The organism is Micromonospora sp. TSRI0369, assembly GCF_001905625.1.
GTDB lineage: Bacteria > Actinomycetota > Actinomycetes > Mycobacteriales > Micromonosporaceae > Micromonospora > Micromonospora echinospora_A.
The window spans coordinates 521965-633268 of the sequence record NZ_LIVU01000004.1 but is presented as its reverse complement, the minus strand read 5'-3'; the positions used below and the strand labels follow the sequence as shown (position 1 = coordinate 633268).

Sequence of the window (111304 nt, the reverse complement as noted above, 5' to 3'; positions counted from 1 at the left end):
CCACCGGCGTTCGTGGCCACGTTGCCGCCGACGGTGGACGACTCCCACGAGCCGGGGTCCGGCGGGTACCACAGGCCGGGCTCCCGCACCGCGCGGGCGAGCGCCGCGTTGACCACGCCGGGCTGCACCACGGCGATCCGGCCGACCGGGTCGATCTCCCGGACCTGGTCCATCGCCACGGTGCTCACCACCACCGCGCCGTCCACCGCGTTCGCCGCGCCGGCCAGCCCGGTCCGCGCCCCCTGCGGCACCACGGGTACGCCGTGCCGCCCGGCCGCCCGGACCACCGCCACCACGTCCCCGGTGTCACGGGGCCGGACCACCACCAGCGGGAGACCCGAGTCGCACAGGTCGGCCTCGTCGCGCGCGTGCCCGGCGAGCAGGTCGGGATCGGTCAGCACGGCGGCGTCGCCGAGCGCGGCCCGCAGGTCGTCGAGGAGGGGATGGGCGGCCATGCCGGGAAGGCTACCGGCGTACCGTCTGTTGCCGTGCTCTACCTGGACCCGCCCGCCGTGCCCTGGCGCGGCCGGCTCTGGTCGCACCTGATCAGCGACGTCTCGTACGCCGAGCTGCACGCGTTCGCCGAGATGCTCGGAGCGCCCCGCCGCGGCTTCGACCGGGATCACTACGACCTGCCCGCCGAGCGGTTCCGGGCGGCGGTCTGGCTCGGCGCCACAGTCGTGCCCTCGCGGGAGATCGTCCGGCTGCTGCGTGACGCCGGTCTGCGCCGCCCGAAGCACCGCTTCTCAGGCGAGCGCGGCCAGCTCCCGGGACAGGTTGGCCCGGGCCCGGGACTCCCAGCGGGCGTGCGGCTCGGGTAGCCGGTACAGCGCCGGCAGGGCGAGCAGGTGCCGCAGCACCGCGGCCCGGCCGGAGCGGAAGTCCGGGTCGGGCACGTGCGCGTACTCGGCGCGGATCGCGGCGGCGTACCTGTCGTAGCGCTCCGGCGGGGCCGCCAGCACCGCCAGGTCGGCGTCGCAGAGCAGCGCGCCGTCCGGGTCGTCCGGCCCGACCGCGTGACCGGCGGTGAGCAGCACCAGGCGGCGTACCCCGGTCACCGTCGCGGCCGGGAGCCCGGCGGCGGCCAGCAGCTCGCCGCCGAGGTCGGCGCTGGCCCGCTCGTTGGCGTCGCCCGCCGCGCGCGGGTCGTAGACCGCGTCGTGGCACCACGCCGCCAGCCGGACCAGGTCGGGGTGGCGGGCCAGCCCGGCGTACGCGTCGACCACGTCGAGCACCGCCCGCAGGTGCGCCTCGTCGTGGTAGCGCCGGTGCGGCTCCCGCCAGCCCGCCAGCAGCCGGGCGCCGGCCCGGTCGACTGCCGCCGGATCGGTCGCGCCCGCCGCCCGCGCCGTCTCCCGCCACCGCGCCGTCAGGTCGTCCACCGGGTGCAGTCTGCCCCACTCCGGCCCGGGCGGAGGGATTCAGCCGGGGCGGTACGGGTAGTACCGGCCATGGGCCGGGACGGACGTCTGCAGTTCTTGCGTCGTGGAAAGCTGCGTGACGGGCAGGCCGACCGCGACGGGCAGCGGATCGCCTCCGCGATGGAGGAGTTGCGGCACCGGAGCAAGGCGACCCTGCACGACCGGATGCACCGGGTCCGTACCGCGTTCGGCCTGGCGGTGCAGGCCGGTCTCGCCGCCGGCCTGGCGTACCTGATCTCGCACCGGCTGCTGAAGAACCCGCAGCCGGTCTTCGCCCCGATCTCCGCGGTGGGCACGCTCGCCGCCTCGGTCGGGCAACGGTTCCGCCGCACCGTCGAGCTGATCGCCGGCGTGGCCGTCGGCGTGCTCGTCGGCGACGCGCTCATCTACTTCGTCGGCACCGGCGCGTGGCAGCTCGCGCTCGTGGTGACCTCGGCGATCCTGCTGAGCATCTTCGCCGGGGCGAGCGTCGCCATCGTCATCCAGGCGGCGGCCACCGCGGTGCTGATCGTGACGCTCAGCCCGTCCACGGAGAACCTGGAGTTCCCCCGTTTCATCGACGCGCTCCTCGGCGGCGGCATCGCGCTGCTCGTCACCGCCATCCTGCTGCCGCTCAACCCGCTACGGGTGATCAACCGGGCTGCCCGGCCGGCGCTGGACCTGCTCTCCGACCAGCTCGACGCCGCCGCCGACGCGCTGCGCGGCCGGGACCGGGAGGCGGCCCAGCGGGCGCTGCTGCGGCTGCGCGAGAACAAGGAGGAACTGGCCGCGCTCTCCGAGGCGATCGAGGGCGCCAAGGAGACGAGCACGCTCTCCCCGGCCCGCTGGCACCGGCGCAGCGAGCTGACCCACTACGCCGAGGCGGCCGACCCGATCGACCGGGCCATGCGCAACAGCGGCACGCTGATCCGCCGCTCCGTCACCATGATCGAGGACGAGGAGCCCATCCCCGAGCCGATGCCGGACGCGGTCGGACACCTGGCCGAGTCGGTACGCCTGCTCCGGCAGGAGTTCGCCGCCGGACAGGAGCCGGAGGAGGCCCGGGAACGGTCGCTGCGCGCGGTGAGCGAGGCCGGCCGGGCGTACGCCGAGGGGGTGGGCTTCTCCGGCAGCGTGGTGATCGCCCAGGTGCGGACCACGGCGAGTGACCTGCTGGTGGCCTCCGGGATCGAGCAGGAGGAGGCGAACCGGCTGGTCCGGCAGGCGTTCGGCGAGAAGGAGCACCGCACCGGCGGACCCACCGACCGCAACCCCGCCGCCCACCCACCCACAGCCCCCCCAATCGGCTGACCCCGTCGGGGGAGGGGTGGGGCTGGGTCGGCTGGATGTGGGTGGAGATCTTGGTACGGGAGCGCCCTCATCGGGGCGCCCTCGTACCAAGATCTCTGGCTGTCCTGGGATGCGGAACAGGTGGGGCTGGGTCAGGGGAGGTGGGACAGGGCGGTCAGGAGGGCGTCCACCTGCGCCTCTGTCGTGCCCAGGCCCAGGCTGGCGCGCAGGGCGGTCGGCGGCAGGTCGGTCCGGCCGGTACGGGCGGCGGCTTCGGCCAGCAGGCGACGGGTCAACGGGTGGGCGCAGAACAAGCCGTCCCGTACCCCGATCCGGCGCCGGCTCGCCAGGTACGCGGCCACCTCGGCCGAGTCCCGGCCGGCGACCACGAAGCTGACGATGCCCACCCGGGGCGCGTCCGGGCCGAACGCGCGCAACTCGACCACGTCCGGCAGGGTGGCCAGGCCGCGGCGCAGCCGGGTCAGCAGCGCCTGCTCCCGTACGTGCAGCGCCTGCCGGTCGGCCTCGCCGAGCGCGGCGCAGACCGCCGCCAGCGCCACCGCGCCGAGCAGGTTCGGGGTGCCGGCCTCGTGCCGGGCCGGGCCGGTCGTCCATTGCACCTCGTGGGTGGCGGCGCCGACGTGGCTGGTGGCGCCGCCTCCGGCCAGGTACGGCGGGGCCGCGTCCAGCCAGTCCGCCCGCCCGGCGAGCACGCCCGCGCCGAACGGGGCGTACAGCTTGTGGCCGGACAGCGCCACGTAGTCCACGTCCAGCGCGGCCAGGTCGACCGGGGCGTGCGGGGCGAGTTGCGCGGCGTCGACCAGGACGCGGGCGCCGTGCCGGTGGGCGATGCGGGCCAGCTCGGCGACCGGCCAGCACTCGCCCGTCACGTTGCCGGCGCCGGTGACCGCGACCAGCACCGGCAGGCCGGGCCGGGCGTCGCGGGCCAGCTCGCCCAGCGCCGCCGCGAGGGACCGGACCGCGCCGGCCGGGCTGTCCGGCACCGGCAGCCGTACCGAGCCGCGCGGCCAGGGCAGCAGGTTGGCGTGGTGCTCGCCGCCGAACGTGATCACTGTGGTGCCCGGCGGCAGCGCCCGGGCCAGCAGGTTCAGCGCGTCGGTGGTGTTCCGCGTGAAGATCACGTGGTCGTCGGGGCGGGCGCCGAGGAAGTCGCCGACGGTCTGCCGGGCCCGCTCGTAGGCGAGCGTGCAGCGCCGCGACAGCGCGCCCGCGCCGCGATGCACGCTCGCGTACCAGGGAAGAAGCCCGGCCACCGCGTCGGCCGCGGCCCGCGCGCACGGCGCGCTGGCGGCGTGGTCCAGGTTGATCTCCCCCGGTACGCCGAGCACGCCGAGCGGGTCGGGCCGGACCGGCGCGGGCAGCACTGGCGACGGGGGTACGAGAGTGAGGGTCATGCCGGAGCCTCCGGGTCACAGGTGGACCCCGGGTGGTGCCGGGACGGGGTCCGCGCTTGCCCAGCACGCGGAGCGGCGCTGGGCCCGGTCATCACCCGGGGCACCCCACCGCGAACCTCGACGAGGGTTGCCGGCCAGCAAGCCGGGGCTTGACGCTGGCGCTCGTGACCTGTCCGGGAGCATAGCCGCAGCGATGAACCCGGACCAGTGGGTCGCGGGTGACTACGCTGACCGCATGGCCGACACCCCGCCCGGCGGAGCCCTGCCGCCGCCGCCCGCGCCCGCCGCCCCGCCGCCGGGGGCGCCGACGCCCCGGATGCCGCTGCGCCGGCTCGGCTGGCGGCGCTTCCTCGCACTGGCCGGTGTGGTGCTGCTGATCGCGGCCGGCGCGTTGTTCATGGTCTTCACGCTGGGCGAGAGCCTCGGCGCCGAGGCGCTGCTGGTGGGGTTGATCGCGGCGATCCTGCCGGTGCCGGTCCTGGTCTCCTGTTTCCTGTGGCTCGACCGCTACGAGCCGGAGCCGCTGAAGTATCTGATTTTCTGCTTCGCGTGGGGCGCCTTCGTCTCCACCGCGATCTCGCTGCTGGTGAACGAGACCGGCGCGCGGCTGTTCGACGACTGGGGGCTGCCGGCCGCGCTCACAGCGGTGCTCGTCGCCCCGTTCATCGAGGAGCTGACAAAGGCGGCCGGCCCGCTCCTGGTGCTGATCTTCCGGCGCCGGGAGTTCTCCGGGATCACCGACGGCCTGGTCTACTGCGGGCTCTCCGCGGTCGGCTTCGCCATGGTCGAGAACATCCTCTACCTGGGCGGGTACGGCTACCGCACCGGCGTGGAGCAGTACGGCCCGGCCACCGGCGCGCAGCAGGTGATCGCGATCTTCATCGTCCGGATCCTGCTGTTCGGCTTCGCCCACCCGCTGTTCACCTCGATGACCGGCGTAGGGCTGGGCGTGGCGGCGCGTACCGCCGACCGGCGGGTGCGGATCCTCGCCCCGCTCGCCGGCCTGCTGCTGGCGATGATCCTGCACGGCACCTGGAACCTGCTGCCCTCGTTGGCCCAGGCCACCGGGCAGACCGTGATCGTGCTCTACGGGTACATCGGGGTGATGGTGCCGATCTTCTTCGCCATGGTGGGGCTGGCGATCTGGCTGCGCGCCTGGGAGGGCCGGCTCACCGAGCGCACGCTGCCCGACTACGTCCGGGCGGGCTGGCTCACCCCGCCGGAGGTGGCCGCGCTGGGCAGCCTGGGCCGGCGGCACGCGGCGCGTACCTGGGCGCGGCGGGTCGCCGGTGACGGCGGCGTGAAGGCGATGCGTGGTTACCAGTTCGCCGCGACCCGGCTCGCGCTGCTGCGCGACGGGATGCGCCGGGGACTGGACCGCAAGCCCGCCGAGCAGGAACGGACAGCGAGGGAGGAACGGGAGCTACTGGAGGCGATCTCCGCGTACCGGTCGTTCTTCGTCGGTCGTGACCCGCAGGCGCCGATCGGCCTCTGGGACGGTCAGCGCTACCACCTGCGGTTCCCGGACGGCTCGCAGCGCCCGGTGGAGGCGCCGGACGACCCGGTGGTGCCGATCCCGGTGGTGCTCACCGCGCCGCCCGCGTTCCCGCCGGGTGGCTACGGCCCGGGCGGTTACGGCCCGGGTGGCTACGGCCCGGGTGGCTGGCACGACCCGGGCGCGCCCTGGCACCCGGGGCGCTGAACGTCAGCTCATCAGGCCGGTCAGGAAGTCGCCGAGCCCCTGGGCGATGGCCATGAGCGCTGCCCCGATCCCCTTGAACACCTGCGCGGCCCCGTCCGGACGGAACGCCATGAAGTAGATCAGGAACGCGAGGAATCCCCAGGCGAGGATCTTCTTGATCACTACCGGCATGGTGTCCCTCCCCAGGGCGCTCAGGTGCCTGGGCTTCCCGCCGGGCAGCGCCGCAAACGGCGCCGGTGCCGGGTCGGAGGTAGAGAGCCGGGCTACAGGTAGAGACCTGTGGAACCGGCGGCGGTGGTCTCCACCCGCTCGGCCGCCACGGCGTGCACGTCCCGCTCGCGCAGGAGCACGTACGCCCGCCCGTGCAGCTCGACCTCGGAGCGGTCGTCCGGGTCGAAGAGCACCCGGTCGCCGGCCACGATCGAGCGGACGTGCGGCCCGACGCCGACCGCTGTGGCCCAGGCCAGCCGCTTGCCCACGGCGGCGGTCGCAGGGATCACGATGCCGGCGGTGGAACGGCGTTCGCCCTCGGCGCCCTCGGTGCGTACCAGCACGCGGTCGTGCAGCAGGCGGATCGGCAGCCCGGCGTCGAGACTCTGGTCGGCGGTCACGCGAAGACGCTACCGCGTGCCCGACTGTCGATCCCGCCGTGGTTGGCGGGAGCGCCGGGCGGGCAATGTGTGGTCGAGTCGCCCTAGGGTGGGGCGAGCAGACGTATCCTGTGCCCCCCTGCGACGTGGTGGGGCCAACTTGCCGGAGGTGCGCTTGAGCCGCTTCGAGCGGATGCGCGGACGGCTCCGCCGCGCGTACGAGTCGGGCCGGGAGACCGCCCGGACCCGCCGGACCGACCCGGAAGCGGCGCCGGGGGAGGCGGGCGTGGCCTCGCCCGCCGCACCGGGACCGTCGGCGGCGCCGGAGGCGACGGTGGTGGGCGTCGAGCCGCCCGCCGCGATGCACTCCTCGACAGTCAGCCGGGACGACACCGAGGTGCCGCACGCGCTGCGCATCGCCGCCGCGTGGTGCTGGCGGCTGATCGTGATCGGCATCGTCACCTGGGCCCTGCTCAAGATCGTCGGGACGATCAGCATCGTGATCATCCCGCTGACCGTCGCGCTGCTGCTCTCCGCGCTGCTCGCCCCGGCGGTCGGCTGGCTGCTCCGGGCCCGGCTGCCCCGCTCGCTCGCGACCGCCGTGGTGCTCGTCGGCGGGCTGGCCGCGGTGGTCGGCACGCTCACGCTCGTGGTGAACGAGTTCATCAAGGGCGTGCCGAAGCTGAGCGAGAAGTCCTCCGAGGGCGTCCGGCAGATCCAGGACTGGTTCAAGACCGGGCCGCTGCACCTGTCCGACAGCCAGCTCGACCGCTACATCGACGAGGCGCAGAACTGGATCAACGGCAACACCGAGCGGTTCACCAGCGGCGCGCTCAGCACCGCCGCCACGCTGGCCGAGGTGCTCACCGGCGCCGTGCTCGTGCTCTTCGCCACGTTCTTCTTCCTGCGCGACGGCAACAACATCTGGCGGTTCCTGGTCCGGCTGCTGCCGGTCGCGGCGCGATGGAAGGTCGACGACGCCGGGCGCGCGTCGTGGGCGACGCTCGGCGCCTACGTGCGGGCCACCGTCCTGGTCGCCTTCATCGACGCTGTCGGCATCGGCATCTTCCTGGTGCTCTTCGACATCCCGTTCGCGTTCCCGCTGGCCGCGCTGGTCTTCCTGGGCGCGTTCATCCCGATCGTCGGCGCGTTCCTGTCCGGCGTGGTGGCCGTGCTGGTGGCGCTCGTCGACAGCGGCCCGGTGACCGCGCTGATCATCCTCGGCGCGGTGGTCGGTGTGCAGCAGGTCGAGGGCCACGTGCTCCAGCCGCTGATCATGGGCCGGGCGGTGGCCATCCACCCGCTCGCCGTGATCATCGGCATCGCCGCCGGCGTGGTGCTCGCCGGCATCGCCGGCGCGCTCGTCGCGGTGCCGCTGATCGCCGTGCTCAACACCGCGGTCCGGCGGCTCGCCGCGCGTACCGTGCCGGACACCCCACCGGACGCGGTGGTGGTCGCCTCCCAGGCGCCCTGACCGGCAAGACCCTTTGACGCCCGCGTCGCCCCGCCCGGGGCGGCGCGGGCGTCAGCTCTTGGCGAGCCGTTCCAGCGCGCCCCGGGCCACCTCGGGCCGGGTGGTGTACCAGAACGGCGGCAGCGAGCGGCGCAGGAACGGGCCGTACCCGCGCGCCGTCTCCAGCCGCGAGTCGAGCACCGCCACCACCCCCCGGTCGCCGGTGGCCCGGATCAGCCGGCCGACGCCCTGGGCCAGCCGGACCGCCGCGATCGGCACGCTCACCGCCGCGAAACCGGAGCCGCCACCGGCATCCACCGCCGCCGCGCGCGCCGCGGCCAGCGGCTCGTCCGGCCGGGGGAACGGCAACCTGTCGATCACCACGAGCTGGCAGGCGTCACCCGGCACGTCCACGCCCTGCCAGAGCGACATCACCCCGAACAGGCAGCTCTCCCGCTCCTGGCGGAACCGGCGGACCAGCAGCGGCAGCGCCTCCTCGCCCTGGAGCAGCACGGGCAGGTCGGTCCGCGCGCGGAGCAGCTCCGCCGCCTGCTGCGCGGCCCGCCGCGACGAGAAGAGCCCGAGGGTACGACCACCGAGCGCCCCGACCAGCGCCAGCAGCTCCTCACCGGCCGGTCCGGGCAACCCGGAGACGCTGGGGCGCGGCAGGTGCGCTGCCACGTACAGGATGCCCTGCCGGGCGTAGTCGAACGGCGAGCCGACGTCGAGCGAGCTCCAGCCCGGCCCCTCGGTGGCCGGCACGGTGCCGATCGCCGCTCGGCTGCCCTCGGTGGCGGCCACCGGCGGCGTGACCGAGGGCCGGCCCGCGGCGGCGGCGGCGGTGGCGAGCGCGGCGGCGGCCGGGGACGGCGGGGCGGGCGGCGGCGCGTCCAGCCCCAGCGCCCGGGCCACCGTGTCGAAGCGACCGCCCAGCGCCAGCGTCGCCGAGGTGGCGACCACTGTGCGCTCGTCGTACAGGTGGGTGGCGAGCGTGCCCGCGACCGACAGCGGCGCCACCACCAGCGCCCGGCGGCTGCCGTTGTCCGGCTTCTCGACCCAGGCGACGTCGTGGTCGGCCTCTTCCAGCAGCCGCTGGGCGGTGGTGGACAGCTCGTCCAGCACGGCCTTGGCCTGCTGCTTGCGTACCGGGTCGGGGTCGTCGGACTTCACGTCGCCGATCGCCTCCAGCGCGGCTCGGGTGGCCGAGTCCAGCAGCGTGCACGCCTCCCGTAGCGCGGGCGGCAGCCCGGCGGTGAGCCGCCCGGCGGGCGCCTCGGCAAGCCCCACGGCGAGGGCGTCCCCGGCCTCGGTGAGCCGCTCGGCCAGGTCCGGGCGCAGCAGCGGCCGGGCCCGGCGGGTGGACCTGTCGATCAGCTCCGGCACCAGCTCGGCCTGGGCCGCCGAGGAGACCCGGTCGGCCAGCTCGTGCGCCTCGTCCACCACGAGCAGCTTGTGCGGCGGCACGATGTGCCGACCGGCGAGCATGTCGACGGCGAGCAGGCTGTGGTTGGTCACCACGATGTCGGCCTCGCGGGCGCGGGCCCGGGACGCCTCGGCGAAGCACTCCTGGCCGAACGGGCAGCGGCTGGCTCCCACGCACTCCCGGGCCGGCATGGAGACGCTGCGCCACACCTGGTCGTCCACGCCCGGGTCCAGCTCGTCGCGGTCGCCGGTGGCCGTCTCCTCGGCCCAGTCGCGCAGCCGCTGCACCTGCTTGCCCAGGCGGCCCGCCTCGCCGAGCCACTTGGTGCCGCCGCTGCCGGGCCGCGGCGCGTCGAACAGCGCGTCGTCCGGCTCGTCCTCGACCGAGCTGTCCAGCCGGGCCAGGCACAGGTAGTGGTGGCGCCCCTTCAGCACGGCGAAGGTGGGGCGGCGGCCCAGCACCGGCTCGACCGCGTCGGCCAGCCGGGGCAGGTCGTGCTCGACGAGCTGGGACTGCAACGCCAGCGTGGCGGTGGAGACCACCACCGGGCCGTCCACCGTCAACGCCGGGGCCAGGTACGCCAGGGACTTGCCGGTGCCGGTGCCGGCCTGCACCAGCAGGTGCTCGCCGGAGGCGATGCTGCGCTCGATCGCCTCGGCCATCTGCTGCTGACCCGGCCGGGCCGCGCCGCCCGGAACCGCGCCCACAGCGGCGGTCAGCAGCTCTCCCGCACCGGCGCGGCCACCGCGGCGCTTCTTCGGGACGGCCGGGCCGGTGGCGGTGCGGGACGGGGTCACCGTGCGACCGTACCCGCCGGCACCGACGGGGGTCCGGTCGCTCCGGCGGCGTGGCGGACCGGCGGGTCGCGTCCGGTTACCTCCCGATCGCGTGGCGTGGCCGGAATCGGTTAGGGTGCCAGGCATGCCGAGCGACGTGGTCCGCGTGATCTACCGCAAGTACGACGGCAGCGCCCACCGCGACTACCCGGCCCGTCGGCTCGCCGAGGACGATCTCGGCGTCTGGCTCGGCGTGCCCGCCGGCACCGAATCCGTCTACCACGGCCGTCCCTCGGTCGAGCAGATCCCGTTCGTCCTGCTGGTGCCCCACCACGCCTGGTGGACCGGCATGTTCAACCCGCCGCCGCGCACCAGCGAGGTCTACTGCGACATCGCCACCCCGGCCCGCTGGGAGGGTGCGGAGACCGTCCACCTGATCGACCTCGACCTGGACGTGGTGCGCCGCCGTGAGACCGCCCTGGTCGAACTGCGCGACGAGGACGAGTTCGCCGAGCACCGCTCCCGCTTTGGCTACCCGGACGACGTGGTCACCGAGGCCGAGGCGGCCGCCCGCTGGCTGCTCGGCGCGCTCGGCGACGGTACCGAGCCGTTCGCCACGTCGTACCGGAAGTGGCTGGCGCTGGTGGTCTGAGCCGGCTCACCAGCGCGGCGGCCAGGCGGCCTCCGGGCCCAGCGGCGGCAGCTCGCCGACCTTGGCCGGGTTGAGCTGGTTGAACACGCCGGTGATCCGCCCCTCGTGGACGGCGAACGAGGTGACCATCCGGATGGGCCGCCCGTCGCGGTGGAAGAACTCCGACTGCCATCCCAGCGTCCCGTCCACCAGCACCGGCCGTCCGCGCAGGCCGCCGCGCCGCTGGGCCTGGCCGTAGAGGCCGAGCAGCAGGCGGCCGACCGACTCGACGCCGACGACCGGCCGCCGCCCGGCCGGGAAGTGACCGCCCGCGTCGCCGATCGACACCACGTCCGGGGCGAGTACGCGGACCAGCTGCTCCAGCTCACCGGACTCCACCGCCGCGGCGAACGCGTCGAGCACCCGCCGCTGCTCGGCGAGGTCCGCGCTGTGCCGGGGGGCATCCGGCGCGTGCACCGCCCGCCGGGCCCGCGACGCGAGCTGACGCGCCGCCTCCGGCGTGACCGCGAGGACGTCCGCCACGTCGGCGAACGGCACCGCGAACACGTCGTGCAGCACGAACGCCACCCGCTGCTCCGGCGTCAGCCGTTCCAGCACCACCAGCAGCGCGGTGCCGAGCTGGTCGGCCCGTACCGCCCGTTCGGCCGGGTCGGGCGCGAACCCGTCCGCCGCCGGCACGGTGGTCACCACCGGCTCGGGGAGCCACTGACCCGGGTACGCCTCCCGGCGCACCCGGGCGGAGCGGAGCACGTCCAGGCAGATCCGTGAGCAGGTGGTGACGAGCCAGCCGCGCAGATCGCGTACGCGGGCGCGCTGCTCGGGGTCGCTCAGCGCGCCGGTGAAGCGCAGCCAGGTCTCCTGCACCGCGTCCTCGGCCTCGCTGCGGCTGCCGAGCATCCGCCGCGCCACAGCCAGCAGATGCCCCCGTTCCGCTTCGAACTCCCCCGTAAGTTCATCCACCCCCCCATTCTCCCGCCCCGCACACCCCCCTCCCACCCCCGCCCCGGCGCCCCCTCGCCGATCTTGCACTTGCTGCCCCGGCAAACGCCGCTTTCCGGACGCGCAAGGGGCCGCAACTGCAAGATCGGCGGGATGGGGCGGGCGGGAAAGGGCTCCGGGGGTGAGGATCGGGGGATGAGTGAGGTGCTGTGGCCCGAGGGCGGGCCGATGCGGGAACTGCTGCGGGTGGGGCCGGGGCCGGTGGACCTGGCAGCCATCGACCCCCGGTCGACGCCCGGGCTGCCGGCGGAGGCCGGGCGCGGACCCGCGCGCAAGGAGTGGGCGCGGGCCCAGGTCGAGATGGTCGGCGCGGAACTGGGACGGCAGCAGGAGATGCTGTACGCCTCGGCGCAGGGCGCCGCCGGTCCGGGCAGCGCCACGAGCGCGCCGGCCCAGGCGGGCGGGGGACTGGGTGCGGGCCGGCCGCGCCGCGTGCTGCTGGTGCTCCAGGCGATGGACTGCGGCGGCAAGGACGGCGCCGTGAAGCGGGTGGCCGGCGCGATGAACCCGCTGGGGCTGCACATCCGCTCGTTCGGGCCGCCGACCGAGGAGGAGTTGCGGCACGACTTCCTGTGGCGGGTACGACGGGCGCTCCCGCCGCCCGGGTACGTGGGCGTGTTCAACCGCTCGCACTACGAGGACGTGCTGATCGCCCGGGTCGAGGGGCTGGTCGACGAGGCCACCTGGCGGTCCCGGTACGCGATCATCAACGACTTCGAGCGGGAACTGGCCGAGCAGGCGGTGACGGTGATCAAAGTCATGCTGCACATCTCGTACGCCGAGCAGGGCGAGCGGTTGATGGAGCGGCTGACCGACCCGACGAAGTTCTGGAAGTACAACCCCAGTGACCTGGACACCCGGGCACGATGGGACGACTATCAGGCGGCGTACGCCGAGGCGATCGAGCGTTGCGGCAGCGACGACGCGCCCTGGTTCGTGGTCCCGGCGGACCGCAAGTGGTACCGGGACTGGGCGGTGGCCCACCTGCTGCGCGAGACGTTCGAGGGGTTGTATCTGGGGTATCCGGCTGCCGATTTCGACGTTGATCGGGAGCGTGACCGGTTACGGAGTCAGCTCAGCGGGTGATCAGGTGAACGGAAGGTGAACGACCGGTGAATCGGGCTTGACCAGGGGTGGGCCGATCGAAAGCCGCCTGGACGCGATCCCTAGCATGCGCAATGCAGACGCCCGGGCGGCGACGGCCACCCTTCCACCGACACGACGAGGTCCGTGCTGTGAAGTTTTCCTTCCGTCCCACCGAGGGCGCCTTCTACGAGCTCTTCACCAGGGCCGCGCAGAACCTGGTGAAGGGGACCGACCTGCTCAACGAGCTGGGTCTGCCCGGCGCCGACGTGCAGTCGATCAGCGAGCGGCTGACCGACATCGAGCACGACAGCGACCAGATCACGCACGAGCTGTACAAGAAGATCAACTCCACCTTCATCACGCCGTTCGACCGGGAGGACATCTACCGGCTCGGCTCGCTGCTCGACGACGTGATGGACCACCTGGAGGCGGTCGGCAACCTGCTCTACCTGTACGGCCTGACCAAGCTCCCGTCGCTTCCGCGCGAGCTGCACGAGCTGGTGAACGTGCTCGACCTGCAGGCCAAGCTCACCGCCGAGGCGATGCCCCGGCTGAAGTCGATGAAGGACCTCGAGGACTACTGGATCGAGTGCAACCGGCTCGAGAACGACGGCGACCAGGCGTACCGGATGCTGCTGGTACGCCTCTTCTCCGGTGAGTACGACGCGCTCACGGTGCTGAAGATGAAGGAGGTGGCCGACGAGCTGGAGGCCGCCTGCGACGCCTTCGAGCACGTCGCCAACACCGTCGAGACCATCGCGGTCAAGGAGTCCTGATCCAGTGAGTCCCGAACTCATCGCCGTGCTGGCGGTGATCGCGGTCGCCATGGCGTTCGACTACACGAACGGCTTCCACGACGCGGCAAACGCGATCGCCACCAGCATCTCGACCCGGGCGCTGACCCCCCGGATCGCCTTGGCGCTGGCAGCAGTCGGCAACTTCATCGGCGCCCACTTCGGCGCCGGCGTGGCCAAGACGGTCGGCGACGGCCTGGTGACATTGCCGACCGGGGTGGAGAGCCTGGGCGTGGTCTTCGCCGGCGTGCTGGGCGCGATCATCTGGAACCTGATCACCTGGTACTTCGGCCTGCCGTCCTCCTCGTCGCACGCCCTCTTCGGCGGCCTGGTCGGCGCGACCCTGTTCGCCGCCGACGGCATCGTCCAGTGGGGCACCATCATCGAGAAGGTCCTCATCCCGATGGTGCTCTCGCCGGTGGTCGGCCTGGTGCTCGGCTTCCTGGTGATGCTGGCGATCATGTGGCTGTTCCGGAAGGGGCAGCCGGGCAAGCTCAGCCGCGGCTTCCGCTGGGCGCAGACCGCGTCCGCCGCCGCCATGTCGGTCGGCCACGGCATGCAGGACGCCGCCAAGACCATGGGCATCATCGTGCTGGCGCTCTACACCGGCGGCTTCCAGGAGAGCAAGACCCACATCCCGGGCTGGGTCTTCTGGACCTCCGCCGCGATGCTGGCCGCCGGCACGTACGCGGGTGGCTGGCGGATCATCCGGACGCTCGGCCGGAAGATCATCGACCTCGGCCCGGCGGAGGGCTTCGCGGCCGAGACCGTGGCCAGTGCGGTGCTCTACTTCAACGCGCTGGTGCTCAAGGCGCCGATCTCCACCACCCACACGATCACCTCGGCGATCATGGGTGTGGGCTCGACGAAACGGCTCTCCGCGGTGCGCTGGAACGTGGCCGGCAACATCGTGATCGCCTGGATCATCACGTTCCCGGCCGCCGCCGCGATCGCCTGCCTCGCGTACCTGCTGGTCCGGCCCCTGTTCTGAGTGCTGACGTCGAGGGGTTCCCCGCCGTGGCGGGGGACCCCTCACGCGTAGGAGACCCCGATCCGGGCCTTGACGTCGTCGATCAGGCCCATCACCTCGAGCGTGGCGGCGTGCGGCACCAGCGGGCTCTCGGTCAGCCCGGCCGCCAGGCAGCGCTGCACCTCCATCGCCTCGTACTGGTAGCCGCCGCCGGTCAGGTCCGCCGGGATCGTCTCCGGTTCGGCGCCGGCCCGGTGCAGCACCGCGTGCGCGGGCCGGAAGAACAGCTCGGGCAGGTCGATCCGGCCCGTCGTGCCGGTGATCGACGCGGTGATCGCTGTCGCGCCGACCATGCCGCAGCTCAGCGTCGCCACCGCGCCGGAGTCCCAGCCGAGCACCATGCCGGTGTTCTCGTCCACCGCCTCCGGGGTCAGCTTCGCCCAGGCCTGCACGTGCTGCGGCACGCCGAGCACCAGGTGGGCCAGGCTCAGCGGATAGACGCCGAGGTCGAGCAGCGCACCGCCGCCGAGCGTGCGGGCCCGCATCCGGTGCTCCGGCGGGAACGGTCCGGCCACGCCGAAGTCGGCCCGTACGTGCGTGACCTCGCCGATCGCGCCGTCCCGGATCAGCTCCAGCACCCGCAGGATCAGCGGGTTGGTCCGCATCCACATGGCCTCCATGAGGAACAGACCCCGGGCGCGGGCCGTCTCCACCAACTCGGCGGTGGTCGGCAGGTCCAGCGTGCAGGGCTTCTCCACCAGCACGGCCTTACCGCCGGCCAGGCACGCCAGCGCCGCCTCGTGGTGCGCCGCGTGCGGGGTGGCCACGTAGATCGCGTCCACGTCCGGGTCCGCGGCCAGTTCCGCCCATGAGGCGTACGCCCGCGGCACGTCGTGCCGGCGCGCGAACAGTTCGGCGCTCTCGCGGGTACGCGATCCGACCGCCACCAGTTCGGCGTCCGGCACCAGCCGCAGATCGGCGGCGAAACAGGCGGCGATGTGTCCGGTGGCCAGGATTCCCCAACGCGTCATGCCCGGCACGCTATCCCTTCCCGATCCGGGGCCGGGAGGGTGATCCACCGGTCGGGACGGCTCAGCGGGGGGTGTCGGCGGCGGCCCGCGCGGCCAGTTCGATCATCGCCCGCCGCGTCGTCAGCGTCGGCCGGTCGGGTTCCAGGTGCGCATACGCGGCCCAGGCCCCGGTCGAGCCGTCGAGCTGCTCCCGCAGGATGTCGGCGTGCCCGGCGTGCCGGTTGGTCTCGGTCAGCACGTGGACCATGACGTTGAACAGCTTGACGTCGGGGCGGGGCCACCACGGCACATGGCCGGGCGCGTCGATCGCGAGGGCGTCGATTGTCGCGTCCGCGTGCTCCCACGCCCGCCGGTAGCGGCCGATCACCTCCTCGCGGCTCTCGTGCTCGGTCGCCCACATGTCGGCGCCGTCCGGATCCGGGTCGTCCCACCGGGGCAGCGGCTCCGGGAACGGCCTGCCGAACACCTCACCGAGGTACCGGGCCTCCCAGAACGACAGGTGCTTGACCAGCCCGAGCAGGTTGGTGCCGGACGCGGTCAGGGGGCGGCGTACGTCGTACTCGGACAGTCCGTCGAGCTTCCACAGCATGGCCTCGCGGATCTGCCGCAGATCGTCGTGCAGGTATTCCTTCGCGAAATCGTCGATCACGGGTCACGACCCTGCCAGGCGCGGCCGACGGGCGCAGCCCCGTGGCGACGTGACCGGATCGCGCGCTCGCTGCCGGCTCCCGGCGGGGCAGCACCGTCCCCGCTGGTCCGCCCGGGCGGGAACTAGGCTCGGGCGCATGACGATCGACGGCTTCGCCGCACCCCCCGCCCTGGTGGAGCACGCCCGCCGATTCCAGGCCGAGGGCGCCGTACCGGCCGTGCCCCGGGTCGCCGCCACAGTGCTGCTGCTCCGCCCGGCCGGCGACGGATTCGAGGTCTACATGATCCGCCGGGTCGCGGCGATGACGTTCGGCGGCATGTACGCCTTTCCCGGCGGCGGGGTGGACCGCTCCGACTCGGAGGCGCACCTGGGCTGGGCCGGCCCGGACCCGGCGGCGTGGGGGGAACGGCTCGGACTCGATCCGGCCGCCGCGCAGGCGGTGGTGTGCGCCGCCGCCCGCGAGGTCTTCGAGGAGGCGGGCGTGCTGCTCGCCGGGCCGGACCCGGACACGGTGGTCGGCGACGTGAGCGGCGACGACTGGGAGGCGGCCCGGCAGGACCTGGTGGGCCGGCGGGCCGGCTTCGCGGACCTGCTGGCCGGGAAGGGCCTGACGCTCCGGTCCGACCTGCTGCTGCCGTGGAGCCGGTGGATCACGCCGGAGTTCGAGCCGCGCCGCTTCGACACGTACTTCTTCGTCGCCCTGCTGCCCGAGGGGCAGCGGACCCGCGACGTGTCCGGCGAGGCCGACCACACGCTGTGGTTGCGCCCGGCGGACGCGCTGGCCCGCGAGCTGACCATGCTGCCGCCGACCATGGTCACGCTCGCCGAGGTCGCCGCCGCGGGCGACCTCGCCGGAGTGGCGCGGGATGCGGCGGAGCGCGATCCGGGTACGCCGATCCTGCCGTACATCGAGGGGCTGGACGGCGCCGAGCCCCGCTTCCTGCTGCGCTGACCTGCGCCTGCGGTGTTAAGAGGGGCCCCTTCCTCTACCGGAGGCGTTAACAGGGGGCCCCTCCTTACAGCTCAGCCGAAGCGGCCGGTGATGTAGTCCTCGGTCTTCTTCTGGCTGGGGTTGCTGAAGATCTTCTGCGTGTTGTCGTACTCGATCAGGCGGCCCGGGTCGCCGGTCTTCTCGATGGAGAAGAAGGCGGTCCGGTCCGACACCCGCGCGGCCTGCTGCATGTTGTGCGTGACGATGATGATCGTGAACTTGTCCTTGAGCTGGAACATCAGGTCCTCGATGGCCAGCGTGGAGATCGGGTCCAGCGCCGAGCAGGGCTCGTCCATCAGCACCACCTGTGGCTCGACCGCGATGGTGCGGGCGATGCAGAGCCGCTGCTGCTGACCGCCGGACAGGCCCGCGCCGGGCTTGGCGAGGCGGTCCTTCACCTCGTCCCACAGGTTCGCCGAGCGGAGCGCCCGCTCGGCCGCCTCCTCCAGGATCGACTTGCGCCGTACGCCGTTGAGCCGCAGGCCCGCCACCACGTTCTCGAAGATGCTCATGGTGGGGAACGGGTTCGGCCGCTGGAAGACCATGCCGATCATCCGGCGGACCGCCGTGACGTCCACGTCGCGGTCGTAGATGTCCTGGTCGTCGATGGTGAGGCTGCCCTCGACCCGGGCGCCGGGCAGCACCTCGTGCATCCGGTTGATCGACCGCAGGAAGGTGGACTTGCCGCAGCCGGACGGCCCGATCAGGGCGGTGACAGTCTTCGGCTCGACGGTCAGGTTGATGTTCTCGATCGCCTTGAACCCGCCGTAGTAGGCGGTCACGTTCGTGGCTTCGATGCGCTTGGCCATGGTGGCGGTACCTCCGGGGTTCATCGGCCGAGCCGGTTGCGGCGGGACAGCAGCTTCGCCGCCACGGTGAGGACGAGGACGAGGGCGACCAGGGTCAGCGCCGCGGTCCACGCCCGTGCCGGCGAGTACCTCGACGCCTCACCGGCCTGCTGGTAGACGAAGAGGGCCAGCGACGACTGGTTGTTCTCGAACGGGTTGAAGTTGATCGCCGCGCCGCCGCCGGCGACCAGCAGCACCGGCGCGGTCTCACCGGCGGCCCGCGCGATGGCGAGCATGATGCCGGTGACGATGCCGGGCAGCGCCGTCGGCAGCACGACCCGCAGGATCGTCTTCCACTTCGGTACGCCCAGGGCGTACGCGCCCTCGCGCAGCGGCGCGGGCACCAGGCGGAGCATCTCCTCGGTGGAGCGGACCACTGTGGGCAGCATCAGCACGCTCAGCGCCAGCGCGGCGGCGAAGCCGGAGAAGCCCGGCCGCCCGTCGTTGAACCACGGCGAGACGATCAGCACCCAGAAGGCCAGCACGAACAGGCCGGTGACGATCGACGGGATGCCGGTCATCACGTCCACGAAGAAGCGGATGGTGAACGCGAACCGGCCCCGGCCGTACTCGACGATGTAGATCGCGCAGAGCACGCCGAGCGGCACCGTGATCACTGTGGCGATGCCGACCTGCTGCAACGTGCCGACGATCGCGTGGTACGCGCCGCCGTTGGCGTCGCGCGACCCGATGTTGTTCATCGAGGTGCCGAAGAAGTTCGCGTCCAGCCGCTCGGAGCCCTTGCTCACGAGCGTCCAGACCACCGAGGCCAGCGGCAGCACGGCGAGCACGAACGCGGAGTGGATCAGCGCGCTCCAGGTCCGGTTGCGGGCCGACCGGCGGCCCTCCACCGCGTTCGCCGCGGCGAAGAGGCCGGCCAGGTAGAGCAGCGCGCCGACCACCACGACCAGGACCGGGCCGCCGATGCCGGCGCCGTACACGATGCCCGCCGCGAGCAGCAGCGCCGCGACGGCGATGGCCGGAGCGGCGTACGCGGGAAGCCGCCTCGCCCGCAGCGTGGCCGGCTGGGCCGGCGGGCGCGGGCGGCGGGGGGTGAGGGTGGTGGTCATGCGGCCGACTCCGTGAACTCGCGCCGCCGGTAGATGATCGCCCGGGCGGTGATGTTGACGATCAACGTGATCGCGAACAGCACCAGGCCGGAGGCGATGAGCGCGCCGCGGCCGGTGTCGTTCGCCTCGGCGAACCGGTTGGCGATGTTCGCGGCGATCGAGTTGCCGCCGCTGGCCAGGATGTTGAACGAGATGGCGTACGTCGAGCCGAGCGTGAGCGCCAGCGCGATGGTCTCGCCGAGCGCCCGGCCCAGGCCGAGCATCACCGCGGCGATGACGCCCGGACGCCCGTACGGCAGGACGGCGGTGCGGATCATCTCCCAGCGGGTGGCGCCGAGCGCGAGCGCTGCTTCCTCGTTCGCGCTCGGGGTCTGCCGGAACACCTCGCGGGACAGCGAGGTGACGATCGGCAGCACCATGATCGCCAGCACCACGGAGCCGAGCAGGATCGAGTTCCCGTACGGGCCGTCGCCGAAGATCGGGATCCAGCCGAAGTACCTGTTCAGCCACGCGGACAGGTCGGCGACCGGCTGGGCGAAGTAGTCCCGGCCCCACAGGCCGAACACGACGCTCGGCACGGCTGCGAGCAGGTCGATCAGGAAGCCCAGGCCGTTGCCGAGCCGCCGGGGCGCGTAGTGCGACAGGTAGAGGGCGATGCCCAGCGCGACCGGCACCGCCATGAGCAGCGCCAGCAGCGAGCTCAGGACGGTGCCGAAGGCGAGCGCGCCGATGCCGAACTGCGGCGGGTTGTCGTTCGGGAACCAGCCCTCGAACGTCCAGAACGACTCGGTGTTCGCCCGCAGAGCCGGGACGGCCCGGGCGACCAGGAAGATCGCGATCGCCGCGATGACCACCAGGACCGTGGTGCCGGCGGCCAGGGTCAGGCCGCGGAACGCCCGTTCCGCGCCGAAGGCGCGGGCCCGGGGGAGGGCGCCGCCGCCGCCGAGGCCGCCGTCGGGGCGGCCCGGGTTACCGGGGCGCTCGGCCAGACGCGCCGAGGCACCGGCGGGTCGCCCGTGGCTCGTGGCCACGGGGTTCCCGCCGGTGCCGGCGTCGGCCGAGCGGTGAGGGGTGTCACCCATCTGCTCGCTCGCTTCGCGTTGAGGAGGTGTCGGTCGGAGCGTCAGGAGAGGCTCTTGACCGCGGCCTCGACCTTGGTGCGGACGGTCTCGGGCAGCGGGGCGTAGCCGAGCTCGACCAGCTCCTTCTGCCCCTCGGCGCTGGCGGCGTGGCCGAGCAGGCCCTTGACCAGCGGCAGCTTGTCGGCGGCGAGGCCCTTGCTGCAGACGATCTCGTAGGTCGCCAGGACGATCGGGTACGCCCCGGCCTCCTTGGTGTTGTAGTCGATCGACATCTTCAGGTCGTTGCCCTGACCCTCGAACTTGGCGCCGGCGATGGTCTTGCCGGCCGAGTCACCGGTCAGCTCGACGAACTCGCCGTTACCGTTCTTGACCTTCGCCATCTTCAGGTCGGAGTTCTCGGCGTACGACCACTCGACGTAGCTGATGGTGCCGTCGGTGCTCTTGACCTTGCTGGCCACACCGTCGGACTTGGCCGCGCCGACGCCGCCCGGGGCCTTCCACGCCTTGGAGTTGCCGAGCGTCCAGTCCGCCTCGGCGGTCTTGGAGAGGTACTTGGTGAAGTTGTCGGTGGTGCCCGACTCGTCGGAGCGGTGCACCGCCTGGATCGCGGTCGACGGCAGCTTGGCGTCCGGGTTGTCGGCCTTGATCGCCGCGTCGTCCCACTTGGTCACCTTGCCGGCGAAGATCTTCGCCAGGGTGGCCGGGCTGAACTGGAGGTTGTCCGCGCCGCTGACGTTGTAGACCACGGCGACCGGGCCGATCACCATCGGCAGGTTGAGCGCCTGGCCGCCGGTGCACTTGGCGTCGGCCTGCGGCTGCTCCTCCGGCTTGAGGGGGGAGTCCGAACCGGCGAAGTCGGCGGTGCCGGCGATGAAGGCCTGGATGCCGGCGCCCGAGCCGCTGGGCTCGTAGTTGATCGTGGTGCCGGCGCACTTCTGCTGGTACGCCTTGATCCACTCGGCCATGGCGTTCTTCTGGGCCGAGGAGCCCTGCGCGTTCAGCGTGCCCGTCGCGCAGTCCACCGCGGCGGTGGAACCGGAGGCGCCGGCGGGCTCGTTGTTGTCCGAGCCGCAGGCGCTGAGACCGAGAACCGCGGTAAGAGCGAGACAGGCGATGGCGCCGTGCCGCTGGAGCTTCACTTCAGGGGTTTCCCTTCACGTCTTTGGTCAGGTCGCCCGGAGTGCCGGGGGCCGGCGCTGACCGGCTGACACGAAAGGTAGGAGGGCCAGGTGGACGGTTCGCCGGGCGTAAGTGAACGCGCGGTGAACACGTTCAGCCGACGAGATGGCCGCACGCTGAGGAAGGGTTGTCCTGTTCGTGAACTAGCAGCCTGGTATCGCCTTTATGGCGACTTCCAGGGTCGGCGAACGCTCAGCCGAGCTGGTAGTTGACGTGCGCGGACCACATGGCGAAGCCGAGCCGCTCGTAGAGCGCGACAGCGGCGGTGTTGCTCTCGTCCACGTAGAGCATCACCCGGTCCAGCCCGCGCTCGTCGCGCAGGTGGGTCAGGCCGGCCGCGGTGAGCACCCGGCCCAGGCCGCCCCGGTGCGCGGACGGGTCCACGCCGAGCACGTAGACCTCGCCGATGCGGGCCGATCCCTGCTGCTCGTGCACCTTGGTCCAGTGGAAGCCGAGCAGCCGCCCGGTCGTGGAGTCGACGGCGAGCAGGAAGCCGGCACTGTCGAACCACGGCTCGGCGATGCGTACGCGCAGGTCGTCGAGCGTCCATTTGCCCTGCTCGGGATGCTGGGCGAAGGCCGCGTTGTTCACCGCGAGCCACGCCTCGTCGTCCTCGCCCGGACGGAACGCGCGCAGCGTCACGCCGTCGGGCACGACCGGCGCCGGCAACTCGGCGGTCAGCGGGCGGCGCATCTGCCAGAGCACCCGCGCCCGGCTGAAGCCCAGGTCGACAGCGAGCGCGGCGGCCGACGGGTGGTCGCCGTGCGCCCAGGCGCGCAGCGGCCCGGGAGCGGCGTCCACCACTCCCCGGGCCAGCGCCCGGCCGGCTCCCCGCCGCCGGTACGCGGGATGTACGACCAGTTCCGCGCCGACGCCCTCGGCGGGGGCGGTGACGTCGAGATGCGCGTACCCGGTGAGGGTGCCGTCGGTGGTGCGGGCGGTGAGGTGCACCGCGGGCGCCTCGGGGTCGCGCAGCCGCAGCAGCACGTGCTCGTCGAGCGGGTCGGCGCCGTCGGCGTCCCCGGCGGCGCGGGCCATCGCCAGCACCTCCGCGACCTCGGCCGGCGTCAGCCGGTCCGCCCGGTCGATCCCGTCCGGCGTCAGCCGGTCCGCCCAGGCGATCCGGTCGGTTGCGGGACCACTCGTCGGCTCGGGGCTCATCTGAGTCACGGTAGCGGCCGTCCGGCGGCGGTTCGCGCCGGACGAGGGCGGCGGTCGGTGGCGCTCGTCACTGCGGGCCGACGGGCAGCGACTCCAGCTCGAACCGGACCAGCATCTCGGGCAGGAGTTGCTGCAACGCCGCGACCGTGCCGGAGCGGTCCCCGCCCGCGTCGTGCATGAGCACGATCGCCCCCGGCCCCATCTGCGTGCGGATCCTCGTCTCGATGGCGAGCGCGCCCGGCGCCCTCCAGTCCGACGGGTCCACGCTCCAGTGCAGCGGGGTGAGGCCCAGGTCGGCGCAGGCCGAGATCACCGGGCGTGTCCAGGCGCCGCCCGGCTGGCGGTAGTACGCGATCCGCGCGCCCGGCGCGGCGGCCAGGATCGCGTCGTTGGTGCGCAGGATGTCGGCCCGGATCGTCGCCGCGGACCGCTTGCCCAGGTCGACGTCGTGCTCCCAGGAGTGGTTGCACAGCGTGTGGCCCTCGGCCACTATCGACCGGATCAGATCCGGGTGGGCCTCGGCGTTCTCGCCGACGACGCAGAACGTCGCCTTCACGCCGTACTGGGCCAGCAGCGCGAGCACCTGCGGAGTCCAGCGCGGGTCGGGGCCGTCGTCGAAGGTCAGCGCGACCCGGGACGAGCCGGTGGCGACCAGGGTGCCGTACGGGCCGTCGCCGCCCGGCTCGACCGGTGCGGCGTCCGGCGCGGCGTCGGGGCTCGGGCCGGCGGTGGCCCGGCCGCCGGGGAAGTCCGTGCTGGGCGGCTGGTCGGCGTAGTGCGGCCCGGTGAGCGCCGTGGTGGCCCCGGCGTTCGACGGCGGGTGTGCCGGCACCAGGCTGCGGCCGAGCGCGAACGCCGAGCCGAGCAGGCCTGCGAGCACCACGACTACGAGCCCGGCGGCACGCAGCGTCGGGCCCCGCATCAGCGGCACCGGCCGTTCGTGGCCCCCGTGTTCACCGCACGCACCGCCGCCCCCTTTTGCCCGGTAAATCCGGCAGCCAGGATATGGCTGACTGATTGGGCAAAAAGGGCATTCTGCGGAAATGCCCCCTACCGGAGTGGGGCGTGAACGATCAGACCGGCAGCGGGGCGGGCTCCGACTCCGGCAGCGAGCGCGACGGCGGGACGACGAACTTGTAGCCCACCTGGCGCACCGTGCCGATCATCGACTCGTACTCCGAGCCGAGCTTGGCGCGCAGGCGCCGCACGTGCACGTCGACCGTACGGGTGCCGCCGAAGTAGTCGTAGCCCCAGACCTCGCGCAGCAACTGGTCCCGCGTGAACACCCGCCCCGGGTGCTGGGCCAGGAACTTCAACAGCTCGAACTCCTTGTACGTGAGGTCGAGCGGGCGGCCCTTGAGCTTCGCGGCGTAGGTGTCCGGGTCGATGTTCAGCTCACCGGCACGGATCGAGCCGCCGGCGCCGGCAGTGGCGTTGCTCAGCCGGCCGACCGCGAGCCGCAGCCGGGCCTCCACCTCGGCCGGCCCGGCGCCGGCCAGGATCACGTCGTCGACGCCCCAGTCCGCGTTGAGCGCGATCAGGCCCGCCTCGGTGACCACCGCGACCAGCGGCACGCCGAGCCCGGTGGCGTGCAGCATCCGGCACGTGGCGCGCGCCTCGCTCAGTTCGGAGCGGGCGTCCACCAGTACGGCGTCCGGCGTGGGGCCGGACACCAGCGTGCGGACGTCGCGGGGTGCGGTGCGGACCGAGTGCGGCAGCAGGTCGAGTGCCGGCAGCACCGCCGACGGCTCACCGGCCCGTGCGGTCACGAGCAGCAGGAGCTCCACGATCACCTCCGTCCCGGCGGCCCTTCGGCCGCGCGCGACCAGCAACACGCCCGGGTGAGGGCGGCGCTGTGAACTTGCGTGGGTCCCGGCGTCGCTGACGGGCGGGTAACGGCCTGAGCGTAACTGATGGACCGGCCGTCACCTCCGGGGCGCTTTCCCGTTTGCCCTTTCTGCCCATGATCGCGGCGCAGGTTTTAACGTCGCCGAAACCGGGACCTCCGCCGAGCCGCCCGGGTCTGGCACGATCGGAGCGTGTTTCCCTCCACCTCGCGCGACACCGGTCGTGACCCGTGGCCCGACGGTCCGCCTCCCGGGCCGTCCGGGCCCGCCCGTGGCTACCCTCCCGCCCCGCGTACCGGCCCCGGCGACGAGGAGGGGGAGCCGCAGGAGCGGAAGGGACCGCGCCGGCTGCGCAAGGGCGGTCCCGGCCGGCGGCCCGACGACGAGTCCGACGAGGTGCCCGAGGAGGAGCTGCCACCGGTCCCGGTCCGCCGGCCGCTGGCGCTCACCGTCGCCGGCTTCGCCGCGCTGCTCGGCGTCGGCCTGGTGCTCGGCGCGCAGACCTCCGGCCCTGGGCACCGGCTGCCGTTCGCGGCCATCATCTTCGGCGTCCAGCTGCTCTTCGTGCTCGCCTGGACGATGGCCATGCGCCCGCCCGCGCTGCTGGTCGTCGCTCTGGTCAGCGCCGGCACGGCCGTGATCGCCGACGTGGCGGCCGTGCAGTCGGACATCGCCGGCCTGGCCCCGCTCGGCTACGCCGCGGCCGCCGGGCTCCTGCTCGCCGTGCTGGGGCAGCTCGTCCGGCGGGTGGACCGGGTCCGGGTGACCGACTCGCTCGGCGGCACCCTGCTCATCGTGGTGGGCGTGGTCGCCTTCGGCACGCTCATCGTGCTCAGCCGGATTCCCAAGGGCACCCAGGCGATCACCGTCTGCCTTACCGCCGCCGGGGTGGGGCTGCTGGTGGCGCGGCTCACCGACGCGGTCGCGCCGTGGCCGCGGCTCGCCCCGCAGGTGCCGCGCGGAGCGGCCGGCGTGGTCGCGGGCGCGATGCTCGGCACCCTCACCAGCGCCGTGCTCGGCAGCTACCTGGTCGGTTTCACGCCGACCAGCGCCGCACTTGTCGGCGTGGTCAGCGCGGCCACCGCCGTCCTGGCCGACCTCGCCGTCGGGTACGCCGAGGCGGGCCGCCTGATGGCCGGTGAGCCTCCGACGATGTGGGTGGCCCGGCACATGCAGGGGCCACTGGGCGGGTTCGCGCTGGCCGCGCCGGCCGCGTACGCGATGTGCGTACTGTTCCTCTGACGCGATTGGGGAAGATTCGCCTCGGGTAAGTACGGTTGCGCCGCGAGACGCGGTGACGGCGGCGAGGACGGGAGGCGGCGTGGCAGAGGCGTATCCGGCAGAGGGCCGACCGCGGCGACGCGGCCGGAAGGTGCTGATCGGCTTCGTCGTCCTGCTGCTGGTGCTGGCCGGGCTGCTCGTCGTCGCCGACCGGGTCGCCGCGGGCGTCGCCGAGCGGGCGATCGCCGACCAGGTGCGGCAGGAGATCGCCAAGCAGGACGCGCAGTCCGCCGCGCCGCAGGTCGAAGTGGGTGGCTTTCCGTTCCTCACCCAGGTGCTCGACGGCCGGTACCAGCGCATCACCATCCAGCTCACCGACGTGCGTGGCGCCGTCCAGGGTGACGCGGTGGAGGTGCCGAAGCTGGACGTGGACGCGCGCAACGTGACCGCGTCGCTGGACACGCTGCGCTCCGGCCGGGGCGACGTGGTGGCCGAGAGCGTGGACGGGCGGGGCACCGTCACCTACGAGAGCCTGGCCAAGCTGCTGGACCGCCCCGGGCTGACGCTCGGCGAGCGGAACGGCAAGCTCGCCGTGACGGCTCCGGTGGACATCCTCGGCGTCAAGCTCACCGTCAACGGCACCGCCGACGTCACGGTGGCCGGTGGCAAGGTCGCGCTGCGCTTCAACGACCTCACCGCCGACGGCCTGCCGAACGTGCCACTGGCCCGGGCCGCGCTGACCCGGTACGCGCAGGGCATCTCGATCGACGTGCCGCTGCCGGAGCTGCCGTTCCAGCTCAACCTGCGCAAGGTGGAGCCGAAGCCGGAGGGCCTGGTGGTCACGGCGGACGCGGCGAACGTGCCCATCAACTCCGCCGGCTGACCAGCCGGCCTGCCGTCAACTCAGCCGGCTGACCAGCCGGACGGTTGTCCCGGATGCTGGTCGGCCTGGTGGCACTGTGGGCGTGGGCTGGTAATCTCCCTGCCCATGGGGACCCACCTCACCAAACGGCGCGCGGTCGACCTGTGCCGCGTGGCCACCTGCCTGTGTCGCCCCGTCATCTGACGGCGGGGCTGTCTCCGGCCGCCTGAACGGCGGCCACCCAGGGTCCACGAACCTCTCCCGGTTCCCCCTCAACGCCCGGCAGCGGCGCCGTCGCACGTACCCGTGATCCGTTCCTAGCTCTGGGTCCCGCGCGTGGTGCGACAACAATCGACATCGATTTCCGCGCGCAGGCTCACCAACCATCCTCACCAGGGAGTGATCTGATGAGTCGCGACACCGCACTCGTTTCGGCCGAGTGGGCCGAGAAGAACCTCGACGCCCCGGGCGTCGTCTTCGTCGAGGTCGACGAGGACACCTCGGCCTACGAAACCGGGCACATCGCCGGCGCCGTCAAGCTCGACTGGCGCACCGACCTCCAGGACCAGATCCGCCGGGACTTCGTCAACAAGTCCCAGTTCGAGGCGCTGCTGTCCGACCGGGGCATCGCCAACGACGACACCGTGATCCTGTACGGCGGCAACAACAACTGGTTCGCCGCGTACGCGTACTGGTACTTCAAGCTCTACGGCCACGGCGACGTCAAGCTGCTCGACGGCGGCCGCAAGAAGTGGGAGCTGGACGCGCGTCCGCTCGTCACCGACGTGGTGGAGCGGCCGAAGACGCAGTACGTCGCGCAGGAGCCGGACACCTCGATCCGCGCGTTCCGCGACGAGGTGGTCGCCGCGATCGGCACCAAGAACCTGGTCGACGTGCGCAGCCCCGACGAGTTCGCGGGCCGTCTGCTCGCCCCCGCCCACCTGCCGCAGGAGCAGGCGCAGCGGGCCGGTCACATCCCGACCGCGATCAGCGTCCCGTGGTCCAAGGCGGCGAACGAGGACGGCACGTTCAAGTCCGACGACGAGCTGCGCAAGATCTACGCCGACGCCGGGCTGGACGACAGCAAGGAGACGATCGCGTACTGCCGGATCGGCGAGCGCTCCTCGCACAGCTGGTTCGTGCTCCAGGAGCTGCTCGGGCACCGCAACGTGAAGAACTACGACGGTTCCTGGACCGAGTACGGCTCGCTCGTCGGCGTGCCGGTGGCGCTCGGCGACGAGCCCGGGGAGGCCTGATGACCGCCGCCTCCGCCGCCTCGACGGCTGCCGCCGGCTGCGCCGCGCCGGACCAGGCCGCCCCCCTCCCGGCGAGCCTGGACCTGGAGAAGGAAACCGTCATCACCGGCCGTGTGCTGTCCGAGTCCGGCGAGGTCGTGCCGGGCGCGTACGTGCGGCTGCTCGACTCCACGGGTGAGTTCACCGCCGAGGTGGTGACGTCGCCGGCCGGGCAGTTCCGGTTCTTCGCCGCGCCGGGCTCGTGGACGCTGCGGGCGCTGTCCCGCCACGGCAACGGCGACACCGCCGTGGACGCGGCTCGCGGGATCAACGAGGTGACCGTCTCGGTCTCCGCCTGACCCACGCTCTGATCGTGGCCCGCCACCCACAGGGGTGGCGGGCCACGAGCCGTTCCGGCGAGGGTACGTCCCGGCCGTGGCTGGCAGGCTGGACGGCGGCGCGCCCCGGACGCGCCGGAGGGGGATGAGGTGCCCGACGACGCCGCTGACCACGCGATTCGCTATCTGATCGACTTCATCGACGGCAACCGGGGCGAGACGATCGCCCGCGAGCTCCAGCGCGCCGACGGGTCCGGCCGCACGCGCCCGTTCGACGTCTCGGTCGCCAGCCTCGACACGGACCTGTCGTTCCTCACGAAGCGGGCCACGCTCGTCACCGCCAAGCTGGTCCTCTCCCAGCCCGGCGGCAAGCACCGCTATCTGGTCAACCGGGAAACCTGCAAGTGGTGCGGCAAGGACCCGGAGCGCTGCGGCCCGGACTGCCGGTACAAGGACATCCAGATCGACCAGCTCTTCGCCGAGTGCGACGACCTGCACCGCCTCGGCGCGTACCTGCGGGACTGCGCGCCGCTGCTGGAGCAGGGGCAGCTCGTCTACTTCCCGCAGACCTTCCGCCGCCGCCACCTGGAGTCACGCGCGCCGGACGCGCAGTCCACCTCCTCGCTGTTCAACAGCGTGGGTCAGATCGAGCTGGGCGACAACCCGGACCGCACGCTCGACCTGATCGTCAAGGGGCACCGCGTCGTCGACGTGCCGAGCGGGGATCCGGTGAAGGCGCGGCTGGTGACCCCACTGCTCCAGCTCGACCTGCCGATGCTGGAGGGCACCTCGCTGCGGGACTACTGCGCCATCCTGACCCAGGAGAGCGACGCGCTCGCCGCGACCCAGGCGTACCTGCGGGGCCGGATGCTGGACGTCGACACGGATCCGGACAAGGCGCTGGTGCAGCTCGCGAAGCTCGACGCGGAGATCCAGGAGGGGGTGCGGGCGGCTCGCTCCGAGGTCGCCCGGGTGGCCCGGCGCTCGGCCGTGCAGGCCGCGGGCGCCGCGGTGGCGACTGTCGCCGCGACGCTGGTGGCGGTCGAGGGCACCCACCTGGCGCCGGTGCTCGGCATGCTGGGCGCGGGCGGGTTCTTCTCCGCGGTGCTCGCCGCCGACCAGTACGCCGACCGCCGTGGCGAGCTGCGGCAGCGCCCCTTCTACCTGCTGTGGCTGCTGTCCCGCCGGTCCGTCCCGGCCTGACCGGGAGTGCCGAGGCGCGGCCGGGCGCCTCGCCGGCACGTGACACCATGGCCGGGTGACTGCCGTCGAGACGGGCTACGCCCCGCCCAACCCTGGAGAGCAGCCGGGCAACGGCCGGCGTCGGCTGCGCTGGCTGACGGTCGCCACTGTGGCGTGGGCCGTGCTGCTGGCCGGGCTGACCTGGTGGTCGGTGCGTACCGACCCGCCGACGGTCAAGGAGCAGCGCTCACTGGACCAGGCCGGTCCGGTGGTGGACCGGGCGATCGGCGAGCTGACCGGCGCGGTCGGGTCCGACGGCGTACCGGCGCTCGTGCCGGACCGGCTGGAGCGCGGCTGCCGGATCACGCCGATGGACTCCGGCGCGACGCTTGAGCGTGGCGTCGAGGTGGCGATCGGCGGCGACAACGTGCGCGCGGTGCTGCAGCGCATCGCCGACCGGCTGCCGCAGGCGTGGCGGGCGGGCGTGTCGACGTTCGACGGCGAGCCGCTGCTGCGCGCCGACGCCGGCGACTTCGTCGCGGTCGAGGGCCGCGCCGACGGCCCGGGCCGGGTGCTGCTGACCGCCGCGACCGGCTGCCGGCCGCTTGGTTCCGGCTACCGCGCGCCGACCGCCGACGCCGCGGCCGAAGCCGGCGCGCTGGCGTCGGCGCTGGGCCGGTGGGGCGGCGCGACCGGCGCGGTCCAGGTCCTGGCCGCGCCCTGCCCTGGTGGGGGCGCCGCCCGCACCGCGCGGGGCGAGGCCGCCGCGCCGGCGGATCAGCCGCTCGCCGCCGCGTTCGGCGGTGGCGCCGCGCCGGTGGTGGACTCCGCCGACCGGTACGCGCGCCCGGGCGAGCCGGCCGTGCTGGCCGAGCGGGTCGACGAGCGGGTGCGCGTGGCGGTGACCACGCCCTGCCCGGCCTGACTCACTCGCCGGGCAACGCGAGCGGCGGCGGCGCCGGCTCCTCGTGCGGTTCCCGGCTGCGGCCCAGCGCGTCCACCCGGCCCCAGCGGCCCGGGATGTCGAGCAGCTCGACCCGGCCCATGCCCGGCGGTACGGCCGGGTCGATGATCAGGTGCTCGCCCTGCGGCTCCAGCCCGAGCATCACCCGTAGCAGCAGCAGCGGAGTGCCGGCGGACCACGCCTGCGGGCTGCACGCCGTGGGGTACTCCACCGGGTAGTCGGTGAGGCCACGTTCGTAGCCGGCGAACACCTCGGGCAGTCGGCCGTCGAAGTAGCGGGACGCGCTCAACAGCGCGTCGCAGAGCAGGCCGGCCTCCCGGCGGAAGCCGTACCGCCACAGGCCCCAGGCGATGATCGAGTTGTCGAACGGCCACACCGTGCCGACGTGGTAGCCGACCGGGTTGTACCGGCCCTGGTCGTCGGCGAGCGTGCGTACCCCCCAGCCGGAGAACAGACGCGGCCCGAGCAGATGCGCGGCGATCGCCGGGGCCCGGGACTCGTCCACGATGCCGCTCCACAGCAGGTGGCCGATGTTCGAGGAGAGCGCGTCCACCTGCTGGCCCCGCGGGTCGAGCGCCAGCGCGTAGTACTCCCGGTCCGCGATCCAGAAGTCGCGGTTGAACCGTTCCTTCAGCGCCGCGGCCTCCTGCTCCAGCTGGTCGGCGTACGCCGGGTCCTGCCAGTGGGTGCGGGCCATGCGGGCGGCGCGCATCTTCGCGTCGTACGTGTACCCCTGCAGCTCGCAGGTGGCCCGGGGGAACTCCGGCATCCGCCCGTCGGCGTAGGAGATGGCTTCCGGTGAGTCCTTCCAGCACTGGTTCGGCAGCCCGGTCTCCGGGTTGCGGGACATGTACCAGACGTAGCCGGTGCCGAGCAGGTCCCCGTACGTGTCGAGCCAGGTCAGCGCCGCCCGGGTCTCGTTCTCCAGGTTGCGTACCAGATCGGCGTCGCCGGTCCACCGCTCGTACTCGTCGAGCAGGATCACGAACAGCGCCGTGGTGTCGGCCGCGCCGTAGTACGGCGAGTGCGGTTGCTCCTCGAACCCGGCGCTCTCGCCGTAGCGCAGCTCGTGCAGGATCTTGCCCGGCTCCTCGTCGCGGAAGTCGTCGACCCGGCTGCCCTGCAGACCGGCCAGCATGACGATCGTCGGTTTGACCAGGTCGGGCAGGAACGGCAGCACCTGGAGCGAGGTGAAGATGCTGTCCCGGCCGAACAGCGTCATGAACCAGGGCAGGCCGGCGGCGAGCAGCCGGACCCCGAGTGTGATCGACTCGTACCGGAGCGCGGCCAGGTCGTTGAGGCTTCGCCGGTACGCCCCGGCCAGCGGCTCGCAGTCGCAGCCCAGCTTCGGCGCGCGGCTGATCAGGGCGCTCTGCTCGGCCTCGATCTCGGCTGCGGTGCGCTGGCCGCCCAGCGGCAGGACGGCCCGGATGTCCTCGCCACGGGCGCCGTAGATGATGGTGTTGACGTGCAGCCGGGTGGTCCATTCGCCGTGCGGGCCGACCCGGACCCGGAAGGTCATCCCGTCCGCGTCGACCTCGACCGGCGCGCTGCTGGTCACCAGCGTCTCGCGGCGGAACGCCTCCCGGTGGTAGGTCAGCCGCAGGCCGTTCCGCTCCACCGTCGGCGTGGTGCGTCCCTTCTTGTCACGCCGGTTCTTGATCTCCAGGAGGTCGGCGAAGTCGGAGCCGATGTCCAGCCGGAGGTGGAACTCCTGTTCCTGTTCGGAGTGATTGAGCACTGTCAGTTCCTCGTCGAGGCTGGCCCCGATCGCGCGGCTGCGGATCACCGACACGTTGGCGTCCAGGTAGTGCGTCGGCTCGCCGGGGACCAGGAAGAACCGGGTCTTGTACGACAGCGAGTCGTCGATGGAGAGCGCGTGCAGGCGTTGCCCGTCGATGGTGAGGAACCAGGTGGAGAGGAACCGGGTGTCGAAGGCGAACAGCCCGGTGGGGAAGTCGTACGACGGCTCGATGTTGCCGCGATCGTCGCTGACCAGGAACGTGTTGCCGTCGAGGATGCTGACCCGGTCCTTCACACCAGCCGCCGGACGTGCTCGCGGGCGGCGTCCCGGGGATCCCGCACGTCGGGCCGTTGCGGCAGGAATCGGCGGAACGCCAGGAACAGCACGACGTGACCGCTGAACGTGGCCTCGTTGCGCAGCACCGCGGCCATGCCCGCCGCCCGCCCGGTGACGAGCTTCTCGAACAGCTCGGTGGACAGCGTCAGCACGCCGTCCGCCTGCCGTTGCTCCTCCCGGCTCACCTGCGCCGACCCGGGGGCCAGCGTCACGTACCAGTGCTCGGTACGGTTGCCGTCGGCCAGATCGATCTGAAGCGTCCCCCCGACCGGGCTGTTCAGGACGGCTGCGGCACGCGCCGGCAGCGACGCGAAGAACTCCTGGATCGCCTGACTCACATTCGCATGGTAGGCAGCATCCGGACATACCGGGCCAGGATCGGCGCACTGGGCAGAATGGACAACCTGGACCGGTTGTCAGTAGACCAACGCCTGTGCGCCCTCGGCCATCGCTTCCTCGACGAAGACGGCGGCGCCCGCGATGCGTACGCCGGGGATGACGTCGTCCGTGCCGATGTCCCGCCGGGCCGCGCACTGGGTGCAGGCGGTCACCCGGCCGGTGGCCAGGACGACGTGCAGGAGTTCGCCCAGCGGTGCGGAGTGCGGCAGCTCGAACGACTCGGCCCGTCCGGGGAGCGCGAACCAGGTCGATTCGCCGGTGAGCCAGAGCGAGACGTCCACCCCGGCCGCGGCAGCGGTGGCGGCGACTGTGAACGCCTGGGCGCAGCGTTCCGGTGAGTCCGCGCCGGCGGTGGCCTTGACGACAAGAGAGCGCGCCATGCCGCCCAGCATAGGATGGTCCGGATGGTTACCGAGATCGGGTTCGTCAGCCTGCTGGTCGCCGGCCTGGGCGCGCTCGCCGGTGGCCTGGTCTATCTCGCGGTCCGCATAGCTAGAGGTAAGTGGTGAATCTGTGAGTGAGAATCCGCTTCAGCCGCCGTGGTTGAACGCGCCGCCGGTCGAGGAGTACCCGTACGAGGAGAGCCACGACCTGCGCGTCGGCCCGAAGCTGCACCCGAGCCTGGACGGCCTGCTGCCGTACATCGGGGTGTGGCGCGGCCGGGGCCGGGGTGGGTTCCCGACGATCGAGGACTTCGACTACGCGCAGGAGATCCGGATCAGCCACGACGGCCGGCCGTTCCTGTTCTACGAGTCGCGGGCCTGGCTCCTGGACGAGGAGAGCCGCCCGGTCCGTCCGGCCGGCCGCGAGGTGGGCTGGTGGCGTCCGGTGTTCGACGGTGAGCAGGTCACCGACGAGCTGGAGGCGCTGATGACCACGCCGACCGGCGTGATGGAGCTGCACATCGGCAAGCGCAAGGGCACCCAGATCGAGTTCGTCACCGACGCGGTGGTGCGTACCGCCACGGCGAAGGAGGTCACCGCCGGCGCCCGGCTTTTCGGCATCGTCGAGGGCGCCCTGCTGTACGCGCAGGAGATGGCCGCCGTGGGCCAGCCGCTGAGCCCGCACCTGTCCGCCCGCCTGACCCGGGTAGCCGGCTGACCCGTCCCGTTCCGTTCCGACGATCATGAAGTTGGCGGCGACGGTTGCCCGATTTGTGCCCGCCAACTTCATGATCAACGGGGTGGGGGGAAGTTCAGGAGGGCCTGGATGCGGGGGGTCAGGGGGGAACTCGGGCGGGCAGTGCCGTCCAAGGTCGTGATCTCGACCGGGCCGCGTAGGGAGCTGGTCAGCCAGATCGCCTCGGCCTCGTGCAGGTCGGGCACTGTGGGCAGGTGCTCAGCCGGGGTCAGGCCCAGCTCGGCGGCGCGTTCCAGCAGGTGGCGGGCGGTCACGCCGGGCAGGATGCCGGTCTGCGCCGCCGGCACCGTGCAGAGCGTCCCGCCGCGCAGCCACACCACGTTGGCGGTGGGCCCCTCCAGCACGTAGCCGTCCGTCGAGACCCAGAGCACGTCGTCCACCCCGGAACGTTGCGCCCACCGCCGGGCCGCGGTGCTCAGCGCGTACGAGGTGGACTTCACACCGCTCGGCAGCCACCCCAGCTCCGGGCGGGACCGGGCGGCCACCCCGAGCGGCAGCGTGGCCACCGTCACCCCGGTCCGCCGGGCCAGCCGGGCGGACGCGGGCACCTCGCCCAGCGTGGCGTACACCGTGGCCGGCCCGCCGCCCTCCGGCCCTCGGGTGCAGACCAGCCGCAGCGCGCCCTCGGTCTCCGGCGGCCAGCCGGCGCGGACCGCGTCCAGCAGCTCGACGAGCGCGCCGTCCGGTGGCAGCGGCAGGCCGATCGCCGCCGCGCCCGCCCGTAGCCGGGCCAGGTGCGGCGCCAGCAGCCAGGGGCACCCGTCGCGCAGGTGCAGCGTCTCGAACAGGCCGTCGCCGTGCAGCACACCCCGGTCGTCGCCGCGCAGCACCGGCTCACCGGCCGGTACGAGTCCCCGGCCGAGCACCGCCACCCGCGTCGCCTCCACGGCCGCAGCGTAGTGGCGTACCCCGGCGGCGGACGGACCGGCGCGGCGGCCGAACTATGATCGAAGGGTGTCCGAATCCTCCCTCGCGGAAATGCTCCGCGCGCGCGGGCTGCGGCTGACGGCCCAGCGGCAGCTGGTGCTCCAGGCCGTCCTCGACCTCGGGCACGCCACCCCGGAGCAGGTGCACACGGCGGTCCGTGAGGTAGCGGCCGGCGTCAACATCACCACCATCTACCGCACCCTGGAGCTGCTGGAACGGCTCGGTCTGGTCACGCACACGCACCTGTCGCACGGTTCGCCGACCTACCACGCGGCCGGCGAGCACCAGCACGTGCACCTGGTGTGCCGGGAGTGCGGAGCGATCGACGAGATCTCACCCGAGATGCTCCGCCCGCTCGCGGACCAGCTGGCCGACCAGCGCGGGTTCCAGGTCGACATCGGGCACGTCGCGCTCTTCGGAGTCTGCGGCCGCTGCGCACAGGACGGGGAACGCACATGATCGACATCGCCGGAGCGGTGACCACCGACGCCATCGACGACCAGACCCGCGACCAGCCCGAACCGGCCCACCGCGCGGCCGGTGTCGGCCCGGTGGCCGCGCACTACGGCGACCCGATGCGCGAGCAGCGGCTCCTGGCCACCGGCGTGGGGCTGGTCGACCGCTCGCACCGGGGCGTGGTCGCCGTGCCGGGCGAGGAACGGATCAGCTGGCTGCACACGCTGACCAGCCAGCATCTGGCCGCGCTGGCGCCGTGGCAGGGCACCGAGCTGCTGGTGCTCTCGCCGCACGGGCACGTCGAACAGCACGCGATGGTCGCCGACGACGGCGAGACCACCTGGCTGGACACCGAGCCGGGGATGACCGGCGGCCTGCTGTCGTACCTGGAGAAGATGCGGTTCTTCAGCAAGGTCGACCCGCGCGACGCCACCGCCGAGTACGCGCTGCTGTCGCTGGTCGGGCCGGACGCGCCCGGCGCGCTCGACACGCTCGGCGTGACCGGGCTGGCCGCCCCCGACGTAGCAGCGGTGCCGGGTCCGAAGTTCCGTTCCGGCGAGCTGCCCGCGCGGCCCTCCGTGGTGTACGACGTCAAGCCGCTGCCGATCGGCGGCTGGGCCCGCCGGGTGGCGCTCGGCGTCGACCTGCTGGTACCCCGCGCCGCCATGGACGGGGTGGTCGCCGAACTGCGCGGCGCCGGGGTGCCGGTGGCCGGGCTGTGGGCGTACGAGGCGACCCGGGTGGCCGCCAAGCAGGTGCGGGCCGGGGTGGACACCGACCACCGCACGATCCCCGCCGAGGTGGACCTGATCGCCCCGGCCGTGCACCTGGACAAGGGCTGCTACCGGGGGCAGGAGACGGTGGCCCGGGTGCACAACCTGGGCAAGCCCCCGCGCCGGCTCGTCCTGCTGCACCTGGACGGCGTGATGAGCGACCAGCCGCCGGCCGCCGGTACGCCGGTGACGCTCGACGGCCGGACGGTCGGCTTCGTGGGCACCGCCGTGCAGCACTACGAGCTGGGCCAGGTCGCGCTGGCGGTGCTGAAGCGCAACACGCCCGACGACGCCCGCCTGCTGGTCGGCGAAACCGCCGCCGCCGTCGACGTGTAAGGAAGGGCCCCCTATTAACGCCTCCGGTAGAGGAAGGGTCCCTTCTTAACGCCGCTCACGCCGGAAATTCTCCGGTCGACCCGGTGCCGGGCGCCGGTCTAGGATCCGGGGCATGACGACAGGGACGTTGATCACGGTTGCCCCCACCGGCGCGGAGTCGGCGAAGGCGGAGGTGCCGGCGCTGCCGGTCACGCTCGACGAGCTGCTGCTGACCGCCAAGGAGTGCGAGGCGCTCGGCGCCGCCGTGATCCACGTCCACATCCGCGACGACGACGCGCGGCCCACGCTCGACCAGGGGCGGCTGCGGGACACCGTGGCCGCGCTGCGGGAGAACACCGACCTGATCGTGCAGCTCTCCTCCGGCGGCGCGGTGACCGACCCGGAGTCCGCCCGGCTCGCGGTGCTCGACGCCGGGCCGGACATGGCCTCCTGCACCATGGGCACCGTCAACTTCGGCGACGACGTGTTCCTCAACCGGTGGGAGTTCATCGTCGACCTGCACACCCGGATGCAGGAGCGGGGCGTCGTCCCCGAGTACGAGATTTTCGACCTGGGCCACCTCACCGCGTTGCAGCGGCTGCTCGGCAAGTACGGCCTGCCGCACGGCGGGCACGTGCACGTCGACTTCGTGATGGGTGTGCCGGGCGGCATGCCGGGCACCACGGCGACCCTGGTGGCGGCCCAGCAGATGCTGCGCGACCTGCCCGAGGGCACCACGTTCTCGGCCACCGGCATCGGGCGCAGCACGATCCCGGTGATGATGGCCGCGCTGTCGACCGGCGGTCACCTGCGTGTCGGCATGGAGGACACTGTCACGTACGCCAAGGGGCGCCCGGTGGAGTCCAACATGCAGCTCGTCGCGCGGGCGGTCGGCTTCGCCCAGCTCGCCCAGCGGCCCCCGCTGAGCACCGCCGAAGCCCGTACGCTGCTCGGTCTTCCGGCCACCAGGTAAGCGGCGCACGGGCCGGCGGCCATGTACGGCCCCGGACGACGTCGCAGGTCACCCCGCCGCCGACCGGGTCCGCCCCATCGGTACGGTCCATAACGTGGGAAAGACGTACGAGGGCGGCGTGCCGCTCGCCGAGGTGGTCCGGTCCGGCTTCGTGGAAGGCGTCCACCGGGGTTCCGTGGTGGTGCTCGACGCCGCCGGTGCGCCTGTCGCCGGGGCCGGAGACGTCACCTCGCCGATCTTTCCCCGCTCGTCCAACAAGCCGATGCAGGCGATCGGGATGCTCCGGGCCGGTCTGCCGCTCACCGACCCCGCCGACGTGGCGCTGGTCGCGGCCAGTCACGCCGGTGAGGAGTTCCACATCGAGCGGGTCACCGCGCTTCTGCGCGACGCCGGGCTGACCGGGGACGCGCTGCACTGCCCGCCGGACCTGCCGGTCGGCGAGGCCGCCCGGGAGGCGGTGCTGCGGGCCGGCGGAGGTCCGGCCCGGGTGCTGATGAACTGCTCCGGCAAGCACGCCGGCATGCTGCGCACCTGCCTGGCCGCCGGCTGGCCGCTGGACGGCTACTGGCGGCCAGAGCACCCGCTCCAGCAGCGACTGACCGCCACGATCGAGGAGTTCACCGGGGAACGGGCGGCGGCGGTCGGGGTGGACGGCTGTGGCGCTCCGGTGCTGGCCGTCTCGCTCACCGGGCTGGCGCGCGCGTTCCTGCGGCTGGTCGACGCCGAGCCGGGCACCGTCGAGCGGACCGTGGCGGACGCGATGCGGACGTACCCGGAGCTGGTCGGCGGCACCCAGGCCGAGGACACGCGGCTGATGCGCGGCGTACCCGGCCTGCTCGCCAAGATCGGCGCGGAGGGCGTGATCGCGGCGGCGGTCCCGGGGGTCGGCGCGGTCGCCCTGAAGATCGACGACGGCGCGGCCAGGGCCCGCATGCCCGTCCTCGCCTCGGCGCTGTCCCGCCTGGACGTCCGCGCGCCGATCCTCACCGAGTACGCCGAAACCCCCGTGCTGGGCGGCGGCCTCCCCGTAGGCGCAACCCGCCCCCTCTGGTAACCCCGCCCCCGCCCCAAGCTTCCCCGCCCCGCCGATCTTGCACTTTCGGCCCCTGCTGTGCCGGTAATGCCCCTTTTATCAGGGCAGCAAGTGCAAGATCGCTGGGACCTCACGCCGGCCCCGCCCCGCCCGCCCCGGCTCGGCGATCTTGCACGTTCGGCCCCAGGTGTGCCCGTAACACCTTGTTTGTCGGGGCAGCAAGTGCAAGATCGGTGAGGGCTGGGGCGCGGGACGGTCAGGGGAGGAAGGACAGGAGGGTGGGGTTGACCTCGGTGGGGCGCTCCAGGGGGAGCAGGTGCGCCGCGTCTGGGACGTCGGGGAGGCGTACACCTCGCGGGGCCTCGTCGGCGATGCGGTCGGCCAGGCGGCGGATGTCGGCCAGGTCGTCGGCGCCGGTGCCGACCAGCACCGGTACGCGCAGCTCGCCCAGCCGGTCGATCGCCGGCGGGTCCAGCTCGCCCACCTCGATCGCGCTCAGCGCCTGCTCGGCGGCGAGCGCCCGGCGGTCCATCTCCTCGGCGAACCGGATCAGTTCCGGGTCGACGTCCTCCGGGCGGCGGGTCGGGCCGACCACCCAGAACCGCACCTCCCCGGCGGCGGTGGCGGCGAAGTCCTCCGGGTCCACGTCGCCGACCAGTTCCTCCCAGAGCTGCTCGGTCTCCTCGGACCACTCGTTGCCGGAGACCGGCGCGCCGAACAGCGCCAGCGCCGAGATCCGCTCCGGGTGGGCGAGCGCGGCGTCCACCGCGACCCGGCCGCCGAACGAGCAGCCGACGAGCGCGGCCTGCTCGATGCCCAGCGCGTCGAGCAGCCCGATCACGTCGTCGTGGTTGGTGAACGGCGTGGGCGGCAGTTCCGACTCGCCGTAGCCGCGCAGGTCCAGCGCGATCACCCGGTGTCGCTGCGCGAGCGCCGGGATCTGCCCGCGCCACATCCGCCGGTCGGCGATGCCGGCGTGCAGCAGCACCACTGCGGTGCCGGTGCCGCTCTCGTCGTACGCGAGCCGCGCGCCGTTGATCTCGATCTTGGTCACGGGGAAGAACGGTACGGACCGGACATGGGCTCCGCAACCGCCATTGGTGACCCTGCTAACTCTGGTTAGCGTTTTGCTTGCAGGAGTTAGCAGCCCGAGCTAGCGTTGAGTCATGGCCACCAGCAAGGACCTTCCCGATGTCGGCGGGTTCATTCGCGACCTGCGGCGCAACGCGAAGATCTCACTGCGCCAGCTCGCCGAGCAGGCGGGTGTCAGCAATCCCTACCTGAGCCAGATCGAGCGAGGGCTGCGCAAGCCGAGCGCCGAGGTGCTCCAGCAGCTCGCCAGCGCGCTGCGCGTCTCCACCCCGGCGATGTACCTGCGGGCCGGGCTGCTGGACGACAAGGAGGGCCAGGGCGTGCTCGCGGCGATCGCTGTCGATCCCGAGCTGACCATGGCCCAGAAGCAGTCGCTCACCCAGATCTACGAGACGTTCCGGCGCGAGAACGCGCGCCTGGCCGAGGCGACCGAGGCAGCCGCGACGACGGAAACGGCCGATACGGCCGCTCCGGCGGAGCCGGCCACCGCGCCCGAGGCTCCGGCGACCGTCGCCGCTGCCGCCACCGGTCCCGTCACGCCGGAGGGCACACCGACCGAGGCGGTCCTCGAATCGGTAGCCGTCACCGAAGCGGGCGCCGCGCCCGCGCCGACCACCGCCGCCCCTGAGCACACGACCGCCCGCCGGGCGGCCCGGAAGGCCGCCGGTGCGGCCGAGGAGGAGCAGTCATGACCACCCAGCCGAAGACCAACCGCATCCCCGCACCCCTCTACGCCGCCGCCGGCGCCGGTGAACTGGCCCTGGAGCAGCTGCGCAAGCTGCCGACGGTGGTCAGCGGCCTCGGCACCCGGGTCGTCGCCGACCTCGGCGGCAAGGCAGTCGTCACCGGTTTCGAGCTGCGCCAGAAGGCCACCGAGACGCTGAAGACCGCCAACCAGACCGCCACCGGGCTGCGCGAGCGGGCCGTCGCCACCGACCTCGACCAGCTCCGCGAGGCGGCCAACCTGGAGAAGCTGCGCGAGGCCGCCAACCTGGACAAGCTCCGCGAGGCCGCCACCCGCAACGCCGCCGTCGTGGTGGCCGGTGCGCACGCCGCGCAGGAGCGCGCCCTGGCCGCGTACGCCGAGCTGGTCGCCCGCGGTGAGCGCGTCGTCGGCGCCGGTGTGCTGGAGGCCGCCGACACGGTGAACGCCGACATCGCGGCCACCGAGGCGACCGGCACCGAGGTAACCCCGAAGGCCGAGATCACCCCGAAGCCGGAGACCGCGCCGAAGACCGAGGTGCCCAGCCCGGCCGAGGTGGCCGAGGCGGTGGCCGCCAAGCCGGCCGCGGTGAAGCGCACCCGCGCCACCAAGGCGACCGCGACCAAGGCCGTCGCCAAGACGACCGCGACCAGGGCCGCCAAGCCGGCCACCCCGTCGGCGAAGCTGCCGAAGGCCACGAAGCGGACCCGCCCGGCCGCCGAGTGACCTGATGCTCCACCGGACCCCGGACAACGTCTTGTCGGACGTTTCCGGGGTCTCGGCATAAGCTTGCCCCCATGGCCATCGCCGCGCCGATCTTCGCGTTCGCAGTCCAAGACGTGATCCAGCTGATCCTGCTCGTCTTCGCCCTGGTCGTACAGGGAGTGGCGCTGGTGCACGCGGTCACCCAGCGCGGCGACGGTTTCGCCGCTATCGGCACGCTGCCCAAGGGCGGCTGGGTCGCCATCCTGGCGGTCTGCCTGCTGTTGACCCTGCTCGGCTTCGGCCCGATCAGCCTCTTCGGACTGATCGGCATCGCGGCCGGTCTCATCTACCTGCTCGACGTGCGGCCCGGCCTGCGGGACCTGCACGACGGCCGAGGGTCCTGGTGAGAGGTTTCCGCTGGCCCCCGCCGCCGGACGGCGGCCCCCGCACCTGGGGGCCGGGTCCCGGCGCGCCCCGGACCGGGCGGCCCGCGCTGCCGGAGCCGGAGACGGAACTGGTCGCGACGCCGCACGGCGTGAGCCTGGAGCGCCTGGTCACCGGCACCGGTGAGCCGGTCACCGTGTTCGCGCACGGGCTGGGCAACGGCATCGCCACCACCCGTCCGTTCGGCAGCGGCGTCGCCGGCCGGCGCATCTTCTTCCAGTTCCGTGGGCACGGCCGCTCCGACTCCCCGCCCGGCCCGTGGAGCTATCTGGACCTCGCCCGTGACCTGCGCGCGATCGCGGACCTGGGCGGCGCGACCCGGGCGTTCGGCGCCAGCCTCGGCGCGGGCGCGCTCTGCCGGCTGCTCGCGGAGAGCCCGGAACGCTTCGAGCGGCTCGTCTTCTTCCTGCCCGCCGTGCTGGACACGCCGCGTGGCGAGGTGGCGCGGGCCCGGCTCACCGGCCTGCTCGACGCGGTGGCCGAGGGCGACGCCTCGGCGCTGGCCGACGTGGTGTCGCTGGAACTGCCGCCGTCGGTGCGCAACACCCCGGCCGGCTGGGCCTACCTGCGGCAGCGGCTCGACCAGTTGCTGCGCGACGGTCTCGCGCCGGGGCTGGCCGACCTGCCCGGGCAGGCCCCGCTCGACGACGCCGGGTCGCTCGCCGCGGTCACCGCGCCGGCGCTTGTCATCGCCGCCGCCGACGACGACCTGCACCCGGTCGCCGTCGCCGAACGGCTGGCCGCCGCGCTCCCGAACGCCACACTGCACGTGTACGACCGGCCCGGCGTGCTCTGGACCGAACGCGCCGACCTGCGGGGGCGCGTCTCGGAGTTCCTGAACGGGTAACGTCGCCGTCCATGGGCGTCACACACCACGGCCGTACGCACCGGCTCGACCTCGCCGACCCGACCCTGCGCGAGTGGACGTGCCGGGTGCTGGCGGCCGACCCCGAGCAGGGCATCGTGCTGGACCGGTCCGCGTTCTACCCGGGTGGCGGCGGGCAGCCGCCGGATCACGGGGTGCTGCTCTGGCAGGGCGTACAGACCCGCATCGTCGGCACCCGCAAGGGCGACGACCTGTGGCTGATCCCGGCCGAGGGTGACCCGGTGCCGCCGGTCGGCACCGAGGTGGTCGGCGCGGTGGAGGACGCCCGCCGGAGCATGCTGATGCGTACCCACTCCGGGCTGCACGTGCTCTGCGGCGTGGTGTTCCGTGACTTCGGCGCGCTCGTGACCGGCGGCAACATGGAGCCGGGCGAGGCCCGGATGGACTTCAACCTGCCCGAGGTGCCGCCGGACTTCAAGGCCCGCATCGAGGAGCTGGTGAACGCCGAGGTGGCCGCCGACCGGTCGGTGGCAGTGCGGGTGCTGCCGCGCGCCGAGGCGCTCGCGCTGCCGGACATCATCCGTACCCAGTCGAACCTGATCCCGCCGGAGGAGCAGGAGGTGCGGATCGTCGACATCGTCGGGCTGGACGTGCAGGCCGACGGCGGCACGCACGTCGCCTCCACCGCCCAGATCGGCAAGGTCCAGGTGGTCAAGGTGGAGAGCAAGGGGCGGGCCAACCGCCGGGTACGGGTGCGCCTGGCGGACTGACCCGCCCGGTCACCGCGGCAGGTGGGCCGCCCGGACGGCGAGCAGCCAGCGTTCCACCGTCTCCTCGTCCGGGCGCTCCGGCAGCGGTGAGCGGATCCGGTCGAACTCCGTCTCGGCGTCCGCCACCAGGGCCTGCGCCTCCTCCAGCGCGCCGCCGGAAACCCGTTCGCCGAACGCGCGGAACCACCCCGGGTCGGCGAGGCGGATCTGGAGCACGCCCGTCGCGTACAGCACCCGGCCCTGGTGCAGCAGCCGGGCCAGGTGCCGGGCGTGCTTCGCCGAGCGTCGCCGCCCACCGGCGTCGGCGGGCCGGCCGGCGAGTTTGCGGAACTGCTGCGCGGCGTACCCGAGGTAGGCGTCGCGGACCCGGGGCGCGCTCAGGAACGCCGACCGGATGGCGATCAGCTCCTCGCCGAATGCGGTACGGGTCTCGTAGCAGTCGTCGGGCAGCCACATCAGCTCGGTGGCTGTCGGGTTGCCGCTCAGCGCCAGCAGCGCGTACTTGCGGGCCTCGTGCAGGGTGACGTCCGGCTCGGTGGTCACGACCGACTCGCGGGGCGGGCGCAGGCCGTGGAACGCGACTGTGGGCGCGGCGAACACGCCGAGCCGGTCGGTGTCCGAGCCGGGGCCGGCCAGCCCGTACGCGACCGAGCCGACGATCCCGGACAGCAGCAGGTGCATACCGGTGATGATCGCCCATCCGGTTCGTTCGGGAAACCGGACTTCCGTTGTCAGGTATCGCTGACACGGTGATCCCATGAACTCACCACTGACCGGAACTGTCGCGCTCGTCGCGGGCGCGACCCGGGGCGCCGGCCGGCAGATCGCCGTGCAGCTCGGCGCCGCCGGGGCCACCGTCTACGCCACCGGCCGCACCACCCGGGAGCGCCGCTCCGAGATGGACCGGCCGGAGACCATCGAGGAGACCGCCGAGCTGGTCACCGCCGCCGGGGGCACCGGGATCGCCGTCGCTGTCGACCACCTCGACCCCGAGCAGGTACGCGCCCTGGTCGAGCGGATCGACGCCGAGCAGGGCCGCCTCGACGTGCTCGTGAACGACGTCTGGGGCGCGGACCCGCTGATCACCTGGGAGAAGCCGGTCTGGGAGCAGCCGCTCGACGCCGGGTTCCGCACGCTGCGCCTGGCAGTCGACACGCACATCATCACCAGCCACTTCGCGTTGCCGCTGCTGATCCGCAACCCGGGCGGGCTGGTCGTCGAGGTCGGCGACGGCACCAAGGAGCACAACGACAGCGAGTACCGCCTGTCGGTCTTCTACGACCTGGCGAAGGTGTCGGTGAACCGGCTCGGCTTCAGCCAGGCGCACGAGCTGGCCCCGCACGGCTGCACCGCTGTCGCGCTCACGCCCGGCTGGCTGCGCTCGGAGGCGATGCTCGAACACTACGGCGTCACCGAGGCCACCTGGCGCGACGGCGCGAAGACCGAGCCGCACTTCGTCATGTCGGAGACGCCGGCGTTCGTCGGGCGCGCGGTGGCCGCCCTGGCCGCCGACCCGGACCGGGCCCGCTGGAACGGGCAGTCCCTCGACAGCGGCGGCCTGGCCCAGGTGTACGGCTTCACCGACGTCGACGGCACCCGCCCGCACTGGGCCCGCTACTACGAGGAGGTGGTCAAGCCGGGCAAACCGGCCGACGACGCCGGCTACCGCTGACCGGCGTCCTTCGACGGTTCGGTGTAGAGCGCCGCCGCGCGGCGGGCCGCCTCGGCGAAGCGTGCCCGCAGCTGCGGCGGCGCCAGCACCTCCACCTCCGGGCCCAGCGCCAGCAACTGGCTGTACGCCACGTCCACCGACTCGACAGGCAGTCGCAGCACCAGCCGCCCCTGCTCGTCCGGCGGCCCGGCCGCGTCCACCGCCTCGGTGTAGACGAACGGCGCGTCCACCAGGTGCCGCAGCCCCCGTAGCCCTGCCGGCCCCAGCCGCACTGTGACCCGCTCCCGCAGCAGCTCACGCAGGAACGCGCCGGCCTGCTCCCGCCAGTACGCCCCGAGGTCGAAACCCTCGTCCCGCTCGAACCCGTCGGCGCTCACCTCGACCGCCACCACCCGGTCCACCCGGTACGTCCGCCAGGCGTCACCGACCCGGCCGACCAGGTACCAGACCCCGTTCTTCAGCACCAGCCCGTACGGCGCCAGCGTGCGGGTCACCTCCCGGTCCCCGCGCCGGTAGCGCAGCTCGACCATCCGGTCCCGCCAGACCGCCCGGGCCAGCTCGGCGAGCGTCGGCGGCGCCGGGGTCTCCCGGAACCAGCCGGGCACGTCCAGGTGGAACCGCTGCCCGGTACGCGCGGGCGCGTCCCGCAGGCTCGGCGGCAACGCGGCCAGCACCTTCAGCTCGGCGGCGGCCACCGAGTCGGCCAGTCCCATGTCCCCGGCCGGACCGGGCAGCCCGGCCAGGAACAGCGCCTCGGCCTCGTCCCGGCTCAACCCGGTCAACCGGGTCCGGTAGCCGCCCAGCAGCCGGTAGCCGCCGGCCCGGCCCCGGTCCGCGTACACCGGAACACCGGCGGCGGACAGCGCCAGCACGTCCCGGTAGACGGTGCGCTCGGACACCTCCAGCTCGCGGGCCAGCTCGGCGGCGGTCATCGTCTCCCGGGACTGGAGCAGCAGCACAAGCGAGATCAGCCGGGACGCACGCACAGGCCCATTGTGGTGCACCGGCAGATTAGGCTGTGCCGTCGTGAACGCCTCCCGTACGATCGCGCCGGTCACCGGCGCGGCCACCCGCTTCCTCGGCGGTGCTGGGCTGCTGCTGCGCGGCTTCGGCATGTACGTCCGCAGCCCGAAACTGATGCTCCTCGGCGTGATCCCGGCGCTGATCACCGGTGCGCTCTACGTGGCGCTGTTCGCCACGCTGCTCTACTTCGTCGACGACCTGGCGGGCTGGCTCACCCCGTTCGCCGACGACTGGTCGTCGCCCTGGCGCGGGCTGCTGCGGGTCGCCGCCGGACTGGCGGTGGTCGGGGTCGCCGGGCTGGTCGGGGTGCTCACGTTCACCGCCGTCACGCTGGTCATCGGCGACCCGTTCTACGAGGCGATCTCGGAGCGGGTCGAGGACCGGCTCGGCGGCGCCCCGGGCGCGGTGGACGTGCCGTTCTGGTCCTCGCTGCGGCGCAGCCTCGCCGACTCGCTGCGCCTGGTGGCGCTGTCCGCGCTGATCGGCGTACCCCTGTTCGCCGCCGGTTTCATCCCGGTGGTGGGACAGACGGTGGTCCCGGTGGTCGGCGCCCTGGTGGGTGGCTGGTTCCTGGCGCTGGAGCTGGTCGGCGCGCCGTTCTACCGGCGCGGGATGCGGCTGCCGGACCGGCGGGTGCGGCTGCGGGCCGACCGGCCGACGGCGCTCGGCTTCGGGGTGGCGGTCTTCCTGTGCTTCCTGATCCCGCTCGGCGCGGTGCTGGTCATGCCGGCCGCCGTCGCCGGCGCCGCGCTGCTGGCCCGCCGTTCGCTGGGCCAGCCCATCGAGGAGAGCTGAGATGGACACCGTCCTGATCGAGGGGGACATCACCGCGCAGCAGGTCGACGCGATAGTCAACGCCGCGAACTCGTCGCTGCTCGGCGGCGGGGGCGTGGACGGCGCGATCCACCGGCGCGGCGGCCCGGCGATCCTGGAGGAGTGCCGGGCGCTGCGCGCCTCCCGGTACGGGCGCGGGCTGCCCACCGGCCAGGCGGTCGCCACCACCGCCGGCAACCTGCCCGCGCGCTGGGTGGTGCACACGGTCGGGCCGGTCTTCTCGCCGGGCGAGGACCGTTCGGCGCTGCTGCGCGACTGCTACGCCAACAGCCTGCGCGTCGCCGACGGGCTGGGCGCGACCCGGGTGGCGTTCCCGCTGATCTCCGCCGGGATCTACGGCTGGCCGGTCGAGGACGCGGTGGCTCAGGCGCTCACCGTGCTGCACGCGGCCACGCCGGTGCACGTCACCGAGGCGCGGCTGGTGCTGTTCGGCGCCGACACGTACGCCACGGCGGTGCGGGTGGCCGCCGGGCTCAACTGAGCGTGCGCCGGCATGACCACTGGCTGTCCACCGGCCGGTAGCCGAGCCGCTCGTTGACCGCCAGCATCGGCGCGTTCGCCTCGTCGTTCGACGTGTACGCGGTGCGTACCCCGCGTGCCGCGGCGGCGTGCAGCGCGGCCTGCTTGGCCAGCCGGGCCAGCCCGCGTCCCCGGTACGCGGGCAGCGTGCCGGTGAAGTCCGACCACATCCGGTCGCCGTCGCGCTTGACCAGGCTCAGCGTGACCAGTTCGCCGTCCACCTCGGCGAGCGTGCTGGCCTCCCGGTCCAGGCCCGGGTTGTCCCAGCACTCGTGCCGCCACAGGTCGAAGCCGAGCGAGTCCGTCGGGACGTCCCCCGGCTCGTCCCGGGACGACTCGGCGTCGACCCGGTGCACCAGGCGCGGGTCGAGCCCGGCGGCGGACACCAGCCGTACGCCCGGCGGCGCCTGCGGCATCGGCGGGGCGGTGGTCAGGTCGAGCGCCGAGTAACGCAACTCCCGGCTGGCCGTGAAGCCGTGCCGCTGCGCGAACGGCAGCGACTCGGTCCGCGCGTGGGTGAGCACCCGGGTGGTCCCGAGCGTCCGCAGGTGACCGAGCGCGGTGTCGAACAGCGCGGTGCCGGCGCCTTGGCGGCGGTGCTCCGGATGCACGTGCAGCAGGGCGATCTCGCCCACGCCCGGTGTCGAGGTCTGCGTGTTGCGGTACGCCGACACCCAGCCGACGATCTGCCCGTCCGCCTCGGCGACCCAGCCGGCCCAGCCCTCACCGGGCGGCGGTTCGGCGATCATGCGGCGGGTCGACTCGACGCCGCGCACCAGGTACGGATAGACGAGCGCGCGCAACGCCACCACGGCGGGCGCGTCGTCGGGGCGGGCGGGACGGATCTCGGCTGCACTCATCCGGCGGACCCTAGCCCTGCCGCCGCCCGCGCCGCGACCGGTTAACGCGCGCGGCGGGCTGTGCCGGGCGGGCTGTTAAGAAGGGCCCCCTCCTCTACCTGAGGCGTTAAGAGGGGGCCCTTCCTTACGCGGACTCGCGCAGCACCAGCTCCGTGGGGAGCACCAGCGCCTGCTCGACCGTCTCGCCCGCCGCGATCCGCAGCAGCTGCCGGGTCATCGACCGGCCCAGCTCCACTATCGGCTGCCGCACAGTGGTCAGCGGCGGCTCGGTGTACGCGGCCGTCTCGATGTCGTCGAACCCGATCACCGCCACGTCCTCGGGCACCCGCCGCCCGGCCTCCCGCAGCGTCCGCAGGGCGGCGTGCGCCATCAGGTCGGAGGCGGCGAACACGGCGTCCAGTTCCGGGTCGGCGGCGAGCAGCTCGCGCATCGCGGCGGTGCCGGACTCCCGGGTGAAGTCGCCGTACGCGACCAGCTCCGGCAGCCCGGCCTCGCTGATCGCGCTGCGGTAGCCGATCAGCCGCTCGATCCCGGCGACCATGTCCTGCGGCCCGGCGATGGTGGCGATCCGCCGTCGTCCGCTCGTGATCAGGTGCTGGACCGCCGTGCTCACGCCGCCTTCGTGGTCGACGTCCACGTACGGCACGTCGGCGCCGTCGAGCGGCCGTCCGCTGCACACCACCGGGATGCCGAGGCGGGCCAGCCGGCCGGGCAGCGGGTCCTCGCCGTGCAGCGAGGCGAACAGCACCCCGTCGACGTGCCGGCCGGTGGTGTACCGCTCGACCCGTTCGTGCCCGGCCGGTGAGCCGGCGAGCATCAGCACGAGCTGCTTGTCCGCCGCCTCCAGCTCCTGCGCCGCGCCCCGGATGATGCCCGGGAACACCTGGTCGTCGGAGAAGACCCGGGTGGCCGCCTCGGGCAGCACCAGCGCGACCGAGTCGGTCCGCTGGGTGACCAGGCTGCGGGCGGCGAGGTTCGGGACGTACCCGAGTTCCTCGACCGCCCGTCGTACCGCCTGCCGGATCGGCTCGGCCACAGTGGTCGAGCCGTTCACCACCCGGGAGACGGTGGCCCGGGACACGCCGGCCAGCCGGGCCACCGCCTCCAGGGTCGGTCGCTGTGCCGTCGTCATCCCCGTAACCACCACCTCGTCACAGCCCGTTCCGGGCGATCACCTCCTGGTACCAGCGGGCACTGCGCTTGGGTGTGCGCCGCTGGGTCAGGTAGTCGACGTGGACGATCCCGAACCGCTTCCGGTAACCCTCGGCCCATTCGAAGTTGTCCAGCACCGACCATACGAGATAACCACGCAGGTCCACGCCGCGGGCGATGGCTTCGTGCGCCGCGCGCAGGTGCCCGTCGAGGTAGGCGACCCGGTCGGCGTCGGCCACGCCGCCCTGCTCGTCGACGTCGGTGTCCGGAAACGCCCCGCCGTTCTCGGTGATCACCAACGGCAGCCCGGGGTAGTCGGCGGCCACCCGCTCCAGCAGCCGGGTGAGCCCGGCCGGCTCGATCGACCAGCCCATGTCGGTCAGCGGCCCGGCCGGCGGCAGGAACTCGACCGCACCGGCGGTGCCCGGGTACGCGTCGCCTCCGGTGCCGTCGGGCCGTCCGGCCACGTAGGTGGGCGCGTAGTAGTTCAGGCCGAGCAGGTCCAGCGGCGCGGCGATCAGCTTCTCGTCCCCGTCCCGCACGAAGTCCGGCGTGACGATCCGGCTGACGTGGGCCAGCACGTCCGCCGGGTAGCCGGCGCCGGTGAGCGGGTCCAGGAAGATCCGGTTGTGCAGGCCGTCGACCAGCCGTACCGCCTCGGCGTCAGCGGCGCTCGCGGCGTCCGCCGGCTGCACGTCGGCCAGGTTGAGCGTGATCCCCAGCGTCTCCGCGCCGGCCGAGCGCAGCGCCCGCGCCGCCAGGCCGTGGCCGAGCAGCAGATGGTGTACGGCCCGGAACGCGTCACCGGCGTCGCGGCGCCCCGGCGCGTGCACGCCGGAGCCGTACCCGAGGTAGGCCGAGCACCACGGCTCGTTGAGCGTGGTCCAGGTGCGGACCCGGTCGCCGAGGCGGCCGTGCACGGCGAGCGCGTACTCGGCGAAGTGCTCGGCGGTTTCCCGGACCGTCCAGCCGCCGCGGTCCTCCAGCGCCTGCGGCAGGTCCCAGTGGTAGAGCGTGACGATCGGGTCGAGGCCGGCGTCGAGCAGCGCGTCGGTCAGCCGGTCGTAGAAGTCCAGGCCGCGCGGTTCGACCGGGCCGGTGCCGTCGGGCCGGACGCGGGGCCAGGACACCGAGAACCGGTACGCCCGCAGCCCCAGCTCGGCCATCAGCGCGACGTCCTCGGCGTACCGGTGGTAGTGGTCGCAGGCCACGTCGCCGGTGTGGCCGGCGAACACCGCGCCCGGCGTACGGCTGAAGGTGTCCCAGATCGACGGGCCGCGACCGTAGTCGCGGGCGGCGCCCTCGATCTGGTAGGCGGCGGTGGCCCCGCCCCAGACGAAGCCCTCCGGGAATCGGACGTTGCTCATGCCTTGACCGCACCTTCCATGATGCCGCCGATGATCTGGCGGCCGAAGACGATGAACACCAGCAGCAGCGGCAGCGTGGCGATGGCCGTGCCGGTGAACACCTGCGACATGTCCTGGTAGTACCCGTCGGAGAGGGCCCGCAGCGACAGCTGCACCGTCGGGTTCTCCGGGTCGTTCAGCACCGCGTACGGCCACAGGAAGTCGTTCCAGGTGGTCATGAACGTGAGCAGGCCGAGCACGGCGGCGGCCGGACGCAGCGCGGGCAGCACCACGTTCCAGTAGATCCGGGCGGTGTTGCAGCCGTCCATCCGGGCCGCCTCGATCAGTTCGGTGCTGACCGCCTGGCCCGCGTACTGGCGCATCATGAACACGCCGAAGCCGGTGACCAGCGCCGGCACGATCACGGCGGGCAGCCGGTCGTTCCAGTTCAGCTTCGTCATCAGCAGGTAGAGCGGGATCACGCCGAGCTGGGTGGGGACCATCATGGTGGCGACGATGACCAGCAGCAGCGCGTTGCGCCCGCGGAAGCGCAGCTTGGCGAACGCGAACCCGGCCACCGTGGAGAAGAACACCACCGAGATCGTGACGGTGGTGGCCACGATCGCGGAGTTGATCAGGCCGGTCAGGAAGTACGCGTCGGTGTTGTCGAACAGCCGGGCGATGTTGGCGCCGAGGTTGCCGCCGGGGGTGAGCGGCGGTGGCACCTGGCCCATCGTGTCGCTGGTCCGGCTGGCCACCACGAACATCCAGTAGATCGGGAAGATCGACAGGACGGCTGAGAGGGTCAGCGCCAGGTAGGTGAGCCGGCTTGCCGACCAGAGGCGGGTCATCGGGAGACCTCCTTGCGAGAGCCGCCGCCGAGCCGGCGCAGGAGCAGGACGTTTATCGCCGCCACCACAGCGATGAGCGCGAACAGCAGCCAGGCCACCGCCGAGCCGTAGCCGAAGTTGTAGTGCGGCGCGAACGCGTTCTCGAACATGTACATGGTCACGGTCTGCGACTCCCGTAGCGGGCCGCCGCGGATCGCGTTGGTGCCGGAGTTGAACATCCGGGGCTCGGTGAAGAGCTGAAGGCCGCCGATGGTGGAGATGATGACCGCGAAGATGATCGTCGGCTTGAGCAGCGGCACCGTGATGGACCAGAACTGCCGGGCCCGGCCGGCGCCGTCGATCGCCGCCGACTCGTACAGGTCGCGGGGGATGGCCTGCATGGCGGCCAGGAAGATCAGCGCGTTGTAGCCGGTCCAGCGCCAGTCGACCATGGTGGAGATGGCGACCCACGCGGCGAACCGGTTCGCCTTCCAGTCGATCGCGCTGATGCCGACGTGGTCGAGCAGCCAGTTGATCATGCCGAACTCGCGGCCGAACAGGACCGCGAACACGATCGCCACGGCGGCGGTCGAGGTGACGTTCGGGATCAGCACCGCCATCCGCCAGGTGGTACGGGCGCGGAGCTGGCGGTTGAGCAGGTTGGCCAGCCAGAGCGCGGCGAGCAGCTGGGGAACAGTGGAGATCACGAAGATGCCCAGCGTGTTGACCACCGAGTGCCAGAAGTCCGAGTCGGCGAGCAACTGGGTGTAGTTGTCGAAGCCGATGAACGGGTGCTCGGTGCCGAGCAGGTCCCAGTCGTGCAGCGAGACCCAGAACGTGTACGCCAGCGGGTACGCCCCGAAGACGCCGAAGAGCAGGAAGAACGGGGCGATGAAGAGGTACGGCGAGTACTTGGTGTCGAACCGGCTGAGCCGGTTGCCCAGGCCGGGACGGGTGGGGCGGGGTGCCGGTGCGACCGGCGGGCGGGCGTCGAGCTGGACGGCCATGACCCGGGACTCCTTTCCGCCGTGCGGGCGGCACCCGTTGCCGGGACCGCCCGCACGCGCTGCTCGGGTTACTTGGCGGCGGCCTTCTCGGCGTTGGCGACCGCGTCGGTCCAGCCCTGTTCCGGCGAGCGCTTACCCAGCTCCACGCTGCGGACGGCGTTCTCGACCTCGGTCCGCACGGCCTGGTTCTTGGGGCCCATGTAGACCGGCTTCAGGCTCTTGGCGCCCTCGGCGAAGATCTTCCCGACCGGGGCCTCGGAGAAGTAGGCGTTCTTCGAGTCGACGATCGCCGGGTCCTCCAGCGCCTGCGGCGAAGAGGGCAGGGGACCCTTCGCCTTGAACGCGCCGATCTGGCCCTTGGCGCTGGTCAGGAACTTGGCCAGCTCGATCGCCTCGGCCTGGTGCTTGCTCTGCTTCGGCACCGCCAGGAACGAGCCGCCCCAGTTGCCGCCGTTGCCGGGGACCTGGGCGATGTCCCACTTGCCCTTGGCGCCCGCGCCGGCATTGCCCTCGATCACGCCGGTCATCCAGGCCGGGCAGGCGATGGTGGCGAACTTCGACTGCTTGAACGCCGACACCCACTCCTCGGACCACGAGCCGTACTTGCCGGACAGCCCCGAGTCGATGATGTCCATCGTGGTGTCGTACGCCTGCTTCACCGCCGGGTTGCTGCCCACGACCAGCTTGTTGTCGGTGTCGTAGTAGCTGTAGCCGTTGGAGTTGCCGGCGGTCTGGAGCAGGATCGTGTTGAACGTGTTCGTCGCGGCGTCCAGGAACGAGGCGCCCGTCTTCTTCGCGGTGAACTGCTCGCCGACCTTGATGTAGTCCTGCCAGGTGGGCCAGAGCTTGGACACCGCCTCCCGGTCGGTGGGCAGGCCGGCCTTGGCGAACAGGTCCGTGCGGTAGCACATGGCCATGCCGCCGACGTCCGTGCCGAGACCGATGAGCTGCTTGCCGTCGGCGGTGAGGCCCTGGTTCCACTTCCAGTCGAGGAAGTTGCCCTTCAGGTCGGCCGCGCCGTGGTCGAGCAGGTTGACGAAGTTCTGCGGGTTGGCCTTGTACTCGACGAGCAGGCCCTCCTCGATGGCGACCACGTCGCCGGCGCCCTTGCCCGCGGCGAGCCACTGGGTGAGCTTCGGGGAGTACTCGTCGAGGTTGCCGCCGGTGCCGCGCTCGACGATCTTCACGCCGGGGTGGCTGGCCATGTACTCCTGGTAGAGATCCGCGTAGCCGAACTGGCCGAAGACGTCGACGGTGAGCGTGATCGGCCCGTCGGCGGCGGCCTCGTCGTCGCCGCCTCCGCAGGCGGTGGTGCCGAGCAGCGCGGTGGCGGCGACCAGGGCCACCGCCGCCAGGCGACGGCGCGTGAAGGTGAGCATGCTGTCCTGACCTCTCGGGGTCGTCGAATCGGGTGGTGGAAGGCGGTTCCGGAACTAAGAGAGCGCTCTCACGACAGCGTGGTGGAGGGTCCCGGACCTTGTCAAGAGAGCGCTCTCAGAGCAACCGAAAAAGGCGGAGAGGGACGGTTACCGCCCCTCTCCGCCCGTAATCGCCGCCCGGCTCGGCGCCGGCCTCAGCCGACCCGCAGGCCGTCCAGCAGGCCGCGGTCGCCCGCCACGTCCAGCGCGTCGAAGCTGATCCGGCCCATCAGGGCCAGCAGCAGATCACTCGCCGTGCCGGCCATCTGCGCCCGGGCCCGGTGGTCGTCGTGGTCGAGGATCGTCGCGGTGTCCAGCAGCGCGACCCCCTCGCCGCGCAGCCGCAGGTACCACTCCTGCGCGGCGTCCGTCGCGCTCAGCTGCACCACGCCGTGCCACTGCCCCGGCCGCACCCGCCGGCCCGCCGGGAGCCAGGTGTCCAGCACCTCGCTCACCCCGTCGGCCGCGAGCTTGGCCTCGATCGGATCACCCGCGCCGATGGCGAGCTGGGCGTCCCAGCGGTGCACAGCCGTCTCGTGCGCCAGCCGGCGCGGCCAGAACGCGGCCTTCTTCGGCTGGGGCGCGAAGTTCCAGGCCGGCGTCTCCGGATCCGTCGCCTCCAGGAGCGCGCTGATCCGCTCGTACTCCCGCACGTACCACTGGGCCGGGGTCAGGTCCGCCGGCGGCTCCGGGTCGTGCCGCTCCGGGCGGGTGGTGCCGCCGGCGGTCAGCACGGTGCCCGCCCAGACGTACACGCGGGCCAGGTGATGGGCGAGATCGGTCACCGTCCAGCCGGGACAGGACAGCACGGGTGTCTCGGGCGGCGCCTCCGAAACCGCCGCGGCGAAGGCGGGACCCTCCGTACGCAGCGCGCCGATCCAGAAGTCCTTCGTGTGGTGCAGTCTGCTCATCGCCATCCTCCCGGGGGTGACCGGGCCACCAGTGGGTGCGCCGGCTACCCCTCAGCCTAGGGTGAAAGGCGTGTCAGACGTCTACGCCGAACCGGCTACTGCCGGTGAACCGACCGATCCGGCCACCCTGGCGCACTACACCACGCTCCGGCTCGGCGGACCCGCCGGGCGGCTGGAGATCGCCGAGGACGCCGCCCAGATCGTGCGAAAAGTGCAGGAAGCGGAGGCCCGCGAGCAGGCCGTACTGGTCCTGGCGGGCGGCAGCAACGTCGTGATCGGCGATCAGGGCTTCCCGGGCGCCGTCGTGCTCGTCCGCTCCCGGGGGTTCCAGGCCGTCGCCGAGGACGGCGACACCGTCACGGTACGTGTGCAGGCCGGCGAGCCGTGGGACGACTTCGTCGCCGCCACCGTCGAGCGCGGCTGGTCCGGGCTGGAGTGCCTCTCCGGCATCCCCGGCTCGGCCGGCGCGACACCGATCCAGAACGTCGGCGCGTACGGCCAGGAGGTGGCCGAGACGATCGTCGCCGTCGAGGCGTACGACCGGACGGAGCGCCGGGTGGTGCGGATCGCGGCGGCCGACTGCGGGTTCGTCTACCGGGGCAGCATCTTCAAGTACAGCGACCGCTGGGTGGTGCTCTCGGTCGATTTCCGGCTCACCCGGTCCCCGCGCTCCGGGCCGGTCCGCTACGCCGAACTGGCCCGGGCGCTCGGGGTCGAGGTCGGCGACCGGGTGCCGCTGGCCGAAGCCCGTTCCACAGTGCGCCGGCTGCGCGCCGGCAAGGGCATGGTGCTCGACCCGGCCGACCCGGACACCTGGTCGGTGGGCTCGTTCTTCACCAACCCGGTGCTGCCGGGCGAGGTGTTCGAGCAGGTACGGGAACGCGCCACCGACCTGGGTGAGCCGCCGCACTGGCCCGGCGTCGACGGCATGGTCAAGGTCAGCGCCGCGTGGCTGATCGACAAGGCCGGGTTCGGCAAGGGGTACGCCGGGCCGGAGGGCGTCGCCATCTCCAGCAAGCACACGCTCGCGCTCACCAACCACTCCGGCGCCGCCAGCACGGCCGCGCTGGTGGCGCTGGCCCGCGAGATCCGCGACGGCGTCGAGTCCCGCTTCGGCGTAACCCTCCACCCCGAACCAGTCCTAATCAACTGCACCATCTAACCCTTCGCCCCCGCCCCCGGCCTTGCTCCGCCTCGCCGATCTTGCACTCCCGGCCCCCGGTACGGGTTTTTTGCCCGCTTTGCCGGGACGGCAAGTGCAAGATCGGCGCAGGCTTGGCGATCTTGCACTTCGGGCCCTTGGTGGGGGCGGTTTAGCCCGTTCTGCCGGGGCAGTAAGTGCAAGATCAACGGCGCTGGGCTCGGCGGGGCCCGTCGAGGGCTCCCGGGGAGGGGCGGGCATTCCTTGATCTTGGAGTTGTGGCACCTCGCGAACTGTGCTTACCGGACATCCGAGGCGCCACAACTCCAAGATCGGCGGGCGGTGGGCGCGGGGCGCGAGGGTGGGTGCGGGTGGGGCGGGTCAGCGGGGGGATACGGCGGGCCAGGGGAGCGTGAGGTAGCCGTGGCGCCACGTGCGGGGGCTGTCCTGGATCGGCCAGCCTGACTCCTTCACCGCCTCGGCCGTGCGCAGCCAGCGCTGGCGCGGGCCGAACGGGGCGTAGCCGGCAGCCGAGCGCCACGCCTGCTCCAGCGCTTCGATCAGGTCGTGGATGCGTTCACCTGGGACGTTGCGGTGGATCAGCGCCTTCGGCAGCCGTTCGGCTAGCGTCGCAGGGCTCTCCAGCGTGGTCAGCTTCGCCGACAGCGTGAGTGTGCGCGGGCCGGTGGCGTCCAGCAGCACCCAGGAGCCGAGCCGCCCCAGCTCGTCGCAGGTGCCCTCGACCAGCAGCCCGCCCGGCGCGAGCCGGCCGGTGACGGTGTGCCAGGCGTCGGCCACCTCGCTCTCGTCGTACTGGCGTAGCACGTTGAACGCGCGGACGAGCGCGGGACGCAACCCGGCCAGCTCGAAGCCGCCCCGGGCGAACGTCAGCCCGGGTGGGTCGGCGGCGGGGCGGGCGGCGGCGACGCGTACCGGATCGATCTCCAGGCCGACCACCCGCACGTCGGCGCGGACCCCGGCGGCCAGCCGGGCCCGCAGTTCGACCGGGGTGACCGGGGTGGCGCCGTAGCCCAGGTCCACCACGAGCGGGTCGGCGGCGGCGCGCAGCGCGTCGCCGCAGGTCTCGACGATCCAGTTGTCCACCCGCCGGAGCCGGTTGGGGTTGGTGGTGCCCCGGGTGGCCACGCCGAGCGGACGCTCCATCAGTGCCTCCGGGTCAGCGACTGCGGGGCTCGCAACACCGGCTCACTCCTCGCGCTTCACGACGTCCGGTGCACCTTGTGCTGCGCGGCCTGGGCCAGCGGGCGGACCACGAGCTGGTCGATGTTGACGTGGTGCGGGCGGGTCGCGCACCACGCCACGCAGTCGGCCACGTCGTCGGCGACGAGGGGCTCGGCGACCCCGGCGTAGACCGCCTCCGCCCGGTCGGCGTCACCGCCGAAGCGGACCAGGCCGAACTCCTCGGTCTTCACCATGCCGGGGTCGATCTCGATCACCCGGACCGGGCGTCCGCACAGCTCCAGCCGGAGCGTCCCGGCGATCGCGGTCTGCGCGTGCTTGGCGGCCGTGTAACCGCCGCCGCCCTCGTAGACCACGCGCCCGGCGGTGGAGCTGACGATCACGATCGTGCCGGCGCCGGAGCGCTCCAGCGCGGGGAGCAGCGCCTTGGTGACGCGCAGCGTGCCGAGCACGTTGACGTCGTACATCCATTGCCAGTCGCCCACGTCGGCCGTCTCGACCGGGTCCAGGCCGCGGGCGCCGCCGGCGTTGTTCACCAGCAGGGTGACCGGCCCGGGCGCGGCCTCGGCGGCGGCGGCCAGGCCGGCGACGGACTCGTCCGAGGTCACGTCGCACGCCACCGCTGTCGCCGTGCCACCGGCCGCCTCGATCTCGGCGACCAGCGCGGCCAGCCGGTCGGTACGCCGGGCGGCGGTCAGCACGTGGAAACCCTCGGCGGCCAGCCGGCGGGCGGTGGCCGCGCCGATCCCGCTGGACGCCCCGGTGACGATGGCGACGGAAGTCATCCGGCCATTGTCTCCCGCCGCCGGGCCCCGCGCGGTGATGAGGTCCGTCACGCCGGGGACCCGGCGAAGGGCATTTCCGTACCCCGATGGGGAAGATGAGATCCGGCACACGGGTTGACCGAGAAGCGCCGGTCGTGCGGGACGGCATCAACCGTGACAGAGGGAGCGGACGTGGCGGATATGCACACCGGTGTCGGTCGTCAGCGAGGTGCCCTGCCGTGGCCGCGGCCCCGCCGGATCGCCACGCTCTCGGTGCACACGTCGCCGCTGCACCAGCCCGGCACCGGTGACGCGGGCGGCATGAACGTCTACATCCTGGAGGTGGCCCGGCGGCTGGCCGAGGCCGACGTCGAGGTGGAGATCTTCACCCGGGCCACCGCCGGTGACCTGCCCCCGGTGGTCGAGGTGGCGCCCGGTGTGTCGGTCCGGCACGTCACCGCCGGGCCCCTGGAGGGGCTGACCAAGGAGGAACTGCCGGGTCAGCTCTGCGCCTTCACCGCCGGCGTGCTGCGCGCGGAGGCGGCCCGCCCGCCGGGCCACTACGACCTGATCCACTCGCACTACTGGCTCTCCGGGCAGGTCGGCTGGCTGGCCAAGGAGCGCTGGGGCGTACCGCTGGTGCACACCGCGCACACGCTCGCCAAGGTCAAGAACGCGCGGCTCGCCGCGGGGGACCGTCCGGAGCCTAAGGCCCGGGTGATCGGCGAGGAGCAGGTGGTCACCGAGGCCGACCGGCTGGTCGCCAACACCCGGGTGGAGGCGCGTGACCTGCTCGACCGGTACGCGGCCGAGCCGGACCGGGTGGCGGTGGTGGAGCCCGGCGTCGACCTGGACCGGTTCCGGCCCGCATCCGGCGACCGGGACGCCGCGACCCGGGCCGCCCGTCGCCGCCTCGGCCTGCCGGCCGACGGGTACGTGGTCGCGTTCGTCGGCCGGATCCAGCCGCTCAAGGCGCCGGACGTGCTGGTCCGCGCCGTCGCCGCGCTGCGCGAGCGGGATCCGGCGCTGGCCGACGAGCTGACAGTGGTGATCTGCGGCGGCCCCAGCGGCAGCGGCCTGGACCGGCCGACCGCGCTGATCGAGCTGGCGCACGCGCTCGACGTGGCCGACCGGGTGCGTTTCCTGCCGCCGCAGACCGGCGCGGACCTGCCCGCCCTCTACCGCGCCGCCGACCTGGTCGCGGTGCCGTCGCACAACGAGTCGTTCGGCCTGGTCGCGCTGGAGGCCCAGGCGTGCGGCACGCCGGTGCTGGCCGCCGCCGTGGGCGGCCTGGTCACGGCGGTACGCGACGGCGTCAGCGGGGTGCTCATCGACGGCCACGACCCGGCGGACTGGGCCCGGGCGCTGGCGCGCCTGCTGCCCGACCGGGTACGCCGTGCCGCGCTGGGCCGCGGGGCCGAGCGGCACGCCCGGGAGTTCTCCTGGCACCGCACCGCCTCCGGCCTGCTCGCCGTCTACGGGGAGGCGATCACCGAGCACCGGGCCCGGCTGGCACGGCGTACCGGCGACCCGGCCCTGCTGTGCTCCTGGTGACGGCCACCGGCCACCGGGCGGCCCCGCTAAGCCGGTCGTAGAGTGGGTGCGATGAGCCGCAGGAGTGATGTCGCCGCGCTGATCGAGTCCGTCTGCGCCGAGCGCGAGCTGGAGTGGGAGTCGACAGGCGAGGCGTCGTACGCGGTGACCCTGCCCGGCACGCACAAGCTCAAGACGATCTGCAACCTGATCGTGGGCGAGCACGCGCTGCGGGTCGAGGCGTTCGTGATGCGCCAGCCCGACGAGCGCCGCGAGGAGCTGTGGGCCTGGCTGCTGCAACGCAACGCCCGGATGTACGGCGTCTCGTTCTCCATCGACGCGGTCGGCGACGTCTACCTGACCGGGCGGGTCAACCTGGCCGGGGTCGACGCCGACGAGCTGGACCGCCTGCTCGGCTCCGTGCTGACGTACGCCGACGAGTCGTTCGACAGCATGCTGGAGATCGGCTTCGGCGCCGCCATCCGCCGCGAGTGGGAGTGGCGGGTCAAGCGCGGCGAGTCGACAGCCAACCTGGCCGCGTTCGCGCACCTTTTCGAGCCGTCCGCCACTGCCGGATCGCCCGCCGGAGGTTCGGAGCCCTCCTGACGGGTATGCCGCCCCGCGCGGTGCGGAGCATTGGGACCCACCGCGGGCCGAGGACGGACTGTCGAGGAGCGTGTCCCATGGCTCAGCGCAACAGCTCAGGTCGCGGCACGACTGCGACCCGTACCAAGCGGCAAAGCGGCAATCAGACGCCGAACACCCCGGGGGTGTCGGAGTCGGCGATCTCCCGGATGAAGGTCGACGACATCCGCAGCCAGCTCCGGCGGCGTGGAGTCTCCGGGATCTCCGCGCTGCGGAAGCCGGAACTGGTGAAGACCCTGGCGCGCAGCATGCGCTCCGAGGGGGGCGGTGGCGCCGCGCGGCGCAGCTCCGGCCCGGCCGGCCGGGCCTCCGCCACCCGCAAGAGCACCGCCGCGAAGAAGACCACCGCCCGTCGCGCGACGTCGCCGGCCAAGTCCGCGCCGGCCGCGCGGGCCACCGGGGCCAGGGCCAAGGCGACGGGTACGCGCAAGGCGGCACCCGCCCGCGCCAAGGCCACCTCGTCACGGGCGACCGCGACGCGCGCGAAGGCGGCTCCGTCCCGCGCGAAGGCCGCGCCTGCTCGGGCGAAGGCGGCCCCGTCACGGGCCAAGGCCGCACCGGCTCGGGCCAAGGCGGCGCCGGCTCGGGCGAAGGCGGCCCCGGCCAAGGCGGCCACGACCCGCAAGGCGACGTCGGCTCGGGCGCAGAGCGCGCCGACCCGCGGTCCGGCGTCCAGCCGGTCGATCGGGTCCTCGCAGCTCATCACGTCGCTTGCGGACCGGCCGGAGCGTCCGGGCCGCAGCCTGGTCACCCGTAACCACGAGGTGATCCAGAGGTGGGCGCGGGCGCGGGGCGCGAAGCCGGCCACCATTGCCGGCACCGAGCGCGGCGACCGGCCCGGGGTGCTCACGTTCAACATGCCGGGGTACCGGGAGAGCAGCCGGATCCGGGAGATCACCTGGGACGACTGGTTCCGGACGTTCGACCTGCGGCGGCTGAACCTGATCTACCAGGAGCAGATGCGGGACGGGCGGCAGAGCAACTTCTTCCGGACCGAGAACCCGAATCGCGAGGACGGCTGAGGTTTACGGGAATGGACCCCGGGAACCCGATGTTTGCCATCCCAGGGACCACAGCACGGGCAGCCGGATTCCCGACACGGACGCTGTGACGGGCAAGACAGCGATCTGGGTTGAATCCGGAATCCGGGCGAACTAACTTTATTGCACCGCGTCACGCTTGTTTCCGTTCGGGGGAGCGGTGGATCGATCAGATCCGCGCAAGTGAGACGCGAAGATCGGGTGGATCACGCCGTTGGGGGACGGTGCCGCCCGTGGAACCGGCGGCGCGAGCGGGCGACGCTTACGGGGGTGAGTGTCGCCCGCCGCCGCCGGGCGTACGGTACGAGCGCCCATCTCGACGGGGGTCGGGATGGGCGCTCTGCCGTTGTCAGCGCTCAGCGGGCGGACCTCACGGGTTCCGCGGCCGCCGTCCGCAGCGCCGCGACCCGGCGCTCCCGGGGCGGCCCGGCGAGCAGGTGCCCGGCCGCGGCCAGCAGCCCGAGCGCGCCGACCACCAGCCAGTGCCGCTCACCCAGGTGCTCCAGGCTGAGCCCGCCGAGCGCGGGCGCCACGAACGACGCGGCCGGGAACGTCAGGTAGAACACCGACTGGTAGCGGGCGCGCAGTTCGGGCGGGGCGAGGTCGGCGTTGATCTGCGCGTTCGGCGGCGCGGCGAGCATCTGCCCGGCCGTCCAGACCACCGCCGCGCCGAGGTAGAGCGGCAGCCCGTCGGCGACCGTGAGCGTGCCGAACCCGAGCGCCATCAACGCGGTGGAGACGGCCAGCACCGTCGACTTGCGGTACGGCTCGATGAGCCGGGGCACGAACAGCTGCCCGGCCACGATGAGCGCCCCGCCGAGCGCCACCACCAGCCCGTACGCCGACGGGCGCAGGCCGTCCGCGCGCATCGCCAGCGGCATGATCGTGGAGGTCTGCATGGTCAGCACGGCGAGCAGGAACGTCAGCCCGACGAACGCCAGGAACGTGCGGTCGGTGAGCGCGGTGTGCAGACCGGGACGGCGTCCCACCACCGCGCGGGGCGTGAGCGCCGGACGCCGGGTGAGTGTCTCCGGCACCTTCAGCGCGATCACGACTGCCGCCGCCAGCGTGGCTCCGGCGTCGACCAGGAACAGCGCCGTGAAACTGGCCTCGGCGAGTACGCCGGCCAGCAGCGAGGCCACCGCCATGCCGAGGTTGAACGCCCAGAACTGGAGGTTGAACGCGCGGGAGCGGCGCGCCTCGGGCACCACGTCCACGATGGCCGCCACGAACGCCGGGCTGGGCATCGAGTGCGCGACCCCGACCAGCGTGGCCAGCACGGCGATCATCGCCAGGTGCGTGCTGAACGCCAGCGCCGCCATCAGCCCGGCGGCGACCAGATGGGCGGCGAGCAGCGTGGCCCGCCGTCCCCACCGGTCGGCCAGTACGCCGCCGAGCAGCGTGCCGGCCGCGCCACCGATCCCGTACGCGCCGACCACGAGCCCGGCCAGCGACGGCGGGGCGCCCCGCGCGGCGGTCAGGTACAGCGACAGGAACAGCAGCGCGAACGCGCCGGCCCGATTGATCAGCAGGCCGGACCAGAGGTACCAGAACGTGGCCGGCAGTCCGCCGGCTGTGTCGTCCCACCAGCGCCGCAGGCCGCGCACCCGTCCTCCAGGAAGGTTTCCTTACCGATTCCGTCCCGTACGGTATCCACCCGCCTCGGGGCGGTCGCGTCGGGGCGTACTCAGGAACCGGCGCGGACCGGGTCGGCGGGTGAGGTGGCCGCGGCCTCGGCCGCCTCGGGCGCCGGGGTGGTGGTGACGGTGACCGGCGTGACGGGCGTGCCCACGGCGCGCAGCGCGACCGCGCGACGCTCCCGGGCCGGGCCGGAGATCAGGTGGGCGACCGCCGCCACGACGCCGATGCCCGCGCAGCCCAGCCAGAGCGTGCTGTTGCCGGCGTGCTCGCGGACCAGGCCGCCGAGGATCGGCGCGGCGGCACCGGCGAGCTGCCAGGACAGCGAGAAGACGCCCTGGTAGCGGCCGCGCAGCGCGGCCGGCGACAGCTCCGCGATCAGGGTGGCGTTGGACGGGGAGTTGAGCATCTCGCCGAGGGTCCAGATCAGCACGGTCAGGCCGTAGAGCCAGACCGTGTCGGCGAGCGCGGTGAGCCCGAAGCCTGCGCCCATCACCAGCGACGCGAGCGCCAGCACGTGCGAGCGGCTGCGGCCCTTGATGAGCCGGGGTACGAAGAGTTGACCGAACACGATGAGCACGCCGTTCAGTGCGATCACCGAGCCGTAGGTGGCCGGGCTGAGCCCGGAGTCGCCCATCGCGATCGGCAGCATCGAGATGTGCTGGAGGAACACCAGCGCGGCGAGCAGGTTGAGCGCGACGAAGCCGAGGAACACCCGGTCGGCGAGGATGGTGCGCAGCGCGCCGGCCGGCGCCGGCATGCCCTTGGCCGGGAGCACTGTGACCGGGCCGCGGGTCTCGCCGACCTTGGCGAAGATGATCAGCGCGGTCACCAGCGTGGTGGTCGCGTTCACCAGGAACAACAGCAGGTAGCTGCCCTGGGCGGCGAAGCCGGCGAGCACGGCGGCGCAGGCGAAGCCGAGGTTGATGGCCCAGTAGTTCAGCGAGAAGGCGCGCAGCCGGTCCTTGTCCGGCACCACGTCGACCATCATCGCGCCGAAGGCGGGGCGGGCGGCCTCGGCGAACGCGCCGAGCAGCAGCGCGCCCACCGCGACCGCCCAGAGCGGACGGGCGAGGCCCAGCGCGATCATCATGCCGGCCGCGCCGACGTGCGCGGTGAGCAGCGTGGGCCGCCGCCCCCAGCGGTCGGTCAGGGTGCCGCCGATGGTGGTGCCGACCGCGCCGCCGGCGCCCCAGAGGCCGATCACCAGACCGGCCTGGGAGGCGGAGAAGCCGCGTTCCTGGGTCAGGTAGATGGCCAGGAAGATCAGGACGAACGAGCCGAGCCGGTTGATCAGCGTGCCGGCCCAGAGGTACCAGAACGTCCGTGGCAGGCCACCGGCCGTGTCCTGGAACCAGCCTCGTACCGTCCGCATCCCGACGCCCCCGTGTGGTAATGACCGACCTGTTTAGAACGCCTTACAACCTAGTGCCGGGCCAAAGGCGTGGTCATCAGGTTTTCCACGTGGTGGTCGTCACGACCGGTCGGCGCGTGTCCGTCGCGCCGGTACGGCAGGATGATCGGCATGACTGCGAGCGAGGGGCCCACCGTCGGGACGCTGGTCCTGCTGCGGCACGGCGAGAGCGACTGGAACGCCAAGAACCTCTTCACCGGCTGGGTCGACGTCGACCTGACCACCAAGGGAGAGACCGAGGCGCGGCGTGGCGGCGAGCTGCTGCGCGAGCACGACCTGCTGCCGGACGTGGTGCACACGAGCCTGATGCGCCGGGCGATCCGCACCGCCGAGCTGGCGCTGAACGCCGCCGACCGGCACTGGATCGCGGTGCGCCGGTCGTGGCGGCTCAACGAGCGCCACTACGGCGCCCTGCAGGGCAAGGACAAGAAGCAGACCCTTGACGAGTACGGCGAGGAGCAGTTCATGCTCTGGCGCCGGTCGTACGACACGCCACCGCCGCCGATCGACGACGCGGACGAGTGGTCGCAGGTCGGCGACCCCCGGTACGCGCTGCTGCCGACCGAGCTGATGCCGCGCACCGAGTGCCTGAAGGACGTCGTCGAACGGATGCTGCCCTACTGGTACGACTCGATCGTGCCGGACATCCTGGCCGGCCGGACGGTGCTGGTGGCCGCGCACGGCAACTCGCTGCGTGCCCTGGTCAAGCACCTCGACCAGATCTCCGACGAGGCGATCGCCAAACTGAACATCCCCACCGGCATCCCGCTGCGTTACGACCTGGACGCCGACCTGCGTCCGCAGGTGCTCGGCGGGACGTACCTGGACCCGGCAGCGGCCAAGGACGCCGCCGCCGCGGTCGCCAACCAGGGCCGCTGAGGTGTAAGGAAGGGCCCCTTCTTAACGCCTGCGGTAGAGGAAGGGCCCCCTGTTAACGCTCGGTGTTAACAAGGGGCCCTTCCTTGCGCGAGGGGCGGGTCAGGCGGACGTGGAACCGGTGATCAGGTAGACCACGTGCTCGCCCGCGTTCACCGCGTGGTCGGCGAAGCGCTCGTAGAAGCGCCCCAGCAGCGTCGCGTCGATAGCCGTCTCCACCCCGTACGGCCAGTCGTCGCCGAGCAGCACGCCGAACAGGCTCCTGTGCAGGTCGTCCATCGCGTCGTCGTCGCCGTCCAGTTCGGCGGCCACGTCGGCGTCCGGCTTGGCCAGCACGGACCCGATCTTCTCGGCCATCCGGTCGGCGATCCCGGCCATGTCGGTGAAGACCGGCCGCAGCTCCGCCGGCACGGCCGGGGAGGGGTGCCGGCGCAGCGCCGTCTTGGCCACGTGGTCGGCAAGGTCACCCATCCGCTCCAGGTCGGCGGCCACGTGCAGGGCGGTGATCATGGCACGCAGGTCGGAGGCGACCGGCGCCTGCCGGGCCAGCAGGTCGCAGACCCGCTCCTCCACGTGCCGGTACAGCTCGTCGATCTCGGCGTCCCGCGCGATCACCGTCTCGGCGGCCGTCCGGTCGGCGGTGAGCAGACCCTTCGTGGCCTGCCGCATGGCCGCGCGTACCGCCTCGGCCATGTCCACCAGCAACTGGCTGACAATCTGCAGGTCGGCCCGGAACTCGTCGCGCATCGTCACTTCCTGAGGTCGGTGGCCGTGACCCCTAGGGGTACGGCGGGAGCAGGTGCGCGCCCCACGCTAGGCCGAACGGTCGGCACCAGGATGAACGTGGGTGAACGACGCGGGGCCCGCAGGTGAACTTTGCCGAAAGCGAGAGTGGTTCGTCCCTTTGTGCCCGATCCCCGGGTTAACAATGACCATACGATCGCCGGGTGGAATGGGCGGTGGCCATCGCGGTGGCCGTGGCGCTGGTGACCGGGCTGGTCGCCGGAGCGACGCTGTCCGGACCGGTTGAACAATGGCGGCGCCGGCGGGCGTCGCGGGGCGGCGGGACCACCCGTCGTGACGCAGGGAGGCCGACGATTCCGGACGACCAGCAGGGGGGCCTATCCGGGCTCGGCCGCAAGACGATCGACTCGCTGCGCGCCGGCGTGGTGGTGCTCGGCCCGGACGACGTGCCGGTGCTCGTGAACCCGGCCGCCCGGGCGATGGGTCTGCTCCGTACCGGGGCGACACCCGGATCGATCGCGGCGCACCCGTTGATCCGTACCCTCGCCGGGCAGGTCCGCCGCACGGGCGTGCGGCGCGAGATCGAGCTGGACCTGCCCCGGGGCCGCGACGGCGGTGGCGACAACCCGCTCGGCGTGCACCTGCGGGCGATGGGACTGGGCTCCGGCTACGTCTCGATCGAGGCGGTCGACGTCACCGAGTCGCACCGTCTCGCGCGGGTACGGCGGGACTTCGTGGCGAACGTCAGCCACGAGTTGAAGACACCCATCGGCGCGCTGCAACTGCTCGCCGAGGCGCTTGTCGACGCCACCGAGCCAGCCGCCGACGGCGCGCCCGACCTGTCCGAGGACATGGTCGCCGCACGGCGGTTCGCCGAGCGGATCCAGCACGAGTCGACGAGGCTCGGCCGGCTCGTGCAGGAGCTGCTGGAACTCACCCGGCTCCAGGGCGCCGAGCCGCAACCCGCCCCCGAGCCGGTCTCGGTGGACTGGGTGCTCGCCGAGGTCGTCGACCGGACCCGCACCGCGGCCGCCGCCCGCCGGGTGGAGATCGCCGTCGGCGGGCAGCGGGGCCTGACCGTGTACGGCAGCGACAGTCAACTCGCCACCGCGGTGGCGAACCTGGTGGAGAACGCGATCACCTACTCCGCCGAGGACACCACGGTCCGGGTCACGGTGACCGGCACCGACGAGCACGTCGAGATCGCCGTGGCCGACCAGGGCATCGGCATCGCCCCGAACGAGGTCGACCGGGTCTTCGAACGCTTCTACCGCGCCGACCAGGCCCGCTCCCGCGCGACCGGCGGCACCGGTCTGGGACTGGCCATCGTCAAGCACATCGCCAGCAACCATGGCGGCCGGGTGGAAGTGTCGAGCACCCTTGGTGGGGGGTCGACGTTCACCCTCCGGTTGCCCGCCCGCCCCCCGGACGACCTGGAGACGACACTCGCCTCCGCTGGGATCGAGGCCGGCCCGGCCGAGCTCCGGCAGGTCTGACCACAGGAAAGGAAACACCCGTTGAGCCGCGTACTGGTGGTCGAGGACGAGGAGTCGTTCTCCGACGCCCTGTCCTACATGCTCCGCAAGGAGGGTTTCGAGGTCTCCGTCGCCGCGACGGGCACCGACGCCCTCACCGAGTTCGACCGGACCGGCGCCGACATCGTGCTGCTCGACCTGATGCTGCCGGAGATGTCGGGCACCGAGGTGTGCCGGCAGCTCCGGCAGCGCTCGCACGTGCCGATCATCATGGTCACCGCGCGGGACAGCGAGATCGACAAGGTGGTCGGCCTGGAGATCGGCGCCGACGACTACGTGACGAAGCCGTACTCGCCACGTGAACTGGTCGCCCGCATCCGGGCGGTGCTGCGCCGGCAGAGCGCCGAGTCGAACGAGACGGGCGCGCCGACGCTCGCCGCCGGCCCGGTCCGGATGGACATCGAACGGCACGTGGTGACCGTCGGCGGCGCCGGTGTGCAGCTCCCGCTCAAGGAGTTCGAGCTGCTGGAGCTGCTGCTGCGCAACGCCGGCCGGGTGCTCACCCGAGGGCAGTTGATCGACCGCGTCTGGGGCGCCGACTACGTGGGCGACACGAAGACGCTGGACGTGCACGTGAAGCGGCTGCGCTCCAAGATCGAGCCGGAGCCGTCCGCGCCGCGCTACATCGTCACGGTCCGCGGCCTGGGCTACAAGTTCGAGCCCTGATCCCCCCGGGTCCGCCCGTCCGCCCCGTCCACGCCCCGCCGATCTTGGAGTTGTGGCGCCCAGGTTGTCGGAGTTTGACACCCTTCGCGAGGTGCCACAACTCCAAGATCGCCGACCCGACCCGCCTTCGGAGGAGTTCCTGGGCGCCCCAACCCACCCAGGGCTTCCCTGGGCACGCGCGATCTTGCACTTCGGTACCCCATAAACCGCGCGAATGGGACGCTCGGAGGGCTCAAACTGCAAGATCGCGTGGTCCCGTCGCGGCCGCTTCGCTCCCGTCCAGCGCGCGCCTGCCCGGTCGCGTCGATCATGAACTTAGCGGCACTTGTTGTCCGTTTTGTCGCCGCCAGCCTCATGATCAACCCGGTGGTGGGTGCCTGGGGGAGGCTTGTTCGATCTTGGAGTTGTGGCGCCCAGGATGCCCGGCTTGACGCCCTTCGTGAGGTGCCACAACTCCAAGATCGCGGTGATCAAGGAGTTAGCGGTCTCGTGGGTGCCGGAAAGGGCCGCAAACTCCTTGATCACGGGCCGCCGGAGCGAGGTTGCCCGGGCTGGGCGCGGTGGGATGCGCTCGGCGGCGGGCCGGGGGCGGCTGCATCTGGCGTGTGTGGGAGGTGTGGGGTGAGTGTCCGGTTCGGGGGTGGCCGGCGGCACTGTGGTGGCGGAATCGTGGGCGGGCCGGTGGCGTTGTAACCAGGTGACCGACCGGGCAAGGCCCCGCCCCTCGCGGTGGCGGCGCCGGGTGTGGGAACAGTCCGGGGCTGCCGGTCGTTGAGTTCGGTTCCGGCGGCGTGAGCCGCGGGGAATCATCTCGCCCGGCCGGTCGTTGAGCCTGGTTCCGACGAGGTGAACCCCCGCCGCCCCCTCCGGTGGCGTGAGGCGCCCGACGACGTGAACCCGCGCCGCTTGCCGGTGGCGTGAGGCGCCCGGGAATGACGCCGGGCCGCCGGTCGTTGGACATCCTTCCGGCGCCGCGTAGAGGCCCCCGCCCCCGCGAGCAGCCGAGATCCCCCAAGACTTTGTTGAGCGCCTGACGGTGCTCGCCGCACCCGCGCCGAATCCCCCTGTCGGTGTGGGCGTCGATCCCCCGAATGGAGCCCCCATCATGAACACGATTCTGCGTAAGAGCATCCTGGGTATCGCTGGTCTGGCCTTCACCGGCGGCGTGTTCGCCGGCCCCGTCGCCGCGCACGCGGCCGACACCACGACCGCCGGCGTCAAGCCGGTCACCGCCACGGTGCAGGGTGACAAGCTGATCCCGCACGGCGTGCAGGGCGAGCAGTCGCGTATCGAGCTGAACGACGAGCAGACCAAGAACGTGAAGGCGATCGTCGCGGCGACGAAGAAGGCCGGCATGGACGAGCGCGCCGCCGTTGTCTCGATCGCCACCGCGCTGCAGGAGTCGAAGCTGGAGAACCTCGGCCACCTCGGTGACCGTAACGACCACGACTCGCAGGGCCTGTTCCAGCAGCGCCCCTCCTCCGGCTGGGGCACGGTCGAGCAGATCACCGACCCCGAGTACTCCACGACCGCGTTCCTGAAGGGTCTGAAGCAGGTTGACGGCTGGCAGGACATGCCGCTGACCAAGGCCGCCCAGACCGTCCAGGTCTCCGCCTACCCCGACCACTACGCCCAGTGGGAGCAGCAGGCCGCCGACCTCGTCGCCGAACACTGGAACAAGTAAGCACACAAGCGTGAAAGGCCGGCACCCCCGAGACGGGGTGCCGGCCTTCACTCGCTTGCCGGGTGCGGGGCGACCTGTCCCTGGCGCAGCCGGGCGGCGCAGAGTTCGGCCAGTTTCGCGTACGCGGGCGCACCGATGAGCGCGGTCAGCTCCGGCCCGTACGAGACGTACATCGGGTCCGCGCCGACGTGCGCGTCGGTCGAGGAGGTGCACCACCAGTCGAGGTCGTGCCCGCCCGCGCCCCAGCCGCGCCTGTCGAACTCGGCGAGCGTGGAGATCAGCACCTTCGTGTTGTCCGGCCGCTTGTGCCACTCCTGGTCGCGGCGTACCGGCAACTGCCAGCAGACGTCGGGCTTGTACTCCAGCGGATGCACCCCGTCGCGCAGCGCCTGGGCGTGCAGCGCGCAGCCGCCACCGCCGGCGAAGTCGGCGTCGTTGAGGAACACGCACGGTGCGTCCACGTCGCGGGTGGCGGTACGCCGGGCCGGCGTCTTGCCGTCGACTGTGTCGTTCTCGGTCCAGTTCTTGAACCCGCGCCGGAAGTGCTGCCACGTCTCCGGCGTCAGCCGCTTGACCGCCGCGCGGACCCGCTTCTCGTCGTCGGAGTCGGTGAAGAACGCGCCGTGCGAGCAGCACCCGTCGGCCGCCCGTCCGGCGATGATGCCGTGGCAGCCCTGCCCGAAGATGCACGTCCAGCGGGACAGCAGCCAGGTCAGGTCGGCGCGGACGACATGCTTCGGGTCGGCCGGGTCGACGAACTCGATCCACTCCCGTGGGAAGTCCAGCCCGACCTCGCGGCTGCGCGGGTCCTCGGGGTCGTCCACCAGCACGTGAAGCTCGATCTGCCCTGTCACTCGGACCAGCGTACGCGCGGTGACCCCGCCCGGCCGGCGAGCCGACGAAACGTGTTGGCCCTAGGGTCTTTCCCATGCGACTGGGTGTCCTCGACGTCGGTTCCAACACTGTGCATCTGCTGGTGGTCGACGCCCATCACGGCGCGCACCCCTGGCCGGCGCATTCGGAGAAGGTGGTGCTGCGGCTGGCCGAGCAGATCGGCCCGGACGGCGCGCTCACCGTCGGCGGCGCGGACGGCCTGGTCAAGGCGGTCGGCATGGCCCGGGCAGCGGCGGACGGGCTGGGCGCCGAGGACCTGCTCGCGTTCGCCACGAGCGCTGTTCGCGACGCCACGAACGCCGCCGACGTGCTGGCCCGCGTCCGCGACGAGACGGGCGTACGCCTGGAGGTGCTCTCCGGCGCGGACGAGGCGCGGATGACGTTCCTCGCGGTGCGGCGGTGGTTCGGCTGGTCCGCCGGGCGGCTGCTGGCGATGGACATCGGCGGCGGGTCCCTGGAGCTGGCGGCCGGCATCGACGAGCACCCGGACGTGGCGGTCTCGCTGCCGCTCGGCGCGGGCCGGCTGAGCCGGGAGCGGCTGGCTGTCGACCCGGCCGGCACGGCGCCGCCGTCGGCCGAGGCCGTGGAGGAACTGCGGGCGTACGTGGACGCGCAGCTCGACCCGGTGGTGGAGCAGTTGACGGCGGTGGGCTGGGAACGGCCGGTCGCCACGTCGAAGACGTTCCGCACGCTGGCCCGGCTGGCCGGCGCCGCTCCGTCCGGCGCGGGCCTGTGGGCGCGGCGCAGCCTGACCCGTACCGGTCTGCGGCAGGTGCTGGGGTTCATCAGGCACATCCCCCCGGCTCAGTTGCCCGAGCTGGAGGGGGTCAGCGCGCAGCGCGCGCACCAGCTCCTGGCGGGCGCGGTGGTGGCGGAGGCGGTGATGCGCCGGCTCGGCGTGGACCGCGTGGACATCTGCCCGTGGGCGCTGCGCGAGGGAGTCATCCTGCGTCGGCTGGATCAGCTCGCGCCGATGTGACCGCCCGAACGCTCTGGGTGCTTTGCGGCTGCTCGTCCCGATGCTCGCTGGCGGTGGGAGCTACCCTCGGAGGCGTGACCTACCGCGTTCCGGTACTCCTGTCCACGTCCTCGGTCTTCCCCGAACGGACCGCGGCGGCGTTCCAGCTCGCCGCCGAACTCGGCTACGACGGCATCGAGGTGATGGTCTGGACCGACCCGGTCAGCCAGGACGCGGGCGCGCTGCGCGGCCTCGCCGAGCACTACGGCGTGCCGGTGCTGTCGGTGCACGCCCCCTGCCTGCTGGTCACCCAGCGGGTGTGGAGCCCCGACCCGTGGGAGCGGCTGCGCAAGGCCGCCGAGCTGGCCGAGACGCTGGAGGCGCCGACTGTCGTGGTGCACCCGCCGTTCACCTGGCAGCGTGACTACGCGCGAAACTTCGCCGACGGGCTCGACACGATCGCCGGGCAGTTCGGCGGCCTGCACTTCGGGGTGGAGAACATGTATCCGGTGCGGATGGCGGGGCGGCAGTTCGTCCCGTACGCGCCGGGCTGGGACCCGACGGAGATCGGGTACGCCTCGTACACGCTCGACCTGTCGCACTGCGCGGCCTCGCACACCGACGCGGTGGCGATGGCCGACCGGATGGGCTCCGGCCTGGCGCACGTGCACCTGGGCGACGGCACCGGCGAGGGGCGCGACGAGCACCTGGTGCCCGGTCGCGGCGGGCAGCCCTGCGCGGAGATGCTCCGTTCGCTCGCCGGCCGAGGGTTCAGCGGCACTGTCGCGGTGGAGGTGACCACCCGGGGCGCGAAGAGCCGCGCGGTCCGCGAGGCGGACCTGCGCGAGTCGCTGGAGTTCGCCCGGGCCCACCTGACCGCGCCCTCCCCGGTCGACGCCTGACCAACGGCGCCGCCCCGGAGGTCAGCTCACCGGGGAGAGCGGCTGCGCCGGGACGGCCTGCTCGCCGACCGCCGCCCGCTTGCGGGCCCGATGCGCCGCCACGTGGGAGCGGGTGGCGCAGCGCTCGGAGCAGAACCGGCGGCAGCAGTTGGACGAGGTGTCCAGGTAGACGTTGCCGCAGCGGTCGTCGGCGCAGACGCCGAAGCGGGCGCTGCCGTACTCGCAGAGCCACACCGACAGGCCCCAGACCGCGCCGGCGAGGTATTCCGAGGAGACGGAGGCGCCCCGGCTGGTCACGTGCATGTGCCAGTCCGAGGAGTCGTGGCCGGAGATGCGTGGCTGCACCGGGAACGCCTCCAGCAGCGCGTTCAACTCCGCCACCGCCTCGTTGTCCCGGCCCGAGGTGCCGTACTCGAAGACGTCCCGGAGGCGCTTCTGCGCTCTCCGGAAGATCGCCAGGTCCCGTTCCGCGACTTCGTCGCGCATCCAGCCCTGCTCGTCCGTGAAGACAGCCCGCAGGCCGTCCAGGTCGTCCAGCCGGGCGTTGACGAGCTCGACCCCGGTCCGGGCGTACGCGTCGAAGTTCACGACACCAACGGTAGACGACTCAGGGCAGACGCGGTGCGTCGATGTAGTGGGGCAGGAACCGCGCGTAACCGTCAGTGATGAGGCTCTCGCTCTCGCGTACGCCCGCGCCGGCCGACTCGCCGTCCACGATCCAGCTGCCCAGCACCGTCCGGTTGCCCTCGAACTCGGGCAACGCGCGGAACTCCTGGTAGCAGAAGCCCTCGTCGCCGTAGATCCCCGGGTTGGTGATCTCCGTGTCGCCGGTCACGATGCGTACCGAACCGCCTTCGCGGCCGAGCAGCGGCTTGGCCACGTACTCGGTCATGCCGCGCGGCGAGTCCAGGTACGCGGGCAGCAGGTAGTCGTGCCCCGGGTACAGCTCCCAGAGCACGGCGAGCAGCGCCTTGTTCGACAGCAGCAGCTTCCAGGCCGGCTCGATCCAGGTGGTGGGCGTGCCCGGGTCGAGCGCGGGCCGCCCGTACGGCTCGGCGAGCATCCACTCCCAGGGGTAGAGCTTGAAGCAGGTGGTGATCGGCCGGTCGTCGGCGTCGACGAAGCGCCGCCCGTCCCAGCCGACCTGCTGGATCGGCATGAGCGTCACGTCCAGCCCGGCCTGGCGGGCCGTCTCGGCCAGGTAGCCGGCGGTGATCTGGTCCTCGCCCGACTCCTCCTCGTCGGACCAGAGCACGTGCGTCCGGCGTTCGTGCAGCCCGGCGCCGATCTTGGCCCACGCGCCGACCAGCCGCTCGTGCAGGCTGTTCCACTGGTCCGCGTCGGGCTGGGTGTGCTCCAGCCAGTACCACTGCACGATGCTCGCCTCGACCAGCGCGGTCGGGGTGTCGGCGTTGTACTCCAGCATCTTCGGCGGGCCGCTGCCGTCGTACCAGAGGTCGAACCGGCCGTATAGCGTCGGCGGGTTCTCCCGCAGCGAGCGGGCGACCGCCTCGGCGGCCCACTCGGGGATGCCGAACTCGGCGTACCGGCGGCGGGCCACCACGTGCTCGGCGGCGGCCACCGACATCCGGTGCAGCTCCTCGGTCGCCTCCTCCAGCCGGAGCACCTCGTCGAGCGTGAACGAGTACGCCGCCGTCTCGTCCCAGTACGACATGATCTCGCCGTCTGGTAGCTCGGTGTCGACGTACACCAGGCCCTGGGCCCGGATGGTCTCGTCCCAGCCGGGGCGCGGCGTGCTCGCCTCGCGGCGCACGTCAGCCGCCGCAGGAGGCGAGGTGGGTGCCGAAGCCGCCGCGCTCGGGCAGCGCGGCGGTCGGGGCCGCTTCGCCGCGCGAGGCGGTGGCCGGCGTGGGCACGCGCAGGGCGACCGCGACGGTGTCGCCGCCTCCACCGGCCGGTCCGAGCGCGCAGTCGTCATCGTCGTCGTCGTAACCGTTGTTGCAGCCGGAGAGCGCGAGGGCCAGCGCGGTCAGCGCGCCGAGCTGCACGGAGGCCGAGCGGAGCCGGCGCCGGGGGTGTCGTCGATCCACGTGAACGTTGTAGCCGATCTCCGCCAGCCGGGGGAGCCCGGCCCAGGCCGCAGCGCGGGAGGGGACGGGCCTCGGACGCACCCGGCGGGGGCCCGGTGGTGAGCGTTACGCTCGGCTCATGCTCCGTTCCGTCATCCTCGCCGCCTCCCGGTCTTCCCAGGTGGAGCGGCTCGTCGCGACGGCCCCGTTCACCCGGGACGTCGTCCGCCGGTTCGTCGCCGGCGCCGCCACCGACGACGCGCTGCGCGCCACCCGCGAGCTGGTCGCCGACGGCCAAGCGGTCACCCTCGACTACCTGGGCGAGGACACCACCACCCCGGAGCAGGCGAACGCCACCCGGGACGAGTACCTCACGCTGCTGAGCCGGCTGGGCGCCGCCGGGCTCACCCCGGGCGCCGAGGTCAGCGTGAAGCTGTCCGCGCTGGGCCAGATGTTCGACGAGCAGCTCGCGTACGACAACGCGCGGGCGATCTGCGCGGCGGCCGACGCGGCGGGCACCACTGTCACGCTGGACATGGAGGACCACACCACCACCGACTCGACGCTGGACATCCTGGCGAAGCTGCGCAAGGACCACCCGTCGACCGGGGCGGTGCTCCAGGCGTACCTGCGGCGGACCGAGTCGGACTGCCGGGAGCTGGCTTCCGCCGGGTCGCGGGTGCGGCTGTGCAAGGGGGCGTACAAGGAGCCGGAGTCGGTGGCGTACCAGTCGGCCCGCGAGGTCGACAAGTCGTACGTGCGCTGCATGAACGTGCTGATGGCCGGCGACGGCTACCCGATGCTCGCCACCCACGACCCGCGGCTGATCGCGATCGGGGAGGACCGGGCCCGCTGGTTCGACCGCGAACCGGGCCGGTTCGAGTTCCAGATGCTCTACGGCATCCGGCCGGACGAGCAGAAGCGCCTGGTCGGCGAGGGCTACACCGTGCGCACCTACGTGCCCTACGGCGACCAGTGGTACGGCTACCTGATGCGCCGGCTCGCGGAGCGCCCGGCCAACCTGGCGTTCTTCGGCCGGGCGGTGCTGTCGAAGAAGTGAGTCACTCGTTCGACCAGGCCCGGGTGCACAGCACGAGGCGGTAGCCGTCCGGGTCGGCGAACGTGATGCCCCACCTGTCCCAGTGCGGGCCGGCGGAGACCCTGGTCCCGCCGGCCCGTTCCAGTCTCGTGACCAGCTCGTCGTCGGCGGGGCCGTCGAGGTAGAGCACGAACAGGTCCTCCTCGGTGGGGCGCGGCGCGACTGTCGGTGCCGCGCCGCCGACCAGCTCCAGGTGCCAGCCCGCGCCGGGCAGGCCGAGCATCACCAGGTCGTGCTCGCCCGGACGCCGGGCCTCGGCGCGGAACAGCACGTCCAGGCCGACGCCCTGCGCCCAGAACCGTTCGGCGGCGGTCAGGTCGCGGCTCGGGCGGGCGAGGCGTACGTGGGTGTCGGCGGTGATCGGCATGCCGGCGATCGTGCGACTTCACGTCGTGTTGAGGTCAAGCTTGACGGGGAAAGCTAATGGCATTAGCTTATTGGCTATGACAGTTAGCCAGGTGGCGCGGGACGGCGGCACTATCGCGTACGAGGTGCACGGGTCGGGTCCGCTCGTGGTGCTCGCGCACGGCATGGGGGAGAACCGGGCGGCCTTCCGTCACCTGACGCCCCGGCTGGTGGCGGCCGGCTACCGGGTCGCCTCTGTCGACGTACGCGGGCACGGCGACTCCAGCCCGCACTGGCCCACGTACGCCCCGGAGCAGGTCGGTGGCGATCTGCTCGCCGTGGTGCGGGCACTCGGCGGTGGCCCCGCCACCCTGGTCGGCAGCTCGTCCAGCGGCGCCGCGGTGGTCTTCGCCGCGGCCGAGGCGCCGGAGCTGGTCAGCGGCATCGTGCAGGTAAGCCCGTTCGTCGGCACGCCGAAGCCAAATCCACTGATGCGGGCCGCGCAAGCCGTCGTGCTGCGCAGCCCTCGGCTGTTCGGGCTGTTCCACCGCTCGCTGTTCCCCTGCGGGCGCCCGGCGGACGACGCCGCGTACCGCAGGGAACTGGTCGCCAAGCTGCGCGGCCGGATGGACGCGGTGCGCGGCGTGGTCGCTCCGGCCGACCCGCACTGGACCGCGCGGGCCCGCGACGTGAACCGGCCGGTGCTCGTGCTGATGGGCACCAAGGACCCGGACTTTCCCGACCCGGGTGCCGAGGCACGGGCCGCGCGGCGACTGTTCGCCGTCGCCGAGGCGCGCATGATCGCCGACTCCGGTCACTACCCGCACGCCGACCAGCCCGACGCCACCGCCGCCGACCTGGTCGAGTTCCTGGCGGTGACCGCGCGTGCCTAGAGCCGGCCTGACCCCGGCCACAGTCGTGCGGGAGGCCGCCGTGCTCGCCGACGAGGTCGGCTACGAGAAGCTGACCCTGGCGGCGCTCGCCGCGCGGCTCGGCGTCGCGTTGCCCAGCCTCTACAAGCACGTACGGGGCGTGGACGCGCTGCACCAGCAGCTCGCCGTGCTGGCCACCGCCGAGATTGCCGACGTGCTCACGGCCGCCGCCGCGGGCCGGGCCGGCAGCGACGCGCTGCGCGCCGTCGCCACCGCCTACCGGGCGTACGCGCGGAAGCACCCCGGCCGCTACCCGGCCGCCCAGCGGGCACCCGACCCCGCCGACGCCGACCACCTGGCCGCCGGTGAGCGCGCGGTCGGCGCGGTCCGGGCGATCCTGCTCGGGTACGGCCTCGACGGCGACGACGCGATCGACGCCATCCGGATGTTCCGGGCCGCCGTGCACGGCTTCGTCGCCCTGGAGGCGGCCGGCGGATTCGGGTTGCCCCGTGACACCGACCGCTCCTTCGGCCAGCTCATCGCGGGCCTGGACCGCGCCTACCGTTCCTGGGGGGACCGATGACCGCGCTGCTGCTGGGCGTGATCTTCCTGCTGGAGCTGGCCCTGCTGGGCTCGGCCGGGTACTGGGGCTTCACGCTCGACGCCGGCTGGCCGCTGCGCCTGCTCGCCGGGCTCGGCGCGCCGCTGCTGATCGCCGTGGTGTGGGGGCTGTTCTGCTCACCCCGCGCCACCGTGACGCTGCCCGACCCGGCCAAGCTCGCCGTCCAGGCCGCCTGCTTCCTCGCCGGCGGCGTGCTGCTCGCACTGGCCGGGCACGCCGTCCCAGCTGTGGCACTGGTGGCCCTCTGGGCAGCCGACAAGGCCGCGTTGACGCTGACCGGCACCCCGATCTGAGAGATCTTGGAAGAATTCGGCCCCTCTGGGGGCCCTTTCCTTCCAAGATCTCGGAGCGCGGCGGAACAGCGGCGGGACTCTTTCCCGGAACGCCCGATTGGTCGTACCCTTCGCCGGTGACCGACGGCGACGAGCAGCCTCCCGGCCGGACGACGGACGGCAACGAGCGTCGTCCCGCCGTCGATGACGTCGATGCCGTCGATGCCGCTGACGCGAGCGCCGCTGACGTCAGCGCCGCCGAAACCAGCGCCGATGCCGACAGCGCCGCCGACGCGGTCGCGGCCAACCTCAGCGCCAACGCCGGCGCTGACGACACCCGCGCCGAGACCGCCCGCGCGGCTGACGCCGGCGCCGACAGCGCCGAGGTGGACGCCGCTGTCGAAACCATTGCACCGGCACCGGCCACGGCGTCGTTGCCGCACCCCGTCGCGGTATCCGCGCCGTACCCCGTACCCCTGGCACACGTGGGCGAGCAGACGCGGACGGTGCGGAAACGGCGGCGCTGGCCCCTCTGGACCGCGCTCGGCCTGGTGCTCGGCCTGGTGGCGGGCGCGGTGCCCGGCGTACTCCTGCGGGAGCTGTCGCCGGACGCGGCCGGGCGGTCGGCCGCAGGCCGGGACGACCCGGGCACAGCGGCGCAGCGGCGGCTCGGCGAGCGGATGCTCGCGCTGCTGGACCGGCAGGCCGCCGCGCTCGTCGGCGCGGACCGGGCCGGCTTCCTCGCGATCGCCGATCCGGCGGCGCGGCCGGCCCTGACCCGGCGGTACGCGGCGCTGCGGGCGCTGCGGGTCACGGTGTGGCGGCCGGCGGCCGACGAGGTTCCGGCGGCGGCCGACGGGCGGCCCGGAGAGTGGCGGCAGACGATCACAGTGGGCTACTGCTTCGTGGTGCCGGACTGCGCGCCGAGCACAGTGGAGCTGGACGCGCGCTGGCGGCTGGTGGGGGAGGAGCCCCGGCTGACCGCGCTGGAACCGTCCGGCGCGGACCCGGCCGGCGTGCGGCCGTGGCAGGCGAACGACCTGGCCGTGACGGTCGGGAAGCGGGTGGTGGTGGCCACCACGCCCGCCCAGCGGAGCAAGCTGCCCGGCCTGCTCGCCCAGGCCGAGACGGCCGCCCGGGTCGCGGACCGGTACGCGGTCGGCGACGCGCGGCCGGACCGGTATCTCGTCTACTACGCCGGGAAGGCCGAGTGGCGGCGCTGGTACGGCGGCGGCCGGCCGAAGTGGACCGCCGGGTACGCGGTCGGCGTCGGCGGTGGACGCCACGACGTCGTCCTCAACGCCCAGACCGTCACCCCGGACGGCGTCGACGACCTGCTGCGGCACGAACTCACCCACGCCGCCTCACTGCCCGACCGGGGGTACGCCGACCGCGCGGACTGGTGGCTGGTGGAAGGGCTGGCCGAGTACGCCGGTGCCGACGGCCAGCCGGTCCACCGCTACGAGGGCCTGACCGAGGTGCGCGACCTGCTGCGCGGCGGCTGGTCCGGGCGGCTGGAGGCGGTGGCGCCGGAGGCGGAAGCGAGCGACAGCCGGGTGGGCGGCGCCTACGGCGTCGGCTACCTGGCCGTGCGGCACCTTGTCGACCGCTACGGCGAGCAGCGGATGCTCGACTTCTACCGGGCCGTGGTGCACCAGCGGAAGCCACCGGCGCAGGCCGCCGACGAGGTGCTCGGCGACCCGTGGTCGATGCTGCACGACGAGTGCGTCGCGTACGTGCGGGCCGTCGTCGGCTGACACGTCGACGCCTGTCGACGGGGTCGTAGCATGGGCCGGGTGGCCCGCACTCCCTCGCCGCGGCTGCCCGCGGCCCGCCGCCCCCGTCTCGTCACCGCACTGCTCGCCGTCGTCGCGCTGACCGGCGCCACCGCCGCCTCCTGCGGCGACGACGCCCCGGCGGTGACTGTCGCCGAGGTCGGTCGCGCGCCCGTGAGCGAGGTGATCGACGCGCCGGCCACTGTGACCGCGCGGGCCGCGGCCACCCTCACCGCCCCCGCCGACGGCACGCTCGCCAGCCTGCGGGTCCAGCCCGGCGCGCGGGTCGCCCGGGGACAGGTGCTCGCGGTGATCGACTCGCCGTCGGCCCGGGAGCGCATGGCGCAGGCACGGGAGGCGCTGCGCGCGGCGAAGCGGGCCGGCCGGGGCGCCGGCACGGGCGACCTGGGCGGCAGCCGGCGTGGCACCGACCGGGCCGCCGACGAGGCGTTCGCCGCCGCCCGCGCCGCCGCCGGCAAGGTCGGCGACCCGCAGGTACGCGCCGCGCTGCTGCTCCAGGTCCAGTCGGCGCAGCGGCAGTACGAGTCGGCCGCCCGCGCCGCCGACCGGGCGGTCGCCCAGGTGCAGCGCGGGGTCGCCGGCCTGAACAGCGCCGTCGGCGCGCTGTCGGCCGCGCAGCGACTCCAGGCCCAGCAGGCGTACGACCTGGCGAAGGCGACTGTGGACGCGTTGACGTTGCGCGCCCCGATCGCCGGTGTCGTGCAGCCGGGCGGCACCCGCTCGGCGGCGCCGGCCGACCTGGCCGGGCTGCTCGGGGCGGCCGGTGGTGCGGCGGTGCCCGGTCTCGACCCGTCGGCGCTCGGCGCGGGCGGGCAGGGCGGGCCGCCGCCCGGGGTGGACGACGCGATCCCGGCCGGTGGCCGGGTCACCGCCGGCACACCGGTGCTCACGGTGGTGGACACCGGCCGGCTCGGCCTGCTCGCCGAGGTGGACGAGACCGACGTGCTGCTGGTCCGGGCGGGGGTGCCCGCGTCGGTCGAGCTGGACGCGGTGACCGGCGCGACGTACGACGCCACTGTGCGGTCGGTCGACGTGCTGCCGAGCAGTTCGGCGCGGGGCGGCGTCACCTACCGGGTCCGGCTCGACCTGGGCGCCGGCCGCCTGGGTGAGGCCGAGGCCGCCCCGGCGCCCCGCCCTGGCATGAACGCGGTGGTACGGCTGCGGGTGCGGGAGGCCGCCGACGCGGTGACGGTGCCGGCGTCAGCGGTCTTCTCCGCCGACGGGCGGGACGCGGTCTGGGTGCTGCGGGACGGCCGGGCCGACCGGGTGCCGGTGACTGTGGGCGTGCAGGGGCAGGACCTGGTGCAGATCGTCGACGGCGTACGGGCCGGCGACCGGGTGGTGGTACGCGGCGCCGACCAGGTGCGCGACGGCCAGGAACTGCGGTGACGGCCCCGGCGGTCGAGGCCGTCGACGTCTGGCGCACGTACGAGCTGGACGGCGTCTCGGTGTCAGCGTTGCGCGGGGTGTCGCTCACCATCGACCAGGGCGAGTACGTGGCGGTGATCGGGCCGTCCGGCTCGGGCAAGTCGACGCTCATGCACCTGCTCGGCGGGCTGGACCGGCCCAGCGGCGGCCGGCTGGTGATCGGTGGCCGGGACGTCACCACGCTCACCGCCCCGGAACTGGCGACGCTGCGCAACGAGACGATCGGTTTCGTGTTCCAGGCGTTCCACCTGCTGGCCCGTACGTCGGCTGTGGACAACGTGGCGTTGCCGCTGGTCTACCGGGGCGTCGGGGCGCGGCAGCGGCGGGAGCGGGCGGCTGCGATGCTGGGCCGGGTGGGGCTCGGTCACCGGCTGCACCATCGGCCCAACCAGCTCTCCGGCGGGGAGCAGCAGCGGGTGGCGATCGCCCGGGCGCTGGTGACCGAACCGGCGGTGCTGCTCGCCGACGAGCCGACCGGCAACCTGGACAGCGCCACCGGCGAGGCGGTGCTGGAGCTGTTGGAACAGCTGAACGCCGAGTCCGGGGTGGCGCTGGTGATGGTGACCCACGACCAGGAGGTGGCCGCCCGGGCGCGTCGGCGGATCGCGGTGCGGGACGGCCTGATCCGCTCCGACAGCGTTCATGATCGACCGCCGTCGGAGGGTTCCGGCGCACCTGCGACACTGGACACCGCTCCCAGCGCGGAGCCCCGGTCCGTTTCCGGAAGCGGCCCGGGGCACCCGCCCGGTGGCTCCGGTGGCGCCGCCGGTGCCACCGGGCGCCTTCCGCGGGCCGGCGGGGACGCGGGATGAGGCTGGCCGAGGCGTGGCGGGTGGCGTGGGACGCGCTGCGGGCCAACCGGCTGCGCAGCGTGCTGACCATGCTCGGGGTGATCATCGGGGTGGCCTCGGTGGTGATCCTGGTGGCCATCGGCACCGGCACCAAACAGCAGGTCGAGCAGCAGGTCGAAGGGCTCGGCTCCAACCTGCTGCTGGTGGTGCCGGGCCGGATCGAGGTGGGCAACGCGCCGGTGGTCTCGCCGCTGGACCTCAGCGACGCCGACGCCGTCTCCCGGGTGGTCGGCGACCCCGGCCGGGTGGCGGTGACAGTGGCCTCCGGGGCGACCGCGCGGGCCGGCAACCGGTCCGACTTCACCACAGTGCAGGGCGTGCTGGAGACCACCCCGTCGGTGTTCACCAGGTCGCTGTCGCGGGGCCGCTACCTGACCGGGGCGGACGTGGACACCAGCCGCCGGGTGGCGGTGCTCGGCGATTCGGTGGCCCGGGCGCTCTTCCCCGACCGTGACCCGCTCGGCCAGCAGGTCACGCTGGCCGGGGTGCGGTTCCGGGTGATCGGCGTCTTCGCGCCGCTCGGGCAGAGCCTCGGCGTGGACCGGGACGACGAGGTGCACGTACCGGTGACGGCGGCGCAACGGCTGTGGGGCACCCAGCGCATCGACGGCATCGCGGTCAAGGCGCCGGACCGGGAACGGATCGACGAACTCGGCGAGCGGATCGTCGCGGAGTTGTCCCGCCGGCACCCGGACACCGAGTTCAGCGCCGTCACCCAGCGGCAGATCCTCGGCGTGCTCGGCGACATCCTGGGCGTGCTCACCGGCGTACTGGCCGCCATCGCGGGCATCTCGCTGCTGGTGGGCGGCGTCGGCGTCTCCAACATCATGCTGGTCTCGGTACGCGAGCGGACCCGCGAGATCGGCCTGCGCAAGGCGGTCGGCGCCCGCCCCCGGGACATCGGCGTGCAGTTCCTGCTGGAGGCGGTGCTGCTCACCTCGGTCGGCGGCCTGACCGGAATGGCGCTGGGCGTGGGCACCGCCCTGCTCGTGGACGTGTTCTCCCCGATCCCGGCGGCGATCACCTGGTGGTCACTGGCGCTGGCGTTCGGCGTCTCCGCGGCGGTCGGCATCGTCTTCGGCGTGGTGCCGGCGCAGCGGGCGGGCCGGCTCGACCCGGTGGTGGCGCTGCGCGCCGAGTAGGCGGATCGGACGAGGCACCCGTCCGGGCGAAAAACCCCTGGTGGACATCGGGTGAACGGCTGCCTCGCCATGATCAAAGGGTGGAAGGGATCGCGCAGGTCACAGCCGTCCCGCTACCGTACTGGTTACACGCGCGTCGCTCGTCGAGGCGGGAGCACCTGCCCGGTGACACGCGCCGGGCACGGGAATGGGTCGGTGAGCCATGGCCGGGTCGCAGTCCGACGCACGGCTGTCGGATGTCAGGTTCCTGACCGTCGCCGAGGTGGCGACGGTCATGCGGGTCTCCAAGATGACGGTCTACCGTCTCGTACACAGCGGTGAGCTGACCGCGGTACGGGTCGGCCGTTCGTTCCGGGTGCCCGAGCACGCCGTGCACGAATACCTCCGGGGCGCCTTCCAGGAGTCCGCCTGACCACTCGGCGGGCCGGTCCGCCGAGTGCGACGAAAAGGGGCATCGACGGGGGCGCGTTGGTCCTGCTGACGCACTCCGGTTAGGCTGGACCACGACCGTGATCGCCCTCTGGTGTGCCCTGCCCACCACGCTGGTCCGGTCCGTTGTCCGCAAGCGGTCAAGGCACCACCGGCGGTGGTGTCTTCCGGTCCGCCCCGAACGTTGCATCGAAAGGCTGTCGTATGGGCTCGGTGGTCAAGAAGCGCCGCAAGCGCATGGCTAAGAAGAAGCACCGCAAGCTGCTGCGCAAGACCCGCGTCCAGCGTCGCCGTCTCGGCAAGTGACCGGGGCCGGGCACTGGCCCGGCTCCCGGCACCACTTGCCAACTGTCGACCCTCGGAGGCTCAGGTGATCAGGCCGTGGACGTCCCGGCTCGATCCCGCCTGCCGCGCAAGGCGCACGACATGACCCCCGGTGACACCTCCGGTGCCCCGGGGGTCGTCGTCGTCACCGGAGTCGGTCGCTGGCTCGGCGCGCACGTCGCCGCGCGGCTCGCCGCCGACCCGCGGATCGAGCGCGTCATCGGGGTCGATCCGGCCCCGCCCAACCCCGAGCTGGCCGATCTGCTCACCGACGTGGAACGGGTCCGTCTCGATCTGGACTCGCTCGGCGGCCTCCTGGTCGACCTCGACGTCGACGCCGTGGTGCACCTGGCGCTCGTCACCTCGCCCGATCCGCAGCACGGCGGCCGGTCGGGGATGAAGGAACAGAACGTCATCGGCACGATGCAGATGCTCGCCGCCGCGCAGCGCGCGCCCCGGCTGCGCAAGCTCGTGGTCCGCTCGTCCACCGCCGCGTACGGGGTGTCGTTCCGCGATCCGGCCGTCTTCACCGAGGAGACCGAGCCACGCGAGGTGCCACGCGGCGGTTTCGGCCGCGACATACTCGACATCGAGGGGTACGTCCGCGGGTTCCGCCGCCGCCGGCCCGACGTCACCGCGACAGTGCTGCGCTTCGCGCCGTTCATCGGGTACGCCGCCGACACCACGCTCACCCGCTACTTCTCCCAGCCGGTGGTGCCCACCGTCTTCGGCCGTGACCCGCGCCTGCAGTTCGTGCACTTCGACGACGCGCTGGAGGTGCTGCACCGGTCCGTCGCCGAGGACCACCCGGGCACGTACAACGTCGCCGGGCCGGGCGTGCTGTCGCTGTCGCAGGCGATCCGCCGGGCGGGCCGGGTGGCGGTGCCGGTGCTGGAACCGGGCCTGGCCGGGGTCGCCGCGATCGCCCGCAGCCTGGGCTTCGGCCGGTACGGCCTGGACCAGGTGGACCTGTTCGTGCACGGCCGGGTGGTGGACACCAGCCGGCTGGAGCGGGAGTTCGGCTTCACGCCCCGCTCGACCGCCGCCGCGTTCGAGGACTTCATCCGCGCCCACCACGGCGGCGTGGTGGTGACCCGGGACCAGTTGGCCGCGGCCGAGCAGTTGGTGCTGGAGAGCATCCGGCAGGTCCGCTCGACCGTACGGGAGCGTTCGTGAGCAGCCCGGAGGAGCGGCGCGACGCGCGCTACGACGTACCGCTGGACGTGCCCGGACCGGGCGCGGAGCCGGCGCGGCGCAACGGACACCGCCGGGTGACCGCGCCGTCCGCCCGCCCGGCCGCGCCGGTGGACCCGGCCGACGAGCCGGACACCTCCGCCGACGAGCCGGTCGCCGCTGCCGACCAGCCCGGCGCTCCGGCCGGGACGGTCGCCCCGGGCCCGGCGGCGCACCGCCCGACGGCCGGGAAGACCGTGGCGAAGAAGACGGTCGCGAAGAAGGCCGTGGCGAAGAAGGCTGTGGCGAAGAAGGCAGTGGCTGATCCGGCGGCCGGGAGCGAACCGGCCGGTGACACCCCGCCCGGACCGGCGGTGGCCGACCGGCCGGGCGACCACTGGGACCGCAAGGTGGCCCAGGGCCTGGCGTTCCTGCGGCGGCGGCTCGCCGGTGAGTACGAGGTCGACGAGTTCGGCTTCGACCCCGACCTGACCGACGCGGTGGTCCACCCGCTGGTGCGGCTGCTCTACCGGGACTGGTTCCGCACCGAGGTCAGCGGCATCGAGCACGTACCGGCCGAGGGCGCGGGCCTGGTCGTGGGCAACCACTCCGGCACCGTGGCGATCGACGCGCTGATCCTCTCCACCGCGCTGCACGACCGGCACCCGGCGCGCCGCTACCTGCGGCTGCTCGGCGCCGACCTGGTCTTCCGGATGCCCGTCGTGTCCGAGATAGCCCGCAAGACCGGCGGCACCGTCGCCTGCAGCCCGGACGCGGAACGGCTGCTCGGCAACGGGGAACTGGTGGGCGTGTTCCCGGAGGGCTTCAAGGGGGTCGGCAAGCTCTACTCCGACCGTTACAAGCTCCAGCGCTTCGGCCGGGGCGGGTTCGTCTCCGCCGCGCTGCGCACCGGCACGCCGATCGTGCCGGTGGCCATCGTCGGCGGCGAGGAGATCTACCCGATGCTCGCCGACATCAAGCCCCTCGCGCGGCTGCTCAAACTGCCGTACTTCCCGGTCACGCCCACGTTCCCCTGGCTCGGGCCGCTGGGCATGGTGCCGCTGCCGAGCAAGTGGCTGATCGAGTTCTGCCCGCCCATCCCGACCGCGCACCTGCGTGACTCCGCGGACGACCCGATCGTGGTGTTCAACCTCGCCGACCAGGTGCGGGAGACGATCCAGCAGACGCTGCACAAGCTGCTCGAACGCCGCCCCGACCCGTTCGGCCCCTGAGCGGGGGCGCGCCGGCTCAGGCCTCGCGGTGCCGGCGCCGGTGCAGCGCCAGGCCGGCCGTGACCGCGCCGGCGAGCAGCCCGGCGGCGGCCGTGGAGGGCACGGCGATGCGTACGGCCCGTCGCCCGGTGCGGAAGTCGCGCACGTCCCAGCCCCGCTCGCGGGCCTGCCGCAGCAGCGCCGGATCGGGGTTCACCGCGACCGCGCGGCCGACGGCGGAGAGCATCGGCAGGTCGTTGGCCGAGTCGCTGTAGGCGGCGCACCGGTCCAGGTCCAGCCCTTCCACGGCGGCGAGCTGGGTCACCGCCTCGGCCTTCGCCGGCCCGTGCATCAGGTCACCGACCAGCCGTCCGGTGTACGCGCCGTCGACCACCTCGGCCACCGTGCCGATCGCGCCGGTCAGGCCGAGCCGCGCGGCGATCACCCGGCCGATCTCGACCGGGGCGGCGCTGACCAGCCAGACCCGCTCGCCCGCGTCGAGGTGACGCTGGGCGAGGCGGCGGGTGCCGGCCCAGATGCGCGGGGCCATCAGCTCGTCGAAGATCTCGTCGGCGAGGCGCTCGATGTCGTCCACCCGCCAGCCCTGGACGAAGGCGAGCGCGGCCTCCTTGGCCTGGGACATGTCGCCCGCGTGCTCGGTGGCGAGCAGCCGGAACCGGGCCTGCTGCCAGGCGAAGCGGGCCAGGTCACCGGTGGTGAAGTACTTCCGGGCGGCCAGCCCACGGGCGAACCAGTAGATCGAGGCGCCCTGCATCATCGTGTTGTCCACGTCGAAGAAGGCGGCAGCCGTGGGGTCGGGCGGGACCGTGGTCGCGGGCGCCGACGGGGCCTCGGACCAGCCGGCGGTGTGCCCGTGCGCGTCGGTGCTGACGGTCACCTTCCGGGTGCCGGCCACGGTGACCTCCCTGCCTCGACGACCGCGTACGCCCTCCGCGTCGAGCGTATCCGGCACGGTGTGACGGGCGGGTGTCCGCCGGGAGAAGTGTGGTGCGGTCGGCGTCCGCGCTCAGCGGTCGGCCGGGCAGGCGGCCGGGGCGGGCCCGAGCGCGTCGCTGGCCTGCGGCGTGGGCAGCCCGCAGGCGATCGCCTCGCGCAGCGCGTCGGCGCGTTTGCCGGCCGCGTCGAGCAGCGCCAGAGAGCGGCGGGTGCGTTCCCGGTCGGCGTGGCCGGGCCGGTCCAGCAGGCCGCTGACCACCCGGCGCTGGCCGGCGAGGAACGTGTCCACCGCGTCCAGCGCCGCCGGGTCGGAGCGCTGCGCGGCGACAGTGGTCAGCAGGCGTACGCCCTGGCGGGTGTCCGCGTCCATGTCGTCCAGGACGGCGCTGAAGCCGAGCTGGTCGCCGTGCACCGAGGCGGCCTCGTCGAGCCGGGTGCGGGCGAAGTCGAGGAAGAGCTGCCCACGGCTGATGTCCGAGCTGGCGAGCGCGAGCTGGGCGCGTTCGGTGGAGCGCTTCATCCCGTACAGGGCGTCGCCGGGCAGCGCGTTCTCGCTGGCGGCGGAGATCCCGGAGAGGGCGATCGCGCCGGCGGCCACGCCGACCAGGATCGCGCCCCGGGCCCGCGCCCGGCGTCCGGTGATCGCGGGCAGCAGCGCGCCGCGTACTCCGGTGGTGGCGGGCTTGGCCGGAGTGCCGATGCCCTCGCGTTCGGCGGTGGCCACGAGCATCGCCCGCAGTCCGGTGCGGAACTCGGCGCGCGGCTCGACGTCGGGCCCCTCTGCGGTGAGCCGGCGGCTCACCTCGACGAGCGCGGTGAGTTCACCGTCCGCCTTGGACCGGACATGGTGCCGGCGTCCGCCGTTGGCCTCGTCGAGGAGTTGCGCGAAGCGCTCGGCCCGCCGACGGGAGAAGAGGTCGCTGTCCACCGCGGCACCCCCTCTCGCTGGTCACGGCCGGGCGGCCGTCGTCGTCACCAGCGACCGGTGGCAGCGTGAGGCGCAGAGTCGACCGGGACGGCCGACCTGACCCGCCGGACCGGGTGGCCCGGGGGACGCCGGGACAACCACTGGTCGCACCCGGAGAAACGGACCGCGCCGGTCGCCGGTTACGGCTGGGGCGGCGGCGAAATCACCAAGAGTGATCGGCCCGCGTGGCGCGTCGGGCACGCGACAGCGCCCGGCGACAGCGCCGGTGGGAGGACGGATGTGGGGCTGTCGCTCAGGAGTGGAAGCCGTCGGGCAGCAGCCGGGCCAGGGCCCGTACCGCCCGGTACTGGAGGGCCTTGATGGCGCCCTCGTTCTTGCCCATGGCCCGGGCCGTCTCGGCCACCGAGAAACCCTGGAGGAACCGCAGCACGATGCACTCCTGCTGCTCCGGGTTGAGCTGCTTGACGGCGGTGAGCAGGGCGACGTTGGTGATGTGTTCCACTACCGCGGCCTCCGGGCTGCCCTCCGGCCCGCGGTCCTCCCGGTCGGCGTCGAGGACGTCGCCGGTGGTCACCTCCAGCCGGTAGCGCCCCGACTTGAAGTGGTCGGCGACCAGGTTGCGGGCGATGGTGACCAGCCAGGCGCCGAGGTCGCGGCCCTGCCAGGTGAAGCTGCCGATCCGCTTGAGCGCGCGCAGGAACGTGTCGGAGGTGAGGTCCTCGGCGAGTTGGCGGTTGCCGACCCGGAAGTAGACGAACCGGAACACCGTGTCGACGTACCTGTCGTAGATCAGCCCGAACGCCTCGGACTCGCCTGCCTGCGCGCGTTCGACGAGCGTCCACACCTCGGTGGCCGGGTCGGACGGGTCGGGGCGGCTGGGGAAGCCGGTGGCGGGCGTGGCGGCCGGCACGGCGGGCAGGACGGCGGTGTCGCCGGTGGTCACCGCCGGCAGGATCGCGGTCTCCGCAGCGGAGGGCTCGGCGTCGGTCGCCGCGTCGCCGCGCCGGGCCTGGGCCGGCATGGTGGGGCGGGCCGGGCTGCCGAGTCTCCCGGCTGCGGGCTTCGCGTTGCCGCCGGGCGTCGCGGGGCGTGCCGGCGCCTCGTTCGTGTGGTGCGCGCGGCTGCGTACGCGCCGTCCCTCGCCGCGTACCGCGAGCTGGCCGTCGGTGCCCCGTGGAGGTGGATCGGCGCGCTCGTTGAGCGGGTTGCGCTGGGTCGGGCCGGTGACGCCGGCCGGCCGTTCGGCGTAACCGAAGGTGGTCACCGCGCCTCCCCGGTCCGAATCGGAAGCGACCGCGCCGGGCGCCACTGTGGGGCCGGGGGACCGGGTGGAACCCGGCCGGGCGCGGCCGGGTCGGGACGTGCCGACGGGCGGCAGATCCCCTTGAGGTGCTGGTCCAATGCGCTGACGGGCACGGGGGCCTCCTCGGGCTGAGGGGTGTCGACTCACGGCAAATGGGGTGAGCCGACCCGAGTGATGATAGGGCCAACGTCACCCACGCGTGGCAAGTCCGTTACACAGAGCGGAAGTATTTCCCGCCGGATCGCACGGATGGCGGACCCGTTGTCCGTCGCGTGTGGTTGACTTTCGCACCGGATCGTGGTCCGCAGTGGAAAGTCCTGGTCGGAGCAGATTTTCTTTCCGCTCGGCGTGTCGCGAAGGCGGCTCGCACGGGTCGCCCCGGGCTGCTCGGCGCGCGCCGTTGGAGATCGTTGTCCCGTGCCGGGGAATCCCACCGTACTGCATTCCCAGTCCCGTGTGGCGGACCCGGCGCCGTGTCCGGGCATGGTCCGGCGGACGCGGCTGTGCCAGACTCAGCCACCGTGCAGGACGCCGCCGAAAGCTCCGCGCTGAACCTCGCCGACCAGGTCCGCCGGGCCGCCGCCGAACGGGGCGACCGGGCCGCGCTGCACTGGCGCGAGCGGACGCTCACCTGGTCCGAGCTGGACGACGCGGTCACCGCCACCGCCCGCGCGCTGGTCGCCGACGCGCCGCCGGCCGCCGGAACGCAGCATCCGCCCCGGGTGGCTGTCGCGTTCGGCAACACCCCGGACTTCGTGGTCACCTACCTCGCCGCGCTGCGGGCCGGCCTGGTCGCCGTACCGGTCAACCCCGGGCTCACCGCCCGCGAACTGCGGCACGTGCTCACCGACTCCGGCGCCGCGGTGCTGGTCGGCGCGCCCGAGGTGACCGGCCGGGTGGACCGCGCCGAACTGCCCGGGCTGCGCGCCGTGCACACCGCGCCGCCGGTGGGCGGCGACGCCGGGCCGGTCCGGTTCCCGGCCCGCTCCGGCGACGACCTGGCCGTCCTGCTCTACACCTCCGGCACCGAGGGACGGCCCAAGGGCGCGATGCTGTCGCACCGCGCGCTCGCCGCCAACCACGACCAGACCGACCGGATCGAGCCGCCGGTCCTCGGCCCCGACGACGTCGTGCTGCTCGCACTCCCGCTGTTCCACGCGTACGGGCTGAACACCGCGCTCGGCGCCGTGGTGCGGCACGGCGCGACCGGGGTACTCGTCGACGAGCCCACGGCGGGGACGCTGGACGAGATCGCCCGGCACCGCGTCACGGTGCTCGTCGGCGTACCGTCGATGTTCCTGACCTGGGCCGAGGCGGAGCGTGACCCGGCCGCGGCGCTGACCTCGGTGCGCGTCGCGGTGTGCGGCGCGGCGCCGCTGCCGCCGGCCGTCGGCGCGCGCTTCACCGAGCTGACCGGGCACCCGGTGCACGTCGGCTACGGGCTCACCGAGACCGCGCCGGTGCTCACCTCGACGCTCGTCGGCGGCGAGCCGAAGCCCGGCTCGATCGGCCGCCCGCTGCCCGGCGTCGAGCTGCGCCTGACCGGCGCCGACGGCGCCGAGCTGTGGCGCGACGGGGTGCCCGCCGACGAGCCCGACGACGACGAGATGGACCTCTCCGACGAACTGGCCGGCACCGACCCCGGGCAGATCGTGGTGCGCGGTCCGAACCTGTTCGCCGGTTACTGGCCGGACAGGCGGGGCGGGCCGGACCCGGACGGCTGGTGGGCCACCGGCGACGTCGCGTACGCCGACGGCGACGGCGACCTCTTCCTGGTCGACCGGCTCGGCGAGCTGATCCTGGTCAACGGCTTCAACGTCTACCCGCACGAGGTGGAGCTGGTGCTCCAGGCGCACCCCGGGGTGGCCGAGTCGGCGGTCCTCGGCGTGCCGCATCCGCGGACCGGCGAGACTGTGCGGGCGTACGTGGTGCGGGCGGCCGGTCCGGCGGTGACGGCGGACGACCTGCTCGCCCACTGCGCGCGTAACCTGGCCCGGTTCAAGTGCCCGACCGCCGTCGAGTTCGTCGACAGCCTGCCGTACTCGGCGATCGGGAAGGTGCGCAAGACCGAGCTGCGCCCGGCGCCCGCGGTGCCGTCGCCGTCGCCGCCGACCGAGATCCGCACGGAGGTATCCGATGTCCAGTGACCCGAGGCTCATCCTGATCACCCGGCCCGGCTGCCACCTGTGCGACGACGCGAAGGCCGCGCTCGACCGGGTGGTGGCGGTCACCGGTGACCGCTGGGTGGAGCGGGACGTCACCGGCAACCTGGAGATGGAGCGCGACTACGGCGACCGGCTGCCGGTGGTGCTGCTCGACGGCAAGGAGCACGGCTACTGGCGGGTCGAGGAGGACCGGCTGCTGCGCGACCTGACCACCCCGCAGCTCTAGCACTATGGTGCTCGGGTGACGGGTATGCGACGCCACCTCGTGTGGGACTGGAACGGAACGCTCCTCGACGACCTCGACCTGGTGGTCCAGGCCACGAACGTCGCCTTCGCCAGCGCCGGCGGGCCGGCGGTCACCGCCGCCGAGCACCGGGTGCGGTTCCGGCGGCCGATCGCCGACTACTACGCCGAGATGCTCGGCCGGGCCGTGGACGCCGACGCGTTCGGCACGCTCGACCGGGTCTTCCACGACGCGTACCGGGCCGGGCTGACCACCTGCGCGCTGGCCGCCGACGCCACCACCGCGATCGAGTCCTGGGAGGGCAGCCAGTCGCTGCTGTCCATGTGGTTCCACGACGAGCTGGTGCCGACGGTGCACACGTACGGGCTGACCCCGCACTTCCGCCGGGTGGACGGGCTGCGCGCCACTGTCGGCGGCGGGCGCAAGGCCGAATGGCTGGAGAAGCACCTGGCCGAGCTGGGGCTGGGTGGGCACGAGGTGGTGCTGATCGGCGACTCGCTCGACGACGCCGACGCCGCCGCCTCGGTCGGCGCCCGCTGCGTGCTCTACACCGGTGGCCTGTCCGACCCGGACCGGCTGCGCGCCAGCGGCCACCCGGCCGCCGACACGCTCACCGACGCGGTGACAGTGGCCCGCACCCTGTCCTGACCTTCATGATCGTCACCACTTCGGCGAGGTGGTGGCATCGGGGTGCGCCGGACCCCACCACCTCCCCGACCTGGAGTGGATCACCCCGGGGCCAGGCCGCGCAGGTGGGCCAGGACGGCCAGGACGCGGCGGTGGTGGGTGGTGGCGTCCGGCGGCAGGTCGAGCTTGGTGAAGATGTTGCGGACGTGCTTCTCGACCGCGCCGTCGCTGACCACCAGCGCCCGGGCGATGGCGGTGTTCGAGCGGCCCTCGGCCATCAGCGCCAGCACCTCGCGCTCGCGCGGGGTCAGCGACGCCAGCGGGTCGTCGCGCCGCCGCCGGACCAGCAACTGGCTGATCACCTCCGGGTCGAGCACCGTGCCGCCGGCCGCCACCCGGGCCAGGCCGTCCAGGAACTCGTCGATCGCGGCGACCCGGTCCTTGAGCAGGTAGCCGATGCCGCCGCCGGCCCCGCCCGCGGTGTCCAGCAGGTCGTCGGCGTACGACACCTCGACGTACTGGGACAGCACCAGGATCGGCGTACCCGGCACCCGGCGGCGGGCCTCCACCGCGGCGCGCAGTCCCTCGTCGGTGTGTGACGGCGGCATCCGCACGTCCACCACCGAGACGTCGGGCCGGTGCGTCACCACCGCCTCGACCAGGGCGACGCCGTCACCGACGGCGGCCACCACCTCGTGCCCGTACTCCGTCAGCAGCCGGATCAGCCCCTCCCGGAGCAGTACGGCGTCGTCCGCGATCACCACCCGCATGGGTCCGGTGTCTATCACGCCCGGACCCGGCGCCCGTCGGGCGGGCCGGGTCCGGGGCGTGCCGGTTCACCTGGGCAGTTCCGCGTGGACCCGGGTCGGTCCGCCCTCCGGGCTGGTCACCGCCAGCGTGCCGCCGGCCGCCCGGACCCGGTCGGCGATGCCGCTGAGCCCGTGTCCCTTCGCCAGGTGGGCGCCGCCGACGCCGTCGTCGGTGACGGTGATCTCCAGCCGGCCCACCTTGCGGGTCACCTCCACCCGGCAGGCGTTCGCCCGGCTGTGCTTCGACACGTTCGTCAGCGCCTCGGCCACCACGAAGTACGCGGTGCTCTCCACCCCGGGGTCGAGCCGGCCGGCGGCGGTGCCCAGGTCGTCGTCCACCACCAGTTCGGTCGGCACCAGCGCGCGGGCGGCGAGCGCGGCGAGCGCGCTGGGCAGGCCCCGGTCGACCAGGATCGGCGGCGCGATGCCCCGCGAGAGGGCGCGCAGCTCGTCCAGCGTCTCCCGGGTCTGCGCCACGGCCTCGTCGAGCGTCTGCCGGGCCGCCTCCGGGTCGGCGGTGAGCTGGTGGCGGGCCCGGCCGAGGTCCATGGCGAGCCGGACCAGCCGCTGCTGCGGGCCGTCATGGATGTCGCGCTCCAGCCGGCGCAGGGCGACCGCCTCGGCCGAGGCGGCGGCGCGCTTCTGCTCCTCCAGCGTGACGATCCGCTGCCGCATCTCGGCCACGCCGGTGAGCAGCGAGTACGCCAGCCCGGCCTGGAGCCGGGCGCAGCCGCGCGCCACCAGCGGGAGGGTGAACAGCGCGAACAGCCCGATCGCGGTGTTCAGGGCGATCCGCGCGCCCGCCCCGTCGCCCATCCCGAGCAGCTGGCTCAGGTCCTGCTCGTCGACGCCGCGCGGGATGGCCCAGTCGTAGACGACGTAGAGCGTGCCGCCCAGGGCCAGCACCCACCAGACCACGAGCACCACGAACGTGGGCAGGGCCACCAGCAGCCGGACGAACGCGTGCAGCAGGTCGAGCCACGACTGCGCGTCCCGGATCGGGGTGAACACCCGCCGCCAGAACCCGGCGCCCGGCTCCGGCCGGCGGTAGACCGGGCGTACCCGGGGCCGGTCCAGCACCCCGGCGAGCCGGAGCCGCTCGATGTCGGCCAGCCCGCGGGTGGCGTACAGGAAGCCGGCGAGGATCGGCAGGCCGAGCGTGGTCACCAGCAGCCCGGCGCTCAGTGAGATCCCGACCACGGCGAGGACGAAGCCCACGATGGCCAGCGGGAGGCCCAGGAGTACATAGGCGGAGTCCCGGCCGAGGCGGCGCAGGAGGCCGAGGACGGGCGACGTCGGGGTGGGCGCGGTGGCCAGTGGTGCTGCGGTCATGGTTCGAGGCTATGGGCGTACGACCTGCCGACCCATCCCGCACGCTGGCCTCTTCGGGGTGGGGTTCTCCCTACTGCAAAACGTGAGACTCGCCTCGCCACGCCGGTGACGGAGCGCTACGGACCGCGCGCGATTGGTCAGGGAAGTCGGGATTGAGCAATAATCGCCACGCGCCGCCAAGGGATGCGGTCGATCGATCTTGCGAGAATGGAGGGGCAGGTGAAGGCGCGTCGCGAGCTTTCAAGATCGCGATTTGTGCACCCCTTCACAAGCGCCTACTCTGTAGTTCCGACGCGCCCTGCTAGCACAGCCGGCAACAACGGTCGCCAGCGGGAGTCCCGAAACGACCGGCCCCTGTCGCTGGTCGAGGATCGCACCGCACGGAGTCTCATGAGTCAGCACCGTCAACCAGGCGCGCCCGGTCGCACCGGTGCCGTACCGGCGCTTCCGGACCTGCCCGAGGCGACCGTGTCCCGGCTCCCGGAATACCTGCGTGCGCTGCACGCGCTTGCCGACTCCGGCCACGAGACGGTGTCCAGCGAAGGGCTCGCGAACGCCGTCGGCGTCAACTCCGCGAAGCTCCGCAAGGACCTGTCCCACCTCGGCTCGTACGGCACCCGTGGCGTCGGCTACGACGTGGCGCTGCTGGTCGACCAGATCTCCTCGGTGCTCGGCCTCACCCAGTGCCGGGCCGTCGCGCTCGTCGGCGTCGGTAACCTCGGTCACGCGCTGGCCGGCTACGACGGCTTCGCCAACCGCGGCTTCCGCATCGCCGCTCTCCTCGACGCCGACCGGTCCCGGGTCGGCGAGCTGATCAACGGGCTCGTCGTCCAGCACATCGACGAGCTGCCCCAGGTGGTCGCCGAGGAGGCGATCTCGATCGGCGTCATCGCCACCCCCGCGCCGGCCGCCCAGGCGGTCGCCGATCAGCTGGTCGCCGTCGGCGTGACGAGCATTCTCAACTTCGCGCCCTGCGTACTCTCGGTCCCGGAGGGGGTCGACGTGCGCAAGGTCGACCTCGCCATCGAGCTGCAGATCCTGTCCTTCCACGAGCACCGCAAGGCATCGCTGACCGCGCTTCCCGCCACCGGCGGGTCCGCCCTCACCGCCCTGCCCGGCGGTCTCGCGGCCACCGAAACCCAGGAGGCGATCGGCACGTGAAACTGCTCGTCGTCGGCGCGTCCTACCGCACCGCACCGGTCGCCACCCTGGAACAGCTCGCCGTCCCGCCCGCAGACCTGACCCGGACGCTGGACCGCCTGATCGCCCAGCCGTACGTCGCCGAGGCCGTCCTGGTCTCCACCTGCAACCGGGTGGAGGTCTACGCGGCCGTCTCCGGGTTCCACGGCGGACTCGGCGACATCTGCGCGGTCCTGGCCGATCAGGCCGGCTGCCAGCCGGCGGCGCTCGCCCCGCACCTCTACGTGCACTACGACGCCGCCGCCGTGGACCACGTCTTCCGGGTCGCCGCCGGGCTCGACTCGATGGTGGTGGGCGAGGCGCAGATCCTCGGCCAGCTCCGCGACGCGTACCACTCCGCCGCTGGCGCCGACTCGGCCGGCCGCCTGCTGCACGAGCTGATGCAGCAGGCGCTGCGGGTCGGCAAGCGCGCGCACGCCGAGACCAACATCGACCGGGCCGGGCAGAGCGTGGTCACCGCCGCCCTCGACCTCGCCGCCGAGCTGCTCGACGGCGAACTGGCCGGGCGGCCCGCGATGATCGTCGGCGCCGGCGCGATGGGCTCGCTGGGCGTGGCCACGCTGTCCCGGCTGGGCGCCGGCCCGCTCACCGTGACCAACCGGGGCGCCGCCCGCGCCGTCCGGCTCGCCGAGTCGTACGGCGCGTCCGCCGTGCCGATGGCCGAGCTGATCACCGCGCTCGCCGACGTCGACGTCGTGGTCGCCGCCACCGCCGCCACCGAGCCGGTGCTCACCCGCGACGTGGTGACCCGGTCGCTGGCCCGCCGGGACGCCGACCGGGGCCCGCTGGTCCTGCTCGACCTGGCCGTGCCGCGCGACGTCGAGGCGGGCGTCGCCGAGCTGCCCGGCGTCGAGGTGATCGACATCGACCGGATGGCCGCCGTGCTCGCCGACGGGCCGGCCGCCGCCGACGCCGCCGAGGTGGCCCGGATCGTGGCCGGTGAGGTCGAGTCGTTCCTGAGCTGGCTGCGCGGCGCCGACGTGGCGCCGACGGTGGCCGCCCTGCGCGGCCGGGCCGACGACGTGGTCACCACCGAGCTGCGCCGGCTCGGCCAGCGCCGTCCCGACCTCAGCGACGAGCAGCGGGCCGAGGTGGCCCGCACCGTGCACCGGGTCGTGCAGCGGCTGCTCCACCAGCCGACCGTACGGGTCCGCCAGCTCGCCGCCGAGCCCGGCGGTGACCAGTACGCGGCGCTGCTGCGCGAGCTGTTCGACCTGGACGTTCCGCAGACGTCCCCGGTCGACACCGTTCCCGACGTGGTCGCCACCGATCTCGACGGGCGGCCGTCGTTCGACGCCGCCGACATCCCGCCCACCGGAGGTGCGCGATGACCGCCCCACTGCGCCTCGGCACCCGGGGCAGCGCCCTGGCGATGGCCCAGTCCGGCCATGTGGCCGAAGCCCTCACCGCGGCCACCGGCCGCCCGGTCGAGCTGGTCGAGGTGGTGACCGCAGGCGACAAGTCCACCGCCCCGGTGCAGCGACTCGGCGTCGGCGTGTTCGTGTCCGCGCTGCGCGACGCGCTGACCGCCGGTGAGATCGACTTCGCCGTGCACTCGTACAAGGACCTGCCCACCGCGGCGGCGCCCGGCCTGCACGTCGCGGCCGTGCCGCCCCGGCAGGACCCGCGCGACGCGCTGGTGGCCACGAACGGTCGTACGCTCGCCGAGCTGCCGCCCGGCGCCCGCGTCGGCACCGGCGCGCTGCGCCGGATCGCCCAGTTGCACGCGCTGGGCATGCAGTTGGAGGTCGCCCCGATCCGGGGCAACATCGACACCCGGGTGGCCCGGGTGCTCGGCCCGGACGCCGACCTCGACGCCGTCGTGCTGGCCCGCGCCGGGCTCAACCGGATCGGCCGCGCCGACGTCATCACCGAGACGCTCGACCCGATGCTCATGCTGCCCGCGCCCGCTCAGGGTGCGCTGGCCGTCGAGTGCCGGGCCGACGACCAGGACGTGATCGAGATGCTCGCGCTGCTCGACCACGAGCCGTCCCGCGCCGCGATCACCGCGGAACGGGCGCTGCTGGCCACCCTGGAGGCAGGGTGCAGCGCACCCGTGGCCGCGTACGCCGTCCTCGCCGAAGGCGAGATCACCGAAGAGGGCGACGTGATCCAGGAGATCTACCTGCGCGGTGCGGTGATCAGCCCGGACGGTACTCGTGACCTCCGGCTGTCCCGCACCGGAACGCCCGCCGACGCGGCGGAGATCGGCAAGGCACTCGCCGCCGAACTCCTCGAACTCGGCGCCGACTCGATCCTCGGCCAGGACGCACAGGCCGGCCCGGGGACCCAGCAACTTGGGAGCACAGAATGACCCGCACCCGTAAGCCCGTAGGCCAGATCGCTTTCGTCGGGGCGGGCCCCGGCGACCCCGGCCTGCTGACCCGCCGGGCGCTGGACGCCCTGGTCGAGGCCGACCAGGTGGTCTACGACCGGGGCGTACCCGAGTCGCTCCTGGCGCACGTCCGCGCCCAGGCCCGGCCCGACGCCGAGTTCAGCCCCGCCGAGGGCGTACCGGGGGACGTGGCGAAGGTGCTGATCTCCGCGGCCCGGGCCGGGCAGAACGCCGTGCACCTGGTCTCCGGTGACCCGTTCGGCCACGACTCGGTGGTCAAGGAGGTGCAGGCGGTCGCGCGTACCGCCGCCCACTTCGAGGTGGTGCCGGGCGTCGGCCAGGCCGAGGGCGTCGCCACCTACGCGGGCGTCCCGCTGCCGGGCGTACGCACCGCCGCCGACGTCGAGGACGTCACCGCGCTCGACTTCGACGCGCTCGCCACCGCGGTCGGCCGGGGTTCGCTGGCGCTCGCCGTGGACGCCGGTGACCTGGCCGCCGTCCGGGACGGTCTGCTGGCCGCCGGGGTCGACGGCACCACAGCGGTCGGGGTGACCGGCGACGGCACCGGCGAGACGCAGTACACCACCACGTCGAGCGTCGACTCCTTCGTCGCGGCGGCGCTCGGCTTCACCGGCCGGGTGGTGCTCACCGTCGGCGCGGCCGTCACCGACCGCGACAAGCTGAGCTGGTGGGAGAACCGCCCGCTGTACGGCTGGAAGGTGCTGGTGCCCCGCACCAAGGAGCAGGCCGGCGTGATGAGCGCCCGGCTGCGCGCGTACGGGGCGATCCCGTGCGAGGTGCCGACCATCGCGGTCGAGCCGCCGCGTACCCCGGCGCAGATGGAGCGGGCGGTAAAGGGCCTGGTCGACGGCCGGTACGCCTGGGTCATCTTCACCTCGGTCAACGCGGTCCGGGCGGTGTGGGAGAAGTTCGCCGAGCACGGCCTCGACGCCCGCCACTTCGGCGGCGTCAAGATCGCCTGTATCGGGGACGCCACCGCCGAGGCGGTCCGCGCCTTCGGCATCCAGCCGGAGCTGATTCCCTCGGGGGAGCAGTCCTCCGAGGGCCTGCTGGCCGAGTTCTCGCCGCACGACGAGGTCCTCGACCCGGTCGGCCGGGTGCTGCTGCCGCGCGCCGACATCGCGACCGAGACCCTGGCCGCCGGGCTCACCGAGCGGGGCTGGGAGGTCGACGACGTGACCGCGTACCGGACGGTGCGGGCGGCGCCGCCGCCGGCCGAGATCCGCGACGCGATCAAGTCGGGCGGGTTCGACGCGGTGCTGTTCACCTCGTCGTCCACGGTGCGGAACCTCGTCGGTATCGCCGGGAAGCCGCACGCGCGCACGGTTGTTGCAGTCATCGGGCCCAAGACGGCGGAGACCGCCACCGAGTTCGGCCTGCGGGTCGACGTGCAGCCGCCGCACGCCTCGGTGCCCGACCTGGTGGAGGCGCTCGCCGCCTACGCCGTCGAGCTGCGGGAGAAGCTCGCCGCCATGCCGGCGAAGCAGCGCCGGGGCTCGAAGGTGCAGGGCCCGACCGCCCTGAGGTTCCGCTGACAGGAGGCTCCCTCATGCCGTACCCCGAGATCCGGCCCCGCCGGCTGCGCCGCAACGCGGCCGTGCGGCGGCTGGTCTCCGAGACCCGCGTCGACCCGGCCGAGCTGGTCGTGCCGATGTTCGTCAAGGAGGGGCTGACCGAGCCGAGGGCGATCGCGTCGCTCCCGGGAGTGCTCCAGCACTCCCGGGACTCGCTGCGCAAGGCCGCCGCGGAGGCGGTCCAGGCCGGGGTCGGCGGGATCATGCTGTTCGGGGTGCCGGCGACGCGCGACGAGACCGGCTCCGGTGGCATCGACCCGGCCGGCGTGCTCAACGTGGCGATCCGGGACGTGATCGCCGAGGTCGGCGACTCGACAGTGGTGATGAGCGACCTGTGCCTGGACGAGTTCACCTCGCACGGGCACTGCGGCCTGCTCACCCCGGACGGCGGGGTGGACAACGACGCCACGCTCGCCGCGTACGCGGACATGGCGGTGGCCCAGGCCGCCGCCGGGGTCCACGTGGTCGGCCCGTCTGGGATGATGGACGGCCAGGTCGGCGTGGTCCGCAAGGCGCTCGACGCCGCCGGGCACCAGGATGTCTCGGTGCTCGCGTACGCCGTCAAGTACGCCTCCGCCTTCTACGGCCCGTTCCGCGACGCTGTGGAGTCGGCGCTGGAGGGCGACCGGCGTACCTACCAGCAGGACCCGGCGAACCTGCGGGAGTCGCTGCGCGAGGTCGAGCTGGACGTGGCCGAGGGCGCCGACATGGTGATGGTCAAGCCCGCGCTGCCCTACCTCGACGTGGTGTCGGCGGTCCGGGCCGCGGTGGACGTTCCGGTCGCCGCCTACCAGGTCTCCGGCGAGTACGCGATGGTCGAGGCGGCCGCCGCGAACGGCTGGATCGACCGGGAGCGCGTGATGCTGGAGACGCTCACCTCGATCCGCCGGGCCGGCGCGCAGATCATCCTCACCTACTGGGCGGTCGAGGCGGCCCAGTTGCTGCGCCAACGCTACTGACCCTCGCCTCGCCTCGCCTCGCCTCGCCTGGCCGGGCGTCGGGCCCGGGAGCGGGCTCGCGCCGGCGTCGGCGCCGTGTCGTCGGCGAGATCCGCGGGAGATGCGTCGCCTGGCGTTATCCACAGCAGGACGCGGTAACTCGACGTAATTTTCTGTGCGGGAGACGGCATTACCTCCGGTCGACTTTGCTCTGCAACCACGGGCGCAACTGTCACGAAACGTGAGCGCCGCCTAGATGGCTGCAGAGCAAAGTCGCCCGAGGCAATCTTCCCTGGCCCAGCCTTGCCGGGCATTATGTCCGCTTGGTTGCTTTCATTCCGCCAACGCGTCGCTCGCCTTGGCGGTGCTGATAACGCACAGTGATGTCACGCTCCGTGTGGCTTTAGTGGGGCGGCCGACGCCGCGGCGAGGTCTGGTCGGACGCCGGATCCCGGGTTTTCCACAGGGGCGGGGAGCGGGGTTGCCGGGCCGACGCGCTCGGCGGGACCGTGGGCGGCGTGACAGACATCGCCGACACCGGGCCGGAGGCGGCCACCGGAGCAGGTGCCTGCGCCGCGCCGGAAGCGACTGTGGCGACCCCCGCGCCAGCGGCCGACGGCGGGCCTGCTGCGGACGGCGGGCCGGCGCTGCTCACCGAGCCGTTCGACGTCCCGTTCCCGGCGCCGGGGATCATCCGGGCGGTGCGTCGTCGGGCCGACGCCAGCCAGCGTGAGCTGGCCCGGTTCGCCAGGGTGCATCCGAGCACGATCGGGCGCATCGAGGCGGGCAGCCTGACCCCGAGCCTGGCCATGCTGTCGCGCATCATCGGCACGGCCGGCTTCCGGCTCGTGGTGGTCGACGAGGCCGGCACGGTGCTCAAACCGATGCGTGACCGGGCTGACCTGCGTGACGGCGCGGAGCGGCGGTACCCGTCCCACCTCGACGTCGTCACCGACCCGGAGCCGGGGGAGTGGTGGGCCGACCGCTACGGGCTGGCCCGCCCGCCGGAGACGTTCTACCGCGACAGGGCGGTCCGGGACGCGCTGCGCCGCCGTAGCCAGTGGGAGGTGCGGGTGGCCAAGTACCGGAACGTGCCGTCCCCGCCGGACCCGCAGCGGTGCGGATACCGCGGCGGCCCGCCGATCCGCCCGTGAGCGAATCGACGGGCCGCCCCGCGAAACACCTGTCAGTCGTCGTTCAGGATCGTCCCGACGCCGGACGGGTCGGCGAGCCGCAGGCCCGGCACACCCGCCACGTACAGCGTCAGCTTCTCGTCCGCCTCGCGCTTGCGGTCGCCGCGCACGGTGACCGGGAACGCCAGCGACGTCTGGCCCGCGGGAAGCAGCTTGCAGCCCACGTACGGGTCGTAGTCCGACCCGGCCTGGGCGGTCGTGCCGTAGGTGGTCGCGCAGATCAGGGCCGGCTCGGAGAGCGGGCGGGACACGGTGACCGTGAAGGTCATCGCGCGGGTGCCCTTGTCGCCCTCGGCCACCGAGGTGTCGGCAACGCGCAGCGAGGCGCGCGAACGGAACCGGGCCACCTGCGGATCGTGGTCGCTGGCGCCCCGGTCGCCCAGCTCCGGCGCGTCGGTCGGGTAGTCGGCGTTGATGTGCGCCGTCCGTACCTGCACCAGGTCGTCGTGCATCGGGTCGTTCACGAAGAGGTTGTCCAGCGTCTGCGCCTGGCCGCTGAAGGTGTACGAGTACGCCGACGCCGGCGCGTCCGCCACCAGGTCGTCCCAGAGGTTGTGCAGTCCGGCCTCGTACAGCGGAGCGAGCTGGTCCGACGGGGTCGGGTTCTGGGCGGTGGCGATCGGGTCGTCCGGACGGGGGAAGACGTTCAGGTCCCCGCCGTAGACCACCCGGGCGTTCGGGTCGCTCGCCTCGACCGCCGCGACGATCGCGGCGCCGTACGCGGCCTGCTCGCGGCGCTGCCCGACCCGGCTGTCCGGCCCGGACGAGAAGTGGTTGGCGACCGCCCAGAGCGTGAACCGCTCGGTCGAGCCGGGCGCGGCCTTCACGGTGAACCGGGCCAGCTGAGCCGCGCGGGTGTAGACGTTGCTGCCGTCCACACCGGTCGACCGGTCCACGTCGGCGGGCAGCACCGCGTTGAACGCCTTCGGGTTCTGCACGTCCGTGTTGGACCCGAGCGCCGCCGAGCGGTACTGGACAGTCGGCGCCGAGCCCAGCAGCGGGTCCGCGGCGGTCGCCTCGGCCAGCGTGAGCCGGTCGGTGCGGTAGAGGAACGCCGAGGCGATGCCCCGGGCGTCCGCGCCGGTGCGGTCGTACGCGGCGGCGTAGGCGGGACCGCCGTTGGCCGCGATGGCCAGCGCCAGCTCCTGCACGGTGTCCGGGGCGCCGTCGGCGTTGTTGGTGTCACCGCACGCCAGAGCGCCGTCGACCACCGAGCAGATGTCCTGGTCCTCGGCCTCCTGCACCAGGATCAGGTCCGGGCTGTGCAGCGAGTTGACGATCTGCCGGGCCTGCGCGGCCAGCTTGGCGGCGTACGCCTCCTGGCTCGCCGGCACGTAGTCGAACGGCGGGCTGACCCCCGTGCATCCGGTGTTGCCGGCGAAGTCGCAGCCGTCGAACGGGTCGTCCCGGTAGTCGTACAGGTTCTCCACGTTGTAGGTGGCGATCGCGACCTCGCTGCCGCGGTCGGCCGGCTGCGGCGGGTGGTTCGCGGCCGGGTCCGCGCCACCGGTCAGGGTGAGCTGCTCGGGCTGCACGCTGTACTTGCTGAACGCGTACGACACGGAGCCGTAGGCGTCCTCGGTCAGCGTGTCGAACGTACGCGCCTCGGGCAGCAGCGCGCCGGAGTCACCGGCGGTCGCCTTCACACCGCCGGCCCCCAGCAGGATGCGCTGGTTGTTGCCGTTGTCGAAGAGCGTGCCGGGGATGTCGTCGAGCGGGTGCGCGTCCCGGAACACCCGCCGGGCGTACGGGTCGGACCGCTTCATGACCGGGTCCTCGCGGTCCAGCACGTAGATCTCGGAGTCGGCGGTCGAGGAGTAGATGTGCCGGGGCGCGGAGACGCCGCTGCCGGCGCGGACGCGCATCCGCTCGCCCTCGTGCCGCTCCCAGAACAGGTCGGCGGCGGCCGCCTCGGCCGGCGGGACCGCGTCGTCGACGCGGACCACCGTGTCCACGTCGAGGCCGGAGTCGAGCTTGCGGACCAGCGAGGCGCCGGAGAGCTGGGTCTGGTTGAAGTACTCGGAGACCCGGCCGCGCAGCACGACCTCGTCGCCGACGGTGGGGGCGTACCCGCCGATCAGCGTGGTGAACGAGCCCATGAAGACGAACAGACCGTCGGAGGTGAGCGGGTCGCCGTCCTCGGTGCCGAGCCGGCTCTGCAGGTAGAAGCCCCACTGGTCGGCCCCGGCCGAACTGCGGGTCAGCGACATACCGGTGATGACGCCGCGCACGTCGTACAACGTGGAGCTGGTGCCGTTGCCGCTGGCCGGGGCGAGCGGCGAGCGGTCGGCGCGGCCGTCCTCGTCGTCGCCGGTGCGGCCCTGCACCTCGCCGATCGACAGCACGCTGGTGGCCTGCACGCTGAGCGTGCAGGTGGCGGTGTCGCCCTCGTCGTCGGTGGAGGTCACAGTGACCGCGTAGCTGCCGGCCGGCAGGCCGGTGGCGGTCAGCGTGGCGGTGGCCGTGCCACCGTCCCCGGCCGCCGGGGTGAGCGCGGTACGGCTGATCGAGCCGCTCGTCGGCGCCGGCACGACGGCGGTGACCGCGAGGTCGGTGATCGTGTCGTCGGCGTCGGTGGCGGTCACCTCGCGGGTCGCGGTGGCGCCCGCCGACAGCGTCAGCGCGCCGCCGCAGGCGAGCGTCGGCGGCTGGTCGACCGGGCCGCCTCCGCCGACGGTGTGGCTGCCCAGCCCGTCGAACGTGTCGGTGGCGAAGCCGGCCCACTGCGCGGCCGGGTCGAATGGGTCCGCCGGGTCGGTGTCGCCGGCGGTCACCGAGGGCAGCCGGCGCAACGTGTTGTCGGCGGTGCTGGTGAGCCCGCTGCCCCACTCGGTGCCCGGGTCGGCGCCGACCTGGCCGATGGAGTCGACCACCGTGTCACCCTTGTGCAGCACGATCGCGTCGTCGCCGTTGAACAGCGACCCGCCGTACGTCTGGTCGGCCTGGGCGAGGATCGCGGGCGCGGCCGACGCGGCGGCGAAGACGAACACGTCCCCGGCGGCGACGGTGCCGGTCAGCGCCACGTTCGTCGACGTGCTGGCGCCGTTGAAGTAGAGCCGGAGCTGGTAGCCGCCGGCGGCCAGGTCGACCGGGGCGCCGGTGCCGTTGTACAGCTCGACGGCCTTGTTGTTGGACGACCCCTCGACGTACTCGGAGATGAGCAGGTCGGTGGGCGCGGCGCTGGCCGCGGGGGGTGCGACAGCGATCGCCGTGAGGGTGACGGCGGCGGTGGTCGCGAGCGCGGCGAGGGTGCGGCGCGGGCGCATGGGGCCTCCACGGTGGGTGGACAGGAACTAACGAACGTTAAGGCTCTCGTGGGTCCACCGTCCAGCCCTTCGATGGCCGTCCGGTGAACGGTCAGCGGTGACTGTCCAGCCGGTGCACCAGCTCGGCGACGTCCACTCCGTACTCGCACCAGTCACGGTCGGGGCGGTAGCCCAGCTCGGCGTTGACCTTCAGCATCGACTCGTTGTCCTGCGCGTTCCAGGTCTGCACCTCGACCAGCTGGGGCTCGGCGGAGCGCAGCTCCAGCAGCATCCGCGCCTTGATGGCCCGGTCGATGCCGTAACCACGGTGGTCGTGGACGACGATCGTGTCGTACTGGTCGGCCCGGGTCGGGTGCTGCGCCGGCACCACCACCTCGGTCAACCCGGCCACGTCCCCGGTCTGCTCGTGCAGCGCCAGCACGATGTACGGCTTCATGCCGCGCCGGTGCAACGTGGCGAGACTGTCGCGCAGCCGGTCCGGGTCGTAGGAGCTGGGCCGCAGTTCCACGTCGTCGGAGTCGCGCACCTCGGCCTTGGCCCGCGCGTACGCCTCGATCAACTCGTCCGGCGGCCCGCCCGGCCAGAACTCGACCCGGTAGCCCGCGCCCACCTCGGCGGCCATCTCGGTCAGCGCCGGCCAGTCCACCGTGCGCAGGTCGAGCACGCTGCGGGTCTCCACGTAGTCGCGGGTGAAGCCCAGCGACTCGTAGAACGCCACGGCCGGGGTGTCGCCGACCACCTCCACGCCGATCGACTGGAAGCCCTCGTCCCACACCCGGCGGGCGGCAACCCGGACCAGGTCACGGCCGAGCCCGGTGCGCCGGACGGCCGGGTGCACCAGAACCTCCAGTACGCCGATGCCGCCCAGCAGCAGCACGTGCACGTGCCCGACGATCGCTCCGGGCGTGCCGTCCGGAGCGTCGTCCTCCTGCGCCACCCAGGAGATCCGCCGCTCGCCGGGCATCACCTCGGACAGGTACTCCCGCATGGAGCTGTCCCGCCAGGGCGGGTCCTGCGGCAGGTCGGCCGCCAGGACCGCGTTCAGCGTGTCCAGCAGGGACGCGATCTCGGCGGACGAGGCGGTCCGAGGGTTCCACTCGCGCACCATCACCCGTCTAGCTTGCCGTCAACCGCTGCTGGGGGGAAGGGTTCAGTCCGCGAATGTACGCGAGCGGTCACCTCACGTTGCGGCTGAGCCTGCCGTACTCGTCGGCCTTGTCGAAGACGGCCTGGGCATAGCGGCGCACATCGTTGTAGGAGAGGATGGCCCCCCACCAGTCGCCCGGGATGGTCATGTTCCGGCCGCCCTTGCACAGGTACTGGCCGGCGGCCAGCGCCGCGTCGTCGATGTCGTGCGGGTTCTTCACGCCGTCGTTGTCCGCGTCCGCCCCGATCTCCTGCCAGGTGGTCGGGATGAACTGCATCGGGCCGAGCGCCCGGTCGTAGACGCGGTCGCCGTCGAGTTGCCCCTGGTCGGTGTCGAGGATCCGGGACCGGCCGCCCTGCCCGTCGAGCGGCTGCCCCTTGATCTCCGGCAGCGCCCGCCCGTCGGGCCCGAGCGTGGCGCCGTTGGCCGAGCCGTGCCCGGACTCGACGTGCCCGATGGCGGCGAGCGTGGTCCAGCTCAGCTGGCAGGCACGGTTGGTCTGGGCGAGCACCAGCTCGGCATACGCGTACGCCTGGAGCGCCACCACCGGGATGGCGGTGACCGCGCTGACCCGCCTCGCCCAGTCGGCCAGCGCGTCGGCGGGGCGGCCGGTGGGCGGGGCGACTGTCGCGCCGCCGGGCAGTGGCGTTCCGGTCGGCGCGGCGGTGCCGGGCAGCCCGGACGGGTCCGGGAACAGGGGCGTCGCGGCGGGCGCGGCGGTGCGCGCCACGCTCGGTTCCGGCAGGGCCTCGTCGACCGACGCCGGCCTGCCGACGGCGGCCGGCACGATCACCGCGCCGGCCGTGGCGGCGACGCCGACCAGGGCGAGCAGGAACAGCGCCGGCAGCGTGGTGCGCCCGGCGGGGCGGCGGGACCAGGCGCGGGTGGCGTGGGCCGCGCCGACGGCGAGCTGCCGCGGCCGCGTGCGGACGGCGTGCGCGAACGGTACGCGCCGACGCCGCCCGCCGCCCGGCTGCGCGTCCGCGTCCGCCGCCTCGTCCTTCGCCTGCGGCTCCGCTTTCTCGCCGGACGGGGCATCCGCGTCAGGCTTGATCTCCGTGTCGGCTCCGGCATCCGGCGCGCGCCCCGGCTTCGCGCCCTGCTCGGGCCGCGGCTTGGCGCCCGAGTCGGGCTCGGCGTCTGCACCTGCGGCCGGCTTCGCACCCGCGTCGGCTCCGGGCTTCGCGCCTGCATCCGTGCTCGGCGCGCCGACCGTGGCGTCCGGGTCGCGGGCCGGGTCGGCGGGGAGGGGATCGCGGCGGGGTCGGGGGACGGGCCGGGCATCGCCGTCGGGCGGCGCTGCGGGTCGCAGGGGCCGGGCCGTCGCTCGCCGTTCGCCGTCCACCACCCGTCGAGTATCACCCATCCGTGTGACGGCGTCAGGCCCGCCGTAGGCTGATGTCATGCCCCGGTACGAGTTCCGTTGCCGCGCCTGCGGCGACACCTTCGAGGTCAACCGCCCGATGGCCGAGGCCGCCGAGCCGGCCACCTGCCCGCAGGGCCACGCCGACACGGTGAAGCTGCTCTCCGCTGTCGCCGTCACGGGGCGTGGTGGATCCGGCCCAACCGGTGGGATTCCCAGCGGTGGAGGTTGCTGCGGCGGCTCCTGCGGCTGCTGAGTTTCCGCCGCTCGTCCCGCGGGTCGAACGGCCCCTTGCCGCCCGTGTGATCTTTTGGCACCTTGGGTCGGAATCCGCCCAACCGTTCTCACGATGCGTGACGGCGCGATCATAGGGCAGCATGGACCCGACGTCAGCGGGCGGAGGTTCGACGTATGTCGCCAGGACACCACCTCCCCAGCGGGTGGGTGACCTTCGTGTTCACCGACATCGAAGGTTCGACCCGGCTGGCCCGGATGCTGGGTCCGGTCTACCGGCCGGTGCTGCACGAGCATCGCCGGCTGCTGCGTGACACCCTCGCCGGCACGGACGGGGCGGAGCTGCTGACCGAGGGCGACTCGTTCTTCCTGGCGTTCCCGGACGCCGCCGCCGCGGTGCACGCCTGCCTGACCGCGCAGCGCGCGCTCGCCGGCCACGAGTGGCCCAACCCGGACGCCACGCCCCGGGTCCGGATGGGTCTGCACACCGGCTACGCCGAACCCCGCGACGGCGAGTACGCCAGCCCTGAGGTGCACCGGGCCGCCCGGGTGGCCGCCGCCGCGCACGGCGGGCAGGTGCTCTGCTCGGCCGCCACCGCCCGGCACGCCGAGCCGCTGCCGGACGGTGTGTCCCTGCTGGACCTCGGCCTGCACCGGCTGCGCGGCTTCGACGACCGGGAGCGGCTGTTCCAGCTCGTCGCGCCCGGGCTGGAGCGGCGATTCCCGCGTCCGCGTACCGCCGACGCGACGGCCCACAACCTGCCCACCCAGGTCACCACGTTCGTCGGCCGGCAGGCCGAGCGCGCCGAGCTGGGCCGGCTGGTCGAGGCGTACCGCCTGGTGACGGTGCTCGGCGCGGGCGGCGCCGGCAAGACCCGGTTAGCCGTGGAGCTGGCCTCCGGGATCGTCGAGGACTACCCGGACGGGGTCTGGTTCGTCGACATCGCCGCGGTGACCGACCCGGGGCTCGTGGCGTTCGAGATCGCCGCCGTGCTCGGACTCCGCCCGGAGCCCGGCCGTCCGATGCTCGACACCCTCGTCGAGTACGCGGCGCCGCGCCGGATGCTCGTGCTGCTGGACACCTGCGACGCCCAGACCGCCGCGTCGGCCGAGGTGATCAGCCGGCTGCTGGCCGGGGGCCGGGGGGTACGGGTGCTGGCGACCAGCCGGGAGTCGTTCGGCGTACCCGGTGAGGTGGTGTGGCGGATCCCGCCGCTGTCGGTGGACGAGGGTCCCGACGGCGGCAGCGACGCCGTGGCGCTGCTGCTGGACCGCACGGCAGTGGCCCGGGGCGGGCGGGCCCCGGAGGCGGCCGAGCAGGCCGACCTGCACCGGGTGGTGCGCCGTCTGGACGGGCTGCCGCTGGCCATAGAGCTGGCCGCCGCCCGGCTGCGGGTGCTCTCCGCCGGGCAGCTGGCGGAGCGGCTGGACGACATGCTGGGCACGCTCGACGCGGGACGGGAGACGGCGGAGCCGCCGCCGGTGGAGGCGGGCTGGAGCGGCAACCAGCAGGACACTGTGGACCTGGTGGCCGCGGCGACCGGCGCCGCCCCGCCCACGCCGGCGACCCGCGCGGTGCAGCGCTCGGCCAGCGAGCGGCACCTGACCATCCAGGCCACCGTCACCTGGTCGTACCGGACGCTCGGCGCGCGTTCGGCCCGGCTGCTGCGCTGGATGGCGGTGTTCGCCGGACCTGTGGACCTGCCCACCGTGCAGTGGCTGCTCGGTGAGGACCCGCTCGATCCGCTCTCGGTGCTCGTGGACAAGTCGATGGTGCTGGCCGAGCCGCACGCCTCGGGCAGCACGTACCGGATGCTCGACCCGATCCGGGCGTACGCGGCCCGGCGGCTGGTCGAGGCGGGCGAGGAGCAGAGCGCCCGGGACCGGCACGTCGACTGGTGCCGGCACGCGCTGGACCGGGCATGCCTCGGGCCGGACGGCCGTCCCGTGACGCTCTCCCTGTACGCGCTGGACCCGCTGGCCGGTGAGTTGCGGGCCGCGCTGCGCTGGTGCGCCACCGGCGGCAGCGCCCGGGCGGGACTGCGACTGGCCGGCGACCTGGACCAGTGGTGGCGGGAGCGCGGGCTGGCCCGGGAGGGGCGGCTCTGGCTGTTCCGGCTCTACGGCCGGCTCGCCGAGACCGGCGAGGTGATGCCGGAGGCCGAGCTGGCCGCCGCGTACCACATGCATTCGCTGCACGCGGGCGCGGACGGCGAGTTCGGCGAGGAGCTGCGGTACTCGCAGCGGGCCGAGGCGGCCGCCCGGCAGTCCGGCGACCGGGGTCTGCTGGCCCGGGTGCTGGCCGGGCGCGCCGCGCCGCTTGTCGACATGGGCCAGTTCGCCGAGGCGGAGCGGGTCTGCCGTGAGGTGATCGACTGGGCGTACGCGCAGGACGTGGTGGGGGACGCGCTGCTCGCCGTCTACAACCTGGCCGAGCTGCTCTGGCGCCGCGGCGCGCTGGACGAGGCCGCCGACGTGCTCGCCGCGGCCCGCCCGGTCGAGGCGTCCCGGCCGGCGGAGCGGGGCGGCCGTTCGGTGGACATGCTGCTCGGGATGGTGGCGCTGGCCCGGGGTGACCTGGTCGCGGCGCACGAGCACCTGCTGGTGGCGTTGCGGTCGCGGATGAGCCACGGCTACCTGGGCCGGGCCTGCGACACGATAAACGCGATAGCGGTGCGCTGCGCGCTCGCAGGGGACGCGCTCGCCGCGGCCCGGCTGTTCGGCGCGGCGCAGGCCACCCGGTCGAACCTGCGGGCCACGCCGGGAATATACGGCCCGTACTGGGCGGCCCGGCAGGCGGAGCTGCGCCGGGTGCTGGGCGACGAGGCGTTCGACGCCGCGTACGGCGCCGGGGCGGGACTGCGGCTGGACGAGGTGGCGGCGCTGGCGCTGCACGTCGAGCACCCGGACCTGGCCGCCGACTCACCCCGGTTCGGCTTCACCGCGCAGGGCTCCTGGCCGGCGTTCCAGCCACGCAGCACGGCGGGCTGAGGCCGGCGACCGCTCCGGACCGCGTCGGGGAGCCCGCCGGGCGGCGGACTCCCCGGTCGCGTCAGGCGCGGGCGGCGGCGCGGCGTTCGGCGTCGGCCTTCATCCGGGCGGCGCGGTCGAGGTCGGCCTGGGACACGGCGGCGACCGAACCGAAGACGCTCACCGCCTGGTAGTACGTCCAGGCGAGGCTGTAGCAGGCGGGCCGGACCACCGCGTTGTACGTGGCGCAGACCCGCTTCAGGTCGGCGTAGAAGGCGTTGTCCAGCCGGGACTTGCTGGCCGAGAAGACGCCCATCGCCTTGTGGTTGCGGTAGCCGAAGTCGTGCCGGTAGCAGGAGAGCTTGAAGTTGAAGCCGATCGGGTTGTCCGGGCTCGACGAGCAGTAGTCGGTGGACCAGTCGAAGCCGTACTCGGTCCAGGGCGACCGGTTCTGCCGGGCGCTGTTCCAGGCGCTGTAGCTGGACGCGCTGGTCTGCGTCCAACTGGTCAGGACGGACAGCTTCTGCTGGGTGCTCACCGCGGCGGCGGCCGGTGTGGCCAGGCCGCCGAGCAGTGTGAGCAGGGCGAGTGTTCCGGCGGCGAGGGTGGTGGCGAGGCGACGGGACACGGGAACCTCCGCGGGGTGGTGGCCGGGATCTCCGGATGTCGACAAGTGTCGATCAAGCGGGTGAGCTGGGGCGATGCTGCGGGTGACGGCTCGCTGACATCCGCTCAAACAGACGAATGCCCCCGGGCCGGCGAGGCGGCCCGGGGGCATTCGGGGTGCATCAGCGTACGAAGCGCGGCGGGCTCGCCGGGCTCTCGTTCGCCAGCCGGTCCAGCGCTGTCACGTAGTAGGTGTACCGGGCGCCGTCGGCCGCCGTGGTGTCCACCCAGGACTGCACCGAGCCGTCGGTGGCCCGCACGGTGCCGACCAGGTTGGAGGCGTCCGCGAAGTCGCAGCGCCCGGCCAGGCCGTGCCCGTCGAACCGGTAGATCGCGTACGACGCGGCGGTGCCGAGCGGGCCCTTGCCGTCGGCCGGCTGCCGCCA

112 protein-coding genes, 2 pseudogenes and 1 riboswitch (2 of these 115 running past the window's edge) are annotated in these 111304 nt (G+C 73.3%); of the genes and pseudogenes, 63 read left to right on the top strand and 51 right to left on the bottom strand.

The annotated features are described in order from the left end of the window. Window positions 1-455, bottom strand: partial view of an FAD-binding oxidoreductase gene (locus AMK25_RS15895; RefSeq protein WP_073829128.1) — the beginning only. It extends 946 nt beyond the left edge of the window; only the first 455 of its 1401 coding nucleotides appear in the window; it begins with the start codon at window positions 453-455; its stop codon lies off the left edge, out of view. Window positions 456-488: 33 nt separating this feature from the next. On the opposite strand from AMK25_RS15895, the gene AMK25_RS15890 reads away from it, so the two are divergent. After that, window positions 489-821, top strand: coding sequence for a DUF4031 domain-containing protein (locus tag AMK25_RS15890; protein ID WP_073829127.1), 333 nt, complete (start codon window positions 489-491; stop codon window positions 819-821). Here AMK25_RS15890 and AMK25_RS15885 read toward each other — a convergent pair. After that, window positions 747-1382 (bottom strand): HD domain-containing protein, encoded by a 636-nt coding sequence (locus tag AMK25_RS15885; RefSeq protein ID WP_073829126.1) that lies wholly within the window; start codon window positions 1380-1382, stop codon window positions 747-749. The genes AMK25_RS15890 and AMK25_RS15885 overlap by 75 nt on opposite strands. Window positions 1383-1451: 69 nt before the next feature. On the opposite strand from AMK25_RS15885, the gene AMK25_RS15880 reads away from it, so the two are divergent. After that, window positions 1452-2711 (top strand): FUSC family protein, encoded by a 1260-nt coding sequence (locus AMK25_RS15880; protein ID WP_073829125.1) that lies wholly within the window; start codon window positions 1452-1454, stop codon window positions 2709-2711. Between the two features lie 131 nt (window positions 2712-2842). Here AMK25_RS15880 and AMK25_RS15875 read toward each other — a convergent pair whose 3' ends face one another. Continuing rightward, entirely contained in the window at window positions 2843-4105 is a 1263-nt protein-coding gene (locus AMK25_RS15875; protein ID WP_073829124.1) for an aminotransferase class V-fold PLP-dependent enzyme, read from the bottom strand. A 47-nt stretch (window positions 4106-4152) separates the two neighbouring features. After that, window positions 4153-4275: riboswitch (SAM riboswitch) on the bottom strand. 23 nt (window positions 4276-4298) lie between these two features. Between AMK25_RS15875 and AMK25_RS15870 the strand changes: the two genes are divergently transcribed. Next, the gene (locus tag AMK25_RS15870; RefSeq protein WP_198937525.1) at window positions 4299-5807 is read left to right on the top strand and encodes a PrsW family intramembrane metalloprotease; all 1509 of its coding nucleotides are present in this window, start codon (window positions 4299-4301) and stop codon (window positions 5805-5807) included. Between the two features lie 3 nt (window positions 5808-5810). Here the strand turns inward: AMK25_RS15870 and AMK25_RS32420 are convergent, their stop codons facing one another. Both AMK25_RS32420 and AMK25_RS15865 read right to left on the bottom strand, forming a co-directional pair. Next, window positions 5811-5978 (bottom strand): hypothetical protein, encoded by a 168-nt coding sequence (locus AMK25_RS32420; protein WP_167796936.1) that lies wholly within the window; start codon window positions 5976-5978, stop codon window positions 5811-5813. 92 nt (window positions 5979-6070) lie between these two features. Further along, window positions 6071-6418, bottom strand: coding sequence for a GroES family chaperonin (locus tag AMK25_RS15865; protein ID WP_073829123.1), 348 nt, complete (start codon window positions 6416-6418; stop codon window positions 6071-6073). A gap of 172 nt (window positions 6419-6590) precedes the next feature. Here AMK25_RS15865 and AMK25_RS15860 point away from each other — a divergent pair, with 172 nt between their 5' ends. Then, the gene (locus tag AMK25_RS15860; RefSeq protein ID WP_116505162.1) at window positions 6591-7871 is read left to right on the top strand and encodes an AI-2E family transporter; all 1281 of its coding nucleotides are present in this window, start codon (window positions 6591-6593) and stop codon (window positions 7869-7871) included. A gap of 51 nt (window positions 7872-7922) precedes the next feature. Here the strand turns inward: AMK25_RS15860 and AMK25_RS33240 are convergent. Together AMK25_RS33240 and AMK25_RS33235 are read right to left on the bottom strand one after the other, a co-directional pair. Beyond that, window positions 7923-8609: pseudogene (locus AMK25_RS33240) on the bottom strand (ATP-dependent DNA helicase); the annotation flags it as partial. Window positions 8610-8723: 114 nt separating this feature from the next. Beyond that, window positions 8724-10070, bottom strand: a pseudogene (locus tag AMK25_RS33235) (ATP-dependent DNA helicase); the annotation flags it as partial. A 124-nt stretch (window positions 10071-10194) separates the two neighbouring features. On the opposite strand from AMK25_RS33235, the gene AMK25_RS15850 reads away from it, so the two are divergent. Beyond that, a complete protein-coding gene (locus tag AMK25_RS15850; RefSeq protein ID WP_073829121.1) occupies window positions 10195-10701 on the top strand; it encodes a DUF402 domain-containing protein in 507 nt (168 codons plus the stop codon). Between the two features lie 6 nt (window positions 10702-10707). On the opposite strand, the gene sigJ is transcribed toward AMK25_RS15850, so the two are convergent. Then, window positions 10708-11661, bottom strand: coding sequence for an RNA polymerase sigma factor SigJ (sigJ, locus tag AMK25_RS15845; protein ID WP_073829120.1), 954 nt, complete (start codon window positions 11659-11661; stop codon window positions 10708-10710). A 174-nt stretch (window positions 11662-11835) separates the two neighbouring features. On the opposite strand from sigJ, the gene AMK25_RS15840 reads away from it, so the two are divergent. The 3 genes from AMK25_RS15840 (at window position 11836) to AMK25_RS15830 (ending at window position 14571) form a co-directional block, all read left to right on the top strand. Continuing rightward, window positions 11836-12786: a PPK2 family polyphosphate kinase gene (locus AMK25_RS15840; protein WP_073829119.1), complete on the top strand. Its 951-nt coding sequence runs from the start codon at window positions 11836-11838 to the stop codon at window positions 12784-12786. A 149-nt stretch (window positions 12787-12935) separates the two neighbouring features. Then, a complete protein-coding gene (locus AMK25_RS15835) occupies window positions 12936-13562 on the top strand; it encodes a DUF47 domain-containing protein (protein ID WP_030504473.1) in 627 nt (208 codons plus the stop codon). Window positions 13563-13566: 4 nt separating this feature from the next. Then, window positions 13567-14571 (top strand): inorganic phosphate transporter, encoded by a 1005-nt coding sequence (locus AMK25_RS15830; protein ID WP_073829118.1) that lies wholly within the window; start codon window positions 13567-13569, stop codon window positions 14569-14571. Window positions 14572-14612: 41 nt separating this feature from the next. On the opposite strand, the gene AMK25_RS15825 is transcribed toward AMK25_RS15830, so the two are convergent. Both AMK25_RS15825 and AMK25_RS15820 read right to left on the bottom strand, forming a co-directional pair. Further along, complete coding sequence (locus AMK25_RS15825) at window positions 14613-15581, bottom strand: Gfo/Idh/MocA family protein (RefSeq protein WP_073829117.1); 969 nt, start codon at window positions 15579-15581, stop codon at window positions 14613-14615. Window positions 15582-15642: 61 nt separating this feature from the next. Then, window positions 15643-16230, bottom strand: coding sequence for a DinB family protein (locus AMK25_RS15820; protein ID WP_073829116.1), 588 nt, complete (start codon window positions 16228-16230; stop codon window positions 15643-15645). A 136-nt stretch (window positions 16231-16366) separates the two neighbouring features. On the opposite strand from AMK25_RS15820, the gene AMK25_RS15815 reads away from it, so the two are divergent. Then, window positions 16367-17182: an NUDIX hydrolase gene (locus tag AMK25_RS15815; protein WP_073829115.1), complete on the top strand. Its 816-nt coding sequence runs from the start codon at window positions 16367-16369 to the stop codon at window positions 17180-17182. Window positions 17183-17253: 71 nt separating this feature from the next. Here AMK25_RS15815 and pstB read toward each other — a convergent pair whose 3' ends face one another. The 7 genes from pstB to AMK25_RS15780 all read right to left on the bottom strand — a co-directional run bounded on the left by pstB (window position 17254) and on the right by AMK25_RS15780 (window position 24354). Beyond that, entirely contained in the window at window positions 17254-18030 is a 777-nt protein-coding gene (gene pstB / locus AMK25_RS15810; protein WP_013288829.1) for a phosphate ABC transporter ATP-binding protein PstB, read from the bottom strand. Window positions 18031-18050: 20 nt separating this feature from the next. Next, on the bottom strand, window positions 18051-19139 hold the full coding sequence (pstA, locus tag AMK25_RS15805) for a phosphate ABC transporter permease PstA (RefSeq protein ID WP_073829114.1): 1089 nt from the start codon (window positions 19137-19139) through the stop codon (window positions 18051-18053). Beyond that, entirely contained in the window at window positions 19136-20221 is a 1086-nt protein-coding gene (gene pstC / locus AMK25_RS15800; protein WP_073829113.1) for a phosphate ABC transporter permease subunit PstC, read from the bottom strand. Before pstC ends, pstA begins: the two co-directional genes overlap by 4 nt. 41 nt (window positions 20222-20262) lie before the next feature. Then, entirely contained in the window at window positions 20263-21360 is a 1098-nt protein-coding gene (gene pstS, locus AMK25_RS15795; protein ID WP_073829112.1) for a phosphate ABC transporter substrate-binding protein PstS, read from the bottom strand. A gap of 232 nt (window positions 21361-21592) precedes the next feature. Continuing rightward, window positions 21593-22561 carry a mycothiol synthase gene (gene mshD / locus AMK25_RS15790; protein ID WP_274534171.1) on the bottom strand — a complete coding sequence of 323 codons (969 nt, stop codon included), beginning with the start codon at window positions 22559-22561 and terminating at the stop codon, window positions 21593-21595. A 67-nt stretch (window positions 22562-22628) separates the two neighbouring features. Continuing rightward, the gene (locus tag AMK25_RS15785) at window positions 22629-23483 is read right to left on the bottom strand and encodes a polysaccharide deacetylase family protein (protein WP_073829348.1); all 855 of its coding nucleotides are present in this window, start codon (window positions 23481-23483) and stop codon (window positions 22629-22631) included. 151 nt (window positions 23484-23634) lie between these two features. After that, window positions 23635-24354, bottom strand: a complete 720-nt coding sequence (locus AMK25_RS15780) for a winged helix-turn-helix transcriptional regulator (RefSeq protein WP_176722767.1) — start codon at window positions 24352-24354, stop codon at window positions 23635-23637. Between the two features lie 246 nt (window positions 24355-24600). On the opposite strand from AMK25_RS15780, the gene AMK25_RS15775 reads away from it, so the two are divergent. The 7 genes from AMK25_RS15775 to AMK25_RS15750 all read left to right on the top strand — a co-directional run bounded on the left by AMK25_RS15775 (window position 24601) and on the right by AMK25_RS15750 (window position 30171). Then, window positions 24601-25650, top strand: a complete 1050-nt coding sequence (locus tag AMK25_RS15775) for a hypothetical protein (protein ID WP_073829111.1) — start codon at window positions 24601-24603, stop codon at window positions 25648-25650. 79 nt (window positions 25651-25729) lie between these two features. Continuing rightward, window positions 25730-26512 (top strand): LmeA family phospholipid-binding protein, encoded by a 783-nt coding sequence (locus AMK25_RS15770; RefSeq protein WP_073829110.1) that lies wholly within the window; start codon window positions 25730-25732, stop codon window positions 26510-26512. A gap of 105 nt (window positions 26513-26617) precedes the next feature. After that, window positions 26618-26695: an Ms5788A family Cys-rich leader peptide gene (locus AMK25_RS33090; protein WP_310503780.1), complete on the top strand. Its 78-nt coding sequence runs from the start codon at window positions 26618-26620 to the stop codon at window positions 26693-26695. Window positions 26696-26898: 203 nt separating this feature from the next. Next, window positions 26899-27747, top strand: a complete 849-nt coding sequence (locus AMK25_RS15765) for a sulfurtransferase (protein WP_073829109.1) — start codon at window positions 26899-26901, stop codon at window positions 27745-27747. Continuing rightward, window positions 27747-28085: a DUF1416 domain-containing protein gene (locus AMK25_RS15760; protein ID WP_073829108.1), complete on the top strand. Its 339-nt coding sequence runs from the start codon at window positions 27747-27749 to the stop codon at window positions 28083-28085. Before AMK25_RS15765 ends, AMK25_RS15760 begins: the two co-directional genes overlap by 1 nt. 129 nt (window positions 28086-28214) lie before the next feature. Then, entirely contained in the window at window positions 28215-29267 is a 1053-nt protein-coding gene (locus AMK25_RS15755; protein WP_073829107.1) for a hypothetical protein, read from the top strand. Window positions 29268-29322: 55 nt separating this feature from the next. Next, complete coding sequence (locus AMK25_RS15750) at window positions 29323-30171, top strand: hypothetical protein (RefSeq protein WP_073829106.1); 849 nt, start codon at window positions 29323-29325, stop codon at window positions 30169-30171. 1 nt (window position 30172) lies between these two features. Here the strand turns inward: AMK25_RS15750 and AMK25_RS15745 are convergent, their stop codons facing one another. The 3 genes from AMK25_RS15745 to AMK25_RS15735 all read right to left on the bottom strand — a co-directional run bounded on the left by AMK25_RS15745 (window position 30173) and on the right by AMK25_RS15735 (window position 33081). Beyond that, on the bottom strand, window positions 30173-32248 hold the full coding sequence (locus AMK25_RS15745) for an amylo-alpha-1,6-glucosidase (RefSeq protein ID WP_073829105.1): 2076 nt from the start codon (window positions 32246-32248) through the stop codon (window positions 30173-30175). After that, window positions 32245-32628 carry an SCP2 sterol-binding domain-containing protein gene (locus tag AMK25_RS15740; RefSeq protein WP_073829104.1) on the bottom strand — a complete coding sequence of 128 codons (384 nt, stop codon included), beginning with the start codon at window positions 32626-32628 and terminating at the stop codon, window positions 32245-32247. Before AMK25_RS15740 ends, AMK25_RS15745 begins: the two co-directional genes overlap by 4 nt. 78 nt (window positions 32629-32706) lie before the next feature. Then, complete coding sequence (locus tag AMK25_RS15735) at window positions 32707-33081, bottom strand: DsrE family protein (protein WP_073829103.1); 375 nt, start codon at window positions 33079-33081, stop codon at window positions 32707-32709. 12 nt (window positions 33082-33093) lie between these two features. Here AMK25_RS15735 and mtfM point away from each other — a divergent pair, with 12 nt between their 5' ends. Both mtfM and AMK25_RS15730 read left to right on the top strand, forming a co-directional pair. After that, window positions 33094-33198, top strand: a complete 105-nt coding sequence (gene mtfM, locus AMK25_RS32980) for a small membrane protein MtfM (protein ID WP_030504452.1) — start codon at window positions 33094-33096, stop codon at window positions 33196-33198. A 4-nt stretch (window positions 33199-33202) separates the two neighbouring features. Then, entirely contained in the window at window positions 33203-33790 is a 588-nt protein-coding gene (locus AMK25_RS15730) for an FABP family protein (RefSeq protein WP_073829102.1), read from the top strand. A 74-nt stretch (window positions 33791-33864) separates the two neighbouring features. Here the strand turns inward: AMK25_RS15730 and AMK25_RS15725 are convergent, their stop codons facing one another. Beyond that, the gene (locus tag AMK25_RS15725; RefSeq protein ID WP_073829101.1) at window positions 33865-34716 is read right to left on the bottom strand and encodes an aminotransferase class IV; all 852 of its coding nucleotides are present in this window, start codon (window positions 34714-34716) and stop codon (window positions 33865-33867) included. A gap of 91 nt (window positions 34717-34807) precedes the next feature. Here AMK25_RS15725 and AMK25_RS15720 point away from each other — a divergent pair, with 91 nt between their 5' ends. The 4 genes from AMK25_RS15720 (at window position 34808) to AMK25_RS15705 (ending at window position 38327) form a co-directional block, all read left to right on the top strand. Next, on the top strand, window positions 34808-35215 hold the full coding sequence (locus AMK25_RS15720) for a Fur family transcriptional regulator (protein WP_073829100.1): 408 nt from the start codon (window positions 34808-34810) through the stop codon (window positions 35213-35215). Further along, a complete protein-coding gene (gene ygfZ / locus AMK25_RS15715; protein ID WP_073829099.1) occupies window positions 35212-36321 on the top strand; it encodes a CAF17-like 4Fe-4S cluster assembly/insertion protein YgfZ in 1110 nt (369 codons plus the stop codon). The genes AMK25_RS15720 and ygfZ overlap by 4 nt, the downstream gene beginning before the upstream one ends. Before the next feature lie 112 nt (window positions 36322-36433). Continuing rightward, the gene (locus tag AMK25_RS15710) at window positions 36434-37273 is read left to right on the top strand and encodes a 3-keto-5-aminohexanoate cleavage protein (protein WP_073829098.1); all 840 of its coding nucleotides are present in this window, start codon (window positions 36434-36436) and stop codon (window positions 37271-37273) included. Window positions 37274-37367: 94 nt separating this feature from the next. Further along, window positions 37368-38327, top strand: a complete 960-nt coding sequence (locus AMK25_RS15705) for an asparaginase (protein ID WP_241826369.1) — start codon at window positions 37368-37370, stop codon at window positions 38325-38327. Window positions 38328-38562: 235 nt separating this feature from the next. Here AMK25_RS15705 and AMK25_RS15700 read toward each other — a convergent pair whose 3' ends face one another. After that, window positions 38563-39360 carry an alpha/beta fold hydrolase gene (locus tag AMK25_RS15700; protein WP_073829096.1) on the bottom strand — a complete coding sequence of 266 codons (798 nt, stop codon included), beginning with the start codon at window positions 39358-39360 and terminating at the stop codon, window positions 38563-38565. A 112-nt stretch (window positions 39361-39472) separates the two neighbouring features. Between AMK25_RS15700 and AMK25_RS15695 the strand changes: the two genes are divergently transcribed. The 5 genes from AMK25_RS15695 to AMK25_RS15675 all read left to right on the top strand — a co-directional run bounded on the left by AMK25_RS15695 (window position 39473) and on the right by AMK25_RS15675 (window position 42846). Further along, window positions 39473-40090 (top strand): helix-turn-helix domain-containing protein, encoded by a 618-nt coding sequence (locus AMK25_RS15695; protein WP_073829095.1) that lies wholly within the window; start codon window positions 39473-39475, stop codon window positions 40088-40090. After that, a complete protein-coding gene (locus AMK25_RS15690; protein ID WP_073829094.1) occupies window positions 40087-40827 on the top strand; it encodes a hypothetical protein in 741 nt (246 codons plus the stop codon). Before AMK25_RS15695 ends, AMK25_RS15690 begins: the two co-directional genes overlap by 4 nt. Window positions 40828-40898: 71 nt before the next feature. Then, on the top strand, window positions 40899-41213 hold the full coding sequence (locus AMK25_RS15685) for a DUF2516 family protein (RefSeq protein ID WP_030504568.1): 315 nt from the start codon (window positions 40899-40901) through the stop codon (window positions 41211-41213). Continuing rightward, the gene (locus AMK25_RS15680; RefSeq protein ID WP_073829093.1) at window positions 41210-42097 is read left to right on the top strand and encodes an alpha/beta fold hydrolase; all 888 of its coding nucleotides are present in this window, start codon (window positions 41210-41212) and stop codon (window positions 42095-42097) included. Before AMK25_RS15685 ends, AMK25_RS15680 begins: the two co-directional genes overlap by 4 nt. Window positions 42098-42108: 11 nt before the next feature. Next, window positions 42109-42846, top strand: a complete 738-nt coding sequence (locus tag AMK25_RS15675) for an alanyl-tRNA editing protein (RefSeq protein WP_073829092.1) — start codon at window positions 42109-42111, stop codon at window positions 42844-42846. A 9-nt stretch (window positions 42847-42855) separates the two neighbouring features. Here AMK25_RS15675 and AMK25_RS15670 read toward each other — a convergent pair whose 3' ends face one another. Beyond that, the gene (locus AMK25_RS15670; protein WP_073829091.1) at window positions 42856-43527 is read right to left on the bottom strand and encodes a nucleotidyltransferase domain-containing protein; all 672 of its coding nucleotides are present in this window, start codon (window positions 43525-43527) and stop codon (window positions 42856-42858) included. A 76-nt stretch (window positions 43528-43603) separates the two neighbouring features. Between AMK25_RS15670 and AMK25_RS15665 the strand changes: the two genes are divergently transcribed. After that, entirely contained in the window at window positions 43604-44518 is a 915-nt protein-coding gene (locus tag AMK25_RS15665) for an SDR family oxidoreductase (RefSeq protein ID WP_073829090.1), read from the top strand. On the opposite strand, the gene AMK25_RS15660 is transcribed toward AMK25_RS15665, so the two are convergent. Next, window positions 44509-45504 (bottom strand): helix-turn-helix transcriptional regulator, encoded by a 996-nt coding sequence (locus AMK25_RS15660; RefSeq protein ID WP_073829089.1) that lies wholly within the window; start codon window positions 45502-45504, stop codon window positions 44509-44511. The genes AMK25_RS15665 and AMK25_RS15660 overlap by 10 nt on opposite strands. Window positions 45505-45544: 40 nt before the next feature. On the opposite strand from AMK25_RS15660, the gene AMK25_RS15655 reads away from it, so the two are divergent. Together AMK25_RS15655 and AMK25_RS15650 are read left to right on the top strand one after the other, a co-directional pair. After that, window positions 45545-46336 (top strand): EI24 domain-containing protein, encoded by a 792-nt coding sequence (locus AMK25_RS15655; RefSeq protein WP_073829088.1) that lies wholly within the window; start codon window positions 45545-45547, stop codon window positions 46334-46336. Between the two features lies 1 nt (window position 46337). Next, window positions 46338-46856 carry an O-acetyl-ADP-ribose deacetylase gene (locus AMK25_RS15650; protein WP_073829087.1) on the top strand — a complete coding sequence of 173 codons (519 nt, stop codon included), beginning with the start codon at window positions 46338-46340 and terminating at the stop codon, window positions 46854-46856. Here the strand turns inward: AMK25_RS15650 and AMK25_RS15645 are convergent. The 7 genes from AMK25_RS15645 to AMK25_RS15615 form a co-directional block, all read right to left on the bottom strand. Then, entirely contained in the window at window positions 46849-47754 is a 906-nt protein-coding gene (locus tag AMK25_RS15645) for a GNAT family N-acetyltransferase (RefSeq protein WP_073829086.1), read from the bottom strand. The genes AMK25_RS15650 and AMK25_RS15645 overlap by 8 nt on opposite strands. A 124-nt stretch (window positions 47755-47878) precedes the next feature. After that, window positions 47879-48886 carry a LacI family DNA-binding transcriptional regulator gene (locus AMK25_RS15640; RefSeq protein ID WP_073829085.1) on the bottom strand — a complete coding sequence of 336 codons (1008 nt, stop codon included), beginning with the start codon at window positions 48884-48886 and terminating at the stop codon, window positions 47879-47881. Between the two features lie 19 nt (window positions 48887-48905). Next, window positions 48906-50273: a GH1 family beta-glucosidase gene (locus AMK25_RS15635; protein ID WP_073829084.1), complete on the bottom strand. Its 1368-nt coding sequence runs from the start codon at window positions 50271-50273 to the stop codon at window positions 48906-48908. Beyond that, a complete protein-coding gene (locus AMK25_RS15630) occupies window positions 50270-51103 on the bottom strand; it encodes a carbohydrate ABC transporter permease (protein WP_073829083.1) in 834 nt (277 codons plus the stop codon). Before AMK25_RS15630 ends, AMK25_RS15635 begins: the two co-directional genes overlap by 4 nt. Continuing rightward, the gene (locus AMK25_RS15625) at window positions 51100-52089 is read right to left on the bottom strand and encodes a carbohydrate ABC transporter permease (RefSeq protein WP_073829082.1); all 990 of its coding nucleotides are present in this window, start codon (window positions 52087-52089) and stop codon (window positions 51100-51102) included. Before AMK25_RS15625 ends, AMK25_RS15630 begins: the two co-directional genes overlap by 4 nt. Before the next feature lie 68 nt (window positions 52090-52157). Next, window positions 52158-53468 carry an ABC transporter substrate-binding protein gene (locus AMK25_RS15620; RefSeq protein WP_073829081.1) on the bottom strand — a complete coding sequence of 437 codons (1311 nt, stop codon included), beginning with the start codon at window positions 53466-53468 and terminating at the stop codon, window positions 52158-52160. Window positions 53469-53662: 194 nt separating this feature from the next. Then, a complete protein-coding gene (locus tag AMK25_RS15615; RefSeq protein WP_073829080.1) occupies window positions 53663-54418 on the bottom strand; it encodes a maleylpyruvate isomerase family mycothiol-dependent enzyme in 756 nt (251 codons plus the stop codon). A gap of 70 nt (window positions 54419-54488) precedes the next feature. Here AMK25_RS15615 and AMK25_RS15610 point away from each other — a divergent pair, with 70 nt between their 5' ends. After that, window positions 54489-55580, top strand: a complete 1092-nt coding sequence (locus AMK25_RS15610) for a UDP-N-acetylmuramate dehydrogenase (RefSeq protein ID WP_073829079.1) — start codon at window positions 54489-54491, stop codon at window positions 55578-55580. A 360-nt stretch (window positions 55581-55940) separates the two neighbouring features. On the opposite strand, the gene AMK25_RS15605 is transcribed toward AMK25_RS15610, so the two are convergent. Both AMK25_RS15605 and AMK25_RS15600 read right to left on the bottom strand, forming a co-directional pair. Further along, window positions 55941-56723: an SAM-dependent methyltransferase gene (locus AMK25_RS15605; protein ID WP_073829078.1), complete on the bottom strand. Its 783-nt coding sequence runs from the start codon at window positions 56721-56723 to the stop codon at window positions 55941-55943. Window positions 56724-56779: 56 nt separating this feature from the next. Beyond that, window positions 56780-57544, bottom strand: coding sequence for an SDR family NAD(P)-dependent oxidoreductase (locus tag AMK25_RS15600; protein WP_073829077.1), 765 nt, complete (start codon window positions 57542-57544; stop codon window positions 56780-56782). A 171-nt stretch (window positions 57545-57715) separates the two neighbouring features. Between AMK25_RS15600 and mshA the strand changes: the two genes are divergently transcribed. The 3 genes from mshA to AMK25_RS15585 all read left to right on the top strand — a co-directional run bounded on the left by mshA (window position 57716) and on the right by AMK25_RS15585 (window position 60723). Further along, window positions 57716-59077, top strand: a complete 1362-nt coding sequence (gene mshA / locus AMK25_RS15595) for a D-inositol-3-phosphate glycosyltransferase (protein ID WP_073829076.1) — start codon at window positions 57716-57718, stop codon at window positions 59075-59077. A 51-nt stretch (window positions 59078-59128) separates the two neighbouring features. Next, window positions 59129-59662, top strand: a complete 534-nt coding sequence (locus tag AMK25_RS15590; protein WP_073829075.1) for a YbjN domain-containing protein — start codon at window positions 59129-59131, stop codon at window positions 59660-59662. A gap of 188 nt (window positions 59663-59850) precedes the next feature. After that, the gene (locus AMK25_RS15585) at window positions 59851-60723 is read left to right on the top strand and encodes a hypothetical protein (protein WP_241826385.1); all 873 of its coding nucleotides are present in this window, start codon (window positions 59851-59853) and stop codon (window positions 60721-60723) included. Window positions 60724-61097: 374 nt separating this feature from the next. Here AMK25_RS15585 and AMK25_RS15580 read toward each other — a convergent pair whose 3' ends face one another. Together AMK25_RS15580 and AMK25_RS15575 are read right to left on the bottom strand one after the other, a co-directional pair. Further along, window positions 61098-62348 carry an MFS transporter gene (locus AMK25_RS15580; protein ID WP_073829073.1) on the bottom strand — a complete coding sequence of 417 codons (1251 nt, stop codon included), beginning with the start codon at window positions 62346-62348 and terminating at the stop codon, window positions 61098-61100. A gap of 80 nt (window positions 62349-62428) precedes the next feature. Continuing rightward, window positions 62429-63754 (bottom strand): MDR family MFS transporter, encoded by a 1326-nt coding sequence (locus tag AMK25_RS15575; protein ID WP_073829072.1) that lies wholly within the window; start codon window positions 63752-63754, stop codon window positions 62429-62431. Window positions 63755-63904: 150 nt separating this feature from the next. Here AMK25_RS15575 and AMK25_RS15570 point away from each other — a divergent pair, with 150 nt between their 5' ends. Then, window positions 63905-64672, top strand: coding sequence for a phosphoglyceromutase (locus AMK25_RS15570; RefSeq protein WP_073829071.1), 768 nt, complete (start codon window positions 63905-63907; stop codon window positions 64670-64672). A 99-nt stretch (window positions 64673-64771) separates the two neighbouring features. On the opposite strand, the gene phoU is transcribed toward AMK25_RS15570, so the two are convergent. Next, window positions 64772-65416: a phosphate signaling complex protein PhoU gene (gene phoU, locus AMK25_RS15565; protein WP_073829070.1), complete on the bottom strand. Its 645-nt coding sequence runs from the start codon at window positions 65414-65416 to the stop codon at window positions 64772-64774. Window positions 65417-65616: 200 nt separating this feature from the next. Here phoU and AMK25_RS15560 point away from each other — a divergent pair, with 200 nt between their 5' ends. The 3 genes from AMK25_RS15560 (at window position 65617) to AMK25_RS15550 (ending at window position 69298) form a co-directional block, all read left to right on the top strand. Further along, window positions 65617-66909 carry a sensor histidine kinase gene (locus tag AMK25_RS15560; protein ID WP_073829069.1) on the top strand — a complete coding sequence of 431 codons (1293 nt, stop codon included), beginning with the start codon at window positions 65617-65619 and terminating at the stop codon, window positions 66907-66909. Window positions 66910-66930: 21 nt separating this feature from the next. Next, complete coding sequence (locus tag AMK25_RS15555; protein WP_030504594.1) at window positions 66931-67614, top strand: response regulator transcription factor; 684 nt, start codon at window positions 66931-66933, stop codon at window positions 67612-67614. Window positions 67615-68719: 1105 nt separating this feature from the next. Next, a complete protein-coding gene (locus tag AMK25_RS15550) occupies window positions 68720-69298 on the top strand; it encodes a hypothetical protein (RefSeq protein ID WP_073829068.1) in 579 nt (192 codons plus the stop codon). Window positions 69299-69345: 47 nt separating this feature from the next. On the opposite strand, the gene AMK25_RS15545 is transcribed toward AMK25_RS15550, so the two are convergent. Next, window positions 69346-70152, bottom strand: coding sequence for a hypothetical protein (locus tag AMK25_RS15545; protein WP_073829067.1), 807 nt, complete (start codon window positions 70150-70152; stop codon window positions 69346-69348). A 74-nt stretch (window positions 70153-70226) separates the two neighbouring features. On the opposite strand from AMK25_RS15545, the gene AMK25_RS15540 reads away from it, so the two are divergent. Both AMK25_RS15540 and AMK25_RS15535 read left to right on the top strand, forming a co-directional pair. After that, window positions 70227-71171 carry a Ppx/GppA phosphatase family protein gene (locus tag AMK25_RS15540; protein ID WP_073829066.1) on the top strand — a complete coding sequence of 315 codons (945 nt, stop codon included), beginning with the start codon at window positions 70227-70229 and terminating at the stop codon, window positions 71169-71171. A gap of 74 nt (window positions 71172-71245) precedes the next feature. Further along, window positions 71246-72052 (top strand): sugar phosphate isomerase/epimerase family protein, encoded by an 807-nt coding sequence (locus AMK25_RS15535; RefSeq protein WP_198937523.1) that lies wholly within the window; start codon window positions 71246-71248, stop codon window positions 72050-72052. Window positions 72053-72073: 21 nt separating this feature from the next. Here AMK25_RS15535 and AMK25_RS15530 read toward each other — a convergent pair whose 3' ends face one another. From AMK25_RS15530 to AMK25_RS15520, 3 genes are read right to left on the bottom strand one after another with little or no spacing between them, the layout of a single operon-like run. Beyond that, window positions 72074-72640 carry a CGNR zinc finger domain-containing protein gene (locus AMK25_RS15530; RefSeq protein ID WP_073829064.1) on the bottom strand — a complete coding sequence of 189 codons (567 nt, stop codon included), beginning with the start codon at window positions 72638-72640 and terminating at the stop codon, window positions 72074-72076. Window positions 72641-72659: 19 nt separating this feature from the next. Next, window positions 72660-73826, bottom strand: coding sequence for a glutathionylspermidine synthase family protein (locus AMK25_RS15525; protein ID WP_073829063.1), 1167 nt, complete (start codon window positions 73824-73826; stop codon window positions 72660-72662). Window position 73827: 1 nt separating this feature from the next. Then, window positions 73828-74103 carry a hypothetical protein gene (locus tag AMK25_RS15520; protein ID WP_241826368.1) on the bottom strand — a complete coding sequence of 92 codons (276 nt, stop codon included), beginning with the start codon at window positions 74101-74103 and terminating at the stop codon, window positions 73828-73830. Between the two features lie 118 nt (window positions 74104-74221). Between AMK25_RS15520 and AMK25_RS15515 the strand changes: the two genes are divergently transcribed. After that, window positions 74222-75142 (top strand): proline dehydrogenase family protein, encoded by a 921-nt coding sequence (locus AMK25_RS15515; RefSeq protein ID WP_073829061.1) that lies wholly within the window; start codon window positions 74222-74224, stop codon window positions 75140-75142. A 1-nt stretch (window position 75143) separates the two neighbouring features. On the opposite strand, the gene AMK25_RS15510 is transcribed toward AMK25_RS15515, so the two are convergent. Then, a complete protein-coding gene (locus AMK25_RS15510) occupies window positions 75144-75548 on the bottom strand; it encodes a VOC family protein (RefSeq protein WP_073829060.1) in 405 nt (134 codons plus the stop codon). Window positions 75549-75624: 76 nt separating this feature from the next. Between AMK25_RS15510 and AMK25_RS15505 the strand changes: the two genes are divergently transcribed. The 11 genes from AMK25_RS15505 to AMK25_RS15455 all read left to right on the top strand — a co-directional run bounded on the left by AMK25_RS15505 (window position 75625) and on the right by AMK25_RS15455 (window position 85667). Further along, window positions 75625-76419, top strand: a complete 795-nt coding sequence (locus tag AMK25_RS15505; protein WP_073829059.1) for an alpha/beta fold hydrolase — start codon at window positions 75625-75627, stop codon at window positions 76417-76419. Further along, on the top strand, window positions 76412-76981 hold the full coding sequence (locus AMK25_RS15500; RefSeq protein WP_073829058.1) for a TetR/AcrR family transcriptional regulator: 570 nt from the start codon (window positions 76412-76414) through the stop codon (window positions 76979-76981). Before AMK25_RS15505 ends, AMK25_RS15500 begins: the two co-directional genes overlap by 8 nt. Then, window positions 76978-77313 carry a YrdB family protein gene (locus tag AMK25_RS15495; protein WP_073829057.1) on the top strand — a complete coding sequence of 112 codons (336 nt, stop codon included), beginning with the start codon at window positions 76978-76980 and terminating at the stop codon, window positions 77311-77313. Before AMK25_RS15500 ends, AMK25_RS15495 begins: the two co-directional genes overlap by 4 nt. Window positions 77314-77429: 116 nt before the next feature. Further along, window positions 77430-79049: a hypothetical protein gene (locus tag AMK25_RS15490; protein ID WP_073829056.1), complete on the top strand. Its 1620-nt coding sequence runs from the start codon at window positions 77430-77432 to the stop codon at window positions 79047-79049. 30 nt (window positions 79050-79079) lie between these two features. Beyond that, on the top strand, window positions 79080-80477 hold the full coding sequence (locus tag AMK25_RS15485; RefSeq protein WP_073829055.1) for an efflux RND transporter periplasmic adaptor subunit: 1398 nt from the start codon (window positions 79080-79082) through the stop codon (window positions 80475-80477). After that, window positions 80474-81328, top strand: coding sequence for an ABC transporter ATP-binding protein (locus AMK25_RS15480; protein WP_073829054.1), 855 nt, complete (start codon window positions 80474-80476; stop codon window positions 81326-81328). The genes AMK25_RS15485 and AMK25_RS15480 overlap by 4 nt, the downstream gene beginning before the upstream one ends. After that, a complete protein-coding gene (locus AMK25_RS15475) occupies window positions 81325-82509 on the top strand; it encodes an ABC transporter permease (RefSeq protein WP_073829053.1) in 1185 nt (394 codons plus the stop codon). The genes AMK25_RS15480 and AMK25_RS15475 overlap by 4 nt, the downstream gene beginning before the upstream one ends. Before the next feature lie 202 nt (window positions 82510-82711). Further along, the gene (locus tag AMK25_RS15470) at window positions 82712-82921 is read left to right on the top strand and encodes a helix-turn-helix domain-containing protein (RefSeq protein ID WP_013288759.1); all 210 of its coding nucleotides are present in this window, start codon (window positions 82712-82714) and stop codon (window positions 82919-82921) included. Between the two features lie 221 nt (window positions 82922-83142). After that, complete coding sequence (locus AMK25_RS15465; RefSeq protein ID WP_007465623.1) at window positions 83143-83244, top strand: 30S ribosomal protein bS22; 102 nt, start codon at window positions 83143-83145, stop codon at window positions 83242-83244. 120 nt (window positions 83245-83364) lie between these two features. After that, window positions 83365-84438: an NAD-dependent epimerase/dehydratase family protein gene (locus tag AMK25_RS15460; RefSeq protein WP_073829052.1), complete on the top strand. Its 1074-nt coding sequence runs from the start codon at window positions 83365-83367 to the stop codon at window positions 84436-84438. A gap of 371 nt (window positions 84439-84809) precedes the next feature. Beyond that, window positions 84810-85667 carry a lysophospholipid acyltransferase family protein gene (locus tag AMK25_RS15455; protein WP_198937555.1) on the top strand — a complete coding sequence of 286 codons (858 nt, stop codon included), beginning with the start codon at window positions 84810-84812 and terminating at the stop codon, window positions 85665-85667. A 16-nt stretch (window positions 85668-85683) separates the two neighbouring features. On the opposite strand, the gene AMK25_RS15450 is transcribed toward AMK25_RS15455, so the two are convergent. The 3 genes from AMK25_RS15450 to AMK25_RS15440 all read right to left on the bottom strand — a co-directional run bounded on the left by AMK25_RS15450 (window position 85684) and on the right by AMK25_RS15440 (window position 88795). Beyond that, window positions 85684-86562 (bottom strand): HAD family hydrolase, encoded by an 879-nt coding sequence (locus tag AMK25_RS15450; RefSeq protein ID WP_073829051.1) that lies wholly within the window; start codon window positions 86560-86562, stop codon window positions 85684-85686. Between the two features lie 111 nt (window positions 86563-86673). Further along, window positions 86674-87531 carry a DUF5667 domain-containing protein gene (locus AMK25_RS15445; RefSeq protein ID WP_073829050.1) on the bottom strand — a complete coding sequence of 286 codons (858 nt, stop codon included), beginning with the start codon at window positions 87529-87531 and terminating at the stop codon, window positions 86674-86676. A gap of 292 nt (window positions 87532-87823) precedes the next feature. Continuing rightward, window positions 87824-88795: an ECF subfamily RNA polymerase sigma factor, BldN family gene (locus AMK25_RS15440; protein ID WP_073829049.1), complete on the bottom strand. Its 972-nt coding sequence runs from the start codon at window positions 88793-88795 to the stop codon at window positions 87824-87826. Between the two features lie 512 nt (window positions 88796-89307). On the opposite strand from AMK25_RS15440, the gene AMK25_RS15435 reads away from it, so the two are divergent. The 3 genes from AMK25_RS15435 to AMK25_RS15425 are packed head-to-tail and all read left to right on the top strand — an operon-like array spanning window position 89308 to window position 91891. Then, window positions 89308-90981 carry an AMP-binding protein gene (locus tag AMK25_RS15435; RefSeq protein WP_073829048.1) on the top strand — a complete coding sequence of 558 codons (1674 nt, stop codon included), beginning with the start codon at window positions 89308-89310 and terminating at the stop codon, window positions 90979-90981. Then, window positions 90971-91225 (top strand): glutaredoxin family protein, encoded by a 255-nt coding sequence (locus tag AMK25_RS15430; protein ID WP_073829047.1) that lies wholly within the window; start codon window positions 90971-90973, stop codon window positions 91223-91225. Before AMK25_RS15435 ends, AMK25_RS15430 begins: the two co-directional genes overlap by 11 nt. Before the next feature lie 24 nt (window positions 91226-91249). Beyond that, a complete protein-coding gene (locus tag AMK25_RS15425; RefSeq protein WP_073829046.1) occupies window positions 91250-91891 on the top strand; it encodes an HAD family hydrolase in 642 nt (213 codons plus the stop codon). Between the two features lie 80 nt (window positions 91892-91971). On the opposite strand, the gene AMK25_RS15420 is transcribed toward AMK25_RS15425, so the two are convergent. Together AMK25_RS15420 and AMK25_RS15415 are read right to left on the bottom strand one after the other, a co-directional pair. After that, window positions 91972-92640, bottom strand: coding sequence for a LuxR C-terminal-related transcriptional regulator (locus AMK25_RS15420; RefSeq protein ID WP_073829045.1), 669 nt, complete (start codon window positions 92638-92640; stop codon window positions 91972-91974). Between the two features lie 66 nt (window positions 92641-92706). After that, window positions 92707-94011: a sensor histidine kinase gene (locus AMK25_RS15415; RefSeq protein WP_073829044.1), complete on the bottom strand. Its 1305-nt coding sequence runs from the start codon at window positions 94009-94011 to the stop codon at window positions 92707-92709. Window positions 94012-94401: 390 nt separating this feature from the next. On the opposite strand from AMK25_RS15415, the gene AMK25_RS15410 reads away from it, so the two are divergent. The 6 genes from AMK25_RS15410 (at window position 94402) to AMK25_RS15385 (ending at window position 101233) form a co-directional block, all read left to right on the top strand. Continuing rightward, window positions 94402-95172 (top strand): redox-sensing transcriptional repressor Rex, encoded by a 771-nt coding sequence (locus AMK25_RS15410; protein WP_073829043.1) that lies wholly within the window; start codon window positions 94402-94404, stop codon window positions 95170-95172. After that, the gene (locus tag AMK25_RS15405; RefSeq protein WP_073829042.1) at window positions 95169-96542 is read left to right on the top strand and encodes a glutamyl-tRNA reductase; all 1374 of its coding nucleotides are present in this window, start codon (window positions 95169-95171) and stop codon (window positions 96540-96542) included. The genes AMK25_RS15410 and AMK25_RS15405 overlap by 4 nt, the downstream gene beginning before the upstream one ends. Beyond that, window positions 96539-97525, top strand: coding sequence for a hydroxymethylbilane synthase (gene hemC / locus AMK25_RS15400; RefSeq protein ID WP_073829041.1), 987 nt, complete (start codon window positions 96539-96541; stop codon window positions 97523-97525). Before AMK25_RS15405 ends, hemC begins: the two co-directional genes overlap by 4 nt. Then, window positions 97522-99102, top strand: coding sequence for a uroporphyrinogen-III synthase (locus AMK25_RS15395; protein ID WP_073829040.1), 1581 nt, complete (start codon window positions 97522-97524; stop codon window positions 99100-99102). Before hemC ends, AMK25_RS15395 begins: the two co-directional genes overlap by 4 nt. 14 nt (window positions 99103-99116) lie before the next feature. After that, on the top strand, window positions 99117-100100 hold the full coding sequence (hemB, locus tag AMK25_RS15390) for a porphobilinogen synthase (RefSeq protein WP_073829039.1): 984 nt from the start codon (window positions 99117-99119) through the stop codon (window positions 100098-100100). Between the two features lie 497 nt (window positions 100101-100597). Next, on the top strand, window positions 100598-101233 hold the full coding sequence (locus tag AMK25_RS15385) for a helix-turn-helix domain-containing protein (RefSeq protein WP_241826367.1): 636 nt from the start codon (window positions 100598-100600) through the stop codon (window positions 101231-101233). 32 nt (window positions 101234-101265) lie between these two features. On the opposite strand, the gene AMK25_RS15380 is transcribed toward AMK25_RS15385, so the two are convergent. The 3 genes from AMK25_RS15380 to AMK25_RS15370 form a co-directional block, all read right to left on the bottom strand. Further along, a complete protein-coding gene (locus AMK25_RS15380; protein WP_073829037.1) occupies window positions 101266-104538 on the bottom strand; it encodes a lamin tail domain-containing protein in 3273 nt (1090 codons plus the stop codon). Between the two features lie 91 nt (window positions 104539-104629). Continuing rightward, entirely contained in the window at window positions 104630-105646 is a 1017-nt protein-coding gene (locus tag AMK25_RS15375) for a GNAT family N-acetyltransferase (protein WP_073829036.1), read from the bottom strand. Window positions 105647-105713: 67 nt separating this feature from the next. Beyond that, entirely contained in the window at window positions 105714-107051 is a 1338-nt protein-coding gene (locus AMK25_RS15370; protein ID WP_443189913.1) for a murein transglycosylase, read from the bottom strand. A gap of 37 nt (window positions 107052-107088) precedes the next feature. Between AMK25_RS15370 and AMK25_RS15365 the strand changes: the two genes are divergently transcribed. Both AMK25_RS15365 and AMK25_RS15360 read left to right on the top strand, forming a co-directional pair. Continuing rightward, the gene (locus AMK25_RS15365; protein WP_073829034.1) at window positions 107089-107304 is read left to right on the top strand and encodes an FmdB family zinc ribbon protein; all 216 of its coding nucleotides are present in this window, start codon (window positions 107089-107091) and stop codon (window positions 107302-107304) included. 155 nt (window positions 107305-107459) lie between these two features. Continuing rightward, window positions 107460-110273: an ATP-binding protein gene (locus AMK25_RS15360; RefSeq protein WP_073829033.1), complete on the top strand. Its 2814-nt coding sequence runs from the start codon at window positions 107460-107462 to the stop codon at window positions 110271-110273. Window positions 110274-110334: 61 nt separating this feature from the next. On the opposite strand, the gene AMK25_RS15355 is transcribed toward AMK25_RS15360, so the two are convergent. Beyond that, window positions 110335-110880: a phospholipase gene (locus tag AMK25_RS15355; protein WP_073829032.1), complete on the bottom strand. Its 546-nt coding sequence runs from the start codon at window positions 110878-110880 to the stop codon at window positions 110335-110337. A gap of 160 nt (window positions 110881-111040) precedes the next feature. Next, window positions 111041-111304: the end of a glycoside hydrolase family 10 protein gene (locus AMK25_RS15350; RefSeq protein WP_073829031.1), read on the bottom strand. 1401 nt of this gene lie beyond the right edge of the window; only the last 264 of its 1665 coding nucleotides appear in the window; its start codon lies beyond the right edge, outside the window — the gene reads right to left on this strand; it ends in the stop codon at window positions 111041-111043.

Bases quoted from the DNA above. Each gene is read 5' to 3' on its own strand.
- AMK25_RS15430 (WP_073829047.1), top strand. From the start codon at position 90,971: ATGTCCAGTGACCCGAGGCTCATCCTGATCACCCGGCCCGGCTGCCAC.
- AMK25_RS15645 (WP_073829086.1), bottom strand. From the start codon at position 47,754: ATGAGTGCAGCCGAGATCCGTCCCGCCCGCCCCGACGACGCGCCCGCC.
- AMK25_RS15650 (WP_073829087.1), top strand. From the start codon at position 46,338: ATGGACACCGTCCTGATCGAGGGGGACATCACCGCGCAGCAGGTCGAC.
- AMK25_RS15505 (WP_073829059.1), top strand. From the start codon at position 75,625: ATGACAGTTAGCCAGGTGGCGCGGGACGGCGGCACTATCGCGTACGAG.
- AMK25_RS15825 (WP_073829117.1), bottom strand. From the start codon at position 15,581: ATGACGCGTTGGGGAATCCTGGCCACCGGACACATCGCCGCCTGTTTC.
- AMK25_RS15600 (WP_073829077.1), bottom strand. From the start codon at position 57,544: ATGACTTCCGTCGCCATCGTCACCGGGGCGTCCAGCGGGATCGGCGCG.
- AMK25_RS15850 (WP_073829121.1), top strand. From the start codon at position 10,195: ATGCCGAGCGACGTGGTCCGCGTGATCTACCGCAAGTACGACGGCAGC.
- AMK25_RS15370 (WP_443189913.1), bottom strand. From the start codon at position 107,051: ATGGGTGATACTCGACGGGTGGTGGACGGCGAACGGCGAGCGACGGCC.
- AMK25_RS15695 (WP_073829095.1), top strand. From the start codon at position 39,473: ATGGCCACCAGCAAGGACCTTCCCGATGTCGGCGGGTTCATTCGCGAC.
- AMK25_RS15590 (WP_073829075.1), top strand. From the start codon at position 59,129: ATGAGCCGCAGGAGTGATGTCGCCGCGCTGATCGAGTCCGTCTGCGCC.
- hemB (WP_073829039.1), top strand. From the start codon at position 99,117: ATGCCGTACCCCGAGATCCGGCCCCGCCGGCTGCGCCGCAACGCGGCC.
- AMK25_RS15465 (WP_007465623.1), top strand. From the start codon at position 83,143: ATGGGCTCGGTGGTCAAGAAGCGCCGCAAGCGCATGGCTAAGAAGAAG.
- AMK25_RS15635 (WP_073829084.1), bottom strand. From the start codon at position 50,273: ATGAGCAACGTCCGATTCCCGGAGGGCTTCGTCTGGGGCGGGGCCACC.
- AMK25_RS15685 (WP_030504568.1), top strand. From the start codon at position 40,899: ATGGCCATCGCCGCGCCGATCTTCGCGTTCGCAGTCCAAGACGTGATC.
- AMK25_RS15880 (WP_073829125.1), top strand. From the start codon at position 1,452: ATGGGCCGGGACGGACGTCTGCAGTTCTTGCGTCGTGGAAAGCTGCGT.
- AMK25_RS15760 (WP_073829108.1), top strand. From the start codon at position 27,747: ATGACCGCCGCCTCCGCCGCCTCGACGGCTGCCGCCGGCTGCGCCGCG.
- AMK25_RS15550 (WP_073829068.1), top strand. From the start codon at position 68,720: ATGAACACGATTCTGCGTAAGAGCATCCTGGGTATCGCTGGTCTGGCC.
- AMK25_RS15675 (WP_073829092.1), top strand. From the start codon at position 42,109: ATGGGCGTCACACACCACGGCCGTACGCACCGGCTCGACCTCGCCGAC.
- AMK25_RS15460 (WP_073829052.1), top strand. From the start codon at position 83,365: ATGACCCCCGGTGACACCTCCGGTGCCCCGGGGGTCGTCGTCGTCACC.
- AMK25_RS15785 (WP_073829348.1), bottom strand. From the start codon at position 23,483: ATGCGGGGCCCGACGCTGCGTGCCGCCGGGCTCGTAGTCGTGGTGCTC.
- AMK25_RS15815 (WP_073829115.1), top strand. From the start codon at position 16,367: ATGACGATCGACGGCTTCGCCGCACCCCCCGCCCTGGTGGAGCACGCC.
- AMK25_RS15375 (WP_073829036.1), bottom strand. From the start codon at position 105,646: ATGGTGCGCGAGTGGAACCCTCGGACCGCCTCGTCCGCCGAGATCGCG.
- pstC (WP_073829113.1), bottom strand. From the start codon at position 20,221: ATGGGTGACACCCCTCACCGCTCGGCCGACGCCGGCACCGGCGGGAAC.
- AMK25_RS15765 (WP_073829109.1), top strand. From the start codon at position 26,899: ATGAGTCGCGACACCGCACTCGTTTCGGCCGAGTGGGCCGAGAAGAAC.
- AMK25_RS15690 (WP_073829094.1), top strand. From the start codon at position 40,087: ATGACCACCCAGCCGAAGACCAACCGCATCCCCGCACCCCTCTACGCC.
- AMK25_RS15670 (WP_073829091.1), bottom strand. From the start codon at position 43,527: ATGCACCTGCTGCTGTCCGGGATCGTCGGCTCGGTCGCGTACGGGCTG.
- AMK25_RS15710 (WP_073829098.1), top strand. From the start codon at position 36,434: ATGACGACAGGGACGTTGATCACGGTTGCCCCCACCGGCGCGGAGTCG.
- mshD (WP_274534171.1), bottom strand. From the start codon at position 22,561: ATGAGCCCCGAGCCGACGAGTGGTCCCGCAACCGACCGGATCGCCTGG.
- AMK25_RS15735 (WP_073829103.1), bottom strand. From the start codon at position 33,081: ATGCTGGGCGGCATGGCGCGCTCTCTTGTCGTCAAGGCCACCGCCGGC.
- AMK25_RS15585 (WP_241826385.1), top strand. From the start codon at position 59,851: ATGAAGGTCGACGACATCCGCAGCCAGCTCCGGCGGCGTGGAGTCTCC.
- AMK25_RS15380 (WP_073829037.1), bottom strand. From the start codon at position 104,538: ATGCGCCCGCGCCGCACCCTCGCCGCGCTCGCGACCACCGCCGCCGTC.
- AMK25_RS15360 (WP_073829033.1), top strand. From the start codon at position 107,460: ATGTCGCCAGGACACCACCTCCCCAGCGGGTGGGTGACCTTCGTGTTC.
- pstA (WP_073829114.1), bottom strand. From the start codon at position 19,139: ATGACCACCACCCTCACCCCCCGCCGCCCGCGCCCGCCGGCCCAGCCG.
- AMK25_RS15665 (WP_073829090.1), top strand. From the start codon at position 43,604: ATGAACTCACCACTGACCGGAACTGTCGCGCTCGTCGCGGGCGCGACC.
- AMK25_RS15365 (WP_073829034.1), top strand. From the start codon at position 107,089: ATGCCCCGGTACGAGTTCCGTTGCCGCGCCTGCGGCGACACCTTCGAG.
- pstB (WP_013288829.1), bottom strand. From the start codon at position 18,030: ATGGCCAAGCGCATCGAAGCCACGAACGTGACCGCCTACTACGGCGGG.
- AMK25_RS15870 (WP_198937525.1), top strand. From the start codon at position 4,299: ATGAACCCGGACCAGTGGGTCGCGGGTGACTACGCTGACCGCATGGCC.
- AMK25_RS15840 (WP_073829119.1), top strand. From the start codon at position 11,836: ATGAGTGAGGTGCTGTGGCCCGAGGGCGGGCCGATGCGGGAACTGCTG.
- AMK25_RS15510 (WP_073829060.1), bottom strand. From the start codon at position 75,548: ATGCCGATCACCGCCGACACCCACGTACGCCTCGCCCGCCCGAGCCGC.
- AMK25_RS15630 (WP_073829083.1), bottom strand. From the start codon at position 51,103: ATGACCCGCCTCTGGTCGGCAAGCCGGCTCACCTACCTGGCGCTGACC.
- AMK25_RS15640 (WP_073829085.1), bottom strand. From the start codon at position 48,886: ATGACGACGGCACAGCGACCGACCCTGGAGGCGGTGGCCCGGCTGGCC.
- AMK25_RS15410 (WP_073829043.1), top strand. From the start codon at position 94,402: ATGAGTCAGCACCGTCAACCAGGCGCGCCCGGTCGCACCGGTGCCGTA.
- AMK25_RS33090 (WP_310503780.1), top strand. From the start codon at position 26,618: ATGGGGACCCACCTCACCAAACGGCGCGCGGTCGACCTGTGCCGCGTG.
- AMK25_RS15515 (WP_073829061.1), top strand. From the start codon at position 74,222: ATGCTCCGTTCCGTCATCCTCGCCGCCTCCCGGTCTTCCCAGGTGGAG.
- hemC (WP_073829041.1), top strand. From the start codon at position 96,539: ATGACCGCCCCACTGCGCCTCGGCACCCGGGGCAGCGCCCTGGCGATG.
- AMK25_RS15605 (WP_073829078.1), bottom strand. From the start codon at position 56,723: ATGGAGCGTCCGCTCGGCGTGGCCACCCGGGGCACCACCAACCCCAAC.
- AMK25_RS15395 (WP_073829040.1), top strand. From the start codon at position 97,522: ATGACCCGCACCCGTAAGCCCGTAGGCCAGATCGCTTTCGTCGGGGCG.
- AMK25_RS15470 (WP_013288759.1), top strand. From the start codon at position 82,712: ATGGCCGGGTCGCAGTCCGACGCACGGCTGTCGGATGTCAGGTTCCTG.
- AMK25_RS15420 (WP_073829045.1), bottom strand. From the start codon at position 92,640: ATGCGGGTGGTGATCGCGGACGACGCCGTACTGCTCCGGGAGGGGCTG.
- AMK25_RS15495 (WP_073829057.1), top strand. From the start codon at position 76,978: ATGACCGCGCTGCTGCTGGGCGTGATCTTCCTGCTGGAGCTGGCCCTG.
- AMK25_RS15620 (WP_073829081.1), bottom strand. From the start codon at position 53,468: ATGCTCACCTTCACGCGCCGTCGCCTGGCGGCGGTGGCCCTGGTCGCC.
- AMK25_RS15540 (WP_073829066.1), top strand. From the start codon at position 70,227: ATGCGACTGGGTGTCCTCGACGTCGGTTCCAACACTGTGCATCTGCTG.
- ygfZ (WP_073829099.1), top strand. From the start codon at position 35,212: ATGATCGACATCGCCGGAGCGGTGACCACCGACGCCATCGACGACCAG.
- AMK25_RS15415 (WP_073829044.1), bottom strand. From the start codon at position 94,011: ATGACCGCAGCACCACTGGCCACCGCGCCCACCCCGACGTCGCCCGTC.
- AMK25_RS15485 (WP_073829055.1), top strand. From the start codon at position 79,080: ATGGGCCGGGTGGCCCGCACTCCCTCGCCGCGGCTGCCCGCGGCCCGC.
- AMK25_RS15875 (WP_073829124.1), bottom strand. From the start codon at position 4,105: ATGACCCTCACTCTCGTACCCCCGTCGCCAGTGCTGCCCGCGCCGGTC.
- AMK25_RS15860 (WP_116505162.1), top strand. From the start codon at position 6,591: ATGCGCGGACGGCTCCGCCGCGCGTACGAGTCGGGCCGGGAGACCGCC.
- AMK25_RS15575 (WP_073829072.1), bottom strand. From the start codon at position 63,754: ATGCGGACGGTACGAGGCTGGTTCCAGGACACGGCCGGTGGCCTGCCA.
- AMK25_RS15720 (WP_073829100.1), top strand. From the start codon at position 34,808: ATGCTCCGCGCGCGCGGGCTGCGGCTGACGGCCCAGCGGCAGCTGGTG.
- AMK25_RS15570 (WP_073829071.1), top strand. From the start codon at position 63,905: ATGACTGCGAGCGAGGGGCCCACCGTCGGGACGCTGGTCCTGCTGCGG.
- AMK25_RS15615 (WP_073829080.1), bottom strand. From the start codon at position 54,418: ATGAGCAGACTGCACCACACGAAGGACTTCTGGATCGGCGCGCTGCGT.
- AMK25_RS32420 (WP_167796936.1), bottom strand. From the start codon at position 5,978: ATGCCGGTAGTGATCAAGAAGATCCTCGCCTGGGGATTCCTCGCGTTC.
- mtfM (WP_030504452.1), top strand. From the start codon at position 33,094: ATGGTTACCGAGATCGGGTTCGTCAGCCTGCTGGTCGCCGGCCTGGGC.
- phoU (WP_073829070.1), bottom strand. From the start codon at position 65,416: ATGCGCGACGAGTTCCGGGCCGACCTGCAGATTGTCAGCCAGTTGCTG.
- AMK25_RS15625 (WP_073829082.1), bottom strand. From the start codon at position 52,089: ATGGCCGTCCAGCTCGACGCCCGCCCGCCGGTCGCACCGGCACCCCGC.
- AMK25_RS15475 (WP_073829053.1), top strand. From the start codon at position 81,325: ATGAGGCTGGCCGAGGCGTGGCGGGTGGCGTGGGACGCGCTGCGGGCC.
- AMK25_RS15425 (WP_073829046.1), top strand. From the start codon at position 91,250: ATGCGACGCCACCTCGTGTGGGACTGGAACGGAACGCTCCTCGACGAC.